Consider the following 115,343-nt stretch of genomic DNA (forward strand, 5'->3'; position numbering starts at 1 on the left):
GGTTCTTACTGAACCGTGACCTTGAACGATCCGATCGACAATACTAAGTTTGAATTCCAAACTATGTTTTTTGTTTTTTCTCATAAAAATGCCCCCAGAAAGTGTCTAACTTTTTGGGGGCATTGCATCGCATGCCCCTTTTTATGTTGATTATTGATAACCTAAAAGTTTCATGACTTGTTTGGAGTTTTGCTCCTCGCCAAATACTTCGTAGTTGAATGTCTCGTCTCTATTGCGACGTATCAATACATGCTTGGGGGATGGAAGCAAGCAATGATGAATACCTCCATAACCGCTCAATACATCCTGGTAAGCTCCCGTATGGAAGAAACCTAAATATTGTACTTTACGTGTTTTGGGCATGAACACCGAGTTCATATGTGCCTCTTGGTTGTAATAATCCTGGCCATCGCATGTAATCCCTCCAAGGTTGACGCGTTCGTATTCTGAATCCCAGTTATTGATCGGCAATAGGATATATTTTTGATTCAATGCCCATACATCCGGTAGATTGGTGATAAATGAACCATCGATCATAAACCATTTTTCGCGGTCATTCTGTTGTTTACGGCCCAATACTTTGTACAGGATGCCGGAAGCTTCTGCTACAGTATATTTGCCAAACTCGGTAATGATATCCGGTTCCATGACTTCGTGGTGCGCACAGATCTGTTTGATGCGGTTTACGATCTCGTTGACCATATATTCATAGTCGAAGTCGTGTACCAAAGAATCTTTGAAAGGCATACCACCGCCGATATCTAGCGTGTCCAGTTCGGGATTTACCTTCTTGAACTTACAGTATAAAGTCACATACTTCTCTAACTCATTCCAGTAGTAAGGGGTATCCGATATACCGGAGTTGATGAAGAAGTGTAATAATTTTACTTTAAAATGGGGGTTGTCTGCGATCTTATTGTTGTAGAAGTCGATCACATCCTCTATACGCACCCCTAGACGCGATGTATAAAACTGCGAATCGGGCTGCTCTTCTGAGGCGATACGTATACCGAGTGCACAGGGTTCGTCCAGTTCGATCTCGTCATCATATAGATTGAACTCTTCCTTATTGTCGAGTACGGGAATGATATTCTTATACCCATCGTGTATCATGTCGATGATGTACTGTTTGTACTGGTAGGTTTTAAAACCATTACAGATGACCGTAATGTCCTTGGTAACCGTTCCTGCTCGTTCAAGGGAGTCAATCATAGGCATGTCAAAGGCCGATGAAGTCTCCAGGTGGATATCGTTTTTAAGGGCTTCCTCTACGATATGTTTGAAGTGCGAAGATTTGGTACAATAACAATACTTGTACGACCCCCTGTAGTCGTGTTTAAGGATAGCGGTTTGAAAAAGAATCTTCGCCTGTTGAATTTTTTTGCTGACAATAGGTAGATAGGTAAACCGCAAGGGAGTTCCATACGTCTCTATCATTTCCATCAAATTCAAATCATGGAAGTACAATTCGTCGTCGATTATTTCGAATCCGTCTTGCGGAAAACCAACACTTAAGTCAAGAAATTCCTGATAGCTCTGCATTTTTTATTATTTTTGGCAAAGATATACTTTCATAATGAATACCTAAACACTTTGGGTGTTATTTTTTCTGTTCATTATCAAGGAGATACAGATATTACACAATATTTACATGGCTAACTCTATACAACTTACGCTCGTCCAAGAGACGGTAGCGGCGGTAAAGTCACTTTATGACGCCGATATTCCAGATTCTCAGATTACTTTGCAGGAAACCCGCAAAGAATTTGAAGGGCAAATTACTATTGTGACTTTTCCTGTCACACGATTCTCAAAAAAATCACCGGAGCAGACCGGAATGGAGATAGGTGCTTATTTGCAGGAACGTATTCCGGAGATAGCGGCTTATAATGTGATCAAAGGGTTCTTGAACGTAAGCTTGTCGGATGCGTACTGGATAGCGATGTTGAATGATACAATATTGCAGGATGGCTTTGGTCAGTTTGCGAAAAATGGAAAGAAGCTCATGGTCGAATATTCTTCGCCCAATACCAACAAACCATTGCACCTGGGACACATCCGTAACAACCTTTTAGGCTATTCGGTGGCAGAGATCCTGAAGGCATACGGTTATGAGGTGGTCAAAGCCAACCTGGTAAATGATAGGGGTATTCATATCTGTAAGTCGATGTTGGCCTGGCAGCGTTGGGGCAATGGAGAGACTCCACAATCGGCTGGCATAAAAGGGGACCATCTGGTCGGTAAGTACTATGTGGTATTTGATAAAGAATACAAGAAGGAAATCGAAGCTTTAAAGGCAGAAGGGCAGTCGGAAGACGAGGCAAAAAAGAACGCCCCGTTGATGAAGGCTGCGCAAACTATGCTGCAGCAGTGGGAGGCAGGTGATGAAAGCGTGATCACGCTGTGGAAGACGATGAACGGATGGGTGTATGAAGGTTTTGCTAAGACGTATAAACAACTGGGGGTGGACTTTGATAAGTACTATTACGAATCAGATACCTATCTCCTGGGAAAAGATATTATTCAGGAAGGGCTGGAAAAAGGTGTGTTTTTCAAAAAGGAAGACAATTCGGTATGGATTGACCTGACAGATGAAGGCCTTGATCAAAAGCTGGTGCTCCGTGGGGACGGGACGTCGGTGTATATTACACAGGATCTGGGAACTGCTCAGCTTAAATATGATGAATTCCACATGGATGAATCGATCTATGTCGTCGGGAATGAGCAGGATTATCACTTCAAGGTATTATTTATGATCTTGAAGAAATTAGGGAAGACATGGGCCGATGGTCTGTTCCATCTTTCTTATGGGATGGTCGATCTGCCATCGGGCAAGATGAAGTCTAGGGAAGGGACTGTCGTAGATGCGGATGACCTGATGGATGAGATGATTGAGACAGCCAAAGAACGTACCGAAGAGCTGGGTAAGACAGAAGGATTTGAGGAAGAGGAAAAGGATACGCTGTATAATACTATTGGTATGGGAGCTCTTAAATACTTCTTACTTAAAGTGGATCCAAAAAAGAGGTTACTGTTTGATCCCAAAGAGTCTGTAGATTTTCAGGGACATACGGGTCCTTTTATTCAATATACACATGCCCGTATCAAGTCGGTGCTGCGCAAAGCGGCATTTGACAATGCGACTCCCCGGTTAATACCTCCCTCGTTCTCTTCTTATGAGAGGGATCTGATCCAGGTGCTGGCGAACTACCCTGCCGTGGTGGAGATGGCAGCAAATGAGTTTAGCCCCGCACAAATAGCGAACTATACCTATGAAGTGGCCAAATTGTACAATAAATTCTATCACGAGGAGAGTATTCTTAAGGCCGAAAAGGAGGACGTAAAGACCTTCCGCCTGCATTTATCGGTAGCAGCAGCTCGTACCATCGCCGAGGGGATGCGTCTCTTAGGAATCGAGGTACCGGAGCGGATGTAATTTAGAAAGTTATCGAGTTAACAAGTGATGAAGTTAACAAGACAACTGGACAAGCCAGACTATGTCGGGCCAAGCAAGATAACTGGATAACATGTTAACAAGATAACAAATGGAGAAATTTAAAGTTGGTTTGATTGGATTTTCGATAGGTGGACATGTGTTTCATGCCCCTTTTATCGCTAGTAATCCAAATCTTGAATTATATAAAGTGACTGCTCGCAAGGAAGAGCAGCAAAAAATGCTAGCCGAACGCTATCCCGAAGCCATAGGGGTATTGTCGTCAGATGATATTATCCAGGATCCTGAAGTGGATATCGTGGTAGTAGCGACTTCTAATGATGTACATTACAGCCTCACCAAGGCGGCATTGGAGGCAGGGAAGCATGTGATTGTTGAAAAGCCTTTTACCAATACATCGGCAGAAGCAGATGCTCTGATTGCTTTGGCAAAAGATAAAGGATTGTTGCTCTCGGTACATCATAATGCGCGTTTTCACTCGGACTTTAAAACTGTACAGAAAGTACTGGCCTCGGGAAGACTGGGACGTGTAGTACATTATGAAGCGCGTTTTGACCGCTTCCGTAACTTCTTGCGGGAGGGGGCGTGGCGTGAGGCCGCACTTCCCGGATCGGGAATACACTATGACCTTGGTGCTCATTTGATTGATCAGGCTATGCAGCTGTTTGGACATCCCGACGCTGTTTTTGCTGACTTAAGGGCGCAGCGTGATGGGGCTAAGGCAATCGATGATTTTGAATTTATTTTGTCCTACCCAGGTCTTAAAGTGTCTCTGAAAGGGCAGATGCTGGCAAAAGAACCTACGCCTAGATTTGCAATTTATGGTATGAACGGGTGTTTTGTAAAACGCGGCGTAGATCCGCAGGAGAATCTGTTGCGCGCAGGAGCCCGTCCTGAAGGTGACCCCAATTGGGGGGTAGAGCCTGCTTCGATACAGGGAAAGCTATCTTTATTGGAAGATGGACAGGATGTGGAAGAGTATGTGTTGAGTGAAATCGGTACCGGCCAGGATTTCTATAAAAATATTGTCGCTACGCTATTGGGAGTGGAGGAACTCTTTGTTAAGCCCGAACAAGCGCGGGATGTAATCCGTGTCCTGGAACTGGCAGAACAGTCATGGGCAGAACAACGAACGATGAAAACTGAAGGCGAGTTGATATCTGGCTAGAAAAGGTGATAATAGTGAAGTAGGTGAATGTGGTGATGTATCTATTAACCTTCTTCACCGTCATAACTTCCCTCACCTTTATAACAAATAAAAAAATTGAACAACTACGACGCTATTATAATAGGTGCTGGTGCCTGTGGATTGATGTGTGCGGTGCAGGCGGGCCTGCTGGGGAAGAAGACATTAGTGTTGGAACGGAATGATAAACCCGGTGCCAAAATACTGATCTCAGGTGGAGGACGCTGTAATTATACCAACTTATACACTTCTACGGACAATTTTGTGTCGGACAATCCGAAATTCCTGAATGCGGTATTCGCACAGTGGACCGTGGAGGATACCATTGCTTTTTTTGAAAACTTCGGGCATATTAAAGGACAGGAGAAGACTCTTGGGCAGCTTTTTCCTATATCTAATAAGGCTAAAGATGTTGTTGCTACGTTTACACAGCTGCTATATGATACCGGACAGGATATCTGGTTAAATACTTTGGTAAAAGAGCTGAAACAAGGTGATGCTGGTTATGTATTGACCGTAGAGCGTGAAGGGCGGGTGGAATCTCTTGCTGCTGCGAAAATAGTTTTTGCTTCAGGGGGCTTGCCGGTTGCTAAACTGGGGGCTTCTGATTTTGCATTACGTACGGCGCGGACACTGGGCATGGAAGTGGTCTCGACAGCTCCGGCTCTCGTGCCGCTGACTATCACTGGCAAAGATGCCGAATGGTATGCCTCATTATCGGGCAACTCTGTATACGCTAGGGTATATAACGATAAAATTTCATTCGAAGAAAATATTCTATTTACCCATTGGGGCTTGAGTGGGCCTGCAATTTTACAGATATCTTCCTACTGGAAGGCGGGAGAGATTTTTACGATGGACTTGCTGCCGATGTTTAAACTGAGCGAACTGATTGCGCAGGAACGGAGTGCCGGCGGTAAACGTACCGTGGGGCAGTTGCTGCAAGGTTATTTTACGAAGAAGATGGTCGATGCCTTGGGAAAGTTTCTGCCCGTCGATGTGAAAATAGCCTCATTGGGCAAAGCTGACGCTAAACTGGTCGTTGATACTATTCACCAATTTAAGGTTAAGCCTGCTGGTGATAAGGGGTACGATAAGGCAGAAGTTATGCGTGGAGGAATCTCTACGGCTGAGCTTCACCCTAAGACCCTGGAGGCTAAAAAGTACCCCGGACTATATTTCGGAGGAGAGGCTGTGGATGTCACGGGCTGGCTCGGAGGGTATAACTTCCAATGGGCATGGGCAGCAGGTTATGCTATAGCGCAGGATATATGATGGAGTTAACAAGTTATCAGGTGAACAAGTTAAGTAGATAACTAGATAACACATTCACTCGATAACAAGACTACATCCTCCGCTTATAAATACGATCTACAATCACCGCTATCGCGCCATCTCCGGTGACATTACAGGCGGTACCAAAACTATCCATAGCGATGTAGAGGGAAATCATCAGTGCTTGGCTCGGTGCATCGAATCCTAGCATAGAAGCGATTACTCCTATAGCGGCCATGATGGCCCCACCGGGTACTCCAGGAGCGGCAATCATGGTGACACCGAGCATGCAGATGAAACCGGCCATTTGGAAGGTATCGATAGGCATACCCTGCATCAGCATCAAAGCAACAACGCAGGCGACAATCTTGAGCATACTCCCTGCGAGATGGATAGTTGCACAGAGGGGTACCGTAAAATTGGCAATATCTTCCGCTACACCGGCTTTCTTGGCTTGTGCTAAGGTGACCGGAATGGTGGCTGCAGATGACTGCGTCCCCAGAGCGGTGAAATAAGCAGGCATCATGGTCATCAGTAGACGAAAGGGATTCTTTCGGCTGATAAACCCAGCTATGGTAAACTGTATAATCAAGAGAAGAATATGCATGGCAAAAATAACACCGATGATCTTGATGAATACATCCAATATCATTCCGACTTTGCCTGAATAGGTCATATCCAGAAATATACCGAAAATGAAGATCGGAAGAATAGGAATGATCAGCTTCTCGATCAAGAAAGAGATTATCTTTTCAAAATCAATGGCTACCCGTTCTAACGTAGAATTTTCTAAACGTGCTAAGCCGATACCGATAAGAAAGGCGAAAACCAGTGCGCTCATCACATCAAACAGAGGAGGGAAGCTAAGCGTGAAATAAGGGGAGAGTGTTTTTGTTGATTCTTCAATGGTACCAGCAGCCTGTCCATTGATCAATGAAGGAAATACGGCCATACTACCAAAATAGGAAGAGAAACCGGCAAATAGAGTAGATCCATAAGCTATTCCAACGGTGATCAGCAGGAGGCTACCAGCTGTCTTGCCTAGTTTAGCAATAGCAGGGATAATTAATCCCACTATGATCAGTGGGATCAAAAATTTAAGCAGTTGGTCGAATAGAGAATTGAAGGTCGTAAAAATACGACCTAATGATTCCGGTATGATATAGCCTGCACCTATACCTAATGCAATAGCAACGACAATGCGAAAGAGGAGGTTGTTTGTAATCTGCTTCATCGGTTTATGCTGTTATTTTAGTAAGCCTGCTCTTCTTAATAACGGCTCTACCTGCGGTGCCTGACCTCTAAAACGTAGATAGAGGTCCATAGGATGCTCTGTGCCTCCTTTGGAAAGAACGGTATCCTTGAATTTTGTAGCGACTTCTCTGTTGAATATCCCATGCTCTTTAAAGTAGGCAAATGCATCGGCATCGAGTACCTCAGCCCACTTATAGCTGTAGTATCCGGACGAATAACCTCCGTTGAAGATATGGGAAAAACTTGGGCTCATGGCATTCTCGGCGACATCGGGATAAAGCTTTGTGGAGGCAAACTCTTGGTTTTCGAAAGCCTTAAGTGATGTGATGGTGGTCGGATCGGCTCCATGCCAACCCATGTCTAATAGACCGAAACTAATCTGTCTTAAGGTAGCCATTCCTTCTAGGAAGGACGCGGATTCTTTGATCTTCTCGACCAGTTCCATAGGGATATTCTCGCCGTTCTGGTAATGTTTGGCAAATAAAGCCAAGGCTTCCTCTTCATAGCACCAGTTTTCCATGATCTGGCTCGGCAGCTCCACAAAATCCCAATATACCGATGTCCCTGATAATCCAGGATACGTGGTGTCGGCCAGCATGCCGTGTAGGGCATGACCAAATTCGTGGAATAGGGTGGTGACCTCCTGGAAAGTGAGTAATGAAGGTTTGGAGACAGTAGGGCGTGTAAAATTGCATACGATAGATACATGCGGACGTTCTTCAGTATCTTGATAACGGTACTGGGGTTTGAAAGAAGTCATCCAAGCGCCATTACGTTTGCCTCTGCGTGGGAAAAAGTCGGTATAAAAAACAGCGACTAGCTCACCGGCTTCATTGCTGACTTCAAAGGTCCGGACTTCTTCGTGGTACTTATCGATGTTGTATATTTCTTTGAAATGTAGACCATATAGACGCTTTGCTATTTCGTAGGCTCCGGCCAAAACTTTTTCTAATTGAAAGTAGGGTTTTAACTTCTCGTCGTCCAGATTAAAGCGTTCTTGCTTTAGTTTTTCGGAATAGTAGGCTCCGTCCCATTTTTCAAGTTGGGTAATGCCATCGCGTTTTTTTGCAAAATCAGAAAGCTCTTGGAACTCGCGCTGTGCTGCTGGTTTGGCTTTTTCTAATAAGTCAGCTAAAAATTCGTTGACTTTGTCCGGAGACTGTGCCATGCGTTCTTCTAGCACAAAATGGGCATGGGTCTTGTATCCCAGTAGTTGCGCTCTTCTGAATCGGAGCTGAGCGATCTGGATTACATGCTCTTCATTGTTGTAATCATTGTCCTGAAATGCTTTACGTCCTGCCGCTAATGCCATCTCACGGCGTAGTTCGCGATTGTCGGCATAAGTGACAAAGGGAATATAGCTCGGGTAGTCTAATGTAAATAACCATCCTTGTTTATCTTGACTCGCAGCTAATGCTGCTGCGGCTTCGATTACACCTTCGGGCAGTCCGGAGAGATCAGCCTCGTTCTCGATCAATAGTTGGTATGCATTGGTTTCGGCTAGTACATTTTCACCAAATTTTAACTTTAGAATAGCGAGTTCTGTATCAATTTTACGGAGTTCGTCCTTGTCCTGCCCTTCCAATAGTGCACCATTACGTGCAAAGTCTTTATACGATTTCTCTAGTAAGGTATACTGTTCTGCTGTGAGGTCTAGATTTGCACGTTGGTCATATACCTGCTGTATGCGTTTGAAAAGGTCAAAGTTGAGCGTGATATCATTGCTCAGTTCGGAGAGTTTTGGAGCTATTTCCTGTGCGATCTTTTCGAGTTCGTCATTTGTCTCGGCCGAATGCAGGTTGAAGAATATGCTGGATAAACGGTCTAAAGTCATGCCCGAAAAGGCCATGGCTTCTATCGTATTTTCAAATGTAGCCGAAGCGGGATTGTGTACGATGGCGTCTACCTCATCTTTTGTTTTTTGGATGGCTTCTTCAAAAGCTGGGATATAATCTTCGTTCTTTATGTGTGAAAATGGCGCTGTATTGTGCAGCGTGTCAAATTTGTTCGTTAGTATTGCCATGGGGTAAAGTTAATAAATATTTGTGCGGATTTGGAACCGCACAAATATTCAAAAACATTTACATCTCGCGCTCGACATCTTTATCTCCTCTGCCGGAAACATTGACAATGGCCAACTCGTTTTTATCTTTCAATAACTTAATAGCTAAAGCAACGGCATGAGCACTCTCGATAGCTGTTGTTATTCCCTCTAGACGGGATAATAATTTGTAAGCATCGATGGCCTCTTGGTCCGTAACCGGGTAGTAGTGTGCACGGTTGGTATCTTTGAGATAGGCGTGCTGTGGGGATATCCCAGGATAGTCGAGTCCGGCAGCAATTGATTTGGATGGGATAGGCTCGCCATGGTCATCCACTAAGCAGTAAGAACGTGTCCCCTGAAATACGGTAGGTTTTCCAAATGATAGGGTAGCAGCGGTATTTGGGTAAGTACCATCACCTCCCCCCTCGGCTCCATGGATAGTTACGTCAGTATCTTCTAAAAATCCGGAAAAGAGGCCGATTGCGTTGGAACCACCACCTACGGAAGCAAAGATGCTGTCGGGTAAGCGGCCTTCAAATTCTAGAATCTGCTGACGCGCCTCCTGTCCGATGACGGATTGAAAGTAACCGACCATCTTGGGGTAGGGGTGCGGCCCTACGTGCGATCCCAATAAATAAAACGAAGTAGGGTTTTCAATATAATAACCCAGTGCAGCATCGACGGCGTCTTTGAGTGTTTTGCTGCCTAGCTCTGTTGGAATGACTTCGGCTCCCAATAAACGCATACGTCTCACATTCAGGGCTTGACGTTCGACATCGATAGCTCCCATAAATACTTTACAGGGAATATTCAATAAAGCAGCAGCGGTGGCGGCTGCAACGCCATGCTGACCTGCACCGGTCTCGGCAATGATCTCTTGGGCTCCCATTCTTTTGGCCAGCAAGATCTGACCGATACAGTTATTGATCTTGTGTGATCCCGTATGGTTCAGGTCTTCACGCTTGAGGTATATCTTGGAACCGACATGTGCGCTCAGATTTTTTGCATGAAATAATGCCGAAGGTCTGCCTACATAGTTTTTTAGTAACTGTATGAATTCGGCGTTGAAATCTGCTTTTTGGGTTTCACTGTCAAAAAAGTCAGCAAGTTGTTGCAGTTGTTTTTCTAATACAGGAGGGATATAGGCTCCTCCATATTCACCATAACTGCCTTGATGGGCGAGCATGGATGGGTTCGGTCTGACTTCTATCATCGTAAGTTTGATATAATTTATTGTGGGCTAAACTTAGAGAAAATCCACAGAATAAACAAGACGGAAATAGCAGGTGAATTGCAATATAAAGGGGTTCTACAGGATATTGTACTCGGGGAGGAGTGTATGTCATACCTTGCAGAAACCCCTTCTATAGTTAGTGGTTCGGTTCAAAAATTTTACAAATATACACTAATTTAATTGTAGTGAGGCTGGTCCAAACTCTTCAAAATGAATAGCATGTTGAGGTATGCCTTTTTCGATCAGAAATTCGTAATGTTTAGTAATGAAAGGGGCGGGACCACAGATGTAGTAGTCTGCTTGAGAGCTGATAATCTCTTCCTTTAATAGGGATAATTCGACACGCCCCTGGTAAAAGTTTTCCCTTTCGGATGGTATGTTCTCATAGAAAATATGCTGATCTAAGCGGCTATAAGAAACACTGATCTCAGCGATTTTATCTTTGAAAGCATGAACCTGTTCACTGCGGCAGCCATGGATCCAGGTAATGGGGATCTGTTGTTCCTTGGGGTTGTCAACGATATCTTCGAGCATAGACAATAAAGGGGTCTGACCGACACCGCCACTGATAAAAATTTTGCGGGATAAAGTCTTTCTATTGAGTACAAAGGAGCCGGCTGGAGCAGTAAGTTCGACTATATCACCGGGATTGATAGCGTCGTGCAGACGGTTGCTGATCATACCGTCTGGATGTTGGCTGCCGGCCTCACGTTTGACAGAAATACGGTAGTACTGACCATTTGGTGCGCAGGAAATACTGTATTGGCGGGGCTGTAATAGGTTGAGCTCGGGCAGGAATAGACGCAGGCTTATAAACTGTCCCGGTAGATAGTCCGCTACAGCACCACCATCCGAGGGATAAAGATAAAATGAAGTGATTTCGGCCGATTCTTTGATTTTATCCTTGATGATGAAGGGGCGCCATCCCGTCCAGCCTCCTTTTTTGGCCGTTTGTGTATCGTAGAGCTGCTGTTCGTGACCACTCATGATCGCTGCAAGTTGATTGTAAGCGAGTGTCCAGGCATCGAGTAGTTCGGGACTGGCAGCATCACCTAGGACTTCAGAAATTGAAGCAATCAGATGTTGACCAACAATAGCATAATGTTCTGGGCGGATATCAAGACTCGTGTGTTTTTGTCCGATATGATCTACCGCGTGCATCAGTACAGAAGGGTTTTCGATGTGTTCGGCATACGCTAATACGGCCATGGCCAAAGCAGTCTGTTGCTTGCTATTCTGTTGATTGCCCATATTGAATACATGTTTGAGCTCGGGGTTGTGCTCAAACATACGCTTGTAAAAGTGGGTAGTCAATAAGACACCATGTTCTCTTAATACTGGAACTGTACCTTTGACGAGTTGTATTTGTTCTGTTGTCATGATATATTAAATTATTAAAGGATATTTTTGTCTTTTATTTGGGTGCTTGATTTTTGTTATTATCAGGGTGTTGTTATAGTGGATATTTTTGTCTTTTATTGGCTTAAAAAAATACTACTTGTTCAATGTAAGCGCGCCAGCGCGCAATTCGCCATTGAATTCGCCGATGGTTGTCTGATAGAGCATGTGTGTGAGTTGATTTCTTACTTTCTTAAATTCGTGATGCAGGGGACAGGGATTGCTTTCGGAGCAGTAGCTTAATCCCATACCACAGCCTGTAAATATCTGGTCGCCCTCTAAACAGGTGATAATATCAGCTAAGGGACGGTTGAGTCCTTGGGGTTCAATGAAAAAACCACCATTGGGACCTTTGATAGAAGAGACAATTCCTCCTTTGCTAAGTTTTTGAAGTATTTTGGCCAAAAAATGTTCCGGTGAATTGATGTTCTCGGCTATCTCTTTAATACCCGGACGGCTTCCATCAAGAGAATGACTCGCGATATAGAAGACTGCCCGCATGGCATACTCGCATGTTTTTGAAAATAGTCCCATGGATTAGCTGCCTTTTGCTACTTGTTGAACGCGTTCAATCTGGTCTCCCTTGTAAAGGGAAAGGCGTACGATACTGTCGGCGGTGGCTTTAAGATCATGTACGATGTTGCCCTCCAGGGTGATGAGGGAACCTTTGGGAAGTGGGTAACGCAGATCCTCTACTCCAAAATCTATATATCCTTCTACAACCTCGATAACAATAGGATAAGGCGCTTTGTGGGCTTTCATCTCCTGACCTTCCCGAAATGTAATCCGGATTTCTTTGCTATACGCATTGTTGATCAGAACCTGAGCTGCAGGATGGTTTTCTGCATAGGTCACATTTTCTAAAAGAGATATTATTTCCATGGTACTCTTATTGATCCTTATGATGATTTATACACCAAAGGTAAGTATTCTTTTATAGAAGACAAAAATATCTTTTATTATACTGGAACTATTCTTCGAAAGATAATCAATGGAAATGTAGGGATGTATACGGAAAATTTTGTATACTAGCGTATATAGAAAAGGATCTAATTATGGAAAATATAGGATTTATAGGGTTGGGTAATATGGGATATCCCATGGCAAAAAATCTGGAAAAAGCAGGGTTTCCACTGACGGTATATAATAGAACCACTAGTAGAACAGCCGGGTTTGCAGAGCAATCGGCGATCTCTCCCGATATAGAAGGTCTGGTGGCGACGAATGATATTGTATTTACAATGCTGACCAACGATGCAGCAGTGTCGGCGGTATACGAGGTTGTTATGAAGCAAGATATCAAAGGAAAGCTGTTCGTGGATATGAGTACCATTTCTCAAAAGTTGAGCCAACAATTGGCCATGAGGATACGAGAGAATGGAGGGGCATTTGTGGATGCTCCTGTAGCAGGCAGTACAATGCCAGCTAAAGAAGGGACATTGATTATTATGGCTGGAGGTGAGGATGCTGATGTGGTACGTGCTATGCCTTATTTTGAAAGAATGGGTAAGCTTACGAAGCATGTGGGTGCAAATGGACAGGGGATAGCGGCAAAGTTGTCCATCAATTATTTTTTGTCAATACTATATCAAGGACTGGCCGAAACGGTTCTTTTTTCTGGTAGCCTAGGGGTATCACGGGAGGATATGTTAGAAATTATCAATGAAAGTGCAAGTGGTAGTGGTGCTACAAAAGTGAAGACACCGTTGTTATTGAAAGATGATTACAGCCCAGCATTTGCATTGGATCTGATGCTCAAAGATGTACTGCTGGCGCAGGAGGCTGGCGCGGATTATCCATTGACCAGACCATTGTTAGATACGTATAATGCTGCCCAACAGGCGGGATTGGGCGAGAAGGATGTAATAGCGGTGATTGATTATATTAAAGCAAAATAGAATAATAATAGATTGGCGATGACAAAAATCTTTACAGCAGAGCAGATGGCTTGGGTGGATGGGGAGACGGCTAAACAGCAGTGTGTTTCCAGTTTTCAGCTGATGGAGCGTGCAGCAGGTGTGCTCTTATCGGCATTGGAAAGCAGGTATGTTTTGTCGAAGGAGCGTTTTGTGGTTGTTTGCGGAAAAGGGAACAATGGTGGAGATGGGCTGGTGCTGGCGCAATATCTAAGGCAGCGACAGGCCAAGGTAAGCCTGTATCTTCTAGACGCTACATCCTATTCGCAAGATAATAAAGATGCCCAAAAGCGAAATCCTGTTTCATTGATACAAAAGTTTGCGCCTGAAGATCAGCTAGACATACCAGACGATGCCATAATCCTGGACTGTCTATTTGGTTATGGAATGCAACGTGGACTGGATGATTCCTGGCATAATATCGTTGGGCAAATAAATAACTCGGGCTGTAAGGTCATCGCGGTAGATATGCCTTCTGGACTGTCGTCCGACGGTCCTACACCGATAGGTTGCCCGGTGGTGTATGCGCATGAGGTATTGACTTTTCAGAGTCCAAAGCTGGCGCTACTGATGCCGGATAACCAATCTTTTTTTGAGGGATTTGAGGTATTGGATATCGGTCTGACCGAGGAGGCAATGGCTCGCGTGACATCGGATAGTATCTATGTGACGAAGGAGGATATACAGCCATTCTATAAAAGGCGTAAGAAATTTGGACATAAAGGGGTGTTTGGTCATGTGCTGCTTATGGGGGGGAGCTATGGTAAAATCGGAGCTGTACAGCTGGCGTCGAAAGCAGCGCTACGCTCGGGGTGCGGATTATTGTCATCGTATGTGCCGCGCTGTGGGTACAGCATACTGCAGACGGCTGTGCCGGAGGCCATGTTGATTACAGATGAGCAGGAGAACCTGATATCTTCTTTTCCCGATATAGCTCCTTACCAAGCTATGGGATTGGGTGTAGGTATGGGGACGGAGGAAAAGACAAAAACGGCTTTCCGTGAATTTCTGACTGCCGCGCCGTCGATTCCAATGGTACTGGATGCTGATGCGCTGAATGTATTGGCACAAGAATCCGACCTGTTGGCATCGATTCCCCTGCGGAGTATCCTGACACCGCATCCCAAGGAATTGAAACGGATTATAGGAGATTGGAATGATGATTGGCATAAGATAGAAAAAACAAGGTTGTTGGCCAGTCAATATAACCTGTGCGTCTTGATTAAAGGGGCTAATAGTGCGATTGTCTTACCGGATGGACGGGTTTATTTTAACAGTACAGGTAATGTGGGGATGGCGACGGGAGGGAGTGGTGATGCACTGACGGGTATTTTGACGGCCTTGCTGGGGCAGGGATATTCGACAAAGGAAGCTGCGGTCATGGGGGTATACCTACATGGAAGGGCTGCGGATATAGCGGTAGCAGAAACAGGTGTTTATAGTCTTTTACCTTCGGATATAATTCGGTCTCTACCTCAGGCATTTTTGGAGTTAGAAAAGGAATAATAGATTATCCCATAAATTCTTTTGGATAGATGACCTGACCACTATGTCCCCTCAGTGCATCTTCCTGTAGTTCTAGGATCATGCAGTTCTTCTCGGGCACATCAAAAGGTAAACTGACATTGTAGTCTTTGGCCATTTTATAGCCTAGCCTTGGGTAATAGTCTTCATGGCCTAATACTACTACGGAACCAAATCCTAGATTTCGGGCTGTCTCGTGAGCATAATTTATCAAACGACTACCTATTCCTTTTCGCTGATGGGATGGGCTTACGGCTACCGGTGCTAATGCTAGAGCGGAGACCCCTTCAGCTAATGGGGTTACAATGCGGATTCTGGTCAATAGAATATAGCCGACAATCTGATGGTTAAGTTCGGCAACTAAGGAAAGCTCAGGGATAAATGCAGTTGAGCCTTGGAGTCGTTGTACGAGAAGATGTTCTCTATGGTCACTATGAGTTTCTTCTTTAAATGCCTCCTGCAGAAGAATGGATATGGCCTGATAATCGTTGTTGTTTGCCTGTCTGATATGCATAGGAGCTAAGATAGGATATAATATTTGGAGATGGCCGAAAAATCAGTGTAGTAGTAATAATAATCAAAATTAATTGCATATCATTCTCCGGATGCAAAGTATTTTAGTTAAGTTTGGTGTATCGTAATCTCAACCTAATCAAAACGATAAACCATTCATGAAGTATTATTGTTCCTTGCTCTGCTGTCTCTTATGCTCTTTTTTAAGTCGCGCACAACATAATGAAAGAAAGGAGGTGGTCTCTTTTGAAGATGCCTACAAACGCGTTTATACCATTACTAAGCTAGGTGAAGGCGAGCGCCCACGTATCGATGGTAAGTTGGAAGAAAGCTTATGGCAGGAAAAAGGAGAATGGTCTGAGAAATTCTCGCAGGTCATTCCGTTTGAGCGTGCATATACCGGTTCATGGACCAAAGTAAAGCTTTTTTATGATGACGTGAATATCTATATCGGTGTGTATTGTAAGGATGTACATCCAGAGACGATGAATGCTTTTATTGGAAATAGAGATGATAATAGCAATGGCGATCTGATCAGTATTGCTTTTGACACGTATCACGACTATAGGGTAGCATCGGAGTTTAATCTTAATCTAGGAGGAAATAAGACGGATCTAACGGTAACGGATAAGCTGTCGGTAAACCTGAGCTGGAATGCGGTGTGGGAAGGGCAGACCCATATCAATAAGACGGACTCGTGCTGGACGGCCGAATTGCGTATTCCTTTTAGCCAACTGCGTTATAACCAGGAGAATGAAGATGGAAAATGGGGACTACATGTACGCCGCATCATCCGTCGCAATAATGAGGTACAGAACTGGAGTCTAATACCGATAAAAAACAATGGGCATGTTTTTTCCTTTGGTGAGATGCATGGTATGACCGATCTGCCAAAACCTAAAGGGATCGAATTTTTGCCTTATGCTATGGCAAAATTTAGTAAAGAACCTAAAATTTCGGGTAGCCCATTCCAGAACGGGAGTAGCTGGGGGCGTAATGTGGGGTTGGATGCTAAAATTGCTTTGAGTGATTTTACGATGGATCTGACTGTCAATCCGGATTATGGGCAGGTGGAATTGGACCCATCAGTGATGAATCTGTCTGCTTATGAAATTTTCTATGATGAGAAGCGCCCCTTTTTTTTAGAAGGTAAGCATATTCTTGAGTTTGATAATAATGAGGGGGGGATGATGTTTTACTCCAGACGGGTCGGGGCGATGCCTTCTTATCAGCCGAAAGGAATCGATAATGTAGATCATTATGCGAGTACAGCGAATCCTATTCCTATTCTTGGGGCGCTAAAACTGACCGGGACCAATAAAAATGGTGTGACGGTGGGACTCTTGGAGAGTATTACAGCACAGACCTCGTCTCAGGTCATGCGGAATGGTGTGCAAGACCGTGAGATCACCGAGCCATTGACCAATTATACCGTGGCGCGTGTACAGAAAAACTGGGAAGGAAATACCTTATTAGGAGGTATGCTGACCTCGGTCAATCGAAATCTTAGGGCGGATCACCTAAAAGACGCATTGATCGAGAATGCTTTTGCTGCAGGTATTGATTTTACGCAGTATTTTGCCAATCGACTCTATTATATCGATGCAAAGGGGATGTTCAGTACCTTGCACGGCTCCTCATCGGCAATTTTGAATACCAAACAGAATGCTGCACATTATTATCAGCGGGAGTCTGGACAGTCTTATCTGGATCTCCGTCCGGAACAGACCACACTACAAGGAAGTAGCGGTTATGTCAAAGCAGGTAAGAAGGGGAATGCACAATGGAATTTTTCCCAAACATTCAGTTGGGCTTCGCCAGGATTTGACCTGAATGACGTCGGTTATATGAAACAGGCCGATTATAAGTCCAATGAATCGGAGGTGGTGTTTCGTAAGACTGATCCATGGGGTCCTTTCCGTTTTGCGGGGATCAACCTGACGCAAAAAAACGTGTGGAACTATGGAGGAAAGGCTGTCAATAATGATTTTGCAGTCCGCTGGCGTAGCTTGAGTATCAAGCGCCGCGTGGAGATGGATATTAAAGAAACTTTTAACTGGAACACCATAGATAGCAGGAGGCTCCGAGGGGGACCGGATATGCGCTATAACACGAATCTGGAAACTAATGCGATGGTCAGTACAGATAGGGCAAAGCCTATCATGTTTAAAATGGAGTATAACGGACGTTATTATTGGGATGAATCTACGGCGTATAACACCGTACATCCGAGTATGGTGGTTCGTCTTGGGAATCATCTCCGTATGGCAGGACAATTTAATTATGCTTGGAATAAGGATAATCTGCAATATGTCAGTACGGTGAAAACTGATGGTGCTAATGCCTATATTCTGGGACGTATGGATCAGAAAACATACGGAGTGACACTTAATCTGCAGCTTAATGTAACGCCGGATATTTCGATTCAATATTACGGTTCGCCATTTACCTCGACGGCGGTGTACGATAGATTTAAACTAGGGAAAGATATGGATGCCAGAAAATATGGAGATCGGTTCACGAGGTTTGCATCGGATGGAATACAATTGGTCGATGGAAACTATATTGCGAAAGAGGGAAAACAAGATTATGCCTTCAAAAATCCAGATTTCAGCTTTAATGAGTTTCGTTCAAACCTGGTGGCACGTTGGGAATATCTGCCGGGCTCTACCATATATATCGTATGGGAACACAATCAATCCCGGAATGATATGATATACCAGCCAGGCTGGGGAAATAACCTGGACCGGATGTTTGGATTGCCCGCGACCAATACTTTTATGATGAAAGTCAATTATTGGTTCTCGCTATAGCCAGGTCTGTATTTAGTTAAGTACTTCGTTGGCTGCTGTAAGGATCATGGGTTTTGTATCTGTCACCACGATAGTATGTTCGTGCTGTGCCATAAATCCTCCTTTGTTGCCGACCATTGTCCATCCATCGCTCAGTTCTACTGCATAGGTAGAGTCTGTCGCGATAAATGTCTCGATCGCTACTACGCTGTTTTTGCGGAACCGTCTTTGATCATATTTGTTGCGGTGGTTGAGCAGTTCGTCCGGTTCTTCGTGAAGGCTTTTGCCGATACCGTGGCCTCCAAGATTTTTGATAACTTTGAAACCGCGCTTTTTGGCTTCAGTTTCCATCAGATGCCCAATGTCTGCGATCTTGATACCTCCTTTGATGTTGTCGATAGTCTTGCGCAGGATTTCTTTGGATGCTTCCACCAATTTTTGATGCTGGTGGATATCGTTACCTAATATGAAAGAACCTCCATTGTCAGCCCAGTAACCGTTGAGCTCGGCAGATACATCAATATTGATCAAATCACCTTCTTGTAGAATGCGTGCTTCGGACGGGATACCATGACAGAATTCATTGCCTACACTGATACAGGTCCAGCCCGGAAAACCATAGGTAAGATGTGGAGCTGAATGCGCTCCCAAATCTGTTAGTAGTTTAGCGCCATAGTCATCCAGTTCTTTGGTGCTCATTCCTGGCTGTGCATATTTTGTCATTTCGCGTAAGGCATAAGCTACGGCTTCGCCCACTTGCTGCATACCTATTAAGTCGGATTCTGTACCTATTGACATAACGTATCGAATTGATGTATATGCAAAATTACAAAAAAAGGTCGCTATTCTATGCTTAGCGACCTTTTTGTATCATTTGTTGTTTATTAATCGGAACTTTTGACCGCTGCGAGCCTTTCTGTAAATTGTTTTAAGACATCGATCTGTACGTGATCCATTACAACAATCTTGTACCATTGGCAACTGTCGCCGTGGGAATCGGGTACGAGTCCAAACTCTTGTGCTAGTTCTCCCGGCATGTCTGATGCACGGATGGTAATAATATTCATCTGTGGATGCCTGAAATATCGAACCCCCAGTTGATCAAGATCAGCGCAGCATACACTTGTCCGGTATAGTAGGGTGTTTAATTTTTCTAACCAACCATGAGGACCATAGGTCTGGAGGATCATCCATACGGCGATAGCATTGGCACCGGACCGGCTACCACTGAGGGTAATATCCATACCGTTGACATATTTAGCTTCTTTGGTAAGGACATGTTGTATTAATCCTTTTCTGGATAAAAACACACCGGTTCCATAAGGAGCCTGTAGCATCTTATGGGCATCAAGGGTAACGGATGAAACGTTAGGGTTGTCAAAGCCTATATTGTTGTGACGCTGTACGATAGGATAGATAAATCCACCAAAAGCTGCGTCCATGTGTATTTTGAAAATAAAGCCGTGTTTGGTCAGCACGTTCGCATATTCATCCGGGTTGTCTACGCTACCAAACATGGTTGTACCTACATTGGAAATGACAATCGCGTATTTTTTGCCATATTGTTTGGCTTGGTCAATAAGGTTTTCGAGTTCGTCAGCAATAATGACCCTGTTATCCATGTGGACGGGGATAGGCAGATAATCGATCTGAAGTAAATTAGAAGCTTTGTGTACCGAATAATGGGTATCTTCGGAAGCTATTATTATTATCTCCTCCAGACGGGCATCATACTCCTGAATAAAAAGATTACGGTACATCCAGCAGGCTTGGATATTAGCCTCGGTGCCACCGGTCGCAATATAACCGTCGCAGGCGTTGCTTTTTGCTTTCAATATATCTTCACCCAGTATTTTGATAACTTCGCGCTCTATCTCTTGCGTTCCTGCAAAATAGGGTTCAGAATCTCCCAATGTATGACACCCGATATGGTTGGGGTTCTGAACGATAGATTGAAGAAAGGGAGCTTCTTTCAAAAAGGTGGCCTGGTCGTAGAATACCTGGCTATCTAATTTGGATCCCGGTACACCTAAGGTAATTATTTTTTGATAGTCTATGTTCTTGGAGAGCGCATCGCTAATGTGCTGTCTTTGTTCTTCAAAATTAATCTTTTTCCAGTATTGCATGTTGTTGTTTAGCTTTATCTTCCATTCCTAAGGCTATAACTTTTAATCCCAATGGAAGGTACATGGTCAGGGGTATAACCCTAAGGACAAAAATAGGATATCTGTTTGATTTTGTTGGCTATGGGCTATGGTTTCCGAATATTTTGTAGAAAAAAGGATATTCTGGTACGATGTTCTGATATTATTTCGGTATTTACATTTAAAGATCTGTTTTTTCATTTTCTGTCATAATATTGGGTAAATACACCGCTGTACGGAGATTTTCGTACTTTTGGGCAGATAAGCGATTTTTTTGAAGTATTAATTAGAAATAGCCAATGAATATATTACGCGTATATACCGATTCTTTTAAAGGATTATCTAAAGAAGCGTGGATGCTCTCTATTGTGATGTTGATCAATCGGACAGGATCTATGGTAATACCTTTTTTAGGTGTATATATGACAGGGCATCTAAACTTTAATATTACACATACTGGTATCGTGTTGAGCTTTTATGGCATTGGTTCTGTGATCGGCTCTTGGTTAGGTGGATTTTTTACGGATCGATTTGGAGAGTACAGGGTGCAGAGTCTTAGCTTGTTTTTGAGTGCTCCGCTGTTTATTATGATTCCCCTATTCCCGACGGTAGAAGGGATGGCGGGGATTATCTTGCTGCAGAGTATTATCAGTGAAACTTTTAGACCGGCCAACTCGGTGGCAATTACTAAGTATGCGAAACCTCAGAACCTGACAAGAGCATTTTCGCTGAATAGGATGGCGGTTAATCTGGGGTTTTCGATAGGCCCTGCTTTAGGAGGGATTCTATCGGCCATTTCTTATGAGTTCCTGTTTGCGATCAATACAACCGGAGCGCTGATAGCTGGGATTGTATATGTTAAATTCTTTAGAAAAAGACATAAATTGTTTCAGGCTAAGGTACAGGAACGACAGAAGCATCTTGAAGAACTTACTGCAAACACGAAAGAAAAAGGGAAGTCTCCTTATCGGGATGTACCGTTTCTTATCTTCTGTTTTTTCTGTACGATCTTTTCGATCTGTTTTTTTCAGTTTTTCAATACTATTCCTATTTTCTACAAAGAGGTAGCCAAAATGGATCAGGCAACAATCGGGTATGTGCTGGGCTATAGTGGGTTTATTATTGTGTTGTTGGAGATGCTAGTCGTTAATTTTGCAGACAAGTATCTATCCATAGCAAAGACGATACTGTATGGTGCTTTGTTGTGTGCCGTGGCTTACGCAATTCTAGCATTGGATCACCATTTCTCGATCTTGATATTGTCGATTACTTTGTTAAGTGTCAGTGAGATACTGGTGCTTCCATTTATGTCTACTATCACGGCACTTCGTTCAGGAAAACAAAACCAAGGTGCTTACATGGGATTGAACGGAATGAGTTTTTCGTTTTCCTTTATAATTACCCCATTATTAGGAACGCAGATTGTTTATCAGCTGGGGTTTGATATGTTGTGGCTGGGGACGGGGAGTATATTGGCTTTTTCGGCAATAGCGTTGTATTTTGTCATTCGTTGGATGTTACCACAGGATAAACACACACAGGCCGAAGGAGTGGGTGGACATTAAAAAAAAGGTTGCCTGTTTTTATCTCGGGCAACCTTCCTAAATATGAATAAATTATGAACAAAAATTAGATCAGTTCTACTTCTGAAATCTGATTGCCTTGTTTGGTTCTGATGTATTTGTATTTAACCTGTTGATTCAACGATAAGGTTTTACCTGCTAGTTTGTCATTAAAATAGACTGTGTCGCGGGATTGATTATCCCGGATAAAACCATAGTTTCCGGTATCGTTGTAATAGGATACCTTACCGTAAAGAAACTCGTCCTCATCCTCAACAGGACGATGAAGATCTTCTTCTTTGAACTTGTAAACCTGTGTAGGAGGGGTATCCGAAATGTTACCGAATTCATCCACATAAGCAAACATTTCTTCCAACGACTTACCTTTGTTGTTGTTGGATTTATTGATTTCTCTTCTTTCTTGCTTTTCTTGTTTCTTCTGTTGTTTTTTCTTAGCGCGTTCTTTTTTGTTGAATGTAAGTTGACTTTTAGCCATTTAATAGAATTAAAGATTAAATATAATAATGAAAGGTGTATGTTCTTAAGTAGCAGCGGACTTGGCTCAAGGATAAGAAATAGAGGCCTTTTGTGATAATGCCCAAATATACGAATATTTTTTGATAATAACGAATGTGCGTAGTCCCCTGAATATGGTATGTCTGTCATTTGTAAATGCATGGTATGCTGCCTGTTGTCTCTTTGGTAGTCCTAAGGGATAGCTATAAATCAACTGCATTCATCTAAAATGGTTTAACGGAACATCCTTATATTATCTTATTTTTTTTTATTTTAGAAATAATTTTTATCGTAATCCTCTGTTTATGAAATATCCATGTAGCAGAACTGCACAAACACCAATGACCGTGAAGCAGCATGCTCACTAATTGCAACTAATCGTGCATAATATACTTTGGATCCGCCAGTTGGCGGATGGCAGATGAAAATCAAATTAAATACATATGAATATTGGAATAAAGTTTTTTTTTAGCTTTCTGGTGTTGTTATCAAGTGTGTGGATCTTGAAAGCACAGCCGGCATTGGACTATTGTAATGACCGGATTAGGACCGGCGCCGAACAAACTGAGCGCTATGTACCCTATCTTAAAGGAAAGCGGGTCGCTATTTTGGGGAATCCCTCTACGATTGTGGGAAATAAACATTTGGTGGATAGTTTATTAACCTTAGGGGTGAACATTGTTAAGATATTTGGACCTGAACATGGTTTTAGAGGTAATGCGAGTAATGGCACTGAGGTGCATGATGAGGTGGATGCCCAAACCAACATCCCGATTATTTCACTGTATGGAAATAGAAAAAAACCTTCTGCAAAGGATCTGTCTGATGTGGATATTTTTATTTTCGATGTGCAGGATATGGGGGTTCGGTTTTATACTAATATCAATACATTACGCGATATTATGGAGGCCTGTGCCGAACAGGGAAAGGAAATGTTGATTCTGGATCGGCCCAATCCTAATGCGTATCTTATCGATGGACCGATATTGGATATGAAACATAAGTCGGGTATAGGACAGTTCCCGGTGCCTATAGCACACGGTATGACGACAGCCGAATTTGCACAGATGATCAACGGTGAAGGATGGATGACATCGACGACGAAGTGTAAACTCAAAATTATACCTGTAGAAAACTATGCTCATCACATGCTGTATAAGTTGCCGGTAAGCCCTTCTCCAAATCTAAATACGGAACAAAGTATATTGCTCTATCCAAGTACCTGTCTGTTTGAAGGTGTCAAGGTCAATCACGGTCGAGGGACGGATTATCCTTTCACTATCATCGGAAGTCCTGCCTACAAAGGGATTTACGATTTTTCTTTTACGCCAGTAAGTAAAAAGGGAATGAGCGAGAGACCGCTTTTTATGAATGAGGTATGTTATGGACTGGATTTAAGAACTTATGATGTAGGGGAGTTAGTAAGGAGCAAAAAGCTGAATCTTTCGTGGATTATAGAGCTGTACCAAAAATCTCCTGAAAAAGATAAGTTTTTTGACCGGAGTTTTTCGGACCAGATCGGCAAGTTTGAGAATCTGTCGGGTGTCGATGATCTTCGCCAACAGATTGAGAGAGGTGCTAGCGAAAGGGAAATACGAGCTAGCTGGGCAAAAGGACTGACCGACTATAAGAAGATGCGCGCCAAATATGTCATCTACGAAGACTAGGTAGCGAGGTATTAATATGGATGTAAATAAAGCAAGGGTAAGTATCTTTTGGTTTCGTCGGGATCTGAGGTTGAATGATAATCACGCTCTATCTCAGGCCTTAAAAAGTGGGGAGGAGGTACTTCCTGTTTTTATATTTGATACCGATATTCTGAAGAAGCTACCCGATTCTTATGATCGACGCGTAGATTATATCCATCGGGCATTGATCAGGCTGAAACAGGAACTGCTGGTGTTTGGTACGGATCTAAGGATTTATGTCGGAAAGCCGTTGGCTGTATTTGAGAAGCTTCAATCGGATTATCAGGTTACGACCGTTTTTTGTAATACGGATTATGAACCCGATGCGATAAAACGGGATGAACTTATTAAGAATTGGGCCGATGGCGCAGGAATAGGCTTTCGATCGTTCAAGGATCAGGTCATATTCGAAAAGTCGGATGTGCTGAAAAAAGATGGATCACCTTATACCGTCTTTACGCCCTACAGTAGGGTATGGAAAGCTAAGCTGACGACGGAGAGTCTGCTTCCTTTTGAAATGGATGCCGAAAGGTTCAAAAAACTTCCATTCGAAGAAATACCAACTTTGGAAGATATCGGTTTTCAGCAGACGGATCTGACCTTTGTAAAACCAGTTTTGGACGAAGGTGCTGTTAGGGAGTATGATAAGTTTAGGGATTTTCCTGCCTTGGATAGTACAACGAGGTTAGGCGTAGCCCTTCGTTTTGGAACGATATCTATACGGGAGTGTGTTTCCTTAGCGCTAAAGTGTAATGAAACATGGTTGAATGAGTTGATCTGGCGAGAGTTTTTTATGCAGATTTTATTTCACTTTCCTGATTCTCAAACAAAATGTTTTAAATCGGCTTATGAAGGAATAGCCTGGCGTAATAACGAAAAGGAGTTTGAGGCTTGGTGTAATGGAGAGACGGGATACGCGTTGGTGGATGCAGGGATGCGTGAGCTCAATGAAACGGGATTTATGCATAACCGGGTACGGATGGTTGTAGCGAGTTTTCTCACTAAACACCTATTGATTGACTGGAGATGGGGAGAGGCCTATTTTGCTGAAAAATTATTGGATTATGATTGCAGCGCTAACGTGGGTAACTGGCAATGGGCTGCGGGCTGTGGTTGTGATGCAGCTCTTTATTTCCGTGTTTTTAATCCCGAAGAGCAATTACGCAAATTTGATAAAGAATTGATCTATGTGAAACGCTGGAATCCGGAGTTTGAATCGAAAGCAATGAATCGGATTGTAGAACATGCTTTCGCAAGGGACAGGGCACTACATACGTATAAAAATGGATTAGGGAAATAGGTTGCAAGATAACGGTTTTGACCAAAAGAAAAAGGTTTTCAAACGGGGAGAATGAAAACCTTTTATAACCAATTATAAACCTAAATTATGATACTACAAAGGTAGTGTATTGTTTACACATATGCAAATATATTTTACAATAACGTTTTAGCAGTAGTTGTAAATATGCTATTTGCGGTGTATATAGTCGGGTGAAATATGGTGTCGCGTACAAACTTTTTTGCCTTTTCGTATGTTTTTTAAGGGCAAATAGCTTAATTATATTTTTATTGAATGAATAAGGTTTACGAATTTTTTAATCTACACCAAGGTGAAGATTCCAAAGAAAAGGTGTTAGATAATGTATTGTCCAATATCTCCTTCCGTGGGGCCAATCTATGGATTCTGGCCTGTGCTATAGTGGTGGCCTCTGTAGGACTTAATGTCAATTCTACTGCGGTGATTATCGGTGCTATGTTAATTTCGCCATTGATGGGTCCGATTGTGGGGGCGGGGTTTGCCTTAGGTACCTATGATTTTGACCTGTTGAAAAAGTCGCTGAAGAACTTGCTGATCGCTACTTTGGTCAGTTTGTTGGTGTCTTTTATCTATTTTCTTTTGAGTCCCTTTAAAGAGACACAGTCAGAGCTTTTGGCAAGAACCTCCCCTAATATATACGATGTGCTGATCGCTTTTTTTGGAGGCTTGGTCGGCGTGATAGCCATTACGAGGGTCGAAAAAGGAAATCCTATTCCTGGGGTAGCGATCGCTACAGCGTTGATGCCTCCCTTATGTACGGCAGGATACGGTTTAGCAATCGGCAATATAAGTTATTTTGCAGGAGCGTTGTATCTCTATACCATCAATTGTTTCTTTATCTGCATCTCGACATTTTTGATTGTCAAGCTGTTGAAGTATCCTAAGGTTAAATTTGTCGATGCCGATAAAGAAAAAAGGATTACGCGTACAGTATCTTTCCTGATCGTGGTGATGTTGGTACCCAGCTCTTATCTGGCTTATGCCTTATTGCAGGAGAAAAAATACTCGCAGAATGTAGAATTATTTGTCAAAAATGAGTTTGTAGACAAGGGGTATACGCTGATTTATGAGAAGATCAGTTTTAATAGCCGACCCAAGAAAGTAGAACTGGCATTTTTGGATAAGCGGTTTTCAAATGTCGAGCTCGCCCAGATAAATGACCGATTGGAAGCCTACAGAATAAACGATACGGAGCTGCACATACGGCAGGACAGTACAGACCTGAAGCAAGATATCCTGCAGGAGATCAATAGACAATCTTATAATGTGTCCGAGAAGGATTTTACTATTCAGAATTTGAGAAAGCAGCTATCCGGATATACATTTGAGGATAAGCAATTGATAAAGGAGATTACTATTCTATTTCCTGATCTGGTACCTTTTTCGATTGGGAAGCAATTGGTAGTGGTCGATCAAGATAGTAGTTATCATGAAAATGTATTGCTTTACAGTGCAAATAAGGACCTGGAAACTGCTTCTTTGACAACGTTAGAGAATTGGTTGAAAACAAAACTGGGATCGGATAAGGTGAAAGTGGCACGTGTCAATAGGTAATGGAGTATATAATCAGAGCGGGGTTTTCTAAAAAGCTTTTAGAAAACCCCGCTCTGATATAATCCCCATAGATTAGTTGGGGTATGTTTTGTTAGAACGCAAGGCTAGGTATCCAATGATTCCGGCTAATAGAGACGTAACCAAGATGGAAAGTTTTGCCTCGGATATATGTAAGGGGTCTCCAAAAGAAAGAATGGCTATGAAAATAGACATCGTAAATCCGATACCTGCCAAAAGCCCCACTCCTAATATATGACGCCAGGTTGCGCTTTCGGGAAGGCTGCTTATTTTTAACTTGGTACATAAAAACGATGTTAATAGTATACCGACCGGCTTACCTAACAATAAGCCTAGGGAAATTCCTAATCCTAAAGAGGAGGTGAGCCCAGCAACCATTTCATGCTCTAGCGTGATGTTGGTGTTGGCAAAGGCAAATAGTGGAATGATGAGAAAATTGACTGGCTTTGTAAGTGCGTGTTCAAGTCGTTCTAATGGTGATTCTACATCAGTATCATTGGTCGGGATAGTCATTGCAACCAATACACCTGCAATCGTAGCATGGATGCCGGAGTGGTGTACAAAATACCAAATAAATACTCCAGGAATGAGGTAAAGGTAGGGGTTGAGCACATTCATTCTATTCATGATTAGGAGGATAACCAAGCCTATGGCCGCATATAGCAAATAGGTGGTCTCGATACCGGAAGAATAGAAAAACGCAATCACTAAAATTGCAATGAGGTCATCAACAATGGCGAGGGCGGCTAGAAAGATCTTAAGGCTACTGGGGATACGATTTCCTAATAAGTTGATAACAGCTAGAGCGAATGCTATATCGGTAGCCATAGGTATACCCCAACCGGATGCCGTCTCTTGACCCGCATTAAAACTAAGGTATACAAGGGCAGGAACAATAGCTCCTCCTATGGCACATAGGATAGGTAAAGAAGCTTTCTGTGGTGATGATAGCTCTCCTTCGACGATCTCACGCTTGATCTCTAAGCCTACCAAAAGAAAGAATATGGCCATCAAACCATCATTGACCCAGAGTAGAACAGGATACCGTAGGTGGATACTTTCATTTTCAAACCCCAAAGGGTGATCGAGTATATTTTGCAGTGGGACGGCAAAATCGGTGTTGGCTAAAACCATGGACAGGATCACACAGATAAACAGGAGGATACCGCCCGCATTGCTCGATTGAAAAAAATCTTTGAAAACATTTAAATTGATAAGTTTTGTCATCGCTTACTATAAAATTAAAATATGAATCCCTCCCGGGGTTTTAAATTATGTTTGGCAATGGCATATTTTTATACACGTATCTAAATCTACACTTTAAAATAGCCGTTGAAAAAGGCTTATCCAGTTTGAAAAAATACATAAAGTACCCGCTCCTTTTTAGTAGCTGATAACAGCTTTTGTGTGTGATTGCTGGATATGCACGGCTAAAATAGGGAAAACAGAAAGGTGGGAATAGAATTATTGCATAGATTGTATCTATTAAAGTTGTGAGTAGTTATTTGTTTTTCTTTTTTTTATGGGTTTAACTATTGTTAAGGGGGGGTACTAGGCGTTGTGCGGCATCTGATGCGACAATCAGACCGGCAGCAAGCATGATAATATCTTTAAGTACTAAACGTCCTGCTCCGGAGAGGTAGGGAAAACCGTAGTGGGGGGTAGCAAAGTCTCCGCCGAGATTGGGCACATAGACCTCGGGCGTAGTGATAAGAAAGGATAAAGTGACTAAAGACATTCCGAAGGTCAGTAAACCTCCGATAAGACCGAGCCTGGCAGACCATATACCTGCAAGGGTGAGAATGCCGATCAATACAATGACCGTCCCTAATCCATATGAAAATAGATAAGTACCATTAGAGATATGCCAATCTATGTTTTTTTGTACGGTCTTGCCTTCTGGATTCTTATAGCTTTGGTATTCTGGCGCTGGATGTTTATAAAAGAAACTCATGAAGGGACTGTTGGCTACGAAAGGGACGATACCGTCGGCTTCATAAGGAAAAGCTTTAAGTCCGCCTATCCAGGCCATCACGATGAATATGCTGATGCGGATAAAGTGGATAAAGTTTCGTTGTGCATTTGCCAAGAACTGTAAAAGAGGTTGTCTTTCCATTGTAATATCTTTTGTATACACAAAAGTACAAGGAGGGAATATGCTGTAAAATGGACAAAAGCGGTTATTCCGTAGACTATTTTGCCACAATGGAGATCCCTACCTGCTCGCGGTATTGTGAGGGTGATATTCCGACATGTTTTTTGAAATACCGACTGAAATAGTGCTCATCGTGAAAGTGAAGTTGTTCTGCAATCTCTTTGATAGGTAGGTAAGTGAGATGTAGCATTTTTTTTGCTTCTAATATAGTGCGTTCCTGGATTAGGGTAGAAGGCGGTTTTCCAAGTTGTTGTTTAATTTTTTTACTAAATCTATCGACACTTAAATGGGCTTGATCAGCATAATAAACGACGGTCTTTTGCTGACGGAATGCGCGCTCGAGCTCTCGTTGGAACTGATATGCTAGGGTATTATCCTGAAGTTCGAGTGGTAGAAAATCTTTCATGATCGATTTCTTCTCCTTGCTACAGAGTGCGAGAATGAGCTGAAGATAAGCTTTGATAATAGCGTCCGAATGTTGGTATATAGGTTTAATCTCGTTCTCTATCTTAAGAAAAATTTCTTCGATCTGATGGAATAGAGGGAGCGGGACAGTAACATAGGGCTGTACGTAGATGTTGTTGAATAATATCCCGTTGCAGGCGACTTCTTTTTTGTGGTATTCGATACAGTAGTAATCGCCATGGAAGCGGAGTCGTTGTGTCTGAACAGTAATATCTCCTGTAAACGATAGGTGCTGGTAGGGAGAGAGAAAGAGGATGGACTGCGGTGGAATCACGTAGGGTATGAAGTCTATCTGCACGATAGCCTCTTGATCGAAAAGGAGGATCTGATAAAGAGAGGACTGATACACAAAGGGTGCGGCTTTGGTATGGAGTGTGCCCACTGTTATACTCTTTTGTAAGTTATCTATATCTTGCATATGGGTGAGGGGTATCGGTTGAAAGTGGAAAAATAAGAATAATCTGTGAATAATGTGCCGTTCCGTAAATATGTGTGGATAGGGAGCTTGATTGTATTTTGAGAATAAATATATACTTTTGTTGCTCCATTTTAATTTTTTTGAATCTTTCAAAATAATAAAATGTCAGTTTGGTATGGATAGGATACTTTCGGATTTAGAGCTGGTCAATGGTCTCCGCAACGGAGATACATCGTCTTACACTGAGATTTATGAGCGATATAGTGGTCCATTATATTTGTTTGTGCTCAAAAGATGGGAAGATAGGGATGGTGCCAAGGATCTGGTACATGACTTCTTCCTGAAGCTGTGGGAAAAAAGGGAAGTACTCGAAATATCCAGTAATCTTACTGCATACTTATATACGGCGATTCGTCATGCGATGCTCAATCAGATCAGTCGTGAAAAGGTGAAGACGAGATATATTGATTCTTTTTTGTCCTTCTTAGATACTGTGGAACCCAAAGGGACAGATTATCTGATGCGTGAAAGGGAAATGCAAAAAATCATTGAGCGGGAGATAGATGGACTTCATCCAAGAATGCGCGAAGTGTTCGAGCTCAGCCGTAAGGAAAATCTATCCCGTAAGGAAATAGCGGAAACATTGGGCATCTCGGAAGAGACTGTAAAGAATCATATGCATAAGGCTTTAAAAACTCTAAAGCGGAATCTAGGTGTACTTTTCATCTATTTATTTTAAAAGAAATAAAAAAGTAAAGATTTCAATAACCCTTTGGTTCGGGTAAACTGTCCTTAGTATGATTGAACCAAAATATGAAGTTGGATAATAATAATCTAGAAGAATTACTACAGAAATACCAGAACGGAAGTATTAGCAAAGAAGAATTGCTATTGCTCGAGGAATGGTTAGTCCTAGGGCCTGTTCAAAAGCATGCCATTACGGAACTGGAGGTGCTTGATGATCTCCGTGAGATCCGTTCTCGATTGAGTGAAAAAGGACTGTTACAAGTGAGAAAACGTCGTTATGTCGGTCTCCAAAGCTTTTATAGAACAGTCGCTGCTGCAGCTGTTTTAGTCTGTGTCTTGGGTAGTCTGTATCTATGGCAGCGTGACAATAACACTGCTAATCCTGTGCAGGATGTTGCAAATATTACTGTTGTTCAGGAAGGGGAGGAAAAAGCAGTATTGGTTTTGGGTAACGGTGACCAAATCGTACTGGATGGCAATATGAATATAAAGGGGGGACAGGAAATTGGAAAAGGTATTAGAAAGACTGGAGAAGGGTGGGTGAGTTATTCTTCTATGGCAGAAACCTTTTTGGCAGAACAGGCTCCTACCTATCACACATTGATCGTTCCTAAGCGGAGCAAATATGGGGTGGTGTTAGAAGATGGAACGAAGGTTTGGCTTAATGCAGGCTCTTCCCTACGTTTCCCCGATCGATTCGTGGGAGGAAAACGAGAGGTCGAACTGGATGGTGAAGCTTATTTTGAGGTACAGTCCCGACAGTTGACCAGTATGCATGGGGGAGGCTACGAACCTTTTCTGGTAAAGACCAAATCACAGCAAATACAGGTATTGGGTACGCAATTTAATGTCTCTGCGTATAAAGAAGATGCGGATGTACTATCGACGCTAATAGAAGGAAAAGTCGAAGTTATGGCAACACTAACCGGAATCAAACAGCTTTTGAAACCAAACCAACAGAGTGCTGTCGGGCCTGACGGGAAGATAAAGATTAAGGAAGTGGATGCTTCCGAAATAAAGGCTTGGATGGATGGCTCGTTTGTCTTTGCCAATGAAAACCTAGAGACGATACTAAGACGGATATCCCGCTGGTATGATGTGGAGATAGAGGTGGCTCCGGAATTAGATACGAAGCGTATTCATTTGAATGGCTCAGTTGACAAATTTGCTAAGCTCAAAGACCTCTTGGATGTACTCGAAATGACGAGGGCTGTACGGTTTGAGATTAAAGGGTCACGCCTTTTGGTCAAGAAAGCGGGGTAATATAGATATGTAATCACAATAATAACTATACAATTATCAATCACTAAATTTTACTTTTTATGAAGAGACTTTACCTGGCCTTGTCGGTAGGGCTGGCTTGTTCTGTGGCGCACGCGCAGCAAGTCAAGCTGTCAAAAAGCGAAATCACCGTCAGTCAGTTTTTTAAGGATGTTAAGAAACAGACGGGAATGAATGTGCTCTGGCAGTCGGAGCAGATGAATGAAAATCAGCTACTACAGTTCAAAAACACAAGTGGAGATCTTGCTGTATTTTTGAAACAATTGGGGGCTTCGGCTAATCTGGGATACAGCATTAATAATAATACGATCGTTATCCATCCCCATGATGTTGTAAAAACAGAACCAAAACAAGAGCGGTACGCACTTGTGGGAATAGTAAGAGACAAAGACTCTGGTCTGCCATTGGATAAAGCATCGGTTACGATAGGAAAAGAGACCGTAACCAGCGATGAAAGGGGGCGCTTTCATTTTAAAAGTCTGAAGCATGGTATGTACGATTTACTGGCGAAACATATTGCAATGAAGCCCTATGTGAGATCGATTAGTTACACGGGAAACCCATTGGATATGTCGATCGATATGGAAGGGACAAATCAATATATCGATGAGGTGGTGATGACGGGATATCAGTCGGTAAAAAGAGAGAATATGTCGGGGGCAGCCGTGACATTAACAGAGAAGGATTTTGCGGAAAAAGGTTTTACATCGATGGATCAGGCTTTGAAAGGTACCGTTGCAGGGCTTTCAGCGATGAACATCTCCGGTAAGCCAGGGGCAGCAGCACAATTGCGCATCCGTGGATTGAACTCGCTAACAGGTGATATGAATCCTATTTGGATTGTGGATGGTATGCCGATGCAGGGGGATATGCCCAATTTAGGATTGGGAGGGGCCGATTTGCAGAATTCTATCGCCACTTCAGGTATTGGTAATATTCCTATCGATGATATCGAAAGTATTACGATCTTAAAAGATGCTGCTGCGACAGCGATATATGGTTCGCGCGCCGCCAATGGGGTGATTGTCGTTAAAACAAAAAGGGGAAGATCGGGCAGCAGTTATCTGAATGTGAGCTCATCTATCAGTATCGACGAAGCGCCGAAGAGTAAATTGCATATGATGACAGGGGCGCAAAAAGTAGATTTTGAGATCGGACTCTATAATGACTTTCCTCATCTCAAGAATGATGGAAGGGTATTCCGTTATCTAGACGCTATCGAAAGAGGGAAAATGACGTCCGCAGAAGGTTTGGCGCGTATCGAAGAGTTGCGTCAGATCAATACCAATTGGTATGATGAGGTATTTAGAACCGGATTTACACAGAATAATAGTGTAAGCCTATCGTCAGGTACTGATAAAACACAGTTCTATACCTCGCTGAATTATCTGACACAACAGGGGGTCTTAGAGAATAATGTCTACAAACGTTACGGAGCCTCAATCAAAATAACACATGACTTTAACAGTAAATTACGTGTCTTTTTTGATTTGATAAACGCGAATAAAAATGACCGCAATACAGCTTCTATAGTGGATCCTCTAAAGTATGCCACATTTGCCAATCCTTATGAACGTCCTTATAATGCCGATGGCAGTTATGCCTATGACTATTCGTATTTTCCTGATCTAAGTGTTATCAAGGAAGGGTATCGCTATGACTTCAATATATTGGAGGAGATGCGGAATAATACCTCACATAGTAAGTATAACAGCACGCAGGCCAATGTCAAACTGGAATACCGCATGCTTGATTACCTAACTTTCTACACACAGGGGACCTATGCGGTGAATAATAATGTAGGAGATCGTATGTATGCTGCAGGATCTTATACCTCTAAAGCAGAGGCATGGCTCAACTCGCTGTACCAAGAGAAGGAGATTGCTGATTATCTGAATAACGGATCACTACGGGAGAACTCCGCACGATCACTGGCTTATACCTGGCGTAATCAATTTGATTTTGCAAATACCTGGAATCAAAAGCACTTTGTAACGGCGGCATTGGGGCAAGAGATTTCGGATGATCGCAGTAACTCATTTTATTACTACTCACCTGAGTTTGACGAACAGTATGGTTTAGTGGGCTTTCCTGACCTCCAAGGCGCAGGTGCGGATAAATTACGCCTTATATCTTTATTCGGGCGTAGTGAACAGCAGAAAAGATCGGCTTCATTTTATGGAACGGCTACCTATACCTATGATAGGAAATATGTCCTGAGCGGTAGTTACAGAATGGATGGTGTCGATATCATCGGAACAGGCAATAGGTTTACACCCTTGTGGAATGCCAGTTTTAGGTACAATATGTCTCGAGAAGATTTTATGAAACGGTTCGATTTTATCAGTTCGCTTTCTTTTAGAGGTTCTTACGGTTTTACGGGAAGTATAGACCGCAATGCCTATCCGTTTATTATCTTAAAGAATAATAGTACATCGTATCGTTACGAAGGGGAGAAGGTGCCTAATTCTATCACTCCCGCTAATCCCACGATAAAATGGCAACGTAAGCAGGACCGTAGTCTGGGAATGGAATTTGCCTTGTTTGATCACCGTATCAACGGAGAGGTCAACTATTATAATAATGTGACCTCGGATCTGTTGGATAATATGAAAGTAGCTATTTCTTCAGGTAGGGATTATGTACGCGCTAATGTGGCCAGTCTACGAAATAGTGGTTGGGAATTCTCTATAAACAGTGTTAATATTGATCAGGGGAGATTCAGATGGTCAACAAATTTCAATCTGGCTATTAACAAAAATAAGATTATTGATACGTATAATAAGTCAATCACAGACCTGCCTATCATGTCAAATAATGATTCTCAGAAAACATTCTTGCAGGGATATAGTGCTGGCTCTTGGTATGGTTATGAATTCGCAGGGGTAGATCCTGCAACAGGTAACGCATTGGCCTATATCAGTGCGAGAGATGCGAATGGACAACCTGTAGGACATCCGGATGGGAAAGGAAATTATTACATTGACATGGACACCGAGTTTACGAATAGTGCGCTTCAATATCTGGGTCTGTCGTATCCTCCGACGAGTGGCGGATTCGGAACTTCCTTTTCCTATGGTCGATTGAGTTTGTCTACGCACTTCACTTTTATGAGTGGGCATCTTATACGTTCCTTTGCATCTAACATGGGGACACCATTTGGTGCGGCGCGTTATAATCTTCCTGCTGATGAGCAATTCCGTTGGAGACAGGTGGGGGATGTGACTCACGTGCCTTCGTACAACCTAAGGTCAAGGTCGGCCATTAGCAGTTATCTGTTTTCTTCGAAGCTGGAAAAAGGAGCCTATCTAAAAATGAATAATGTCTCGTTGAGCTATGCGCTAGATCCGAAACTGGCCTCGCGCATGGGGATGCGTAGTCTTAAGTTTGTAGGCAATATCCAAAATTTATTTACGGCAACGAAGTACCGTGGTATCGATCCGGAGACGATGGGTGCATTTGGTTATCCAAGTGCTAAGCAATTTAACCTTAATATAAATGTTGGTTTTTAAATAGTTGAGAACAATGAAGATTATATATATACTCGTCGCGGCCGTGTTGACACTTTTTGCCTCCTGCGACAAATATTTAGAATTACAGCCCAAAGATACACTCGTAGTGAATGGTATGCCAGAGGTTAAAATGATGATGTCATCTTACCTCAGCTCGATGACGGTGAAAGAGAATTTTCAGATAAGCTACAATGGTAGGAAGATTTCCTGGCCCTATAATCGGGATTTAATGGCTGGTTTCTTATTTTATTCGGATGATGCAGATATGATGACGGTATTGAGCAATAGCTATTCGAAGAAGTATGAACCTGAGTATTTTGAGAATAAAGATTGGAAGGGATTTAGTACTGCAAATAGGGCTTGGTATCAACTTTATTCACATATCGGTTATCTGACCTCGGTTATTACAGAAGCAGAGCGTTTTAAAGGTGAAGCGGAATATGCCACAGTAATCGGAGAGGCATTGGTGCTGCGCGCTTATTTTGCGTTAAAGTTACAGCAGTATTTTGCACCCTTAGATCAAGAAAATCTAGGTATTCCGCTGAATCTTGATCTTAATGAGTTTAGAGGTATTCCACGGCGTAATCAGAAAGACGTGTATCGGATTATTATTGGCGATCTGCACAAGGCTTTGACTTTGGGAGGTTACAAATCCAATTGGAATGTTTTTCATAATCCTAATATTATACATCATATCCTAGCTCAGGTGCATATGTACAAATCTGCGACTATTGCAAAGGAGGAGTCGGATTGGCAAGAAGTAGAAAAGTATAGCAATGAAATCACTTTAAGATATCCCTTGGAAGCTACTGTCGCGGAGATTAATGCTACGATGAAGCCCGCTACCATTGGTTATTTTAAAGAGAATCCATTCAATTTTTTGACTATTGCTTGGTCGATTCCTCCAAGGAATAATACGTCATCTCTCTGGGGCGTAGGATCTACACGAATGATGCCGAGTCCTGAATTGTTGAGTTTATATGCTCCAAGTGATATCCGTAAAGAAGCTTTTTTCGATGCCAAAAATAACTTCAATAAGTATGTGTTTAAAATATTGTCTGTAGAGGATTATCAAGTGCTGTTTCGGGTTGCTGATGTACACTTGATGCAGATCGAGGCGGAGTGGATGAATGGAAAAAAAGCGGAAGCAAAGCAAAGGTTAGTTGCTTTTATCAAAAATAGATCATCTGTTGATGCAGCAATCAATGATCAGGATTTTTTGGAGATTTTACGTAAAGAACGTCGTAAAGAGTTGGTCGCTGAGATAGATATGCGGTGGATTGACATGAAAAGGAATCGGATGTCAATAAAAAGAGATGCAGCAGGGGATAAGGGAATTGGTAGGGAGACGTATATGTTGGAAGCAAATGATTATCGCTATACGATGCCAATACCAGAGGCCTCTGAGTTGAATTATAATAAGATCGAACAAAATCCAGGGTGGTAATACATTTAGATATCATGAAACAGAGTTTTAAAAATATAGTATACTTAATAGGGGTGGTCTCTTTGTTTGCGCAATCGTGTAAGCCTGATGAATTTGCAACATTTGAGAATCCTATACAGGATGAGGAAATAAAAATTATAGAATTGGTGTCCGACCATAAGACTGTCCTTGCTGATGGTACGGCTGAAATGGAGTTTCGCTATTTGGCTTATGGGATTAAGGAGGTTTTGAAGTTAAAAAAGGAGACGATTGGAAAAGAAATAGTGTATTCGGAGGAAAGCGTGTTGGATACTTTTTTGATCCCCAAGGATCGGATATCACCGGATTTTGTGAAAGTATATTTTGCAGACGGTAGATTGTTAGCGAACAATCGGTATAAACCAGAAGCAGGAGAGGCGGTGACACAACAGTTTTATGCAAAAGGGGGGGCGATAACTTCGGATAAACTGACCATAACAATACGTAAAGACGAAGTCTCTGCAGGTTGGGAGGAACTGGAGATTCCATTGATGTTCCATCTGATGATCCCTCCAGCGACCGTACGTCCTACCTATGAGGCATCCTCAACTATATTACAAGAGAAAGTGGATTACCTCAATCGGGTATATAATAAAATAGCATCTAAGGATCCTAACGGTGGCCACGCAAAAATCAAGTTTGTATTGGCCAAATATGACCCTAAAGGGAATCTCTTACAGGAGCGTGGATTACGCCGGGTCAATGTGGCAGAAAATATGAACTTAGCAGGATATAAGACAGCGATTGCTAAAGAGCTTTGGAACCCAGCACAATATCTAAACATCTATCTCTGTAAGTTTGCAGACAATTGGTCCCAAACCGGTAGCTCTTCTTACATAGCGCCTATGCCTACCATGATATTGAAAGGGCAGAAAGCTATACCTGGAATACCTGCGAGAGAGGTGCCTGCATGGGACGAAAAAGAAATAAAGGATGTAACGGATGTGAGTATCATATTCAGTGTGAGTGAGTTTTTTAACCCCTCGCAATGGGATAGCAACAATGCAAACAATTCATTTGATTTGTCCACAGTGATAGGCTATCATTTAGGACTGTTTCAAATGGAAGCCAAACTTAAATATAATTCGAGCACAGGAAAGAGTGAATATGAGCTTTTTGACGGAGATACCGATTATTGCCCGGATACGGATGTATATACAGGTATGGAATTTGGTATTTACAAGAGAGAATATTTTGAAGAGCGCATGTTTACCACATTTAATGTTATGGCTGGGTCGAGCCGTAAAAATTCGATAACGCTGGATCAGGCTGCTAGAATAAGAGAAGTGTTGGAAAAATGCCCGTCACGTTGGTATTATAAGTCGAAGTGGGCAGTAACAGGTAAAAAGTAAATCGATGAAAAAGAATAATGTAAAGAAAGCTGTGGGATTGGGCTGTTCTTTTTTTCTTGGACTGTCTGCGGTTATGGCGCAGTCGGGGTACACGATAAAGGGACAACTGAAGAAAGGTACGGCGTATGAGAAGGTTTATAAAGTATATAAGCAGGGAGGGCAGGAACAGCTCGATTCGTCCTTAGTTAAGCATAGAAAATTTAGTTTTAAAGGGAGTGTGGATGAACCTACATTGGTCACACTTTATTTGGTACGGAAGGGTCAGTCCTATGCCCCACGTATGCAAGAGGCTAAACGAACTGCTTTTTATGTGGATGGCGGAACAACACGCATCACGAATGGGCTGTCCTTGGAAGATTTTATCGTAGAGGGGACGGCTATTCAGCAAGAATACCTGAAATACCGTGCGAGTACAGCGGATCTCGATCGGCAAATTGATAGTCTCAATCGAGCTTATTCACAGGTGAGTAAGAGTGAAGGGCGAAATGGAGAAGATCTTATCCGTATCCGTAAAGCAGGGATGGATGCCTCTTATCAGCGTATAGATCAGTTAGCTCGTTTTGTTGCCGAGAATAATGGTTCCTATTTCAGTCTGATAGCGCTACAGGAACTGGTGAAAGCGAATAGAGATAGTGAAGAGCTTCTGCAGCTCCTTTCTCGTCTAGAGGCTAAAATAGGAGAGTCTACAAAGGGAGAGCAGGTTGCAAAGCAGATTCAGGTATTGCATGCCACCCGCATAGGAGCACAGGCTCCCGATTTTACGCAGAATGACGTCAATGATAAGCCAGTAAGTTTGTCGGACTTTCGTGGTCAATATGTTCTTCTGGATTTTTGGGCATCGTGGTGCGGTCCATGTAGAGGAGAGAATCCACATGTGGTGGCCGCTTATGAGAAGTTTAAGAACAAGAACTTTACGGTGCTCGGGGTCTCTTTGGATCAAAACGGAAAAAAGGAAAATTGGTTGAAAGCCATAGAGGAAGATAAACTCACTTGGACCAATGTGAGCGATTTGAAGTTTTGGAAAAATGAAGCAGCACTACTATATGGTGTGCGTGCAGTTCCTCAGAATTTTCTTATAGGTCCGGATGGTAAGATATTGGGTAAAAATCTACGGGGAAAGGAATTGTCTACGAAGTTGGAGCAATTACTAAACTAATACATTAATCTTTTGAAGCTAAGAAAGCCATTATAGGAGTATTCGTGCTCTTATAATGGCTTTTTGATTTTTCTTTTCCTTAGTTTAAATACGGAACGAAGATAGAAAGAACATCTTCTCGATACACAGCAAGTGCTTCTTCGCCACGTAGCTGATCGGTGAGTTCGTTGGCGGATATCCAAAAGTCGGAAATCAAGAAGAGCTGGCGTACAAGTCTATTTTGTAGGGTACTAGAAATATCTGTGCGGAATACGCCGTTGTGCGCTAGATTGTTAAAGAGGTGTGAAAACTCCTTCTCGCGTTTAGAAATCAACTGTTGATAGGCCTCGCGTATACTGGGAATCCAGCTGGCTAATTCCACAAAATTTATAAATATAAACCGATAAGTCTCGATTAAATGAAATGATGAATCGATATACTGATGCAGTTCTTCAATAGTTTGTATGCTGTGCTGTGCAATATCTTGTACAATCTGATCGTAGGATGCAGTAAGCTGCCCGAAAAGAGCCTGTATAATATCTTCGGTATGCTTAAAATGGTAATGAAGATTACCCGGACTGATTCCCATTGCAGTAGCGATATGACGGGTTGTTACGCTCCGTATACCTTCCTGATTATAGAGGGCTAGAGCAGCTTGTAAGATTCTATCTTTGGTATTCATTATTCAAATTTAGAACAATTGTTCTAAAATCAAAAACTTTAAGTACATTTGTAGAAAATAAGCAAAAAGCTATGAGTGGTAAAAAAGAAGGCTGGATTAAGTCAACTTACCAGGAGATTAAACAAACAATAATGGATATCAAACCCGATGACTCACCGACAAAGAAGTTTGGTAAGCGTTTGGGATTTGTAATGTTTATGACATTAATGGTATGCGGAGCTATCGCTATGTTAATAGCCATCTCTTTTGCTCATTAGTGCGGGAGCTGGCCGACCCGCTTTATATTTTATATTGGGGTTGTTGGTTTTTGGTCCGGTTCTCGAGACAGGCAGGAACTCCGATTCCTTTTGTAAATAGCTGGTTGACCGATTTTGTTTTTGTGCCTGTAGTTGTACATTTTGCTTTGGTCTTGGGTTGCACGCTTTTCAATCATGGTAAACCTTTCGCTTTTCCTTTATTGCATATACTTTGTTATTCCTTGTTGACAGCTGTTGTTTTTGAAGGTGTAATGCCTCATCTCACGGATTATAATACGGCAGATTGGGGCGATGTACTGGCTTATTTTGCAGGTGGACTTTTTTATTATGTTGTACACCAGCCCTGGTTTGTACGCCGGAATCTTTAAAAGCTAGCAAGAATTTTATAGCTTCGCATATACTATAGCTATAAAACGTGAATAGAGTACTCATAATTGACGATGAAGATAAGCTGAGACAGCTGATGGCCAAAATCATTGGTCTGGAAGGTTTTGAAGTTTTTCAGGCCGATGATATCAAATCGGGATTAAAACGGTTGGACTTGACTGATATCGATGTCGTAATCTGCGATGTAAAGCTACCTGATGGAAGCGGTGTCGATACCGTAAAACTCATAAAAGATAAGCATCCCTATGTAGAAGTTATACTATTGACCGCTTATGGTAATATACCGGATGGTGTACAGGCTATAAAGAACGGTGCGTTTGACTATATCACTAAAGGTGATGATAATAATAAAATAATTCCACTTCTATACAAAGCTTATGATAAGGCTTCTCTAGCTAAGAAGGTCAATCAACTGGAAAATCGGTTAGTGAAAAAGTATGCCTTTGAAAAAATCGTTGGTAAATCAAAAGTATTACAACGGACTATTGAATTGGCTAAAAAAGTTGCGAGAACAGACACGACGGTGTTGTTGACTGGAGAGACGGGTACGGGAAAAGAGGTTTTTGCGCAATCTATACATCAGGAAAGTAACCGTTCGAAAGCGAGTTTTGTAGCGATCAATTGTTCTGCCTTCAGTAGGGAACTATTGGAGAACGAACTCTTTGGACATCGGGCAGGTGCTTTTACGGGAGCAAATAAAGATCAGAAGGGCTTATTTGAGGAGGCACATAAAGGCACTATATTCCTGGACGAGGTAGGAGAAATGGCGCTCGAATTACAGGCCAAAATACTCCGTGTGCTGGAGACAGGTGAATTTCTTAAAGTTGGAGATTCTAAGCCTACTAAAGTAGATGTCCGTATTATTGCGGCGACGAATAGGAATCTCGAAGAAGAAATAGCGAAGGAAACTTTTCGTAGTGATCTTTTTTATCGGCTGTCTGTCTTTGCTATTCATCTGCCAGCGTTGAGGGAGCGAAAGGAAGATATCAAAGACTTAGCACTTCACTATACGCAGGATTTTTCATTAAAAGCTGGGAAGAAGCCACTGTACATAACGGATGAATACCTTTCCGCATTACAGCATAGCGAGTGGAAAGGTAATATCAGGGAGTTGAAGAATGTAATCGAACGTAGTGTTATTTTGTCTGATGGGCATACCCTGGAAGTGGGAACATTACCTTCGGACATGCAAGGTGAAGGAATAAAGGTAACGACGACATCTGCTATGTCGCTGTCCGAAATGGAACGCGTACATATACACAAAGTATTACAACATACCGGTGGTAATAAAGCAGAAGCAGCACGTTTGCTGGAAATCGGTGCAGCAACGCTGTACCGAAAAATAGAAGAGTACAAACTATAGTACCGATCAAGAACAAATTGACTCATTTTGAGAAAGAGCCTATCATTTTGATAGGCTTTTTTTGTGCCTTTATTATTTCTAGATATTGTTTTTTGTTGTATTACAGTTGTTTGTGTGTTTTTGTTCGTCCTTGGAATGAGCTTTGGCATTAGGCTATAAAAACAAATAGAAAATATGATGTCAATTATTTTATTAGTACTGGGACTTATCTGTTTTGCACTGCTATTTAAATCAGTCTCTTTTTTTGATAAAATCTAATAACAGAAACTAGAAATGGAAACCAAAATCAAAAACACTTTGCAACAGTGGATTCCAGGAATCCAGGGGTGCATAGAGACCGTATCTGATTATGAGTTACTGCATCAATTGGCCAGTTCTTGTATCCATAGAATTCATCTGGGGACGGAGGAAGATCTTATTTGGGTGGAAGATATCGCTAAAGTGGTTAATGTCTTGTATCAGAGTGGTAATAGGTATACTAAAAATGCGATTGAAAACGAGTTTTTATGTGAGCTGGTACAAGAAGAATGTCCTGCAAGTCTTAAGCTGCATATGAACCTACTTCCCAAAGAGCTTAGAAAGGAATATTTGAAAGTCATTTTAGAAAACTAATGGCAATGAAAAAGATCGACGAAGAAAATATCGCACATTATTTGGCCGGTGATTGTAAAGAAATAGAAGAAGAGATACAGCAGTTGTTACGTAAACGGAATCTCGCAGGTGTGTTGCAGGCTGTAGTTAACTTTTTAAGAAACCTATTGCATCATAATAGGCTTCCAGAGGTATTAGCCCACCTTCAATTTTTGGCCCGTTTACACCGTAGCGGAAATCGGTACATACGCTACCTGATTGAGAATCTAGTCGTTCGCTCCTTTGAAGGATTAAAAAGACAGTGTCAGCAAGGACAATGGGAGTCTCTCTATGCAGGTATTCCTGTACAGTTGCAGCATATTTATCAACGGCAGACTGCCGAGAACTTAATTCAAAAATTAAAACGATGATCATCCTATTTATTGCAGCGATTGCAGTGTTTGCTTATATCGCCTACGTATTACTCAATCCCGAAAAATTTTAACGATTTAAATACTGATTTATATATGAACACCGAAATTTTAAGTGTCGTCATTCTATTTCTGCTAACAGTCATTCTTGCAATTCCCTTGGGAAAGTATATTGCTAGCGTATATAGTGGCGAAAGAACCTTGTTGGATAAGGTATTGGGGCCGTTGGAAAAGCTCTTTTTTAAGTTCAGTGGCATTGATTCCTCCAAAGAGATGGGATGGAAGCAACAAATGATCGCTATGCTGACCATTAATATGGTTTGGTTTATCATAGGGATGCTCTTGCTGATGACGCAAGGCTTTTTACCGCTCAATCCGGATGGTAATCCGAGTATGTCTGCGGATTTAGCTTTTAATACGACTATATCTTTTGTGGTTAATTGTAATCTACAACACTATTCTGGAGAGACTGGAGTGAGTTATCTCGCACAGTTGTGGTTGATGTTTTTGCAATTTGTCAGTGCAGCAACTGGATTGGCGTCGGCAGTGATTGTATTCAGGGCTTTTCGCGAGAAGACTGTAACGGCATTGGGTAATTTTTACAACTATTTTGTGTTGTCCTGTACACGCATACTATTGCCGACATCACTTCTGGTAGCGGTGGTGCTTATTTTTCAAGGTACACCGATGACTTTTGAAGGAAAGGATACGATACGGACATTGGAAGGGCAGACCGTTGAGGTTTCCCGTGGACCCGTAGCTGGATTTGTCGCGATAAAACACGTTGGGACCAATGGTGGAGGTTTCTTTGGCACAAATGGGGCACACCCGTTTGAAAATCCGACATACCTAACCAATATGCTGGAGATGATGGCACAGATGATTATTCCGCTGGCTATGTTGTTTGCCTTTGGATATTTTACCAAGAGAGTACGCTTCTCATGGATGATGTTTTCGGTGATGACCTTTGGTTTTCTGATGCTGGTCATTCCTAATATATATATGGAGATGAAGGGAAATCCAGCGATATCAGAAATGGGAGTCAATACTGATCTAGGGGCTACGGAAGGAAAAGAAATACGTATTGGAGCAGCAGCGTCAGGTTTTTGGAGCATAGCTACTACGGTGATTTCCACTGGATCGGTCAATAGTATGCATGATAGTACCATGCCTTTGTCCGGTATGAATGAGCTGTTGGCGATGATGATTAATAGTTTTTATGGCGGCGTAGGTGTTGGTATTTTAAACTTCTTCATTTTCGTCATATTGGCGGTATTTATCAGTGGTTTGATGGTGGGGCGTACGCCGGAGCTTTTTGGTAAAAAAGTAGAGGCCCGTGAAATGAAGATTGCGATGGTCATAGCGTTGATACACCCTTTCCTTATCCTGGTCGGCACGTCTTTATCTGCAGCGTTTCCAGCGTTGACCGCAGATACATTGAATAATACCGGATTCCATGGTTTTAGCGAGATGCTGTATGAATATACTTCTGCCTCGGCTAATAATGGGAGTGGTTTTGAAGGTTTAGGAGATAATACGCTGTGGTGGAATATCAGTACAGGAATTGTTCTGATCCTGAGCCGGTTCTTACCTATTATTGGACCTGTGGCTATTGCCGGATTGATGGCCGAAAAGAAATTTATCCCCGAAGGAGAAGGGACTTTAAAAACCGATACAGCCACATTTGGTGTGATGATTTTTACAGTTATCATGATTGTTGCAGCATTGGCGTTCTTCCCTGCTTTGACTTTAGGACCGCTTGCTGAATACTTTTCAATGCGTTAATTATAAATACTATTCTCATGGAAACTAATAAATCCTTGTTTCAAGGAACTATGATAAAAGATGCGGTTAAGCAATCTTTCATAAAGCTAAGCCCTGCGCATATGTACCGTAATCCTATTATGTTTACGGTCGAAGTGGGGACACTTATTATGTTGTTGGTCTGTATCTGGATTGCTTTTGGCAAACAGGGGCAAGGCAGTCTGGTATATAACTTTGTCGTATTTGTCGTACTGTTGCTGACCTTGCTGTTTGCAAATTTTGCAGAAGCAATAGCGGAGGCACGAGGTAAGGCTCAGGCGGATAGTTTGCGGAAGACGCGTGAAGATACACCAGCAAAGTTAGCTGATGGGAGCGAGGTTTCGTCTTCGACATTACGTAGAGGAGATCTGTTCTACTGCGTGGCGGGTGATGTGATTCCATCCGATGGAGAGATTGTCGAAGGGCTGGCTACCATTGACGAAAGTGCTATTACTGGGGAGTCGGCTCCTGTAATCCGGGAGGCCGGTGGAGATAAAAGCTCCGTGACGGGAGGTACCAAGGTGTTATCGGACCGTATCGTAGTGCGGGTAACAGCTCAGCCTGGGGAGAGCTTTCTGGATAAAATGATTGCCTTGGTAGAAGGTGCGAGTCGTCAAAAGACACCGAATGAAATAGCGTTGACTATTCTGTTAGCTGGATTTACGCTTGTGTTTATTTTGGTGACAGTTACATTAAAACCTTTTGCAGACTATGCGAATGTACCTATTACTATTGCATCGTTTATTGCGCTTTTTGTGTGTCTAATTCCTACTACGATTGGAGGATTACTGTCAGCGATCGGTATTGCCGGAATGGATCGGGCATTGAAAGCTAATGTAATTACGAAGAGTGGTAGGGCGGTAGAGACCGCAGGTGATATCGATGTGTTATTATTGGATAAAACAGGGACAATAACTATCGGCAATAGGAAAGCAACTCATTTTTATCCTGTCGACGGCGGCAGTAGTGCTGCTTTGATAGAAGCAGCCTTGTTGAGTTCAGTAAATGATGAAACTCCGGAAGGAAAATCCATCGTGGAATTGGCTGCGGCTACGGAACATGCCAAGATCTTGACGGATAAGGAGCGTGTTGCCTATCTGAAAGGTGATGTGCCTGTGTTTGAATATCGCTTGTCCCAACTGAATTTTATTCAATTTACAGCAGAAACCCGCAGCTCGGGGGTGGATGTCGACAGCAGAAAAATACGTAAAGGTGCAACAGACGCAATGCGGGCTCAGGTGGAAGCCGCTGGTCATGTATTTCCTTTGGATGTGCTGGAGCGTGTAAAAACAATTGCGGAAAATGGTGGAACTCCACTGGTAGTTACGGAAAATAGTACTCCCCTCGGCGTGATCGAGTTACAGGATATTATTAAGACGGGGATACAAGAACGATTTGAGCGGCTGCGTAAAATGGGCATCAAGACGGTGATGGTCACAGGGGATAACCCGCTGACAGCCCGGTATATCGCTGAAAAGGCCGGTGTAGATGATTTTATAGCGGAGGCGAAGCCTGAGGATAAGATGAACTATATAAAAAATGAACAGATGGCGGGTCGATTGGTCGCGATGATGGGGGATGGTACAAACGATGCTCCAGCGCTGGCACAGGCTGATGTGGGGGTAGCGATGAACAGTGGTACTCAAGCTGCCAAAGAAGCTGGTAATATGGTTGATCTGGATAACGACCCGACCAAACTTATCGAGGTCGTAGAGATTGGAAAACAGTTGTTGATGACTCGAGGTACCCTGACTACGTTTAGTATTGCTAATGATGTGGCTAAATATTTTGCTATTATCCCCGCTTTGTTTGTTGCAGCGATTCCTGCTTTGCAGGGACTCAATATTATGCGTCTGCATAGTCCAGAGAGTGCTATACTCGCAGCTGTTATTTTTAATGCGTTAGTGATTCCTATTCTGATTCCATTGGCTTTAAAAGGAGTCGCCTATAAGCCTATCGGAGCGAGTGCATTGTTGCGGAGAAATCTATTGATATATGGACTTGGAGGAGTATTGGTTCCTTTTATTGGGATTAAGCTTATTGATATAGTTCTTTCGCTATTCTTTTAACTTTTACGGTGTAAAGATTTAAACAAATAATACATATATGAGATACTCATGTTTAGCAAAGCACGAACCCCATGGGTATTCTATTCCGATAGATCGGAACAAGTTAATGACAGATAAAAGACAGATATATACACATATGAAAACAAATATATTACCCGCTATAAAACTGACGCTCGCTCTGCTCGTCTTGTTTGTTGTAGCCTATCCAGTATTACTATGGGGGATAGGTCAATTGTCTAATGGTAAAGGAAAAGGAGTTGTCGTTGTGCAGGATGGAAAAACCTATTATAAAAATATCGGACAGTCTTTCAAGGAGGCGAAGTATTTCTGGTCTAGACCCTCGGCTGTAGATTACAATGCAGCTGGATCAGGAGCTAGCAATAAAGGTCCCAATGAAGAAGCATATCTTGCTACCGTAGAGCAACGGATTGCTGATTTTTTACAACAGAATCCTGGTGTGAGCGTTTCAGATATCCCTGTAGATTTAGTCACTGCCAGTGGTAGCGGTCTCGATCCTCATATTTCTGTAGCAGCAGCGCGTGTACAGGTAGCGAGAATAGCGCAACAGCGCAATTTGAAGGAGACGCAGCTCATGACACTCATTGGTGATCATGTCGAGCAGCCTCTTTTAGGCTTATTAGGACCAGAAAAAGTAAACGTACTGATGCTTAATTTGGCTTTAGATAGTTTGGATAGCTCATTTTAAGGAATATAGAAGATGAAGAGTATTGCTGTTTTGATGGGAACAATGTTTTGCTGTAGCCTGTCTATGGCTCAGGATAATAGGGAGATACGGATCGGAGGGTATGCTGAAATCTATTATCAGCATGATTTTGATGCTGCTAAATCGAATCAAAGGCCTAACTTTATATATAGCCATAATAGGAATAATGAGGTGAGTTTAAATCTGGGAATGGTGAAGGTATCTTATAGGTCGGAAGGTGTGCGGGCTGATTTAGCGCTCGGAGTGGGGTCTTATATGAATGCCAATTATGCGGCAGAACCGGATGTGCTGAAAAATATCTATGAAGGTCATATTGGTGTTCGCCTTTCCAAAGCACACGAACTGTGGCTAGATGTAGGGGTGCTCCCCTCTCATATCGGAGCCGAAAGTGCGGAAGGGGTGAATTGTCCAACATTGACGAGGAGTATAATGGCTGAAAATTCTCCTTATTTTGAAACGGGAGCTAAGCTGTCTTATCAAACACGGAATGAAAAATGGCAGATGGCATTATTGGCACTCAATGGCTGGCAACGGATACAGCGAATAGATGGAAATACAACACCTGCATTTGGGCATCAATTGACCTATCTACCATCCGATCGTTTGATACTGAATAGCAGTTCTTTTGTCGGCAATGACCAACCGGACAGTACCCGACAGATACGTTATTTTCATAATCTGTATGGGCAATATCAATGGAGTGAAAAAATTAATTTTACGGCAGGCTTCGATGTGGGTACACAGCAGAAAAGCAAAGGGAGCAATAGGTATTATCAATGGTATACAGCAGCTTTGATTGTGCAGTATAAATTCCATGACAAAATGGCGATGGCTGGGCGGACGGAGTATTATAAAGACCGTCATGGAGTAATCCTTTCGACAGAGGATCCTAAAGGCATGGAGTCTTTTGGGGCATCGGTCAATGTGGATTATCAAATATTGCCCAATCTGGTCTGGAGGACAGAGGTTAAAGATCTGGTGCTGCGGGGCAGGCAGCACTGGAGTGCGCTGAGTGCCTTGGCTGTCAGGTTTTAATGCATTCTTTTAATCTTGTAGCGATATGGAAGAAAATAAACGGGCTGAACATTTTTTAGAGCTGATTAAAAAATCGAGAAGAGGCAAATTTAAACTCTATATAGGAATGAGTGCTGGTGTAGGCAAAACCTATAGAATGCTACAGGAAGCTCATGGTCTGCTGAAGAATGGGATCGATATCAAAATCGGATATATAGAAACGCACTTTCGTAAAGAGACTCATGCGCTTCTGGAGGAACTGCCTGTCATCCCACGTAAGCGTATGTTTTACAAAGGCAAGGAGTTGGAAGAAATGGATCTGCAAGCGATCTTGTCGGTACGCCCTGAGGTGGTGATCGTTGATGAACTGGCGCATACTAATATGGAGGGAAGCGCCAATGAAAAGAGATGGCAGGATGTAATGGACATCCTTACTGCAGGAATCAATGTGATCAGTGCGGTGAATATTCAGCATATCGAGAGTCTTAATGATGAAGTGCGTGCTATTACAGGTGTAGAAGTCAGAGAGCGCATACCGGATAGTGTCGTAGCTTTGGCCGATGAAGTGGTTAATATCGACCTTACTGCGGAGGAGTTAATTGATCGGCTGAAAGCAGGAAAAATCTATGATCAAAATAAGGTAAATACGGCCTTAATCAATTTTTTTAAAAGTGGTCATATCCTGCAGTTGCGGGAGCTGGCGCTCAAAGAGGTCGCTTCACAGGTACAACGTAAAGTCGAAACGGAAGTCGCTCCGTTGCGTACGTTAAGAAAAGAACGTCTTCTGGCCTGTATCAGTTCGAACGAAAAAATAGCTCGGACCATCATCCGTAAAACGGCGCGATTGGCAAATTATTATAATGCGGTATGGTATGTGCTATATGTACAGACTGCAAAAGAAGGGGTGGACAAGATAGCGCTGGATAAGCAGCGCTATCTTATCAATAATTTTAAGTTGGCGACGGAACTGGGGGCGGAAATCATAAAAATAAAAAGTAACGGTATCACACAGGCTATTCTTTCTCAATGCGAAGAGAGGAAGATAACGACGGTATGTATCGGAAAACCTCGTATAAGTCTGTTCCGGATTATTCTGGCGACAGATACGTTCAATACCTTATTAAACAAACTGTCTAAAGAGCATATAGATTTGGTGGTGTTGAGCTAGAGAGGGGCGTAGATTGAATAACGAATGGTATGAAGATGAACATAAAAGCAAAAATTACCTTTGGGGTAGGGTTGTTGTTCTTCCTTATTGTATTGCTTGCTGCGGTTAGCGGTTGGTATGTCAATCAGTTGAAAAGAGATACGAACAATATATTGGTGGCTAATTATAATACCCTGCTGTATGCCAATAACATGTTGGCTGTGCTGGATGAGCTGGACACAGATCCGGTCGCCGTGAGCCTTTTTAAAGAAAATCTGGATAAGCAGCTGCTTAATATGACGGAGGTGGGAGAGAAAGAAGCGACCCAATTAATTTTGGAACACCTACAGGCGTTGGAGAAAAAACCGGATGACATTCTGTTGGTTGCGGCTATTCGTACTGATATTACCGGTTTAATGCGTCTTAATATGGAAGCTATACAACGGAAAAGTGATGTAGCGGGTGATACTGCCCATCACGCTATCGTTATTATATCCATTACAGGAGGACTGTGTTTTCTGATTGCTTTTGTTTTATTGGTCAATCTTCCTTCTTCTATCGCTAACCCGATTACGGAGCTCTCTGAAAGTATCAAGGAGATAGCTAATCAAAACTATAAGAAACGTGTATTCTTTTCAGGACATCGTGAGTTTGGTGAGCTGGCTGATTCCTTTAATACGATGGCTGAGAAACTGGAAGAGTATGCCGACAGTAAGCTGGATAAGTTACTGAAAAGTAAGAAGCGTATAGAAACGCTGATCGAACGCATGCATGATCCGGTTATCGGGACAGACGAACAAGAATACGTTTTGTTCGCGAATGAGCAGGCCTGTAAAGTAACAGGTATGAAAAAGGAGGAGCTGCTCGGAGCATCGATCCGGGATCTGGCATTGCATAATGATTTATTGCGTGATGTCTATCGTGATTGGAACAAAGAGCAAGAGCGCTCGGGGAATAATAAAGTGCTAAAGATATATGCGGATAGTAAGGAAAGCTACTTTGAGCAAGAGTTGGTCGATATAGGTATTGTTCCAACGGGAGAAAGTCAGGAACAGTTTATAGGGCGGGTGATTCTGTTGAAGAATGTTACGGCCTTTAAAGAGATGGATCTGGCGAAGACTAATTTTATCGGAACAGTATCCCATGAATTTAAAACTCCGATTGCTTCTATAAAATTAGGGGTCCAATTATTGGAGAATAGACAGGTCGGTGAATTGAATGACGAACAGACAAACCTGGTGTCGGGTATTAAGGACGATTTACAGCGTTTATTGGATATCACGGGTGAGCTGTTGAATATGGCGCAGGTCGAAAGTGGCGCTATACAGATGAATGTTGCTTTGGCTGAGGTTAGGCCTATTGTCGAATATGCGGTTGAAGCCAATCGGGTAGTGATGGAGCAACGACATATAAAGATGGATGTGGCCATTGATCCGGTAGTTACCACAGTGAGGGCAGACTCAGAGAAAACGGCTTGGGTGTTGACAAATTTGTTGTCCAACGCGTTGCGCTATTCGCACGATGAGTCGATTGTCTATATTCATGTCTATAGCAAAGAGGGAAAAGTCTGGTTTTCGGTAAGGGACACCGGACAGGGGATACTACCAGAGTATATGGATAAAATTTTTCACCGCTATTTCAGAGTACCCGGCTCTAAAAAAGAAGGAACTGGATTGGGGCTGAGTATAAGCAAAGAGTTTATCGAAGCACAAGGCGGAGAGATTATTGTGGCGAGTGAGTATGGGGTAGGGAGTGTATTCTCTTTTTGTCTTAAGATGAGTTGATCATTTATTGTTTCATTTGATTTGAACCTCAGCCTAAAATCTGAGGTTTTTTTGTTGATCAGTTTTTTTTTAAAAATTGTTGTAACAACTATTGTTTTTGATATACATCATGTTTTGTAGCTGAAAGTTTACAAAAATATATTACAATATTCTCCTGAGTTAATATTGTAACATTGGTCACTAAAAAAAGTGATATATATCACTTTTTTTAGTGACCAATGTTAACTGTTCAGTGAAAGTATTTAATGACTTTAGTTTTTTTTAGTCGTTTAGGGAAAAAAAACACTGGTGTTGAGTTTTTTTTAGTGCCTTGCTATTGCTATTGCTTATTTAATTATTGTTTTGGTTAAATAAAATTCTGAAAATAATATTAAAACTTTCGTTTGAATAATTTTTTTAAACAAAAAGTAACATTTAGTTTTGTAATGTATTTATCATGTTACACATGTTGGATACTACCTATTAGAAATTGAATGATGTATTCGGGTTTGCGTATTCGCGAACTCTAGTCCATACCAAGTTGTTGATATATATGAAAAATGCAAGTCAAGCCCCTGGATTATTGCGAAGCCGTTCGTTAAGCTTCCTGTTTATGCTGGTTACTTATGGTATGTTATTGCTGATGCCCGGCTGGGCTAGGGGGCAGACCTATGCGACCTGGGCGCCGAGCAGTGGTAGTATTCGAGTTGATGATGGGATCAATATTGGTGGATCGGGAGGGGTTACAGACGCAAGTAATGCATCGACTATTTCAGAGACAACGTTTGCTAAAATGTTATCGGATAGAATTGAAGTGAATCTTGTTGTCACCAAGATTACCGTTGGAAAGGATGCTTATTTACAGTTGAAGTTTCCTACGGATCGTTCTGCGGGAGCCACGACCTATGTCAAAATATCAAAACCTGAGTTGGTAGGCTTGAATCTAAGCTTATCTCAGTTGCTTGGTTTGGCAGGAACTAATATAGTAGGAGAGGTGTATGCTGGTGCAGGAAATGCTGCCAATCAAGAGGGTACAAAGGTCAATACAAACGTGGAAACGCGGATGATTGTCGATGCCTCTGGTAACTATTATCTAGCAATAACGCCAGAAGCGGGCGTTGTTTATAATTCAGTTAGGATAACCACAAAGTACCCAAGTGGGATCGTGAACTTAGGACAGTTTAAAATGAATGTATATCATGCGTTCACTTTCGATAGTCCTAATTGTGGAATTGCTAATTACGCGGATTTAGGAAAAACCACAGGGATAGATATTAAATTACTTAGTGGACCTCCTGTGAGTAATCCAGAACGAGCTATAGATGGAAATGACAATACTTTTTCTACTATATCTACAGGAACTCTAAGCGTATTTGGATCTGTATTTCAGACGTTTTATTTTAATAAACTCTCTGCTTCACAGGATTATTTCAAAGTCAAGTTTAAAATCGGAGGTGGAAGCTTATTAGATTTGAATTTGTTGGGTAATTTTGAAGTCCGGGCTTATGATGGTAATAATTTGGTTTATACTAAAAAACTACAGGGAGCATTGGTTAATGGCCTTGATCTTCTGACTTTATTACAGTCTGGGGATCCTGTAGAAATACCTTTTGGACCAGGTGTTCCCTTTGACCGTGTAGCTATAGGTATTAATACCACAGCCTCTATTAGTTTGGCTTCTTCTCCATTGCAGGTCTATAGTGTAAAACGCTATGGGCTTGGAAATTCAACACTTTGTAAAGAAACAACTCCTCCATTGTTAGATGAAGGCGGAATCCATATGCTAGGGAATAAGAAAACCTGTGCTACGGAATTGTTAGGACAGGCATACGCTAATTTTCCTTATAACGCTTTAGATGGTGCTCCTGGTACATATACGGTTTTAGAGGCTTCGTCTGGAAAAGTTGTAGGATTAGGAGCTTATTCTGGATTTGTTCATTTAGGATATTCAAACGCCAATAAGCCAAGCGCAGGCAAGACATCATATGTTCGGATTGATATGGGAGATGATGGTTTGTTATCATCGCTATTAGATGGAAGTCTTGGTGGACTCCTTGGTAATACAGTCGATAATGTGCTATTTGGAAATCATTATTTTACGGTCGATGTTTACGATGATCCAAATGCTTCTCCAATTTTATCAGGTTCTAGTGCTAATGGTTTTAATGGGAAGCCAATTCGGGTAGTTCAAGATAAATATGGTAAATATTATGTAGCGATTACGCCAACAGTTGGATATAAAAGTATAAAAATCACAGAGCATTTTCGTTCGTTGGTTGGCGCAGAAGCTAGCCGTACGATGAAAGTATATAGCATGTGCTATTCTACTGGCGGTGAGGATTGTGAACAGGCATTCAAAACATATTCGGAATCTGTTGGCTTGTCTCTCGCATTGTTGGGAGGAGGTGATCGTGGTGTGATAAATGGTCATTTGGCTATTGATGATAATTCGGTAAGTGTGGAGGACGATAATACTTTCTCCGAAGTGAAATTAGGAGGTTTAGCTGTTGGAGTTGCAGCAAGCTCTTTTCAATATGTTGATTTTCATACACTATCTGCGCCATCTGATTATTTCAAAGTAAAAATTGGAATTGATAATCAAAGTACGCTAGATATAAATCTTATTTCAAATGTGGAGATCAGGGCATACGATGGTGATGAACTGGTTTATTCCCAAAGACTGCAAAATGGTTTGGTTGCAGGTCTTGACGTATTAGGTCTGTTACAAACTAATGGTAGCGTGACTATCCCTATAGGACCAGGTAAAGCGTTTGATCGGGTTGCGGTAGGTGTTAATAAACTAGTAAATGTAGGTCTGTTTAACAACCCGCTGAAAATTTATAGTATTAAGCGATTTGGTGCGGATTGTCCAGATCCAAATCCTATAATTCCACTACCCGATACGGATACACCATTTAATACACCAGAGTGTGCCGAAGATACAGGTGGATTAGTTGACTTTACCGGGGTAAACTTTCCGTACAATGCGGTAGACGGACATAATAATACTTTTGCCCTATTAACAAGTGAATCAGGTATTCTATTGGGAGCTGGAGCCAAGGAAGGAAGTATTCAATTAGGATTTGATAGTAAAGTTGATCCTAATGTATATTCTTATGTAAAAATTGGTTTTGAAGAAGCAGGCTTGCTTAAAGGTCTACTGGCGGGAAGTCTTGGAAAGTTCGTTGGTAGTGTAGCCGATATTGCACTATTTGGGAAGAAATATTTCGATATCGAAGTTTATAGACCAGACGGTACATCTATATATACGGAATCGGGACTCAATGGATTCACTTCGGATAGGGCTCGTATCGTTCAAGATAGATTCGGACATTATTATCTCGCATTTACCGCTAATGATGATTACCAGTCTATTAAAATAACATTAAAGTATCCAGCGTTAGCGGGGCTGGCATCCTCCACATCTATGCAGGTATATGGAATGTGTAGAGAGACGCAGTTTGATGAGTGTGAACAAGCTGCTTTTACAATGTATGATGGTAGTGGACTGACTCTGAATTTATTTGAAGGGGCTAATCCTGCAGGGGTTGTCAATGGACCATACAGTATAGATGATAATTCTTCGAATTATTCGGAACTGAGTTTAGGAACAGCTGCTGTCGGAGCAACTATCCACCAAGATATCTTATTCAAAACTAAGTCTGATGCAAAAGTAAGAATGCGCCTACAGATTCCTCAAACGTTGGTTAATGTAGATTTATTGGGAGCATATAAGGTGTATCTTTATAATGGGGCCGACGAAGTTTATAGCACGGTTCTTCAGAATAGTCTAGTGAATAATCTTGATTTATTAGGGTTGTTTAAGTCCGGAGGGGTTGTCGGTGTAGAGATTGATGCTGGTGTAATTTATGATCGCATTCGTTTGGAGCTAGGAAGTGTTGTCAATCTGGGAGTTGGCAGTCCAATAAGACTATATAGTGCCAAACGTATCTCAGCTAATTGTCCGGATCCTGATTTTGAAGAGTCACCATTTACAAGTTGTGACGCTGAAATTGTTTCGGCTGAGCATGTTGATGATGTTCAAAATCTATTGGATGCTAACTTTAATAGTTACGCTACGCTACGCTCAGATGCTGGAATTATTTTAGGATTAGGCTCTAGTAAAGCTCATTTAGAACTTGCCTATCCTTCAGTTCTAAATGGGAATGAAACATCATACATTAGAATCGACTATGACCAAACCATCCTAGCTAATTTGTTAAAAGGGTCTTTGGGCGGTTTTGTAACAGGTATACTAGATAATCTCTTATTAGGGGATCACTATTTTGATGTCGAAATCAAAGACGATAATAATGGTATAATAGCGACAAGAAGTAGTAGAAATGGTTTTGTAAATGCACAGAATCAGGTTGACGATGTAATTCGTATCATACAGGATACGAAGGGACGTTACTATCTTGCTATTAAACCAGGAATGGATTATAAGTCCGTAAAAATTTCCGATCATACTAATGCTATTATTGGATTGACGTCTAATGATAAGCATTTGAATGTTTATGGAATGTGTCATGGAATAGTTGCTACTAATTGTCCTCAGGCATTCAGTACTTCGCAGAAGGGGAGCGGTATCACATTAGATGCCTTGAACTTGGGCGGAGCAGGAGTTCAAAACGCATCTTGGGCTATTGATAATAATTTACAAAATCATTCTACTTTAAGTTTAGGAACAGCAGCTATTGAGGGAACATTACAGCAGAATATCCAGTTTAACAAAGTAGTGACGGGTGGACAACCCATACGGATTAAATTGGCAGCAAATGGTGGTGATGTAAGTGTAGACGTTTCTAATAATATCACATTGGTGTCTTATAAAAACGGAGTTATAGTAGATAATTTACCGATTGAGCAGGCGTTAGTTGGATTGAACGTAGTAGATTTAGTTAATAATGGTGTTGCTCAGGAATTTATTTATAAACCTAGTGCGGATATTGATGAAGTGGCTTTGACACTTAAATCTCTTGTTAGCATAGGAGTTACGCCAAGTGTGCATTTGTATTACGTGTTGCCAGACTGTAACACACCGATGTTTACCACTTGGAAATCATTTGAAGTAGATGGCGATCCTGCTGTCACTACCGTAAAAGGTGGTGAAGAAATCGAATATACGATCCACATACGTAATACGGGATCTGTTGATCTGACTGATTATATCATTACAGATGCTGTACCTCACAATACCTCTTACATAGCAGGTTCTGGAGGTACATTTGCAGATGGCAAAGTGACGTTTACGGGTATCGATGTAGCCGCAGGCGCTCCGGCGACAGTGAGTTTCAAAGTTAGTGTCGACGCAGACCTAACAGGTGTTACAAAAATTAGTAACGTCGCATTGGTTAAGAAGGATGCGGCAGATCCAGGTACGCAGACCTGGCCGCCATCACCGACAAATCCAGGCGAACCAAAGACAGATGGCGATAAAGGAACGGATATACCAGTTGAACAGATATCGTCGATATCTACTTGGAAATCTGCGGTGGCCACACTGGCAGGTGCAACAGTTGCTTCTGTGTCCGGTGGCGAGACTATTGATTATACGATATATATTAAAAATACAGGTAACCAGGCTTTGACAGGAGTGCAGGTCACCGAAGCGCTTCCCGTTGGTACAACATTGGCTTCAGGTAGCTCGCTGACATTCGCTCCATTGGATATTGCAGTAGGAGGTGAAAAATCTGTTACTTTCCAAGTGACTGTGAATAATGATTTGACTGGAATTACGAATATAAGCAACGTAGCTACAGTTACAATACCTGGAAAAACACCGGTAAAGACTACGCCGGCAGATCCTACAGATCCTAAAACTGGTCCTGATCCAACTAAGGTTCCTGGTGATGAGACAGAGGTTCCAGTAGGTGATAATTATTCTTTAGTATCGTGGAAAACGGCGGTTGTAGATGGTGATGCTGCTATCACTTCGGTGAAGGGTGGAGAAACAATCGAGTATACCATCTTTGTTCGTAACACGGGTAATAAGGATTTGACCAATGTGGTTATTAACGATCCGTTGCCAGCAGGTACTACTTTGCTGTCAGGTACACTCCCATTTACAATTACAGAATTAAAGGTAGGAGATAATTCGATAGGTCATAAATTCAAGGTTAGAATAGATGAAAACCTTACAGGTATAAACGAAATTAGAAATATTGCCAAGGTAACTAGTGCCGAAATCACAACAGAGCAGGAAAGTTTCCCTCCAGCGACTGGAGGCGCCAATGATCCGGACACAAGCGGTCCTAGAGGGACAGTGACTCCTGTAGATCCTGTGCATAGTATATTGTTTACTAAATCTGGAGTAAATCAAAATGATATTAAGAAAGCAGCTGTAGGAGATATTATTACCTATACGCTTACTATCGAGAATAATGGTAATAAAGACTTGACGTCTGTAAACTTGAAAGATCTATTAAGTGCAGATGTAGAGCTCTTAGAGATTGATGGAACGACTGCAAGTGGAAATATTGATCGTACAATTCCGTTATTGAATGTTGGTGAAGCTAATAAAGTGGAGTTGACCTTCAAAGTGAAGGTCTTGACTTTACCTACTGCCCCTGCGCCATTGGTTAATACAGCTGAGGCAAAATTTAAAGATTCTAAAAATTTAGATGTTACAGTGCCTGCATCTGCAAGCTTGCCTACGAGCTGTATAACGGTTAAGAAAGACAATATTAATCTAACTACAGATCTGAGCATTTGTGCAGGTGGACAAGTCACGCTTGAAGCTTCATTTGCCTCGGCCAATGGAGTTAGTAATATACCTGCGGGATCAGGTTTTGTATGGAGAAGAGGCAGTGTTACAGGGCCTGTGGTTCACAATGACCCTATTTATACACCTACATTAAATTCAACAACAACTTACTATGTGAGCATAGAAGGTGGAGACGCATGTTTCGAAGGAGCTGGGGAATCTGTGAAGGTGACAGTAGGTGTCGCACCGAATACACCTACCATTACGCCAAACTCAGCAAATACTTGTGAAGGCGAAGTTGTTAAGTTGACAGCTACTGCTGGGGCGGATAGTTATGAGTGGTATAAAAATGGTGTTTTATTAACAGGTATAGATAAGACTGGTTCTCAACTTACGTTAGACGGAGATCTTACAGACGCAGGGCAGTATACCGTAAAAGCAGTAAATGTAGAGGGCTGTGCGAGTGGAGCATCTGCAGCGGTTGGGGTTGTTGTTACTGCAAAACCTGCTAAGCCGGTATTGAGTTCCTCAGTTACAGGCCCTGTCTGTGAAGGAGAGAGTGTTACATTAACCTCTAACGCAACAGGTACACATACATGGTACAAAAATGGTGTACCACTTAATGGAGTAGGAAGTGGATCAACAATTACCGTAACTGAGAATGGAGAATACGCTGCTACGGTGATAAACGGCTCTATAGGTTGTGATAGTGATATGTCAGATGCCCTTATTGTTACATTCAATCCTGCGCCTCGAATAGAATTTGTAGGTGGCAATGCGTCTGTAACCGGTATGATGAATACACCAGTAGCATTGCCAACGATTACTCCAGAAAGCGGGGTAAACTATACTTGGTATGATAATACTGGTAATGCAACAACAAATATGTCGCCTACGTTTGCGGAAGCAGGAATCTATGCTTATACTGTAGTGGCGAAAAATGCAAGCGACTGTGCAACTATAGCTACTGTAGTAATAAATATTTACAATGCAGATAGTTGTCCAACGTTATTCAAGCCTTATTACGCAACAAAGGCTAAATGGCAGTCTTTAGGTGGTTTTATAGATCATAAAGATGATGCCGTCGATCGAAACCCCAAAACTTCAGCAACTGTGGGGATGGTTGTTGGCCTTGTAGGTCTTGGAGGCGGATATTTAGATCTTGAGTTTGATAAAACCTATGTAGCAGGTACACCAGTTACAGTGAAATTAGGCAAAGAGTATAGCGGCCTAAGTGCGGTTTCTGGAATTTTGGCCTACGGATTAAATAGTAGTGGCAACTCTATTGGTGCTGGAGAGTCTGTATCCGCAGGTTTGGTTAAGCTATTAGCTGCTGATGCGGCTTACGAATTTACTTTTGTGCCAAGTACAGTAACGGGGCCTAAAGAATATAAAGGAGTAAGACTTTACTTTGGATCACTCCTTTCCCTAGCAGAAAACTTTAAGGTATACGGCGCATACGTAAAAGAAACGGTAACAACTAATGATTGTGCGCCAGTGGCTCCAGGTGTAAACAAAGATGTTAGAGATGTTCTGTATGGTCTAGAAACTTTCTTAGGATTAGATGTTGTGAGTGCAACGGCATCGGTAGTTGATCCTTGGAATGCGGTTGATGACGATTTGACTACGGCAGCTCAGATTGTGAGAGGCGCCGCTGTTCTAAATGTTGCTACCATAACACCTGTCTTTAAAAATCAGGTGATGCCTAGTGATTCTCTACAGATTATTATGGCGGATCCTAATAGTAGCATTTTAAACTTAAGTTTATTGACAGGATTTTCTATTCAGCGATACAATGGCTCGAGCCAGGTAGGACAACCTCTTGATAATGGAGCGAATATATTAGATCTTAGATTACTAAGCTTTGGCACAGATAAGAAAAAATTAATTGTGTCTCCATTTGCAGAAGCATATGATCGCGTTAAAATTTCTTATGGAGGTATTGCAAATGTGAATCTTGGAGAACAGGTGAAAATATATGATGTATCTATCAAACCTGCTATAAGTATCGGCGTCGATCCAGGTGAGTCATTAGAGGTTTGTCCAGGAGAAGATGTTTCGATTGATAAGCAAGACGATTGTACTTTTTATGAAGTTTACGATGTCGCAAGTGGTGGTAGTCCGTTGAATGCATCGGGAGCTAGTCTCTCATTCAAGCCGAATACAACAACGGCTGGAACATATACCTACTATGTTCAGGCGGTAAGACTGGGCTGTCCTATTGGACCAAGACAGGAGATAAAAGTAACTATTAAGACAGCTGGGAAAGCTACCGATATCGCTGATATCCTAGTTAACGGTGTAGCTCCTAGTGCTCCGTTATGTATAGCACCGGATGACGATGTTATCCTGACGACAGCGCTAACATCGGGCAGTACGATTACGAATCCGGTATTCCACTGGTATGACCATGCAGGTGTTGCGATTACAGGTGGATCGGATGGTACATTGAACCTCGGTCAATTAACTGCGGGTACTTATACCTACAGTGTCGGTGTGAGCGGAGACGGTATCTGTGAGAGCCTTGCTTCGGACCGCAAGACGGTTACATTCACTATCCAGCCTACCGGACAGTCTACCGATATCGCTGATATCCTGGTTAACGGTATGGATCCAGGTGCTCCGTTATGTATTGCACCGGGTGTCGATGTTATCCTGACGGCAGCGCTAACATCGGGCAGTACGATTACCAATCCGGTATTCCACTGGTATGACCATGCAGGTGTTGCGATTACAGGTGGATCTGATGGTACATTGAACGTTGGTCAATTGACTGCGGGTACTTATACCTACAGTGTCGGTGTGAGCGGAGACGGTGTCTGTGAGAGCCTTGCTTCGGACCGCAAGACGGTTACATTCACTATCCAGCCTACCGGACAGTCTACCGATATCGCTGATATCCTGGTTAACGGTATGGATCCAGGTGCTCCGTTATGTATAGCACCGGATGTCGATGTTATCCTGACGACAGCGCTAACATCGGGCAGTACGATTACGAATCCGGTATTCCACTGGTATGACCATGCAGGTGTTGTGATTACAGGTGGATCTGATGGTACATTGAACGTTGGTCAATTGACTGCGGGTACTTATACCTACAGTGTCGGTGTGAGCGGAGACGGTATCTGTGAGAGCCTTGCTTCGGACCGCAAGACGGTTACATTCACTATCCAGCCTACCGGACAGTCTACCGATATCGCTGATATCCTGGTTAACGGTATGGATACCTCGACCCCGATCTGTATTGAACCTACGGATGCGACAGTTCTTACAGCAGAGCTTACTCCAACTAGTACAATTGTTAACCCAGTGTTCCATTGGTACAATGAACATGGTGTGGCTATCGCTGGAGGAAGTGATGGTATATTGAATCTAGGTATAATGGCTCCCGGTACTTATAGCTATAGTGTAGGAGTCAGTGGAGATGGTGTCTGTGAGAGTTTAGCTGCTGATAGAAAAGTCGTGACATTTACTACTGTATTCTGTAGGTCTGACCTGAGTATTTCAAAAGTAGCTGATCACTCCCGTGTCAAAGCAGGTACAAATACAACATTTACCGTGACAATTACGAACAATGGCCCTGCTCAGATTGCAGTAGGCAAGGTTATCAACTTAGGAGAGATTCCAAGTACGGGACTGAGCATTACAGGATATGAAGTTACCTCTGGAAACGCAGTTGCAGCGGGTACTGGTAACACAGCTACCGTGACTACCAATAGTGTAATTGCAGTAGGAGGTACGATCATTGTAAAAGTAAGCGCGGCAGTAGGGGCAGATGCACCGTCTACTATCACCAACGGTATCAAAGTATGGGGGCCAGATAAAGACCCTGGAACTGATCCTGAAGATGATAAGGATGAAACGCCTCCAGTTCCAGTAGACCGTGAGTCCAATCTGAGTATTGTTAAAAAGGCAGATCAGACGCGTGTAAAAGCCGGAGAAAATACTACCTTTACATTGACTATTACAAATGATGGTCCATCTACTATCGAGGTAGGCAAGAAAATCCAGTTGACCGAACGTCCTGGTGCTGGCGTGACCATCGATAAATATGAAATAGTAGGAGCTAATGCAACTATCAGTGGGACAGCTAATAATGCAGTGGTAACTACAACGGCGAAGATTGCAAAAGGACAGACTATAGTCGTAAAAGTAACGGCTAAGGTGGATGTGGATGCGCCTTCGACAATTACCAATGGTATCACGGTTTGGGGACCAGATAAGGACCCTGGAACAGATCCTGAGGATGATAAAGACGATACACCTCCGGTCCCTGTAGATCGTGAATACAAATTGACCATAGAAAAAGTAGCAGACGAGAGTAAGGTAAAAGCAGGTGAGTCTACAACGTTTACAGTAACGATTACAAATAATGGACCGGCTGTAATGGAAGTAGATAAAGATATCAAGCTAGTAGAGCGCCCTGGTGCCGGTGTTACGATCGAGAAGTATGAGATCGAGGGCAATAATGCTACAATATCTGGTACAGGTAATAATGCTACAGTGAAAACGAAGGCTAAGCTAACAGTTGGAGGTACTATTATCGTGAAGATCACGGCGAAGGTAGATGATGAAGCGCCAGAGAAGATTACCAATGGTATCACCGTATGGGGACCGGGTAAAGATCCGGGTACAGATCCAGAGGACGATAAAGATGATACACCAGAGGTGCCGGTAGTTTATCCATTGATCCAAGCGGTAGATGATATCGCTGAGACCAAAACTGCAGTACCGGTCGACATTGATGTGTTGGCTAATGACTTGGTCACCAAATGGGATATTGACCCTACTTCATTAGAAATTGTATCTTCATCAGCCGGAGCGACAACTACGGTAGGAATCGATGGTACGGTCACTTATATCTCTTCTCGTGACATGGTCGGTGAAGATACCTTTACTTATCGTGTGAAGGATGTGAAAGGAAGATGGAGTAATACAGCGACAGTACGTGTAGCGGTGTCTAGTAATGATCTGGATATTCCAAATATCATTACGCCGAATGGTGACGGCAAAAATGATGAGTTCCGAATCAAAGGCCTTGAGCTTTATGATAGGGTAGTGCTTACCATTGTCAACCGTTGGGGGAATGAGGTGTACAAGAGTAATGCGTACAACAATGATTGGAACGGACTAGGCCTGAGTGAAGGGACATACTTCTATGTGTTAGAATTAGTGAAGGGAGGCAAGTCGGAAGTACATAAAGGATGGGTTACAATCAAATCAAATTAATTGAAATAATTAAGAAATACGTGTTATGAAACGATACGGAATAAAAAGTGTTTTAATGTTGACCATGGCTCTTCTAGGATTGAAGAGCCACGGCCAACAGAATATTCAGTTCACGCAATATATATTTAATTCGATTAGTGTCAATCCTGCTTACACCGGCTACAAGGAAGAATGGTTCGGGCAAATGGGACTTCGGAGTCAGTGGGCAGGTTGGGATGGAGCACCTAAAACAGGTACTGTGTCCATAGATGGCGTACTTGATGAAGATAAAAGACATGGTGTCGGACTACAGATTACTGGTGATCAGCTAGGAGCACAGGGGGCGATGAGTGCCTATGCAAATTATGCTTTGCGTTTGAGATTGGACAGAGCAGATGAGCATCGTCTGGCATTGGGAATTGCTGCCGGGGCTACCCAATATAGCTTAGATGGGAATAAACTAAGATATCACGACCAAGGGGATGATGCTGTACCGGAAGGTAAAATATCTACTTGGAGACCTGATGTGCGATTGGGGGTATATTATAGTAATCCGCGTTGGTATGCTGGTGTAGCTGTACACGACCTCTTTACCAATAGTAATAGCGGTGAAGATTTTCAGTTCAACCTTAATTCTTTAGAAAGTTTATACCGGAGGATTCATGGTTATTTTATCGCAGGGATGTTGGTGGAGTTAGATAGAGGTCTGATGTTGAGACCCAGTATCCTTATCAAGGATGATTTTAGAGGTCCCACCTCTATGGATATAAACGCGATGTTTATTTTCAATGATAAATTCTGGATAGGAGGAAGTTATAGAACCAGAGCTAAGATATTCGATAGAAAATATGCTAGCCAATCGGCAGGCAAGCTGAGTTCACTGAATTCCCTGAGCGGTATTGCACAGTTCTACGTTTCGCCAAAGTTTAGGATAGGGTACTCTTACGACCATATGCTTAATAAAATGAGCGGTATGCAAAATGGTACCCACGAGGTGACATTGGGCGTGACATTTGGAAGAACAGGAAGGCAAGTGATGAGCCCGAGGTATTTTTAGAATTTAGATGTTAGTATTGAGTGTTGAGATTTGCTGATTCGCAGATAAGCAAAATCGTAAATGCGCAAAAAAAATAGAACATGAGAACACAGACATATTTGAAATATACTTTATGTGCACTGTCTCTTTCCTTTACGGTGGCAACAGTTTCTGGACAGGAACAGCCCGGAAGGAGAGCACGGGCAGAACAGGAGTTTCTGAAGATGGAGTATGCTAATGCTGCCCAATCTTATGAACAATTGGTTTTGGATAAGAAAAAACCAAAAACTGAGGATCTGGAGCGACTAGCGGAGAGTTATTATTATATTAAGCAATATAATCTTGCAGAGAATTGGTTTTCTAGAATTGTCTTATTAGAGGATGCAAGTAAGGAGTCTCATCTGAAGTATGCTGAGGTATTAAAACAGCAGGGTAAGTATCCGGAGGCAAAGCAACAATATGGAAATTACATCAGTAAATATGGAGCAAATAAGGAGATAGAGCGTGCTATTGTCGGAGCAGACTCCGCAGCTTATTGGATGGAACATCCGACCAAGCATCAAGTGAACAATGAGCGGGTCGTGAATACTGCTCTATCCGAATTTGGCCTTACACCTACTGCTAATGGGGCCTTGTATGCTACAGAGCCCAACAGCCTATTGAGCGAAAAAAGTGGGATGACGGGGCAACCCTATTTGAGGGTCTATTCCGCCGAACGCCGTATCGACGGATCCTTGCATTATCCCAACCTAATGACAGAGTCTTTCAATAACTCTGCTTATCATGTGGGGCCTGTAGCGGTCAATTTAGCAAATGATGTCCTCTATGTAACACGGACCTATGCCGGTAAGGATGCGCAAAAGTATAAAGCTCATGCGCAGCGATGGAAGAAGCAAAACCTCGAACTTAAAATCTATAGAAAGAACGGTGAGGCTTGGATCGAAGACGATTTTCCTTATAATAATGTGAAGGAATATTCTGTCGGACATGCTGCCTTAAATAAGGATGAAACAATTCTGTATTTTGCATCGGATATGCCGGGAGGACAGGGAGGTGTTGATATCTGGTACTCCGAACTGCAACAGGATGGCTCATGGGGGACACCTCAAAATGTGGGCAGTCAGGTCAATACCAGTGGAGACGAAATGTTCCCATCGGTGGAAGGCGAGGAGCTTTATTTTTCGAGTACAGGTCATATAGGTATGGGAGGTTTGGATATTTTTAAAGCCAACGGGGCTAAGGCTTCCTTTACAAAACCTGTTAATATGGGATACCCTATAAACTCTGCATCAGATGATTTTGCCTTTATAAACAGCATGGATGACGATATGCATACGATGGGTTATTTATCTTCAAATCGTACGGGCGGAGTTGGATCTGATGATATTTATTCCTTCTCGTTGACAAAACCTAGGCTAAATATTGAATTGGTTACCCTGGTTAAAGATAAGAAAACAGGAGAAATCTTAGATCGCTCAGTAGTGATGTTGTATGAGGGTGAGAAAGTAATCGCCCGAGGTAGTACCGATAGTAATGGCCAAATCCGATTCGATATTGATAAAGGGTTAGCTTATAAAGTATATGGTGAAAAAGAAGGCTATATGGCAGATAGCGCATCTATGAATGCGGTATTTCCGTTGCGGGATACGACAATACAACTCACTTTAAATCTGCAACCTGTAAATAAAGTTGGAGAAAAATTTGTTTTGGAAAATATTTATTACGATTTTGATAAATACAATATAAGACCTGATGCAGCTCTGATTCTAGATAAGTTGGTTGCCACTATGCGTAACAACCCTACGTTGAGGATAGAACTATCAAGTCACACGGATAGTCGTGGTGCCAAGACATATAATCAGAAGCTATCGCAAAAGCGTGCACAGGCCGCGGTAGATTATATTGTTGGAAAAGGAATCGACCGCGAGCGCTTAGTAGCAAAGGGTTACGGCGAATCTAGGTTGGTCAACCAATGTGCTGACGGTGTAAAATGTACGCCAGAAGAACACCAAGCAAACAGAAGGACAGAAGTCGAGGTGCTTGCTTATTAAAATGCTCAGTTTTTTTATCATACATTCAGTATGATTTATAATGGTAGATGCGGAATGCGGTATTTTCTCCCCGATTTTACCGCTTCCTTTTTTCTATCTACTTGTTCTCTGTATGGATTCTTGTAAGGACGTTATGTACTACACTATTGCAGTATATCAAGTTGAATTCGAATAATTCTGAAGGGCTATATGTCTTTTCTATCTCGTCCCGTAATTTGCCTTTTGCGCGATTAAGCCTTACTTTGACATTGCTCTCACTGATGTTCAGAAGCTGGGCAGTTTCTGCGACATCAAGGCCATTGATCTCACGTAGTGAGAAAACAAGTCGGTATTCTAAAGGGATGCGTGACAGCGCTTCTTCTATAATATTTTTTAGCTCGCGTTGTTGTATAATTTGATCGGTGTTGCGCTCCGCGTGACTGAAAAATGGTTTGGAATCATCATCAATCTCCATACTGGTCTCATTCTTGAAACTAAATTTTTCCCGTTTGCGAAAGCAATTGTTTAGCATGATACGTATAATCCAGGATTTGAACTGAGCTTTTCCTGCGAAAGACCCGAGGCCTTTAAAGGCATCTACAAAACTGTCTTGCATTAAGTCCTGGGTATCTTCATGATTGTAGTTATAGGAGCGTCCTATTTTATACAGATAGGGATTGAATCGTCTTACAATTAGCTCATATAAGCGGGTGTCGCCTGCTAGGATACGGTCGATGAGCTCAGCTTCTGTGAGGTGTTGAAATTGTTCCATAGTATAATTTTGTATAGGTTATTTATAAATCAAACCTACATAAAATTGAGGGTAATTTCTATAAAAACAGTTATTCAAAACCCAGTTTTGTTCCAATGGTAATGCCAGGTAAATAGTTCTGGTTGTAGCTGTTTGATTAGATCCAGGAGAGCAGGCACTTCGATGACTTTACTATCCCCAATGATGGTCTTATTGAAGGTTAGGATACTAAAATCTATGCTTTTTAACCGGGATTCAAGCTTTTTCAGTTTTTGGCTTAGCCCCGACTGGGATAAATGGGTGTGTAAGACGAGTGCAGCATTTAATGAATAGTGCAGTTTCTTTATTTTTAATGCGGAGGTATGGATAAAATCCGTGTTTTGTGTTGTTTTTCCTAAGTCTTGGAAATTGTATAAGATATCTTTTATACAGACTTCGGATGACACAGATGTACCACAGCAAATCAGTGCTGTGTTTTGCTGCGATATGTTTGACCATCTTTTGGTTAAATCCCCGTGAAACTGTAACATAATATTGGTTTTTATTTTTGTTAGCGCCTGTTGATCAATTAAATAGATGTGTTTTTGATATCTTCTGTATAAAATTAGCTTCAGATATTACTAACATAGAGTGGGTGAGTGCGGAAAAGGTTACAATTTTTCTGGACTAGTTAATTAAATAATATACTGGATTAGTCAGCTCTGGCAAATCTTTTTCAAATTCGCTGAGCATGTACATACTTTATAAAGTTTGTACCTTTACAGAAAGAAAAACAGCTGAAAACGTTGATATTAAGATGAACATAACGGATTTATTAATTACAAAGAAGGAGAACATTGTTTTAGAAGATATGATTCTATCTGAAGAAAGTCGGATACAATTGGATCATCTGCTTAAAGAACACAGATATCTTGATGTATTGCAGAACTATGGGCTCCCCGTAAATAATAAGATACTTTTATACGGAGCCTCAGGTTGTGGAAAGACCAGTACTGCGAAAGCTTTAGCTAATGCTTTGAATAAGCCGATTTATATTCTAAATCTTAGCAATGTGATCAGTGCTAAAATAGGCGAGACGTCGCAACATCTTAAGCAGATATTTGATAAAGCTGGACGTGATCAGGCCGTACTCTTTTTGGATGAGTTTGACCAGATCGGAAAATCCCGGATGAGCGAAGATAAAGATGTAGGGGAGATCCGCCGATTAGTGAATACTTTGATACAGCTTATAGACTACTATCCAGAAAAGGCGCTGTTGATCTGTGCTACAAACCATATGGAGGTTATCGACCAAGCGATTCTTCGGCGCTTTCAGTTGCAGATTGAGTATACATTACCCTCAGCTGTGGTTCTCGACGGCTATTATGATTCCCTGTTGGCAAAATTACCGGAACAAATTGCTGAAAATGTGAAGCGCAAATATGGTATATCATTTGCTGAGGCCAAAGACTGTGCTTTTACACAGGCTAAATATAATATCATTAAGCAGCTCGAAAATGGAGAGATCATTTTGCAGAAAGAAGTTTTAGAGACCTAACATGTAGCGTAGGTCAGGTCTCTATTGATATATCTGATCAACTATGGTCTAAAATTCTCTGTTTTTAACATATTTTTCTAACCATTGATCTTGCTCCCAAAAGGTATGTAATACACCTTCTCTACTGCGGTAGCCGTGAAATTCTTTTGGCAGTAATACCAGACGGACGGTACCGCCGTGTCCCTTGATCGCTGCATAAAGACGTTCACTCTGTATCGGGAATGTTCCGGAGTTTTCGTCATCCATACCATGTGTCAGGAGTAGCGGGCGCTTGATACTAGGGGCATAGGTAAAAGGCGACATCTTATCGTAGACATCTTTAGCCTGCCAATAGGTACGCGCCTCCGCTTGAAAGCCAAAAGGAGTCAGTGTGCGATTGTAAGCTCCGCTTCGCGCTATTCCCGCTGCAAAGAGGTCTGTGTGTGCCAATAGATTGGCTGTCATAAATGCACCATAGGAATGACCGCCGACTCCAATCCGTTGTCTGTCAGCAACACCGAGTTCGACTACATGATCAATCAGAGCTTTTGCATTGTCCTCTATCTGTTGGATGAATGTGTCATTCGGCTCGCTGCTTCCTTCCCCCACGATCGGCATATCGGCTTGATCCAGTACGGCATAACCGCGTGTCACCCAGAATACAGGCGATCGGAATGCCAGTCTAGGGTAGCGATGTGGCGATCCTTTTACCTGTCCCGCAGCAGCCTTGGTTTTAAATTCGCGAGGATACGCCCATATTAGCACAGGTAGTGGCGCATCTCCTTTTTTAAATCCTTCAGGTAGATATAGCGTTGCAGATAGTGTAAGGCCGTCTTTTCGTGGATATGATAAAAGCGTTTTCTCCACATTTTTCAAGCTGGGGTAGGGATCAGCAAATTGAGTCAATTGCTTTTCGCCTTTTGATTTTAATGCCACAGCGAATACGTTGGGCGATACCGTTGAAGATTCTCTAAATACATAGACTGTCCCATTCTCATCGTAGAATAAAGGGTCTTCATAATAGTTTCTTTTTGATTTGTATAACGTATCTTGTTTGGTCGTATGCACATTCCAGCGCATTACAAAAGGCCGATCTCCTTCTTTTGAAGCCCCGGTTCCCTTGGTATAAACGTTCCCTTTGCTATCGCCACGTAACTTCCCTTTGCCATTCAGTAAGAATGTGCCCGGATCTGTATAAGTATCCTCCGATTTGCGATTAGATAATATCCGGAGTGTTTTATTATTTTTAGTATCAATGACACTCAGCTGGGAAGTACGGTCTTTGCGCCAGTTCTCTTCTATTATGCCAAAACCTGAGCCCCATAAGATCTTGTGTATGCGGTATTTGCTCGTATAGAGCTTATGGGCCTGCATTATTTCAAAGGGTGCATTAGCAGCAAACAGTTCGTCGCGGATTTCAGTATGTTGATTAGGATCACCTCCATCTTTGGCCACGGTCCATAGCAGGGTTGCCTCCTTGTCCTTATGCCATGAAAAATTACGTGGTCCGCTGATCACAGCATCAAAACTGATGGGCAGATTGTCCCCCAGTGGAATCGTATGTATTGTCCTATGGGTCTTGTTGTTCAGATCTAATATGGATACCTCAACAGGGAAGAGCTGTATAGGCACGAGGTACGAGTACGGTCTTACTATTTTCTCGATAAGGAGATATCTACCATCTGGAGAGTAGCTAGCATCGTTTAAAATACCGGACACCCCCAGTTGTTTAGTCTGACCGTTCCTGTTGATCTCTATCAGTTCAGAACTTAGATAGTAACCCAACAGGTTTTCGTCGTGCGCATTTGCCAGTAGATTCTGATAGGTACGTGAAGGCGTAATACCGCCAAGATTCTCTTGGACGATAGGACCTACGGGCACAGGGTTTGCCTGCGGTACTTTTTGGTCAGCAAAAGCAATACGTTGTACTAACAATATATCGTCATTCTTCCATTGAAAAGTTTTTCCAAAGCTGTCATTTACCTGATCCAGTACTTTTTGAGCCTTTTGGGTGCTTAGGTCAGCGATCCAGAGCTCGGTTCGTTGCATGGTTTTGTTGAGGAAAGCGAAGCACTTATTAGAAGGCGACCATTTTATGTCGGTCAATTGAAGGTCTTTTGGAAGTCCCTGTAGCGTAAATTCTTTTCCTGTTTTTATATCTCGTATACGTAGTGATGTATACTTGCCCGAATTTTCTCCTACCGTTGTGTATGTTATAGGATTGATCCGTAATCCGGCGATACCCAGTACAGGTTGTGATGCTTGCTCTATGGTTTCAAAACCTGGGGCTTCAAGCATCAGCATCCATGCGCCGTCGCTACTGATTTTGATGTCTGGTATCTGTGGTGCATCGACCAGATTTACGATGCTTTGGGGTGGCAGTTTATAAGGGATCTGTTCTTGTGCCACAGCAGCCGCACCCATTAACCACGAGCCCGTGATAATAGTTAAGCGTGTGGTTAGCATTCTCCATTTCGTTCTTATTCTAAAGATCATACGTGTTTTGTTGAGTGATATCACTATCATTTAGGCAATATTTAAATGGTTAAGATACACATTTTGTGCCTTATTATAGCGGATAAGGGGGGAAATAAAAAAACGGAACTTCCACTAGGGAGTCCCGTTTTGTAATATAAATCAATAGGTAAAGAATATTATTTATCGTTCTTTTTGATTTGTTTGATTCTGGATAGGAGTTCCGTATAATGGGTTTTCTCAAAGCCAGACTTGCGGCCAGCTGATCGGGCAATAATCTGTTCTACTTTGTTCAGCTCGTCTACAATGAGTACACGCATGTCAGATAGATTAGGGTTGTACGGCGTAAGACCTGTTACCGCATATGGGGTCTCCTGTACGGGCTTGTCTAACTTCAACAATATACCCAATCGGTCCACATAAGCGCGTTGCAGTCCGCGGTTGAAAATAGTATTGGACGGAGCATTAAAAATCTGCTGACGTACATCCTGTAGAAGTTCACGCATGGTATAAGCTGAGGCGCCATTTTTGAATTCATTGTCCAGCATTCTTGCAAAACTGTAGGTTTCCAATAGCGATCCGAGCACTTGATTCTGCATGTCTACCACCTTATTGACCATGATGCCATAATCAATTCTTGATAATAGGGTGCTATCCAATAGCCAATAGGGCGTGTCAAAAACCTGGCGATTGATAAAGTCTACCGCACGTTTTTGTTTCTCCTTGGCTACATAGGTAAATACAGGGCCTTCCTCGCTCATGGTTTTAATATCTTCCATCATCCCGCCTACGTTAGCCAATACATGGTTGACATAGCGCTTATATTGTTTGGAGATATCGAGATAAAGATCCTTCGTGCTTGTCAGATCCTCATCCGCATTAAAGGTCCACTTTTCAATATTAGGTAATATGTGCTTTAGGTTTTGTATTCCGTAGTCGCTCGCCTTTATTGCATCGTCTCCAAGGTCTTCACTCTGTGCACGAGGATCCATTGATCCCTGTTTTCCATAGTAGTATGTCGGGTCTTTGACTTTCTCTTTGATTTTTCTCTCCCAGTATAAGGCATCTTGCTCTGCCGCAGTATTGCCCAGATAGCGGTAGCCAAAATCTATAGCAAATTTATCGTATTCGCCGATTTTGGGATAAATATTCTTAACGCCATCACCAGGTTGCGCGATATAGTTAAAACGTGCGTAATCCATGATAGACGGCGCGGTACCATATTTTTCAGTAAAAGACGGTGAGCGTAATGAATCTACCGGATAAGCACTGCTGGACCCAAAATTGTGTAGAAGACCTAAGGTATGACCGACTTCATGGGAGGAGACAAATCGAATGAGCTGCCCCATTTGTTCGTCACTCAGTTTTGCTCCGCGAGCGTCAGAATGTACGGCAGCCGTCTGCACAAAGAACCATTTCTTTAGGAGCGACATCACATTGTGGTACCAACCGATATGGCTTTCTATGATTTCGCCCGAGCGGGGATCGGATACCCTAGGGCCATAGGCGTTCTCTTTTTCGGATGCAAAGTAGCGTATCACAGAATACCGTGCGTCCTCTGTACTGAATTCCGGATCTTCTTCATAAGTCGGAGCTTCCCGGCCAATGATAGCATCTTTAAAGCCTGCCGCTTCAAATGCGGTATTCCAATCGTTGACACCAGCAATCAGGTAAGGAACCCACTTTTTGGGCGTAGCGGGGTCTATGTAATATACAATCTGCTTTTTAGGAGTTACAAGTTCTCCGCGCAGATAAGCAGCTTCGTCCGAAGGCTCCAAGCGCCAGCGTTGAATGAAAGCATTCTCCCTGACTTGGTGGTCATTGGCTCCAAAATCTACCTTGCGGTTGGCAAAATACCCCACTCGAGCATTTTCATAACGCGGTTTCATGGGCGTTTTTGGCAATAGAAGCATAGATGTATTTAAGGTAAAGGTCATGGCTCCAACCGTTTTGTCCGAAGGAAGATCCGGAGATTTGAACGTCTTTACCGTTTTGACCTCGACATTGGTAGGGAAGGCCTTTATCGTGTCTATATACGAACGATTGGCATCGATACCCGATAGCTTATATGTTTTTTTGAGATTGTCAGGCATCTGCATACCGGGGATCTCGCTATTATAGAAGTCCGTAACATCGATAAGGAAACTCTGTCCTCCATTGTTCATCGCTTTTATCTCAAAAGCAGCCAGAATAGGGGTGGCATTTGAGTTTTGCAAAGCCTGTTGTATATCACTGTTGCTGGTATTGATATGCATATAGCTTGGCACGCGAAGGAATATGGTATTTTGACGACGTTGCCATTGCCATAATTGTTCATTGATCATTTCACCTCCATACTGGGAGCGGTATTCTTTTAACCCTACAGGAGTTTGCACAAAGCGGGTTACGACCAGCATATCACGGTTAAGGAGGCTATCCGGAATTTCCATATAGTATCTGTCCGATACCTTATAGCTATTGAACATTCCGGGAGATTTGATCGCAGAAGCATCGATGATATCTTCGAAGCGCTTCATCTTTTCCTTTTTAGATTTTTCAACCTCTTTTTTCGGCTCCTCGGCTTTTTCGGAAGTTTTGACCATTCCTGCCCATTTACCTGTTTGTGCTACGCTCAATCCTGTGGTAAGCGCCAGTGCCGCAATTGTCAGTTTTATGTTGTTATTCTGTCTCATTCTTTAGATAAAAATAGGTTGTGGTTACCAACCCGTATTCTGAGGTTTTAAGTTTGTATTAATACCCAACTCCGTAAGCGGGATAGGCATCCAATAGTTTTTTTCTTCAAATACACGAGCTCCTGATACTTTCGGGGCGTAGGTAAAACTACCGTTGCTGCCTTTGGTGATAGTTACTCCATTTACAGATCTATTAAGTGCTGTAGTTGCTGATTTCCATCGGCGTAGATCCTGATAGCGGATGTTGTCCTCAAAAGCCAGCTCTACACGACGCTCATTACGGATCTTGGCGCGTAACTGTTCTTGACTTAAGTTATTGTCTATGGCAGGCATGTTAGCGCGTTTGCGTACCGTATTGATCGCATCGAGGATTTCTGGTGAGGGACCCGACACTTCGTTCTGTGCTTCCGCATAGTTGAGTAATACCTCTGCGTAGCGCATGATGACCCAGTTGGTGCTGCTGCCGATAGAAGCATCTTTGTTATAGTCGAATTTTTCATCGATAAACTTGCGTATATAGTATCCCGTTGGTGTCGGATTACTGCGCGGCATGTCCAGTCCTCCGGTATAAATCTGCGTCTTGCGGTCTTTGAACTGTGCATCGTTGTGTACGATAGACAAGTAGAAACGAGGATCACGATTCATGTAGGGGTTGGTCACGTCGTAACCAGAGCCTGATTCGTTTATTGCTTTTCCATTGGCCATTTCATACGCATCAACGATATCCTGAGTAGGGCAGTTGATGCCTTTTCCGCCATAACCAACAGAACTGTTGTTCTTATCAAATGCATGCAGTCTTTCTCCTTTTATCCCATTATACCGAGACTCTAAGATCACTTCCGGTCGGGTCAAAACATTTTTGGTCAGAAAAGCATTTTGATATTCTTTTTGCAGATCAAAAGCTTTACTGCTGATGACACGCTGTGCTACAGCTGCAGCTTTTTGCCATCGGGCAGGATTGTTATCAGGGTTGTTTAACGCGCTGGCATCCCAGATCAGGACTCTGCTTAGAAAGGCCAAGGCAGCTTCTTTCGTGATACGTCCCAGTTCTTCCTTCGCATAGGTCGATGGGAGCTCGTTGGCACTCTTCTCGAGTTCGGATGCGATAAATGCTATGCCTTCCGTATGGCTGACTTTATGCGGTTTTTCTTCTGCTTCTTCAATAGGCTGTGCTTTGAGCAGCAGAGGGACCTCCTTGAAATTAGAGAACAATTGAAAGTATAGGTAGGCACGGAAAAAACGAGCCTGTCCAAGTAATACCTTACGATCATCTTCCGATAACACAGTGGCCGATTCTGCGCGTTGCATAAAATAGTTGATCTTGCGTATCTGCGCATAGGTATCCTTCCAAAAGTTGCGCTCAGGAAAGCTGCTGCTCAGAAAGTCACCACTGGTATAAGCCGTAATCTTGCCTGATTCTGTACCGATGAGCTGTAAGTCGTCCGTAATAGCCGACGGGAGGTAGGTATTGGTAAAACCCGTGCTCAGAAACGTGTAAAACTCATTGACTGACATTTTGATCAATGCCGGATCATTCCACACGGTCTCTTCCGACACCAGATTGAGTGGTTTACGATCCAAAAAATCCTTTTGACAAGAAGTAGTCAGTCCTGCAAGACCAGAAAATATAAAGAATGGAATTGTAATATATATCCTTTTCATAACTGTATTGAATTAAAGACCTACACGGACACCTAGAGAAAATATGCGCTGTGGCGGATATAGATTCGCCGTATTTCCAGTGGACTCTGGGTCGTAACGTCTGTTTTTGCTAATGGTAAATAGATTCTGTCCCTGTAGTGTAAATGCTAATGAGTTTAGCCCCGTACGTGTCAGGAGTTCCTTTGGAACAGTGTATGCCACCTGTGCGGTACGGAGTTTAATATAGTCACCGCTTTTTACAAAGAATGTAGACGGCAGTCTATTGTTTTCATAATTGGATAGTAATCTCGGGTAGCTCGCATCGAGGTTGTCCGGTGTCCATCTGTCCAAGTGTATCTCATGAAAATTGGCCATATCATTGGCTGCTGTATAGTTGATGAAAACGTCTTTGGCTGCTTGGAAGAAAGCATCTACAGATAAGCCTTTCCATGCTGCACCGATATTCAGACCAAATACTGTTGGCGGATAAATATATCTCGCTTCGAAAGCACGGTCTGGACTGCCGCTATATAGCTCCACGACACCATCGCCATTAATGTCTTCGTAACGGATATCACCAGGTTTCGGATAATAAGGTGTGCCGCTGGGGCTACTCTTGTACTGTGGCCAATTGGCTACATCGGCTTCATCCCTGAATATGCCATTAGCTTTCAGTATGCGCACCATTCCGATGGGGCTTCCCTCTTGACGGTTGCCCGGTAGGACAGCATCATTCTCGCCGTAGTCGATCGCTTTGCTCTTTGTCAACGTCACATTGAGACGGGCATTGAGTTGTACTGCACGAACTTTACTGCGATGAGATACCGAAGCTTCATACCCATAATAGCGTTCCTTGGCAAAATTTTGCAGTGCAGGCGTCATACCAAACGATAGCGGCACGTCGTAGGAACGAGAGCGTAGGATATCAAATTTGCTCTTATTATAATAATCCAGTTCAAAAGCCAGTTTTCCTCGCCATAGACTGGCATCCAGTCCTATGTCGAAAGAGTTGACTTTTTCCCATGTGATGTTGGTGTTCGGAACCGTCAGGTTCGAGATCCGGGTCAGCGGAGTGATATTATTGTTGGTGCCGAATATATAACCTGCGGGCATCACGGCATAGTTGTAAAAGTAAGTGTAAAGATTTCCGCCGTCGTTGCCTAAGCGTCCGTAAGAAGAGCGTAGCTTGAGGTTGTCGACAAATCTATAGTTCTTTTTGATAAAATCTTCGTCAGATAGGATCCATGCGGCAGATACCGCAGGGAAGAAAGCGTCTCTTTTATCTTTTGGATAGTAAGGCGAACTGTCGTAGCGGAAACTACCCTCTACGATATACCGTTGCTTATAGTTATAGATCGCTCTACCGACGACGCTGCGGCGAGCATTCTCGGTCGATGAGCCTAAGTTTTTCTGCGTGCTGGCATCTCCCAAGAACAATTGATCCAGACTGGCCACGGGGTAATTGCTTCTCGAAGCCGTCATCGTCTCACTGCCAAACTCATTCTGCTCGTACAGTACCATGGCATCGACATGGTGTGCTTTAAAGCCTTTTACATAGTTTAGTTTTACCTGTACGTTGACGTTGTTATTCTGGTTGTAGGTCTCCGACAAGCGAGGCTTCTCTGTTCCATTCTGTAAGGTATAATCATCCGTGGTCTGCGCTAGGGTGTATTGCGGTACAGATGCGGTAAATGCCTTCTGGAATGAGTTGTTACGATCTATGGTTACGACAGCGCCTGCGGATAGACCTTTAACATAGGGTATCTGCTGAGTCAACCGTAGAGAAGTGGTGAATACATTACGGGTATTGCGATCGTAGCCTGACTCGGGCATAATGTCTGTAAGCGGATTGCCCGAATAGCCCGAATAGGCGTAATAGCCATTGGAAAAACGCGCCGGAGCGATAGAACCAAGAGCTGCCAATCTGCTGAAAATATTTTCGGCATGGCTGCTCGGGTTATTGGCAGTTTCTGTAATATAGTTGATGTTTACGGCTAGATTGGTGTACTTGCTGACATCATAGTCGGCATTATTGACCAAGCCATAGCGCTTGAATCCCGATGTTTTCATCAGTCCATTCTGATCCGTAAACGATCCACTGGTAAAATAACGTGCGTTTTTGCTGCCACCACTAACATTAATGTGGTGCTTCTGTACAGCGGCAGATTCTCTTAAGACCTCGTTGTACCAGTTGGTGTTCGGGTAGCGGTCCGGATCCGAGCCATCCAAAAATTTCTGAAGCTCCTCGTCTGTATATTTTGTTTTGGAGGAGCTGCCTTTCTCCAGGATATCATTAGCATACATCTCATTGTTGAGTAAGGCATAATTGTAGGAATCCAAGAAGCGTGGTAATCTCGTGCTCTTCTGTAAGCCGAACTGACCGCCATATTGAATATCGAGTTTTTCCCGTGCACCTTTTTTTGTGGTGACCAGGATTACCCCATTGGCTCCGCGGGTACCATACACGGCAGCAGCAGCATCCTTTAACACCGTAATACTTTCGATCGAGTTGGGGTCGAGTTTGTCAATCTCCATTCCTATCATCCCTTGGCCTTCGCGCGCGACGCCATCGATAACGATGAGCGCATTGCCCATACCACGTATTTTTATTTCAGCACGATCCCGATCAGGAGCTCCCGAAGTCATGGTCGAGCTGATACCGGGAGCACGGCCCATCAGTGTATTCGAAATATTTACTGCAGGAGATTGTGCAAGTTCTTCGCCTTTGATTGTGTTGATGGCGCCTGTTATCTGTTTACGCTTTTGTACACCATAACCGACGACAATGATATCGCTCAACTCTGTTGTGCTCTTTGAAAGGATAAAGCGAATCGGATTGTCTAGATTCTTGACTTTGGTCTCTGTGCGTTGGTACCCCAAGAACGTACATTCCAGAACGTCATTTGGCTCTGCTGTAATGCTGAATTCGCCCTGACTGTTGGTCAGCACCACGGTGCCCGTTCGCTTGTTTTTCACTGTAGCACTGGCCATGCTGTTGTTCAGTTCGTTGTAAACTGTTCCAGATACGGTCTGTTGTTGTTTGTTGTTTGTTGCTGTGGCAGCTGTTACAGGTTGTTTTTGTTTTAATACAATACTTTTTTCGCCAATTACATAGCCGATGTTTGTGTTTTTGAGAATAGAACGCAAAGCGTCTTCGATGCTAACGTTTTTAAGCGATACGTGTTGTGTGCCTATACCTGCAAGCAACTGGTCGTCATACAAGAAATTATGACCACTTTGCTTTTGTATCTCCTTGATGAGGTAGATAATCTGCAGGTTATTGCCCTGTATACTTATACTTTGCGAGCTCACTCGAAAGGAAAAGAATACAAAAGTCAGCGCAAATAATAGTGCTATTTTAAACTTCATAAATTGAGTAATTAGGTGTACTTTATTCTTATTTAGGTTACTGGTAATCGTTGTTTCCAGTGCAGTTATTCTGTTGGTCAGTTCTATTTCATGAGATATATCCTCCCTTCTCTGACTTCTACCTTAATGGCTTCCGTCGTTTTAAATAATTTCAGAAGCTCCTCAAAAGAAGCATCTTTAGCGATAGTACCGCTGAATGTCTTTTGCGACAAGGACTCTGATCCCGGTTGTAGGTTTATGGATACATTGTACCAGCGTTCCAGCTGTTTGATAATATCCGATAGAGGTGTTTTTACGAATACAAACTTGTCATTTTTCCAAGCCAGGACCGATTCCAGATCAGCAGGTCGCACCTGTATCGTACCAGAGGTAGTTATTCCCTGCATTCCGGGATCTAAGTCACGGCTTTCAGCAGCTGTATTGATATTGACTTTCCCGGTGATCAAGGTAGTGACAGTGCGTTCTTCGGGATAAGCAGCTATATTGAAGCTGGTTCCTAAAACCCGCACCTTTTGAAGGGTGGTTTCTACAATAAACGGTTTGTCCGGATTATGGCTTACCTCAAAATAAGCTTCCCCACGGAGTTTGATGCGGCGGTCTGTCGCTGTAAAATGCTTTGGAAACGAAAGCTTAGAGTCAGAGTTAATGATGACTTTACTTCCGTCGGACAGTGTGATGCTATACTTTCCCCCTTTTGGGACGATCAGGTTCAACCATTCCTCATCGGCTTTTTGATGGGGTAGGATATGGCCACTTCCATCCTGTAGGTAGCTGTCCCGTATGAATAATTCGCCCTCGATAGCCAATGGCGTCTGTATACCGTTTGTATTTTCAATATAGGCGATGGTATTTCCTGGCTTGATATCCTGGATGCTTTGGTAGAGCGATGCGTTCACCTCAGAAGACCATTGTATGGTGTACTGTTTGCCCAGAAAGACCATAATTAGGATAGCTGCCGTAGCTGCAACATACTGCCACAGTTTATGCAGTGATGTTGTTGTGTGAGGAGCGGGCATAGAGACATCGTTGGACAATTGTAAGCGCTTCTGAAAACGATGGAATGCTTTTTTGCCTTCCAGCTCATCCACGACGATCCTGTGCTGGGAAAAAGATTTATCGACCAGTTGTTCAAAAACAGCAGCATTGTCAGATTCCTGGACTTGTTGTATAAAGTCCACTAATTCTTCGGCACTGAGTTGGCCGAGAATATACCCGTTATAAAGTTCTTCTAGTGTCTGTCTATTTTCCATTAAAAGATAAAGCTAATGCCTTCCTAAAATGATAGACGTAGAAAATAGGATTAGGAAGACAGTGAAAAGCTATTTTGTGTGAGAAATTATTTTTTCGAGTAACAGAGCTGCCATCGCGAGTAAAGGCAGATCTGTATTATTGGCCATATGGGCTCTGATAAGTTTTAGTGCACGTACGATATAAGTTTTTGAAGAAGTGATAGATATGTTGAGTTTTTCGGAGATTTCTTCGTGGGATAGGCCCTCGAACCTACTCAATACGAAAACCTCTTTGACCTTTTCCGGGAGTATATCTATCGCTTGTTGTATATTCTGTTGTAATTCTTGATATTCTAAGCTTTGCTGGGGCGTGAGGGCCTGGTCTTTAAAGTAATGGATAAGATGCTCAATATTGTCTGTCAAGAGAACTTTCTTACGAAGAGCGTCCAATGTTGTGTTTTTGGATACTGTATATAAATAGGCCTCGATATTGTTGATACTGGACAAGTCCTTACGGCGGTTCCATACCTTGACAAATATCTCCTGAGTGATATCTTCTGCGATTTCTGGAGATTTCACTAACTTTTTGACGGTACCAAAGACATGCGTCCAATACTTCTCAAAAAGCAATTGAAAAGCCTGATCGGAACCCTTTATAAGGTGTTCTATAAAGTCTCTCTCTTCTAGAACCGTTTTCATCTAAAGACCAGTTAGTTTGTGATAGTATACTTTCGCACAGCGATGTATCATCTTATCTCTGCTTTCTGAAAAGCAAGTGTCAAATATAGAGTTTTATTCATTTATATTCCTTCATAATATATATTATGATTTATTTTATTTTTTTTTAAATTTGCAATTATGTTGCATTTATAGGTCATGATATGAAGTCAATAATAACTAAGAAACAATTCGATGTAATTATTATAGGAGGAAGTTATTCAGGTCTTTCAGCAGGAATGGCTTTGGGACGGTCACTCCGACGCATTTTAATAATTGATAGTGGTAAGCCCTGTAATCGATACACTCCACGTTCTCATAACTTTCTTACGCAAGACGGTGAAGAACCAGCAGTAATCTTACAAAAAGCTGAAGATCAATTAGTCAATTATGAATCTGTTGAATTTCTTAACGAGGTAGCGCTATCGGCAAAGGCAATTACCGAGGGTTTCCAGGTTACGACGACTACAGGTGTAAAGGTTTATTCTAAGAAACTACTTCTCGCTACAGGTATTAAGGATATATTTCCGAAAATTATCGGTTTTGAGGGTTGCTGGGGAAAAACTGTAATTCATTGTCCATATTGCCACGGATATGAATTTAAAGGTAAAAAAACGGCTATAATCGCAAATGGTGATCGCGCGTTCCACTTAGCATCATTAGTTAATAATCTGACAGATCAGCTATCTATTATAACCTCGGATCGATCTACGCTGACCCAAGTACAATTGAGTAAACTGTATAATCATCATATCAGAGTCATCGAAAATGATGTGGCCGAAATTATACATAATAAGGGAGTTGTTAATAGGCTGGTGTTTAAAAATGGCTCTACAGAAGATTTTGAAGCATTATACACGGCAATTCCTTTTGAGCAACAGACTGATATCCCTTTGATTTTGGGTTGTGAAATGACTGAAAATGGTCTGATTAAGGTCGATATGTTTCAAAGGACTACGATTTCTGGAATTTATTCCTGTGGGGATAATTCCAGTCCTATGCGTTCGGTAGCCAATGCCGTAGCAACAGGGAATATAGCGGGGGCCATCCTTAACCATGATTTGACAGTAGAGACATTTTAAGCTTTTGTCTAGATTAAATCTTTGACAGTATTTATAGTCTGTCTCCTCGCTCGGGTGCATTTCTAAGGTGACAGTTTTCGAGCAATAGAGCGCTGAAACAATGCTGTCGGACTATTTTCTGTTCCCAATATTGCTGTCCTAAAAAATAATCTCTAGCTTAGTGGCCGAAAACTAGCCATTCTACAAATGCATTCTGATTCCAATCCTATCGATTTCGAACTTCTTCAGCGTTTAAAAGCTGGAGACCATGTTGCATTTGAAGAGCTCTATAATCAGTATTCGAAAAAACTGTATTGGAAGCTGAAACAAATGGTCAAATATCCAAGTGAGGCCGACGAATTGTTGCAGAACCTTTTTGTAAAAGTGTGGGAAAAGCGGGAGCAGATTGTTATCCATCAAACTTTTGAAGGCTATCTATACCGTGTTGCACAACATATGGCCATCGATTATTTTCGTAGCTTGGATCGGCAGAGCCGCCTGCAGGACGAGGTTTCGAGAACAGGTGCCATCATAGCGGAAAATACCGAAGCACTGTTGTTTGCCAAGGAAACCCAACAGCTATTGGACGAAGCTGTAGCGAGCCTTCCAGAACAAAGGCGAAGAGCCTTCATCTTGTGCAAGCTCGAGGGTAAAAGCCATCAGGAGGCCGCAGAAATTATGAATATCAGTCCTAATACAGTTCATAATCATTTGGTCAAAGCAGTCTATACGGTTAGACAGCACCTACTTAAATCAGGCCGGGATATTACTATTCTTGCATTATTGATCGCTCTATTCCAGCGGTTTTCCTAAGGACTGAAAAAATCTTAACAACGAGTAGTCAGTTTTCTTTTTCCAGGCGTCTTATCTCTAAACAGGGCGAAGCTCTACCCATTAAACTATGTTACGAATAGAAGAACTATATAAAAAGTACCTAGAGGACAGTATCAGTGAATCCGATAGGAAGGAGCTTTTTTACTTGTTGAAGACGAATGATGATGAGCGATTAGGTCAGCTTGCGGATACTTTTCTGAAGACCGAAGCACCTGGCGATCTCGATTATCTCCAAGGAGATACAGACCGTATTCTTTTACAGATCAGATCACAGATAGAAAAATCTGCAGATACAGAACCGAGATCATTTGATATGTGGCGTTGGGTGGCTGCTGCGGCAATAGTCGCCTTCGCGTTTATAGGCTACCAAGTTTACAATACGCAGACTGCTACGGTACCGCCCGTAGTGAGTGCTATCGAAGATATTGTACCGGGCGGCAACAAAGCAATACTTGTTCTTGCAGATGGTAGTCAGGTTGTTCTAGATACTGAACAGCAGGGTATTGTGATGGATGATGCTATACATTATAGCAATGGACGTATACTTGATAAGTCATTGGATCTAAAGGAAGGAAGGGAGTTGCAGCTCTATGTTCCTAAAGGTGGCATCTATCAGGTGAAACTGGCTGACGGTACGCAGGTATGGCTCAATTCGGATACACGGCTAAAATACCCTTCTAGTTTTTCAGGCAATCAGCGGGTTGTAGAATTGGATGGCGAAGCATTTTTTATTGTACAGTCCATAATAGATGAGAATAACAACCGCATACCTTTTATTGTAAAAAGTAAGAACCAGTCTATCGAAGTACTGGGGACAGAATTTAATGTCAGTGGATACGCTTCACAGTCTTCTATAAAAACGACCCTATTGGAAGGAAGGATTAACGTACAGGTTGAAGATAAAAAGGTAACATTGATTCCTGGACAACAGTCTGAAAATAAAGATGGAAGAGAGATCCTGGTAAAGAAAGTCGATCCACAACAGGCCATAGCATGGAAGGACGGTAAATTTAGTTTTGATGGAAAATCTTTTGCCGAAACGTTAACGGAAATAGGTCGATGGTATGATCTTTCTATTGTCTATAAGGGTGCCGTACCGGATATCGAATTGGTAGGGGATGCTTATCGTCATTCTAATATAAAACTCGTACTGCGTCTTCTGGATGCAGCGGCAGTAAATTATAAATTGGATATCGCTGACCGTAAACTAATTATTTATTAAAAATTTAAAGTAACTAACCTAAAGAAGGATGTATATGAAAGAAAAAATGGAATAGATCGTGACCTGACAATAGACTGCCTTATGCGAACATAGAAGGAAAGGAGTGCCATCCTTTCCTTCAAATAGATAGGCCAGTCTAAAACTTTTTTTAACAGTAGATTTTGTACTAACCAAATCCGAGTAAAATTAATGAATAAATATTACTTATTACGAGTGATGAGAATAACCTTATTCTTACTAGTGGCGGGGATGCTCTCCGTCAGTGCGAACAGCTACTCTCAGAAGATTACTTTCAAGGGCAGGAATGTAGCATTTGCTACTGTTCTGGAAGCTATCCGAAAACAGAGTGGCTATACCATATTCAGCACTAAAAATGTCCTAAACTCTGTCCAGCCTCTAACATTGGATGCTAGAGGGGTGGAATTGGATGAATTTCTCCGAATGATCATCGCTAATCAACCTATCGGTTATCAATTGGAAGACAGAACAATCTCTTTCTTCAAAAAAGAGCCGCCGCCTATACCTGTTAAAGAAGAGGTGGTGCAGCAGCAACAGTTTCTGACAGGGCGGGTGACTAATGCGGAAACAGGAGAAGTGATAGATGGGGTGACCGTCCGCGTCAAGGGTGCTGACTATATGGTGAGTACCAATACAAAAGGTCAATTTCAAATTCCGCTCTCCGCCATTGCTGTAAACAGTGTCATCGTATTCAGTTATATAGGAATGAAATCTAAAGAGGAAATTTATACCAATCAGAGAGCACTGAATGTACAGTTGGTACCCAACGCTGATGCGATAAAAGACGTGGTGGTAACAGGGATCTATCAGCGGAATAAGGAAAGCTTTACCGGATCGTCAGCGACCTATACGGTCAAAGAGTTGCAGATGGTAGGTAACCAGAATATTCTTCAGAGTCTGAAGACATTAGATCCTTCTTTTGCTATTGTTGATAACAATCTTTTTGGATCCGATCCGAATAGACTTCCGGATATTGAAATTAGAGGTAAAAGTAGTGTGATCGGACTTACTGATGAGTATAGTTCGAACCCCAATCAACCCCTTTTTATCTTAGATGGTTTTGAGAGCACCCTGGCTATCATCAGTGACCTGAGCATGGACCGCGTGGAGCGCATCACCTTATTGAAAGATGCGGCAGCAGCAGCTATATATGGGTCAAAAGCCGCAAACGGCGTAGTGGTTGTAGAGACCAAGAGTCCGGTTCCGGGGCAGCTGCGAGTAAACTATACAATGAATGGTAATGTTAGTTTCGCTGATCTTACCGATTACAACTTGATGAATGCGGAAGAAAAACTACAGTTTGAACTTTTATCTCAGTTTTATGGGTTGCTTGACGCCCAGGGAAAAATCATATTGGGTTCTAACCTAAATAGTGAAGCTAATTATCTAGACCGCCTTAAAGAGGTGAGGCGAGGCGTAAATACGTACTGGCCGAATGAGCCTCTTCGTACTGCATTGACACAGCGCCACACACTATTTGCGGAAGGTGGAGATGCAAATTTACGTTATAGTGTGTCTTTTAATCACGGCATTACGAATGGGGTGATGAAGGGATCTGATAGGCAGGCTACCAACGGAAATGTACGTTTGCTTTATAGAAGAGGAAAATTCTCTGTTAATAACTCCTTAAGCATTGATAACGTGAAATCGAATAAGGAGACTTCACCTTTTTCGGATTTTACAAGAGCTAATCCATATCATCGCAAGTACAACGATGACGGAAGCATAAAAATGCTGTTGGAAGATTTTAGTGCGACACGTTCGGGAGAGGCTCCTGTTTACAGTCCGCTTTACGATGTAAGTAACCTTAATATTAATGAACAGTTATCCTTGGGCTTTACCAATAATTTTGAAATGGAATGGCATGTAGCGGAACCGCTTCGTGTTCGAGGACGGCTAGGATTACGGAGTTTCTCCACAAGAGACGAGATCTTTCGATCACCATTTAATACAGAGTTTTTAAATACAGATGCTTTGGAGAGGGGAAGTTATAGAGAGACAAATGGTAGAAATGCCAACTATGATGGCGATTTAAGTTTGACATACGGGAAGGTATTTGCCGAGAAGCATATGCTGAACGCAGTAGGAGGAGCGCGTATGGAGCAAGCAACGCGGTTACAGAGCGCCTATACCGTACGTGGATTTATAGACGATGAGTTTTCAAATCCAAATTTTGCATTAAGCTATCCAGAAGGCAAGCGGCCCGACTATAATGAATCCAAACGCAGGGGTGCTAGTTTCTTTGTTAATATGGGATACGCATATGATCAGCGATACCTCATGGATGCTACATTACGCTCTGACGGCGCTTCGGTATTTGGGACGGAAAAACAGTTCTCTAATATATGGTCTGTTGGCTTAGCTTGGAATGCCCATAAGGAGACATGGATTAAATCCGCTAAATGGATAGATCAATTGCGTCTACGCGGATCTATCGGTAACCCTGGTAATCAGAATTTTGATGACTATATTTCGATGCGTATCTATCGGTATAACAACGAAAACCGTAATCCTTTCGGGGCGAGTACCATTATCAGTAATATGGGTAATAGAGGGTTGAAGTGGCAGACTACACTGGATCGTAATATCGGGCTTGATATTACAACATTTCGTAATCGTCTACGTCTGAATGTGGATTATTTTGTAAAGAGTACGGATCCACTGCTGGTATTTGTGTCTTTACCAGCTTCTACCGGTGTAACCCGTGTGGCACAGAATATAGGGGCACAGGTGACCAATGGATTCACAATAAGCAGTGATTATAGTATCATCCGCAAGGAGCAGCTGACCTGGCGTATCAATCTTAATATGCGGCAGCTTAAAGCGGAATATCGAAAAATGGGTAATCAGCTAAATAACTTTAACGAAGCTAATAAAAGCCGAAATCTTATTCGTTATTACGATGGAGGAAGTCCTTCCGACTTATGGGCGGTACGTTCGGTAGGAATAGATCCAGCAACTGGGCGTGAGATTTTTCTGAATAAGAATGGCGAACAGACTTTTGTACACGATTTTAAGGATGAGGTTATTGTGGGAAATAGTGATCCTGATTTAGAAGGTGTATTCGGTACGAGTTTGTTTTTTAAAGGTTTTTCAGTATCTATCAACTTGCGATACCGTTTTGGAGGACAGGCTTTTATGCAGACACTTTATGAAAAAGTAGAAAATATATCTTCTCGTAATGTTGTGCTCAATCAAGATAAAAGAGCATTGTATGACCGATGGAAGCAACCCGGAGATGAAGCAAAATTTAAGGCAATCTCGCGGACAGAACAGACACCAATGTCTTCGCGGTTTGTCCAGGATAATGACATGCTGATCGGGGAGTCTTTTTCATTGGGCTACGAGAGTATAAATGCTGCTTGGTTAAAGTCAATTAGAGCCTCATCCGTAACATTCCGTGTATATATGAATGATATATTCCACATTTCTACGATTAAGAATGAAAGAGGAATCGATTATCCATTTGCGCGTTCTGTTTCTTTTTCAGCAGGAATTCGTTTTTAAGCAATTATAATAGAAAGCAATGAAAAAACTATATAAAATTATTATATACTTTTTGTCGATAGGGGTGATATCCTCTTGCGGAAAGTGGGTCGATGTCAAGCCTACGGATCGATTGGGTGAAGATCAGCTTTTCGTAAATAGTGCTGGGTTCATAAAGGCACTGAATGGTGTTTATGTCGAGATGGCTCATCAAAACCTATACGGACAGAATATGAGTACCGGGGCATTAGATGTACTGGCCCAATACTATTACATCAAGAGCTCTACACATGTATTCGAAAAATACACAACTTTCATGTATACCGATGCTCATGTAAAGGCAACTATGGGTAATATATGGGGTAAAGCCTATGAGCTGATAGCCAATTGCAACGTCATTCTGGATAAATGTGGCGACGGACCGAGTAAAATATTAGCAGAGCCATATTACGGGATTGTCAAAGGAGAAACACTCGCTCTAAGAGCTATGCTACATCTGGATATGCTCCGGTTATTTGGTCCGATTTATAATGAGGATAATAAGCTAAAGGAAGCCATTCCTTATGTTGATAAATCTGGATTTGAAGTCTTCCCTTTATTAGGATCACAACAGGTGATGGAACACGTGATAAATGATCTAATCATGGCTACTTCTTTACTGGAGATGGATCCGGTACGCACAGAGGGAGTGCGTCACAATAATAATGCAGGGGGGTCAAATGATTTGTATTACAGGCAGTACCGTTTAAATTATTACGCAGCAAAGGCCCTGTTGGCAAGAGCTTATCTGTGGAAAGGCGAGCGCTCAAAAGCTTTGGAGTGTGCCGAGGAGATCCTCTCGGAAGTGCAAGCAGCGGACAAAAACATATTTCCCTATGTGACATTTGCCGATGCGACCAATGTGGATAAGCCAGACCGTCTGTTTTCGACCGAAGTTATGTTTGCACTCTACGATATAAATCGTCAAGAAATGTACAAAAGATTATTTGACGTGAGCTTGAAAGGGGATAGTAAACTATCTTTTAGTTTGGATGATATCAACGTCGAAAGAATAAATGCAACTTATGATGATGGTAATGACTTTAGAAGACGTAGTTGGCAGAGTGCCTCCACTGGTACGATTACGGCTACAACGAATATGAAGTATGCGGATATTGCGAATGGTCCCGGCCGTTATATGGTTCCATTGATCCGACTGTCGGAGGTATTGCTTATTGCAGCAGAGTGTCATCCCGATCTAGTGCAGGCTACTGCCTATTTTAATAAACTAAGGACAGTCCGCAATTGTGTCTCTTTAGAACCCGGTGATCTAGCAGTGTTGAAAATGGAGATCGGTAAAGAGTTTAGGCGTGAGATGTTGGGGGAGGGCCAAATGTTCTTTTTCTATAAGAGAAATAATTATCAGTCGCTGCCCAACCATACGACATTGAATACGCTTCCAGAAAAAACTATGGTGTTGAATAACTACGTCGTACCGCTACCCGATAGTGAGACGGCGCAAAGACAATAATAAAAAAAACAACGAGATGAAAAAGATACTAATATATATGCTGTTTTTCTATTTCGCAATACAGCTTGGAGGATGCGAGAAGGAAATAATGTCTTATGAGGGGAAGGAAGGAGTTTATTTTTCAGTGCGCCACAATGGGACTTCTACACATCTGGAAAGCATATGGCCCTATCAGCCCTATAGTGATGTAGATTTTGTACGTATAGGCCAGGATGATGTTGAATTTGCTGTTAAAGTGATGATTACCGGTCCTGTTAAAAATTATGACCGTACTTTTCATCTAACCATTAATCCGGATTCGACGACAGCAATAGCGGGGCAACATTATGAGCCTGTTCAGAAAGAGTGGACTATTGTTTCCGGTGCTATAGATACCTGGGTTAAGGTCCGTCTCAAGAGAACCCCGGATTTGGAAGAAAAACCCGTTACATTGGGCTTGCGCTTGCTGTCTACGAAGGATTTTGATTTGTCATTTCCCGAGTGGGATGCTATTCCGGAATATAATGCGGGACAGGTAGTTCCTGAGTTTGATGCCAGTCAACACACGTTGCGGATCAATGATATTATGATACAGCCCGCTGTATGGTCTGGATCATTGCAGCCCGGTAATAAAGAGTCTGGGCTTTTTGGCATATTCTCAAGGAAAAAAATGGAATTTCTCACAGAAGCATTAGGATTAAAATATGAGGATTTTTCCAGTTTGGAAACTATGCCTATGGCTAGGCAGATGCTGGTTTCTAATGACGCTACGGCAGCGCTGATAAAACGATATAATGATAAAAATCCGGTACTCGAAGACGACGGGCGATTAATGTGGATGGGCTCTGTACCGTGGACTTCTTATGTAGGTGTACCTTGGGTACCCGTTCCGTAATAGGTGTTTTAATAAAGATATAGATCATGAAAATGTATTATTATATAATGCTATTAAGCGTATTGCTGATAGCCGCATGCAGTAAAGATTTGGGGAATTATAATTATCATAAAATCAATGAACTGCAAATTGAAGGGGTAGCCAAAGAATACCTTGTACGGACATCGATAGATACATTACGTATTACGCCGACCATCAAAGCGACAATGGATGAGGCCGATGAAAACCGTTACAACTACTCTTGGATTATCAAGTACGGACAGCTCGTATACGATACTATCGGACGAGCCAAAGACCTGGTCTATCCGGTGGCTTTAGGGGTTTTGGACCACGATCTCTTTTATCGGGTACAAGATAAAAAAACCGGTGTCAGCTGGACTGCAAATGCTAAAGTAAAGGTGAGTACAGCTTTTTCCAGAGGATTACTTTTGATGGGTGAGGATGAAGAGGGCTATGCAGAAGCTGAAATGCTGTCGATGCTTTCGGATACCATTCATATCCCGCAGATCTTATCCAGAACGGAACTTCCAAGATTACACGGGCCGGTGAGTCTGGTACATACTGGTGGCACTGGGGACGATGCAAGAGTATGGGCCATGACAGGAGAGGGGGCTTACTTTCTGGACCGTGCTACGATGACTGCATCGGTTAATAACATTTTTAGCCGGTTTGTATTTACGTCTGGAGATATTGAGCTCGAAGATCTTTATCCCGTGGTGACCGCACCTCAGATCAAAACCCGTACCGGTACAACAGGGAGCTCACTTTATCGTGCGATGATTACAGCCGGTGGAGATCTATTTGGAGCAATTCCATTGTTTATGGGGGGAGATTACTATAACAATCCGGTGAATTGTTTGGCATCTGCACCAGAGAAGAGAATACCGGCAGCACCTTATTTATTGTATCCCATTAATAATATGGGGAGTTTAATATGGTATGACCAAGAGGGGCAGCGCTTTCTCAATTTTACGGGAATAGGTCTTTCCACCTCATCTACTGTTTTGACGGATAATATTGACGATATATTTCCGTGGAATCAACCTGTGGGACGTCAATTAATTTATGCGGAGAATACCCGCAATACCGACGGCGGATCAGTAAATGGCAATTCGTTTTCGATTATGCGTGATGCGGATAACACATGCTTCATTTATAAATTCTATGCAAATGGAACCAACCCCGCTAAACGTGGTGCATATGTAGTAAAACCTTTAGCGAAGGATTTTGCAAAGGCTGATCTGTACGCCTTCTCTTCCAATCGTAGTGTCGTTTTTTACGCCGTAGGAAGTAAACTATACGCTTATGATTATAACCCTGGATTTGAGAAAATCTATACATTTCCAGAAATCACAGACCCCATTACTATGATCAAATTTGATACCCAGATCGACCCTCAGCTCAACAGTTTATACATCGCGACTTACAATTCGGTAAGCAAAGGGATATTGACTCGTATGCTCGTAGGCACAGATCCAAATGTGGTCGAACTACTTCCCGAGAGCAATAGCTCATGGTCAGGCCTGATAAAAATAAAAGATGTAAACTGGCGAGCGGTAAACTAATCAAAATTTTTAAAAAAAAATAGAACTAAAATGAACAGAGCTATAAAAACGAATATATTGACTGTTGTTTTTTTACTCCTTTTAGGCGGTAATATAGCATTGGGTCAAGTAATTAACTTTACGGTACAAGGCAAAACGGATAAATCAAATGATGGTAGGTATATAAAACTATATTACGAAAAAGATACGCTGAAAATAATTGATAGCGTATCTATAAAAAAAGGTAATTTTCAATTTAAGGGTAAACTACCAGCGCCGACTCTAGGTAAATTGAGCTTTGAAAGTGAAGATATGGGAGATCGTATTGATTTGTTTCTATCCAAAGGGACTGTACGCGTGGTAGCTAAGGATTCCTTATATTATGCAAATATAAGTGGCGCCAAGCTGGCTGAAGACCACGAGAGATTTGCTGCTAAGGTAAGACCTGTGGATAGGGAATTTATCGACGCGCTTAATGTTTTTAAAGCTATGCCTGAAGGTGATGCAAAGAAAGCTTACATAACACAGGTGTTAGGCCGCCTGGATGAATATACACGTTTTAAAAGAGAGGCGGCACAACAATTTGTTGTGGAAAATCCGAATTCCTACGTAGCTCTTTATCATTTGGAAAAGACAGCATCCCCAGGCTTGGCAAATTATGAAACTACTTTTCCTTTTTATGAAAAGTTGAGCCCAGCATTAAAAGCTACAGCTTTAGGAGAGCAATTGGGCGAACGATTGCTTGCGGTCAAAGGAAACCTAACGGGAAAGGAATATATTGATTTTGTATCGACTACTCCAAAGGGCGACGAATTGAGCCTGAAAGAGGTGCTGAAATCAAATAAATATACCTTGGTTGATTTTTGGGCCAGTTGGTGTGGCCCCTGTCGAAAAGAAAATCCACATGTTGTCGAGACATATGAAGCCTTTAACAGCAAGGGATTTACCGTTTTGAGTGTCTCTCTGGATGATGATAAAGGACGTTGGGAAGAAGCAATAAGACAAGATAATATGCCATGGTATCATGTGTCTAGTCTAAAAGGATGGAAAGAACCGGCAGCTCAATTGTATGGTATCCGGGCTATTCCACAGAATTTTTTAATTGATGCGTCAGGAAAAATCGTAGCAAGTAACCTTCGTGGAGAAACGTTGTTTAAAAAAGTAGAGCAACTGCTTAAGTAGTAGCAAAAGTTTAAGATTGTAGCTGGTTTAAATAATAAGCTGGTTACAATCTTTACTATTTGCTATGATATATTGTTTTGAGGAGGGGTAGCTATTCCCTTGGATAACACTGTTGTCACCTAGGGTATCGAAGGGCTACCTTCGATAAATAGAGGATTTTAAAAACCTTTGCCGCTCAGATATTATCAAAACTAATCATCCTGCTTTATTCGTTAATGAAAAATAAAAGCATGCCTTTCACACACAATTTTACTTTCTAGGCGTTATTAATAGAGACAGGTGTCCTGTTAGATTTGTTTAATGCAGCTTTAAAATATAATTATGGCAAATGAAATCAGATTGTACATGTTTCAGACGGGCGTTCTGAAATGTAAAGAGAACAATATCAAAATGAATGCATCGCTCGATCCTTATGAAATTCCGGTTCCCTGGTATTTGATCACCCATCCAAAAGGAAATGTCATTATTGATGGAGGCAATGCCGTAGAATGTGCTACCGATCCCGTAGGACATTGGGGAGATATCACACAGGTGTATTGGCCGGTTATGAAAGAATCCGAAGGATGCTTGAATACGATTAAAGCGCTAGGCATCGATCCTTCAAGTATTAAATATGTCATCCAGTCTCATTTGCACCTTGATCACACCGGCGCTGTCGGAAACTTCCCCAATGCAACCCATATCGTTCAGCGCAGAGAATACGAGTATGCTTTTACGCCGGATTGGTTTGCAGCAGGCGGTTATATCCGTAAGGATTTTGACAGACCGGGGCTGAAATGGCAATTTTTGGAACTTGACTATAACGACTCTTACGATGTATACGGAGATGGAGTGATCCGTATTCTCCCAACGCCGGGGCATTCACCAGGCCATTGCAGTTTTATGATTACACTTCCCGATTCCGGTTCCATCATCCTGGCAGTAGATGCCGCTTACACGACCGATCATTGGGATGAAAAAGCGTTGCCCGGATTTTTAGCATCAACTGTTGATTCGGTACGTTCCGTAAAGAAACTGCACGAGTACGCCGACAAGTATGATGCACTTGTGGTCACTGGACATGATCCGGTGAAATGGAGCGAATTCAAAAAAGGACCTCAAGAGTATTACCGTTAAAATCCGATTATGATGAAAACAAAAGCAGCAGTCCTTCATCAGGTCGGAGGGCATAAGAGACCATATTCCGATTCAAAACCTTTAAAAATAGAGGAAATAGAAATCGGAAAACCAGGTAAAGAAGAAGTAGTCGTGCAGATCAAAGCAGCAGGACTGTGCCATTCCGATCTATCCGTGATCGATGGAAACCGTCCTCGCCCCATGCCTATGGTTTTGGGGCACGAGGCTGCTGGGATTATTGTCGAGTTGGGGCAGGATGTAAAAGGTTTCGAAGTAGGCGATCACGTCGTTTTTGCCTTCTTGCCCTCGTGTGGCCATTGCGAATACTGTATGTCTGGCAGAGCCGCACTTTGTAATCCTGGAGCAAAGGCCAATAACGAAGGTGTCCTGCTCAATGGTGATATTAAAATAAAGAACCAAAACGGCGAAGCTTATCATCACCATCTCGGTGTTTCTGGATTTGCGGGATATGCTGTCGCATCCATTTATTCGCTGGTGAAAATTGATAGATCTTATCCTTTTGAAATAGCTGCCCTTTTTGGTTGTGCGGTGATGACGGGAGTCGGAGCAGTAGTCCATACAGCCCAGGTTCATGTAGGCGAGTCCGTTTTGGTCGTTGGGCTGGGAGGGGTCGGGTTATCGGCTATCCTAGGAGCAAAGGCAGCAGGAGCTTCCAAGATCATTGCAGCAGATGTCAGCCCTTCAAAACTCGATATGGCCAAAGCATTTGGCGCTACCCATACCCTCAACTCTGGGGAGGAAAGAGCACTTGAAGAACTCAAGCAGGAGATAACGACAAGCGGTGTTGATAAATCGGTCGAATTTGCCGGAGCCATGCCCGCCTTGGACTTTGCCTTCAACGCCACGAAAAAAGGAGGTGTCACCGTGACGGGAGCATTACCGCATCCGGATGCCCGTTTGAGTCTGAATCCTCTGACGCTGGTCGGTCAGGAAAAAACCTTGAAAGGTTGTTATCTCGGTAGCTGTGTGCCTTCCATCGATATTCCTAATTTTTTGGAACTCTACAAAAATGGTAATCTTCCCGTTGATAAACTGATCACACATCGCCTAAAACTAGAAGATATCAACGAAGGTTTTGAAAGACTGGCCAGTGGAGAAGCGATCCGGCAAGTCATTATTTTTGATTAAATTCAACCCCCAATGAGTACTTACAAAGAATTGTTATTTGATAGATCCTTCGTCAATGGAGAGTGGACAAATCAGGGAACGGAAAAATTTGATGTTAAAAATCCGTTTGATTTATCCGTTATCGGACAGGTCCATGACGAAGACAGAACCTTTGTCGCCAAAGCCATTGATGTGGCGCATGCAGCTTTCGGATCCTGGAAATCGAAATCAGCCAAAGAGCGGAGCGCCATTCTGCTGAAATGGTTTGACCTTATTCATCAGCACAAAGATGAATTGGCCCGGATTATGACCCTGGAAAGCGGCAAACCCTTGGCTGAAAGCAAAGGCGAAATAGATTATGGCGCAGCTTATATCCAATGGTTCGCCGAAGAAGCCAAGCGCAATTATGGAGATGTTATCCCTGGATTTACAGCGGACAAACGTATTATTACACTCAAAGAGCCCATCGGTGTCGTGGGCGCTATTACCCCCTGGAATTTTCCATTGGCCATGATCACCCGTAAAATTGCACCGGCTCTAGCTGTAGGCTGTACAGTCGTTGTCCGTCCGAGCGAGGAGACTCCATTTACGGCACTTGCGATAAATTATCTAGCGGATCTGGCTGGGTTTCCTAAAGGGGTATACAATACCGTAGTCGGAACAGACCCATCCGAAATGGGAAAAGAGCTATGTGAGAATAAAAAAGTAGCCAAAATATCCTTTACAGGCTCTACAAGAGTGGGTAAGATCCTGATGGCACAAAGTGCAGGCACACTCAAAAAACTGAGCTTGGAACTGGGAGGGAATGCTCCGCTTATCGTTTTCGATGATGCAGATATAGACTTGACAATCAAAGGAGCGTTGGCCGGAAAATTCCGGTTCGCAGGACAGACCTGTGTTTGTGTTAATCGGATTTTAGTGCAGGAAGGGATTCACGATCTCTTTGTCGAAAAATTTACGGCTGCCGTTAAGAAGATGAAACTCGGAAGCGGATTGGATACAGATGTAAATATCGGTCCACTTATCAATCAGAGCGCTATCCGACGGATGGAAGAGATGACACAAGATGCTATCACCAAAGGCGGCAAAGTTTTAACAGGCGGCAAGGCCGTAGCGCCTCAGTTTTTTGAACCCACTATCATCGTTGATGCCAACGAATCCATGGAATTTGCGCAGAATGAAATCTTTGGTCCTATCGCACCGATATTCAGATTCAAAACCGAGCAGGATGCTGTACGAATGGCCAATGATACCGTTTACGGATTGGCGAGTTACTTTTTTACGAACGATCTAAACCGAAGCTGGCGTGTTCGTGAGCAGCTGGAATACGGTATTGTCGGGATCAATGAAGGATTGATTTCTTCCGAAGTTGTTCCTTTTGGAGGAGTCAAAGAATCCGGACAGGGGCGCGAAGGTTCTAAATACGGGCTGGACAGTTATGTAGACATCAAGTACGTCTGTATCGGAGGTGTTCTGTAGTTTGTATTTTAGAAGCACTATATAGAAAAAGGAGGACGAATAGTTCTCCTTTTTATTTTTATCTACCGTTTGTTGTTATTGGTTTTGCTTGATAGAGCCTTTAGGCTAGGTTGAGTTCATTAGTTGTTTTTTGCTGAGATCCGCGACTATTAGTTTTTTAATTAATAAAGCTATGCCGATACTTTTATTATTTATCATCTTAACACAGCGATTATAGCCTAGTACGGCGTTTTATAACCTATCACTATCAGATCCTTGTCATATAGACCGGTCAGAATACTATTGCCTTTATGGTCGACCATTAGCCCACCATATTGTGCCTGCGCATATTTCTCCCCCTGACCTTCTTCAAATAAATAAGATTCGGCTCCGATCTCTAGGGACCATTTGTTTGGTGTGGTGTAAGCGATCAAAAACTCTCCCTGTGCAAGAGGAGTCTTCTCCTGCTGAAAGCGGACGAGGTTGGCTACATTGTCATGACCTAGGCGGACCACACAGTAGCCCCGTCTGGCTATACTGTCCGTATTCGTTTCTGTAGCTATCTTGTAGCGCAGCCGCATATAATCACCCTGCATGAGCGATCGCGGATCAACAGGTGCCAGCTCCAATAAGATCAACTGACCATTCTTGAGGATTTCTTCCTTTTTCACTACGCTAAAGTTGAAATATAGCAGTAGCAACGCAAGGTTGACCAGGATGGTGATGCCACTATATTTTTTCATGATTCGCACGTTTAGAAATAAAGAGATAAAACAATAGAAATACCAACCCGGATCCAAAAAGCATGATAGATTTGGTCAGGAGCGTATATTGCAAGTCATAGTAAAACTTTCCTATAAACCACAGCAATGCAATAATGCCCATTACAAACCCTGTTCTGTAGCGGACACTAAAACACAGGAGGATCAACAGTAGACTGCCCACAATACCAGGATATAGAATTGTAGGAGCCACAACTAGGAGTGTCAGTGCGTATGTCGCGAGTCTGGTGATCCTATCAGACACTCCAAAATCGGATAATAGCTTTGACGAAAGGTAGAGTATGATCAGTGTACAGACTACAGACGTAGACCAACTCCATAAAGCTGATAAATGAAAGAAAAATAAATCCTGGCGCAATAGAAGCAGACCGATTATAAAACATAGGAGTAATCCTGTACGGATTGCGTGAAATGAGAATCCTGTTTTAAAGCTCTTGTGAAGCAATTTAGGCTCTTTTAAGAACATATAGCTCAGTACAATAGCTAACAGTGAAACCTGTATGTGCAGAAAGTCATTGTGTCCCGCCGACTGGATATAACTCAGTATACTTCCATTTAGAATCAATGTCGATACAAAGCTGATGATATAGCTGGGGTTCAGGTATAGACAGAGCAGGGATAATGCTGCCAGACATAAAGAAACATATTGATTATCAATGTTAAATTCAAAGAGCCCATAACCTAGCATGATAAAACCGATACTAAAAGTAGCTACACTCATAGTGTCCCATAGGATCTGTTTGAATTTTTTGCCGATGATCACTCCAATTGTAATCGCCAGAATACCAAGTGCCGATAGTGCTACGTGAGATCTGTAGAGGCCGATCCCTACCAGAAAGCCCCAAAATGCACTGGAAGAAAGTATACCGCCAAAGATAGACAGTATCTTGATGGCCAGGGTCTGCTTAACCTGACGATCCTCGATAGATTGCTCCATGTGGAATGCCTCTAAATTTAATTCCGGATCTAGCGATTGTAGGTAACTGGCCGTTTGCTGTATAATGTTATTTGGCGTCATGACGATTGCTTTTTAGCGAGTTGAATAAGGTTGCGGACGACTAAGGTGACACTGATGATAATAAAAACACCTATCAGTAGCAGCATCCATTCGTCGTTCGATATATCTAAAAGAAAGGTCGATATGATGATAATCAAGCTAAACGGAACTGCTGAGAGATAAAAAGTACTTTTAGTCTGTACGCCATGCCATAAAGCGGCGAGATAGGTCAATATCACCAATGGTGCAAATACCGAAAAATATTCTTTCTCAAAGCTGACTATGCCATTGATCATACCTATGGTGGCAAAGGTCAATGCCGCTAAACCTACCGTATGTATAAAGTAAGCTGGTGCCTGACGCATTTTGGCTAAGACGAAAACAGCTCCGTTACCGAGGTAGAGTATACCGTACATAAGCAATGAGGGCCAGCCGGTGACCTGTTGGCAGTAAAGAATCAAAGTGGTATTGAGCAGTATCATGTACAGCAACCACATCGGTGCAAAGTTTGAGAAGCATACCCATAAGGTGACGAATACCGTCCAGCCTAGAAAAAAATCATAGGCATTGGCGCCGGTCTGATAGATCTGTCCAAAAACAGCGAATAGCACCCCGACCAGCACAGCGCTTCCTGTCAGTATGATCTGCTGGGACTGCGTATTTATCTTAGATAAAAAAGTCAGCGCAGTGAGCGCGATAACCAATAGTTCTACTATACCTATTTTAGCAAATTTGTGTAGGTCAGCCCAATTGTAAGCAAAGAAGAAAATGATTCCAGCCAATGAAAATCCTATTCCCAGTACGAGGAACAGAAGTGTCAAAAATTTTTTCCAACTGTTCGCATCGGGATAGACTCGTTCATTCAGCGCTCGGGTCAGCGTCTCTTCACTGAGAGAGGTCTGCCTCGCGATACTTTCGATATCCTCGCGTTGTATATTATCCATATTTATATTTAAAAATCTTTTCTATAGCTGTGCAAAATGATTTATTGCGCTCTGTAGAGTGTTGCGCTTTTCTTATTCTTATCCAAACGAAACATAATACTGTCATTATCCGAGAATCGTACAAAATAGCGTTCTTCCGAAGGTTTGTAAAAGTTTAGAACATACACCGTGGCATCCTCGTCATCTTCAAAACCTCGTTCATAGTTCACATTCCCTTTCACCACACTTGAACTGTTTTTCTCTTTTTCAATCAGTTCAAAGGTGTCGTTGTTATAAATCGTATCGTTTTTACGGATCGTATTGTTTTTGTAAATAGAAAGCTGGTTCGTTTCATTTTTGTACAGTTCCTGTAGTTTAGAAACTTCCATTTCTGAAGTAACCTTTTTATCCGTTTTATACTGGCAGGCCGCCAATAGCGATAGCGCTATCATTCCAACGATTATTTTTTTTATACTGTTCATCCCGTCTGTGATCCGATCTCCATCCTGTGAAGACAAGCCCACATAGGTCAAGAGAATCGTTTATCTTATTGTTTTGTAGCTTAAAGGTAAGACAGTTTTTATTTGCTATCAACTAAAATGGGGCATGCAGGTCGTATTGGTCAATATCTGCAGAGGTAGGAGAAGTCTGTTTTTTTCATTCCTCTCGACCATAAACGACTCCCTGCTCGCGTAACACGTTGTTTTCCCGTTCGATTTCTGCGACCAGTTCCTCCTCCGATGGCAGTTCGAGTAGGTATTTACTCACGAACAGTTGTTGGTCACTATCTGCTATAGCATATTCGACCAAGGCTTTGTTTTGATTGGTTACTAGCAATAGGCCTACAGGTGGGTTATCATCCTTCTGCATCACTTCCTTTTTGTAGTAATTGACATAAGTCTTTAATTGTCCGATATGCTCATGTTTGGCTTCATTAACCTTGAGCTCCACGAGTACATGACATTTTAATATGCGATGGTAAAATACCAGATCGATAAAGAAATATTCGCCACCGATCAGGATACGCTTTTGTTTGGCTTCAAAACAGAAACCATGGCCCATTTCGAGGAGAAAGCCTTCCAAATGTTCGAGGAGAGATTTTTCCAGATCATTTTCGTAGACGACATCTTTAGCTTTCAGTCCGAGAAATTCAAAAGTAAAAGGAGATTTGATGATGTCTTTCGCTTGAATGGTTTCTGCCGTTTGTTCGACCATCTTTGACAGCATTTCCGGCTTTTTACTTATTTCACTTCTTTCATAATAAAGAGTGTTGATCTGTCTTTTTAACTCACCGACACTCCATGCTTGTTTAATACATTCTAATTCATAAAATGTACGCTTTTCTAAATTTTGAATCGGTAGGAGTTGTACTAGGTGAGTAAATGAAATTTTTACTAAAATTTCAGCAGGATCTATCGTAAAAGTATTCTTTTGGTTGGTGTTTGGTAAAGCTGTTGTGAATTCATCAGTTGACGACTGATGAATTGTATGACGCAGATTATCAGTGTTTTGGAATTGGTCAGTCAGCGACTGACCAATTCGGATTCCTTTTGATCCACTGTTTGCCAGTATTTCTTTAACAGTAGATAATAGGTGTGGGTATGTCACATAAAACTGTCTGCAGAGTTTTAGATTTGTTATGGAAAGGCCTTTTATTTTAATTGATGCGGAGAGTTCAGCCAATAGACTTTCACCATACTTAGCCCGGTCTTCACCGTTCTGCTCGAATTCGACAATGTATAGCCCGATCAACCAGTTACGTAGGGTAAGCGATTGGTTTACTGCTTTTACAGCTGAGAGCTGGAGCTCCTTGTGCGTACTTTGTATACTGTTGACTAGTTTAGTGAATTCCATCAGAATAAATTTTTCAAAAGGTTAATAATTGGTTTCAAATATCTACCTTACACTAAGTTAATGAATAAAAATTTAAACTAAAAATATTAGCATACAAATTATTGACTTAATCCCCATTTTCATACTCCTGTTAAAGATGAAGCTTCTGTCTTGGAGTAAAGACAGGCCTCTTGTAATGTTGAACGCAGTCGATCAAGCATAATGGCAAGATTGCATTTACGGGCCAGTTATTAGGTACATTGATAGTCTTATCTTATTCTACCTTCGAGGGATTTTGTATAGCCGATTGGCCATGCTCACCCGTAAAATTGTACCGGCTCTTGCCGTAGGCTGTACGGTCGTGGTCCATCCGAGCGAGGAGACTCCATTTACGGCACTTGCGATAAATTATCTGGCGGATCTGGCTGGGTTTCCTAAAGGAGTATACAATACCGTAGTCGGAACAGACCCATCCGAAATGGGAAAAGAGCTCTGTGAGAATAAAAAGGTAGCTAAAATATCCTTTACTGGCTCTACAAGAGTGGGTAAGATAAGATCCTGATGTCGCAGAGCGCAGATACACTCAAAAAATGCGATGGAAAATATATTTTCCCTGTTGGTTTGGCGATTTACAATTCACCAGAAAAAAATCTTTAAAGCACATTTTTACCCTTTTGTTTGGAATTTGTTACATTTGGAGCACATGTTTTAGCTAACCGTAGCACTATATCTCCTATTGGAGTGTGATTGCTCAAGAATAATTGTACTGAAAAATGAAAAATGAGTCAGACTGGTGGCACCTGTTTCGATTGGGTGACGAGGCTGCTTTCAAACTTTTGTTTGAGCGCTACAGTCCGCTATTGTTCAATTATGGGTATAAATTTACACAAGAAGAGAGCATCATTGAAGATAGCATCCAAGAGTTTTTTATGAAAATTTGGTACAACCGGGATAGCATCAACGATACACCTTCCGTCAAAAACTATCTTTACAAAGCCTTTAGGCGCACACTTACAGCGCACATTGAGCAGTCCAATAGAAAAAGAAATATTCCAGTAGAAAGTTTACCCTTTGATATTGAATTGCCTCATGATACGCAAGTTATGCGCAAAGAGCGGTTGGAGGAGATCAAGGCCCAGTTGGAAGAAGCTTTACTGAAAATGACAGCACGTCAACGTGAAGTAATCCACTTACGGTTTTTTGAAGAATTATCTTACGAGGAGATCGCGGATATCATGGGATTATCTGTTAAAGACTTATACAAACTGTTTTATCGTGCAATGAATAGTTTGAGGAAGCATGTCGGGGCATTCAACCTATTGGCAATTTTTACACTTTTGGCCGAAGCAAAATCTTCTTAATCGGATCCGATTTTAGTTTTTTATTTTTTGCCTTCGGCGCAAATTCTACTTCTGAAGAAGAATTTTCTTGAACCTATCTTCTTATATTCCATGTTTTTTACAAAAAGATAAAAATAATTTAACAACACTGGGGTAAAATTCCAATTCTCACTGTATATAGATATAAATAGATTATGAAGCACGATTTCTTGTTATACAAAGACTTTAAAGCGGTAGACTTTTTCGAAGATGAAGCCTTCACGTCCTATTATCTTTCGGGAATGAGGGATGATCTTTCATTTTGGAAATCTTTGGTCGACACTTATCCCTATTTAGAACAAGAGATTGATAAGGCGATACAGTGGATTGAGCTGCTGCGAGATCAGCCTCTGCATCAAAGTAAGATAGACAATGAAACACGTTGGAACCGTATACAAGAATCGCTTCCGTTGTATGTACAGGCACAAGACCGGTTATATCGGATTCGTAAGATCCGGAGATGGATAGCCCAAGTTGCTGCGATATTGCTATTAGGCTTCACTATATATGAGGTTGGGCAGCTGGGCACAAAAGAGAACAATACAGGATATGGAGAGCAACGAGAATTACTTTTGCCAGACGCTTCTGTGGTACAGCTCAATAGTAATTCGCGTTTGAAATATGTTAGAGATTGGAAAACAGATAAGCCAAGAGAGGTATGGTTGGATGGAGAAGCTTTGTTCGAAGTAAAGCATACGGCGATCATGAATCGATTGCAGCAGGAGGACTATTTTATCGTTCATGTAGGAAATATTTCGTTAACTGTTTTAGGTACAAAATTTAATGTTAAGGATCGTCGCGAACATATTGAAGTCTCTTTATTTGAAGGTAGCCTTCAGGTTATGGATAAAATGGGGATAAAGCACATATTGAAACCAGGGGAAACTTTTATTTATGATAAAGTAGCCGATACCGAGCAGGTGTTAAACAACAGGAATATACAAGAGGCGCTCTCTTGGACACGCGGTGAGATGGTTGTTGAGCATCAGAACCTATCTGATATTATCGAAGTCCTTGAAGATAATTATGGGTACACTGTTGAACTGAAAGATTCCAGCATATTAAATAAAAGACTTCAGGGAGTAGCTCCACTTACACAAGCTGATGATATTCTTTTTGTAATCCGACACGCCATGCAGTTGGACATGAAGGTCGAAGGCAAGAAAATAACGATTAACTCTAAATAACTAACAAATTAACTTTATGAAACCAAGATTATTTACGCTTTTAGTCTTCTTACTCTATCATGTAGGGGGATATACTCAGCAAAAAGCAAGTGTCGTACAGGCATTGAATGAAGTCACCCGCCTTTACGGAACCCAGTTTGCCTATGAAGAGGGATTACTGAGAGGTATACAGGTGCCCAAATCGACCGTTCCTAAGGACAAAAAGGCGCCTATAGAATCTGTTTTGAAATCCCTTTTATACCCTAGCGGTCTTTTGTTCTTGTACGTTCAGGATAATTATTACACGATAGTTAAGGATAATAAACCTAATTCTCAAGTTCAGGAAGATGACTATTGGCGAACAATAACAGGTGAGGTCAAAGACAGCAAGGGTCAGCCTTTGGTAGGAGCTACCGTTCTTCCTGAGGGATATGCGGTACGAACTGGAGTCACGACTAGTAGCGATGGTCGTTATACGCTGAGGTTGCGCGAGCCAGTAGAGGCATTGGTATTCACCTATATGGGGATGGAGCCACAACGTCGTGTTATCGGAAAAAGCAGACAGATAAATGTGTTTATGGGAGATGCAGTAAATCAATTAGAAGAAGTTGAGGTCGTATCTACAGGTTATCAAAAAATATCGAAGGAAAGAGCGACAGGTTCATTTAGCCAAATTACCGCCAAAGAATTAAAAGAAGTTCCGTCGATAAATATTATGGAACGTATTGAAGGTATGGTGCCCGGCATGCAGATCGATTTACGGAATAATACTATTCAGATTCGAGGAGCCAATAGTTTTGGCACCGATTCGGATCCGTTAGGGAATTCTAAAAAGCCCCTGATCGTGATAGATGGATTTCCGGCCATGGATCAAGATTTGGTCGAGACTAATACAACTTATGCCAACAATTCAATTCTGAACAGGTTCAACCCTGAAGATATTGAAAGTATAACTGTCTTGAAAGATGCGGCGGCAGCTTCTATTTGGGGTAGCCAAGCAGCCAACGGAGTCATTGTAATCGAGACAAAAAAAGGTAAAAATCAACCACCAAGCATATCATTCAGCTCAAGTCTGAGCACATCTGCGCCAGCTGACCTGAGCAAACTGAGCCGTATGTCCAGTAAAGATTATGTTGATCTGGAACGCGAGCTTTTCGATTTAGGCGGTGTGCCTGATCCGAGTGCTTGGCAACCTAGCGAGTGGAGCAAATTCAATCAAAACAAGCCCGTCAGTGAGGCCATGCAATGGTTGTTCAAACAAAAAAACGGTGTGATTGATAACGCTATGTTAGAACAGCAGCTCAACCGATTGGGAACCATAAATAATATAAATCAGATACAGGATAACCTGTTTCAGCATGCGGTAAGTCAGCAATATAATTTGTCCCTATCGGGAGGAAACAGTAGATCCACCTATTTGATATCGATGAATTATTCGGATGACACGCCAGTGTTCAAAAGTAATAAAGGACAGGGGTATTTTATCAATTCCAATTTTACGACCAATTTTTTTGATCAGCGTCTAAATCTTACTACCGGTATTAACTACGTGTATTCTAAAAGCAAAAGCAATCAAGCTGCTGCGAATACTATTGGATCGGGTGAATTTGGATACAGACCTTACGAGCAGTTGAATAATGAAAGCGGGGACTTGGTTAGGCGTTCTCTTCGTTTTACCGATGAGGTAGCCGACGAATTTTATAGGTTAGGTCTGTATGACTGGCGGTATAATCCGATAGAAGAATTACAATATTCTAATTACACGAATGAAGATAACCGGATTCGGTTTAATGCTGCTTTAGATGCTAAATTGACCTCTTGGGCAAAGTTGAATCTGTCTGGTATGTTGCAACGTTCCTTTGAAGTGACCAATAGTTTGGATGAATATGAAAGCTACAGTATGCGCAGCTTTTTGAATGAAGCTGTTGAGATGGATTTTGATACAGGGTTGTTTGAGCGGTCTTTGCCACAAGGTGGGAAACTAGTTTTTCGTGACCAGCGTAATAGTTCTTATAACCTGCGATTACAGGGCAATATTGATAAGACATTTAGCGATTGGATTAGTCTTAATATGATCATTGGAGGGGAGATAGGGTCGCAAACAGGATTGAACTATGGACAGACGAGATACGGGTTCAATGCGGACACTTATTCCTCTGCGGCATTTAATCCCACGACGCCTTACAATACTATTTTTGATTATACAACTACTTTGGGATATTCAGATGGTTCGGTTGGCAAACCTAATGTTCGCAGACTCTCCTATTATACCAATGGTGCTTTAACACTATTCAAAGGGCGTTACATAGTTTCCGGAAGTGCCCGTTTTGATGACCACACATTAGTCGGTATCGATCGCTCGGTGCGTGCTAAGCCACTTTGGTCTTCTGGAGTCAAATGGAATATAAAATCAGAGCACTTTATGCAGGATCAAAACTGGTTAAATGCCTTAAGCCTTCGCTTTACATATGGTGTTGGTGGTACGATTCCTACGGGTTCATCCAATGTAACAATAATGGATATTCAGCCCCGTGACAGTGAGACAGGAGAGATTACTGCCAAAATTGCGTCTCCTGGTAATCCTAGAGTAGGATGGGAGAAAGTATATACACAGAACTACGGGCTTGATTTTAGTGTCCTGAGTAGCCGGTTGAACGTTACTTTTGATTACTACAGAAAACATACCAAAGACATCTTATATAGCTTCCCTGTGAATCCTACGATCGGTTGGTCAAATTTGACCTTCAACGGAGGCGAGATGGAGGGAAGTGGTATAGACTTGGGGATATCCGGACAGTTGGTTCGCAAGAAAGATTTTTCTTGGCAGAGTACATTTAATTTCGCCTATAATACAAACAAGGTTACTGATTCCAGGTTTGACTATACCGACATTAACCGAGTTATAGGGCGTAGTCCCAGGACAGGTATGCCTTTAGATTATCTATACACCTATCGTTCCGAGGGGTTGGATGAGAAGGGACAGACATTGATTGGCAGGAACGATGGAGTAATAGTGAGCAGTACCAACACGAATGCTGAAACAGGAGAAAACTTAGGCCGCTTGCCATTTAAGATAGAAGATCTAGTGTATGCAGGGCGCATGTCTGCCCCTTATTTCGGTGGTTTGATGAATACTCTGAGGTATAAAGCTTTCCAGTTTGATGTAAGGTTGAGCTATAACATGGGACATGTGGTCAAAAAAGAAACTATTGTCAATTACCCAACTTGGCAAGGTTACAGCGGATTCTTGGACACGCACACCGATTTATTGTATAGATGGCAAGCCAGTGGCGATGAAGCGACTACGATTGTCCCAGGTATCGCGAATATTAATCAGAATAGTTTCAATAGATTTCGGGAGAGCGATCGCATGATTATCAATGGAAGTCATATCCGTTTACAACAGATTTCGCTGAAATACATTTTCCCAAATGAGCTGTTGAAAAATCTCCCCATAAAGAGTCTGAGTGTTAATGCTACAGTGCGCAACCTAGGTATTATTTGGCGAGCTAATGACCAAGGTATAGATCCAATGTATTATCGCACACGTACTTATAACAGTCTTCCGCCGACAAAGAATTATTTCTTTAGTCTGAATGCCTCTTTTTAGTTCTTCACATATAATACGAAAGAAAATGAAAATAAATTATATAACAGTGATTTTCCCTCTTTTGCTTCTTGGTAGTTTCAGTTCATGTAGAGATTATGTAGAGGTAGACCAGTACAATAGACGTGAGTTAAAATATACGGATGATTTTCAATATCTACTCAATAATGAAAGCATTTTCGGACCGGCTTATAGTCTGCCAGTATTATCGAGTGACGATTTGGTTATTTCCGAAGGAGCCTATCAAAACAATATTACAGAGTCTGTTTATTGGCCCTATACTTGGGCTCAGGAATACTTTCCGGATGATCTGCAAGATGCGAACTGGAATAAATTGTATGAGCAGATTAACACAGCCAATGAAATTATAGCAACGGTCATGCAAAGCCAGAAAGGAGGAGACCGCCAAAAGAGACAAATTTTGGCAGAAGCAAAAGTACAGCGAGCTTATAGCTATTTTCTTCTGGTCAATCAGTATGGCGGGATCTATAATCCTGAAACAGCATCGTCTACCATTGGAGTACCATTTTTGTTGAAACCGGAGTTGTTTTCCAGTTTGCAGAGAGCAACCTTGGAGATAATCTACAATCAGATTTTGACCGATCTCAATGAATCAATCGCTGACCTGCCCGAACGGGCAGAAAATAATAGACATCCGGATAAGGCAGCCGTTCATGCCGTATTGGCAACCGTACATTTGTATATGCGTAGCTTTGATCAGGCTGGTGTCCATGCCGATGAAGCAATGAAAGGGAATCGTATACTTTTTGACTTATCTGATTATGTAGGTAAAGAAAATCAAGTATACCCTAAAAGGATAGAAAGCAAAGAAATATTTCTGTCTAAACGGACTGTCCAACAATACAATGAACAGCTCAATCCTGAACTGTTGGGCCTTTTCAATACCAATGACCTTCGTTTGTCGACATATACTAAAGTATCTCAAAATAGCTTGATGCCTGCTGGAGCTCTGCTTTCTCGAAAGAATGAGATCACTGGCGAAAGACCCAATACGGTCGAGGTGGGACCTTCTCTTCCAGAGATTATGTTGATAAAAGCGGAGGTGTTAGCTAGAAATGGACAATTTGATCAATCTATGGAGATGGTCAATCTATTAAGGAAGTCCAGGTTCCATGCAGGAGACTTTGAACCGCTTATCGCAGGAGATGCTGACGAAGCGCTTATAAAAGTCATTGAAGAGCGCCGTAGAGAACTATTTGCCACAGGCAAACGCTGGTTTGATCAAAGGAGGTTGAATTTGGACTCTAAATTGGCAAGAGCTTACACAAGAACATTCAAAGGGGAGACATTCACGCTAGAGATAAATAGCAATAGGTTTATTTATCCTGTTGCCAGTTATTATCTCGGATTGAATCCCGAAATAGGGCAGAGCCCAAGATAATAAAACCTAAATATATCATACAATGAAGAAAATAGTTTTAGCCGTATTCTTACTTTTTGGGATTGCCTTGCAAGCGCAAGAACAGCCTTACAGTAGCAATGTTTTTCCGATTCAGCCTGCGAAGGTTGGGCATCCCCTACGTATACTTTATGATGCCAAAGGAGGAGATTTAGAATTTAGCGACGAAGTGTCCGTCGCTGTTTATCGGTTTCATCAGGATATATGGAAAGTAGAACAGTTTTCCATGAAATCCGTGGGTAATAAACAGTGGGAATACCTGTATCCCGTTTCGGACTCCACACTTTTTGTCGGAGTTAAGTTCTTTCAAGGGGATCTTTACAGTCCGGACATTGTAGATAATAACAAGAATAAAGGTTACGGTCTACGGATCAGCGATCACAAAAGAAAAGCGCAGAAGGGAAGCTATCTTGCAGAGGCTTCGTTTATTGTGCCTACGTTAGCCAAAGGTGCGATCATCAACTACTACGATGAAAAGCTCACTTTAGATAAATCTTATTTGTCAAGTATCGTTAAGGAAGAAGAAAAGCTGTCAGGAAAGACTATTTCATCAAAATATAAATTGTACTTGGGCGCTCAGCGTCTGCTTTTGAACGATCAGGAATTGACACCTGTAGCAGAGAAGGTCGTGGATCAATTGTTGTCCAACAGGTCCATATCTGCTGACGATCTGGGTGATATGCAGCTGTTTTTACAACATCAGATTAAGCAGGATAGGTTAGCAGAGCAGGTAGGCAAGCGTATTACCGAACAATATCCAAAAAGTTCGACTGCACGCTTTGTTGCTTATAGCAATATTCGCACTGCAGGTTCATTACAGGACGTCATTGCTTCTTATGAAGAGTTTTTAAAAAAGTATCCTATCTCCGAATGGTATGAAAATCCAGATAACAAAGGTTTTATCTATTATGCTGTGTACAGAGGTATCGGGTCAGCCTACTTCGATAACAAACAGTTCGACAAATTTCAGGCGCTGTTCAAGGATATTGACTTCCGGACTTCCAACGAGTTGTTGCGATGGAATGTCATGCGGGCTTATATGTTTAATACAGTAGGAAAAGACTCGCTTTATCATATTGCCGAGCCTCTTATTCAGATGCTTATCTCCAAAAAGGGCGATGGTTCTTATAGGAGCGACTTTATGAACAAACAAGCCGCCGATTCTAATATGAACAATCAAATGGATGATCGCTTGTTTACGCATATTTCCCTATTGAATGATTTGGGGCGTTACGAAGAAGCGCGCAGGTATTTCTTGGAGTTATCGGACAAAGGGAAGTATGGCAATGCCGAGCTCAATGATATTAACTTAAATGTGCTCGAAAAGCTTGGTGCGCAGAATGAGATTCTACCTTTACTGGAGATGAGCATCAAAGCTAATTCCGTGACACCACGTATGTTTGATGTGGTCAAGTCGCTGTATCAGAAAAGCCATTCCGGAAGTTTAGAAGGCTATGATTTATACCTGGCCGGGTTACAGTCTGTTGAACAGCGAGCTGAGTTAGAAGCATATGTTAATGAGCATCTTAATGTTAACTATCCCATTCCAGATTTTTCTATGGAGAATGCCGATGGAGGCTATATAGATCAAGATAATATCAAAGATAAGATCGTGGTCATGGATTTTTGGGCTACCTGGTGTCGTCCGTGTATCATGGCATTCCCAGGGATGCAATTGCTCGTAGACAAATATGCCAACGATCCTCAGGTAGCGATCTATATGGTAGGTACGATGCAGACAGGCGATTACCGTACCAAGTCCGTTAATTTTGTGCGCGGAGAGGGGTATCGGTTTACACTGTTGCATGATGCCGAGAATGAAGTAAATGGGCAGCAAGATAAGCTATTCAAATCTTTGGTTACACCAATATTCAAGGACTCGTCTATTCCACGTAAGATCGTAGTTAAAAATGGTGTTATCCGTTATTCTTCAGGAGGATATTCCGGTAGTCCGAGCAAGCTAATGGATGAGCTTTCACTGGTTATCGAAAAGCTGAAGAGTGAATAGTTTATCCCCCTTTTACCCAGGTACTAATAAGAATTTTTGAGATTATAAATTATAACAGATAGATGAAAAGAACAGGAATACTTCTGGGGATGGTCGGAGTAGCTTTTTCGCTCCAGGCACAGATGAATCCAAAGTATAAGTTTGAAGAAGCATTGAAATTGATCCAGGACAATTACGTGGATCGCGTCAATGATGAGCATTTGGTAGATGCGGCTATACGTGCCATGATTGCAGACTTGGATCCGCATTCGCGCTACACGAGCAGAGAAGAAGCAGAGGCTATGCGTGAAGGGATGAGCGGTAGCTTTGCAGGGATTGGCATCCAATTTTTGAAAAGCGGAACGCAGACATTCGTTACGGTAGTTAATCCCGATGGACCGGCTATGAAAGCAGGTGTACGGGTAGGAGATGAGATTCTGGCCATTGACGGTGAGTCCATCAATGGAGAGGCTTGGGGTAATAAAGAAATAATGCTTAAACTGCGTGGAGAAAAAGACGTGCCTGTAGTTCTTGGTTTACTTTCTCCTGGCACCACTGAGCAAAAAGATATCCGTATCGTACGGGGCAATATTATAGAGCGTTCCGTAAGAGAAGCTTACATGATAGACAAGGAAATCGGTTATATCGGTCTGTCCATCTTCAACTTGACTACGCGTCAAGAGATCGATGCCGCACTCCAGAAGCTGCAGGAACAGGGAATGAAGAAATTAATTTTGGATTTGCAGAGTAATGGTGGAGGTTATGTACAATCGGCAATCGGCGTTGTAGACGAATTCCTGCCGAAAGAAAAGATGGTCTTCTATTCTGTACCTAATGAAGGAGGGAAGGATTATTATTACACAGGCGGTTTTGGTCGCTTTTATAAAGGAGAACTCGTCGTATTGATCGATGAATCTACAGCATCATCCAGTGAGATCGTTACTGGAGCCTTACAGGATTGGGATAGAGCTGTAGTCATAGGTCGCCGAAGTTTCGGAAAAGGATTAATGCAGCGCCCCGTACCCTTGTCGGATGGATCAGAAATGCAATTGACCGGAGCGAGGTACTATACCCCATCGGGCCGCTCCATACAAAAACCATATACCAAGGGTAAAGAAGATTACTTTCAGGATTTTAGCCGCCGGATGGAGTCTAAAGAATTGTTGGAAGAGGGACACGTGGAGTTCGCCGATTCCTTAAAGTATACCACTTTAGAGACAAAACGTATTGTTTACGGAGGTGGAGGCATTATGCCTGATCGATTTGTACCTATCGATACCAATGTCTACAGTGGCTGGATGGGAACATTGATGAATACTGGTATTGTGGCTAAGGGTGGTTTTGAATTTGTACAGCAGAATCGTGCTGCACTCCTGAAAGCCTATCCCGATTTCGAAAGCTTTAATAAAAAGTTTAAAATCCCCATAGCAGTACATCGGCAGGTGGTAGCTTATGCAGCTACCAAATCGGTTGTTGTGCCAAATGACACCCATGTGGATGCACATCGCGCAATCGATGTCGAACTGAAGGCACAGATTGCCTCGCTGTTGTATACGGGGGGGGATTATATGGCCAGAGTGCGCAATGAAGCTAATCAGAGTTTTATCAGTGCGTTGGAGGTATTGAGAGACACCAAGATGTATAATTCTTTATTGCATAGCGATATTGTTGGAGAGAAAGCAAAAAAATAGATATAATATAAAAGACGAAGAATATGAAATGGACATTGTTATTGGCTGGCGTACTGCCATTCGCTGTATTTGCACAGCAGGATTATACCGTTGAGGGGCAACTTGGCAAGCTGGATAAGCCCGCCAAAGCTTATTTGAGATACAAAATAGAAGGTCGGGAGATAATTGATTCCGTGTATTTGGACAAAGGCAGATTTGTGTTTAAAGGAACTATACCCTCTCCATTAGAGGCTGCCATACGTGTTGCTCATGATGATAAACCTGTAGATCCCACCAAGTCGGTGAAATGGGACTTGTTTCCTTTCTTTTTGGAAGGGCAGCATATAAAGATTTCTGCTTCAGATTCTATTCAGAATGCCATCGTGTCAGGATCACCATTGAATGACGAGAACAAGCGTGTTAATGATATGTTGGCTCCTATTTATGCACAGTATGAAGCTTTAAATAAAGAATATGCGTCCAAATCTCCCGCCGATCAGCAGGATATGAAATATTTGCAATCGTTAGATGATCGTGCTGAGGCAATAAAAAAACAAACAGAAGAAGCTAAATTGGAGTATATCAGCAAAAATCCAAAGAGCTACATGTCTTTGATGGCCTTGAGTTCTATTCTTGAGGATGGATTTGATGCCATAGCATTGGAGAAGGTTTTCTTGGAACTCGATGTCTCGTCTCAAAATACAGAATTGGGACGTAAAGTAGCAGATCGCATTGCACAGGTCAAAAAGACACAAGAAGGGGTTGAGGCCCCAGATTTCACACAGCCCGACACGGAGGGCAATCCAGTCAGACTTTCGGACTATCGGGGCAAGTATGTACTGATTGATTTTTGGGCATCTTGGTGTGCACCCTGTCGTCGTGAAAATCCAAACTTGGTAAAATCATATGCACAGTTTAAAGACAAGGGATTCGAGATATTAGGTGTGTCGATGGACAAGGCCACTGATAAAGAGAAATGGCTAAAAGCCATAAAGGATGATGGTCTTACCTGGAAGCAAGTTGGTGATCTTAAAGGTTGGGACAACGAAGCAGGCGTATTGTACGATGTCAAAGCTATCCCCATGAATTTTCTTGTCGATCCAAGTGGAAAGATCATCGCCAAATATCTGAGAGGTGAGGAGTTGGATAATAAATTGGCTGAAATTTTTAATAAATAACACCAAATAGATATCAGGTCTATAGTTATAATTGTTTGGTTGTAAGGCTCCTCTCGAACTTATGTTCGGAGGAGTTTTTTATTACTTTATAGTGTCCATAATGAGCGTTAAAAATTGTCTTGTGACTTTTTCTTAGTTGTATCATTATCTAGAATGTGTCAAGCCTTGTTTTGTTATAGAGTATGAAAACATAACAAAGTCATCAGTTTGTGTATTTTTTTTCTAAGTTTGTTTACGACAATGGCCAAACATACTCTCCATATCGATACCCAATTGGTACAGGCGCTGAAGCGTGGTGAAGCAGAGGCGTTGGATGCTTTGTACGATAAATATTGGGAGCATCTGTTAGCTATATCGTATAAGTTTTTAAAAGATAAAGATCATGCTGAAGAGGTCGTACAAGAAGTCTTTATATCTCTTTGGAGACGTAAAGATCAGCTTCAAATAGATAATCTTCCCAATTATCTAGCCACGGCGGTTAAGTTCTCTACTTTTCGTTTTTTACAGAGCGCCAAACGTCGCAAAGAAATAGAAGAGGCGGTCTATATCAATGAATTTGTAAAAGCAGACGATAAAATCGAAGCCAAGTTTTTAAAAGAGTATGTCGATGGTCTAGTAGAAGAGCTACCCACCAAATGTAAATTGGTCTTCCGTCTCAGTAGGGATGAACAGATGACCAATAGGGAAATCTCGGAAGAACTGTCTATATCCAAAAAGGCGGTGGAATGGCATATTACCAATGCACTCAAAGCGATTCGAAAAGGCCTAAAATACTTTAAGATTATTTTGTTTTAATCAGCTGTTTTATTTTTTTTATGTTTTTCTTTAAAAATACTAGGGTATAGTGCATCCACATGTGACCTATATATAACTAACCACTACAATGACGAATCAAGAAATAGAACAATTGGTAGATAAGTATATCGATGGCGTTGCTACAGAAAGCGAACGTAAGAGGTTGCTTGAATGGTACCGTCTCAATTTGCAGGAGGATACTGTATGGTTCTCCGATAGTTCAAATGAGCGTCAAGAGGTAAAAAATCGTATGAAAGCCAAGATACAGGCTGCTGTTGCAAATAGTGCGACAAGTCTTCGTTCGACTAAAAATAGCAGTATCAAAAGAAATGCTTGGATAGCCGCTGCTGTCGCCGTATTTGTATCAATATCTCTTTGGATAGGTTTGAAGAAGAACGAATCGGTAGATCAGGGCCAGTCATTGTATGTATCCCATCAAGCTTCAGCAGATACGACTGAAAACCGATATATAAATCTGCCAGACAGCAGCGTGGTTATATTGCGCTACGGTGCGAGCTTGGAGATGATTTCTGACTTTGCAGGAAATACACGTGAAGTCCGTTTAGTCGGAGAGGGATATTTTGATATTAAGAGAGATGAGAGCAAGCCATTTATTGTCTATGCAGGAGATATAAAGACAGTTGTTTTGGGAACAGCATTTACGATTAAATCTTTCAATGATGGTAAGCAGGT

81 protein-coding genes (1 of these 81 running past the window's edge) are annotated in these 115,343 nt (G+C 42.1%); 53 read left to right on the forward strand and 28 right to left on the reverse strand.

Annotated features, from left to right (window positions below; genetic code table 11):
- Positions 1–150: 150 nt before the first annotated feature.
- Entirely contained in the window at positions 151–1,542 is a 1,392-nt protein-coding gene (locus tag JKG61_RS00005; RefSeq protein ID WP_202100948.1) for an arginine decarboxylase, read from the reverse strand.
- A gap of 109 nt (positions 1,543–1,651) precedes the next feature.
- On the opposite strand from JKG61_RS00005, the gene argS reads away from it, so the two are divergent.
- The 3 genes from argS to JKG61_RS00020 all read left to right on the forward strand — a co-directional run bounded on the left by argS (position 1,652) and on the right by JKG61_RS00020 (position 5,915).
- Positions 1,652–3,436, forward strand: coding sequence for an arginine--tRNA ligase (gene argS / locus JKG61_RS00010; RefSeq protein WP_202100949.1), 1,785 nt, complete (start codon positions 1,652–1,654; stop codon positions 3,434–3,436).
- 109 nt (positions 3,437–3,545) lie between these two features.
- A complete protein-coding gene (locus tag JKG61_RS00015; RefSeq protein WP_202100950.1) occupies positions 3,546–4,622 on the forward strand; it encodes a Gfo/Idh/MocA family oxidoreductase in 1,077 nt (358 codons plus the stop codon).
- Between the two features lie 96 nt (positions 4,623–4,718).
- A complete protein-coding gene (locus JKG61_RS00020) occupies positions 4,719–5,915 on the forward strand; it encodes a BaiN/RdsA family NAD(P)/FAD-dependent oxidoreductase (RefSeq protein WP_262896184.1) in 1,197 nt (398 codons plus the stop codon).
- A gap of 70 nt (positions 5,916–5,985) precedes the next feature.
- Here the strand turns inward: JKG61_RS00020 and JKG61_RS00025 are convergent, their stop codons facing one another.
- From JKG61_RS00025 to JKG61_RS00050, 6 genes are all read right to left on the reverse strand, one after another.
- Entirely contained in the window at positions 5,986–7,149 is a 1,164-nt protein-coding gene (locus JKG61_RS00025; protein WP_202100951.1) for a dicarboxylate/amino acid:cation symporter, read from the reverse strand.
- A 12-nt stretch (positions 7,150–7,161) separates the two neighbouring features.
- Positions 7,162–9,192, reverse strand: a complete 2,031-nt coding sequence (locus tag JKG61_RS00030) for a M3 family metallopeptidase (RefSeq protein ID WP_202100952.1) — start codon at positions 9,190–9,192, stop codon at positions 7,162–7,164.
- A gap of 58 nt (positions 9,193–9,250) precedes the next feature.
- Complete coding sequence (gene trpB, locus JKG61_RS00035) at positions 9,251–10,426, reverse strand: tryptophan synthase subunit beta (RefSeq protein WP_237249318.1); 1,176 nt, start codon at positions 10,424–10,426, stop codon at positions 9,251–9,253.
- A gap of 192 nt (positions 10,427–10,618) precedes the next feature.
- Positions 10,619–11,827: an NO-inducible flavohemoprotein gene (gene hmpA / locus JKG61_RS00040; protein WP_202100953.1), complete on the reverse strand. Its 1,209-nt coding sequence runs from the start codon at positions 11,825–11,827 to the stop codon at positions 10,619–10,621.
- Positions 11,828–11,941: 114 nt separating this feature from the next.
- Complete coding sequence (locus JKG61_RS00045) at positions 11,942–12,379, reverse strand: RrF2 family transcriptional regulator (RefSeq protein ID WP_202100954.1); 438 nt, start codon at positions 12,377–12,379, stop codon at positions 11,942–11,944.
- Positions 12,380–12,382: 3 nt separating this feature from the next.
- Positions 12,383–12,727: a cupin domain-containing protein gene (locus JKG61_RS00050; protein ID WP_202100955.1), complete on the reverse strand. Its 345-nt coding sequence runs from the start codon at positions 12,725–12,727 to the stop codon at positions 12,383–12,385.
- A 155-nt stretch (positions 12,728–12,882) separates the two neighbouring features.
- On the opposite strand from JKG61_RS00050, the gene JKG61_RS00055 reads away from it, so the two are divergent.
- Entirely contained in the window at positions 12,883–13,743 is an 861-nt protein-coding gene (locus JKG61_RS00055; RefSeq protein WP_394371064.1) for an NAD(P)-dependent oxidoreductase, read from the forward strand.
- 18 nt (positions 13,744–13,761) lie between these two features.
- Positions 13,762–15,267: an NAD(P)H-hydrate dehydratase gene (locus JKG61_RS00060; RefSeq protein ID WP_202100957.1), complete on the forward strand. Its 1,506-nt coding sequence runs from the start codon at positions 13,762–13,764 to the stop codon at positions 15,265–15,267.
- Between the two features lie 4 nt (positions 15,268–15,271).
- On the opposite strand, the gene JKG61_RS00065 is transcribed toward JKG61_RS00060, so the two are convergent.
- Positions 15,272–15,799, reverse strand: coding sequence for a GNAT family N-acetyltransferase (locus JKG61_RS00065; protein ID WP_202100958.1), 528 nt, complete (start codon positions 15,797–15,799; stop codon positions 15,272–15,274).
- 157 nt (positions 15,800–15,956) lie between these two features.
- On the opposite strand from JKG61_RS00065, the gene JKG61_RS00070 reads away from it, so the two are divergent.
- Positions 15,957–18,611 (forward strand): DUF5916 domain-containing protein, encoded by a 2,655-nt coding sequence (locus JKG61_RS00070; protein WP_202100959.1) that lies wholly within the window; start codon positions 15,957–15,959, stop codon positions 18,609–18,611.
- A gap of 12 nt (positions 18,612–18,623) precedes the next feature.
- Here the strand turns inward: JKG61_RS00070 and map are convergent, their stop codons facing one another.
- On the reverse strand, positions 18,624–19,388 hold the full coding sequence (map, locus tag JKG61_RS00075; protein ID WP_202100960.1) for a type I methionyl aminopeptidase: 765 nt from the start codon (positions 19,386–19,388) through the stop codon (positions 18,624–18,626).
- An 86-nt stretch (positions 19,389–19,474) separates the two neighbouring features.
- Positions 19,475–20,716, reverse strand: coding sequence for a pyridoxal phosphate-dependent decarboxylase family protein (locus tag JKG61_RS00080; RefSeq protein WP_202100961.1), 1,242 nt, complete (start codon positions 20,714–20,716; stop codon positions 19,475–19,477).
- A gap of 317 nt (positions 20,717–21,033) precedes the next feature.
- On the opposite strand from JKG61_RS00080, the gene JKG61_RS00085 reads away from it, so the two are divergent.
- Positions 21,034–22,299, forward strand: coding sequence for an MFS transporter (locus JKG61_RS00085; protein ID WP_202100962.1), 1,266 nt, complete (start codon positions 21,034–21,036; stop codon positions 22,297–22,299).
- 64 nt (positions 22,300–22,363) lie between these two features.
- Here the strand turns inward: JKG61_RS00085 and JKG61_RS00090 are convergent, their stop codons facing one another.
- Positions 22,364–22,792, reverse strand: a complete 429-nt coding sequence (locus JKG61_RS00090; RefSeq protein WP_202100963.1) for a cold-shock protein — start codon at positions 22,790–22,792, stop codon at positions 22,364–22,366.
- A gap of 463 nt (positions 22,793–23,255) precedes the next feature.
- Here JKG61_RS00090 and JKG61_RS00095 point away from each other — a divergent pair, with 463 nt between their 5' ends.
- From JKG61_RS00095 to JKG61_RS00105, 3 genes are all read left to right on the forward strand, one after another.
- Positions 23,256–24,479 (forward strand): exo-beta-N-acetylmuramidase NamZ family protein, encoded by a 1,224-nt coding sequence (locus tag JKG61_RS00095; protein ID WP_202100964.1) that lies wholly within the window; start codon positions 23,256–23,258, stop codon positions 24,477–24,479.
- 16 nt (positions 24,480–24,495) lie between these two features.
- The gene (locus JKG61_RS00100) at positions 24,496–25,800 is read left to right on the forward strand and encodes a cryptochrome/photolyase family protein (protein ID WP_202100965.1); all 1,305 of its coding nucleotides are present in this window, start codon (positions 24,496–24,498) and stop codon (positions 25,798–25,800) included.
- A 273-nt stretch (positions 25,801–26,073) separates the two neighbouring features.
- Positions 26,074–27,372 (forward strand): DUF389 domain-containing protein, encoded by a 1,299-nt coding sequence (locus tag JKG61_RS00105; RefSeq protein ID WP_202100966.1) that lies wholly within the window; start codon positions 26,074–26,076, stop codon positions 27,370–27,372.
- Between the two features lie 72 nt (positions 27,373–27,444).
- Here JKG61_RS00105 and nhaA read toward each other — a convergent pair whose 3' ends face one another.
- The 3 genes from nhaA to JKG61_RS00120 form a co-directional block, all read right to left on the reverse strand.
- The gene (gene nhaA / locus JKG61_RS00110) at positions 27,445–28,617 is read right to left on the reverse strand and encodes a Na+/H+ antiporter NhaA (protein WP_202100967.1); all 1,173 of its coding nucleotides are present in this window, start codon (positions 28,615–28,617) and stop codon (positions 27,445–27,447) included.
- A gap of 301 nt (positions 28,618–28,918) precedes the next feature.
- A complete protein-coding gene (gene rclC, locus JKG61_RS00115; protein ID WP_202100968.1) occupies positions 28,919–29,506 on the reverse strand; it encodes a reactive chlorine resistance membrane protein RclC in 588 nt (195 codons plus the stop codon).
- A gap of 76 nt (positions 29,507–29,582) precedes the next feature.
- On the reverse strand, positions 29,583–30,428 hold the full coding sequence (locus JKG61_RS00120) for a helix-turn-helix domain-containing protein (protein ID WP_202100969.1): 846 nt from the start codon (positions 30,426–30,428) through the stop codon (positions 29,583–29,585).
- Positions 30,429–30,603: 175 nt separating this feature from the next.
- On the opposite strand from JKG61_RS00120, the gene JKG61_RS00125 reads away from it, so the two are divergent.
- The 6 genes from JKG61_RS00125 (at position 30,604) to JKG61_RS00150 (ending at position 39,941) form a co-directional block, all read left to right on the forward strand.
- Positions 30,604–31,167, forward strand: coding sequence for an RNA polymerase sigma factor (locus JKG61_RS00125; protein ID WP_202100970.1), 564 nt, complete (start codon positions 30,604–30,606; stop codon positions 31,165–31,167).
- Between the two features lie 74 nt (positions 31,168–31,241).
- On the forward strand, positions 31,242–32,438 hold the full coding sequence (locus JKG61_RS00130) for a FecR family protein (RefSeq protein ID WP_202100971.1): 1,197 nt from the start codon (positions 31,242–31,244) through the stop codon (positions 32,436–32,438).
- Between the two features lie 59 nt (positions 32,439–32,497).
- On the forward strand, positions 32,498–35,968 hold the full coding sequence (locus tag JKG61_RS00135) for a SusC/RagA family TonB-linked outer membrane protein (RefSeq protein ID WP_202100972.1): 3,471 nt from the start codon (positions 32,498–32,500) through the stop codon (positions 35,966–35,968).
- Between the two features lie 13 nt (positions 35,969–35,981).
- Positions 35,982–37,415, forward strand: a complete 1,434-nt coding sequence (locus tag JKG61_RS00140) for a RagB/SusD family nutrient uptake outer membrane protein (RefSeq protein ID WP_202100973.1) — start codon at positions 35,982–35,984, stop codon at positions 37,413–37,415.
- A 14-nt stretch (positions 37,416–37,429) separates the two neighbouring features.
- On the forward strand, positions 37,430–38,785 hold the full coding sequence (locus tag JKG61_RS00145; RefSeq protein WP_202100974.1) for a hypothetical protein: 1,356 nt from the start codon (positions 37,430–37,432) through the stop codon (positions 38,783–38,785).
- A gap of 4 nt (positions 38,786–38,789) precedes the next feature.
- Positions 38,790–39,941: a TlpA disulfide reductase family protein gene (locus JKG61_RS00150; protein WP_202100975.1), complete on the forward strand. Its 1,152-nt coding sequence runs from the start codon at positions 38,790–38,792 to the stop codon at positions 39,939–39,941.
- Between the two features lie 79 nt (positions 39,942–40,020).
- On the opposite strand, the gene JKG61_RS00155 is transcribed toward JKG61_RS00150, so the two are convergent.
- On the reverse strand, positions 40,021–40,602 hold the full coding sequence (locus JKG61_RS00155; RefSeq protein WP_202100976.1) for a TetR/AcrR family transcriptional regulator: 582 nt from the start codon (positions 40,600–40,602) through the stop codon (positions 40,021–40,023).
- 71 nt (positions 40,603–40,673) lie between these two features.
- Between JKG61_RS00155 and JKG61_RS00160 the strand changes: the two genes are divergently transcribed.
- The 15 genes from JKG61_RS00160 to JKG61_RS00225 all read left to right on the forward strand — a co-directional run bounded on the left by JKG61_RS00160 (position 40,674) and on the right by JKG61_RS00225 (position 67,131).
- Positions 40,674–40,859, forward strand: a complete 186-nt coding sequence (locus JKG61_RS00160) for a hypothetical protein (protein ID WP_021070888.1) — start codon at positions 40,674–40,676, stop codon at positions 40,857–40,859.
- Positions 40,814–41,227, forward strand: a complete 414-nt coding sequence (locus tag JKG61_RS00165; RefSeq protein ID WP_202100977.1) for a hypothetical protein — start codon at positions 40,814–40,816, stop codon at positions 41,225–41,227. Before JKG61_RS00160 ends, JKG61_RS00165 begins: the two co-directional genes overlap by 46 nt.
- Before the next feature lie 47 nt (positions 41,228–41,274).
- Complete coding sequence (locus tag JKG61_RS00170) at positions 41,275–42,609, forward strand: sigma-54-dependent transcriptional regulator (protein WP_202100978.1); 1,335 nt, start codon at positions 41,275–41,277, stop codon at positions 42,607–42,609.
- Positions 42,610–42,882: 273 nt separating this feature from the next.
- Positions 42,883–43,221: a DUF7674 family protein gene (locus JKG61_RS00175; RefSeq protein ID WP_202100979.1), complete on the forward strand. Its 339-nt coding sequence runs from the start codon at positions 42,883–42,885 to the stop codon at positions 43,219–43,221.
- 5 nt (positions 43,222–43,226) lie between these two features.
- Complete coding sequence (locus JKG61_RS22845) at positions 43,227–43,610, forward strand: DUF7674 family protein (protein ID WP_237249319.1); 384 nt, start codon at positions 43,227–43,229, stop codon at positions 43,608–43,610.
- Complete coding sequence (locus JKG61_RS23230) at positions 43,607–43,684, forward strand: potassium-transporting ATPase subunit F (RefSeq protein WP_144062745.1); 78 nt, start codon at positions 43,607–43,609, stop codon at positions 43,682–43,684. Before JKG61_RS22845 ends, JKG61_RS23230 begins: the two co-directional genes overlap by 4 nt.
- Before the next feature lie 22 nt (positions 43,685–43,706).
- Positions 43,707–45,395 carry a potassium-transporting ATPase subunit KdpA gene (gene kdpA, locus JKG61_RS00185; protein ID WP_202100980.1) on the forward strand — a complete coding sequence of 563 codons (1,689 nt, stop codon included), beginning with the start codon at positions 43,707–43,709 and terminating at the stop codon, positions 45,393–45,395.
- 17 nt (positions 45,396–45,412) lie between these two features.
- Positions 45,413–47,482 carry a potassium-transporting ATPase subunit KdpB gene (kdpB, locus tag JKG61_RS00190; protein ID WP_202100981.1) on the forward strand — a complete coding sequence of 690 codons (2,070 nt, stop codon included), beginning with the start codon at positions 45,413–45,415 and terminating at the stop codon, positions 47,480–47,482.
- Positions 47,483–47,618: 136 nt separating this feature from the next.
- Complete coding sequence (gene kdpC / locus JKG61_RS00195; RefSeq protein ID WP_202100982.1) at positions 47,619–48,188, forward strand: K(+)-transporting ATPase subunit C; 570 nt, start codon at positions 47,619–47,621, stop codon at positions 48,186–48,188.
- Positions 48,189–48,200: 12 nt separating this feature from the next.
- The gene (locus JKG61_RS00200) at positions 48,201–49,241 is read left to right on the forward strand and encodes a porin (RefSeq protein ID WP_202100983.1); all 1,041 of its coding nucleotides are present in this window, start codon (positions 48,201–48,203) and stop codon (positions 49,239–49,241) included.
- Between the two features lie 25 nt (positions 49,242–49,266).
- On the forward strand, positions 49,267–50,388 hold the full coding sequence (locus JKG61_RS00205; RefSeq protein WP_202100984.1) for a sensor protein KdpD: 1,122 nt from the start codon (positions 49,267–49,269) through the stop codon (positions 50,386–50,388).
- A gap of 29 nt (positions 50,389–50,417) precedes the next feature.
- Positions 50,418–52,151: an ATP-binding protein gene (locus JKG61_RS00210; RefSeq protein ID WP_237249320.1), complete on the forward strand. Its 1,734-nt coding sequence runs from the start codon at positions 50,418–50,420 to the stop codon at positions 52,149–52,151.
- Between the two features lie 532 nt (positions 52,152–52,683).
- The gene (locus JKG61_RS00215; protein WP_202100985.1) at positions 52,684–64,065 is read left to right on the forward strand and encodes an Ig-like domain-containing protein; all 11,382 of its coding nucleotides are present in this window, start codon (positions 52,684–52,686) and stop codon (positions 64,063–64,065) included.
- 25 nt (positions 64,066–64,090) lie between these two features.
- Entirely contained in the window at positions 64,091–65,101 is a 1,011-nt protein-coding gene (locus JKG61_RS00220) for a PorP/SprF family type IX secretion system membrane protein (RefSeq protein ID WP_202100986.1), read from the forward strand.
- Between the two features lie 80 nt (positions 65,102–65,181).
- Positions 65,182–67,131 (forward strand): OmpA family protein, encoded by a 1,950-nt coding sequence (locus tag JKG61_RS00225; protein ID WP_202100987.1) that lies wholly within the window; start codon positions 65,182–65,184, stop codon positions 67,129–67,131.
- Between the two features lie 97 nt (positions 67,132–67,228).
- Here the strand turns inward: JKG61_RS00225 and JKG61_RS00230 are convergent, their stop codons facing one another.
- The gene (locus JKG61_RS00230; RefSeq protein WP_202100988.1) at positions 67,229–67,882 is read right to left on the reverse strand and encodes a sigma-70 family RNA polymerase sigma factor; all 654 of its coding nucleotides are present in this window, start codon (positions 67,880–67,882) and stop codon (positions 67,229–67,231) included.
- Between the two features lie 74 nt (positions 67,883–67,956).
- A complete protein-coding gene (locus JKG61_RS00235) occupies positions 67,957–68,391 on the reverse strand; it encodes a hypothetical protein (protein ID WP_202100989.1) in 435 nt (144 codons plus the stop codon).
- A 266-nt stretch (positions 68,392–68,657) separates the two neighbouring features.
- On the opposite strand from JKG61_RS00235, the gene JKG61_RS00240 reads away from it, so the two are divergent.
- The gene (locus JKG61_RS00240) at positions 68,658–69,398 is read left to right on the forward strand and encodes an AAA family ATPase (protein ID WP_202100990.1); all 741 of its coding nucleotides are present in this window, start codon (positions 68,658–68,660) and stop codon (positions 69,396–69,398) included.
- Between the two features lie 48 nt (positions 69,399–69,446).
- On the opposite strand, the gene JKG61_RS00245 is transcribed toward JKG61_RS00240, so the two are convergent.
- The 6 genes from JKG61_RS00245 to JKG61_RS00270 all read right to left on the reverse strand — a co-directional run bounded on the left by JKG61_RS00245 (position 69,447) and on the right by JKG61_RS00270 (position 81,462).
- Positions 69,447–71,903 carry an alpha/beta hydrolase family protein gene (locus JKG61_RS00245; protein WP_237249321.1) on the reverse strand — a complete coding sequence of 819 codons (2,457 nt, stop codon included), beginning with the start codon at positions 71,901–71,903 and terminating at the stop codon, positions 69,447–69,449.
- Positions 71,904–72,031: 128 nt separating this feature from the next.
- Positions 72,032–74,524, reverse strand: a complete 2,493-nt coding sequence (locus tag JKG61_RS00250; RefSeq protein WP_202100991.1) for a zinc-dependent metalloprotease — start codon at positions 74,522–74,524, stop codon at positions 72,032–72,034.
- A gap of 24 nt (positions 74,525–74,548) precedes the next feature.
- Positions 74,549–76,186 carry a RagB/SusD family nutrient uptake outer membrane protein gene (locus JKG61_RS00255; RefSeq protein ID WP_202100992.1) on the reverse strand — a complete coding sequence of 546 codons (1,638 nt, stop codon included), beginning with the start codon at positions 76,184–76,186 and terminating at the stop codon, positions 74,549–74,551.
- A gap of 12 nt (positions 76,187–76,198) precedes the next feature.
- A complete protein-coding gene (locus tag JKG61_RS00260) occupies positions 76,199–79,534 on the reverse strand; it encodes a TonB-dependent receptor (RefSeq protein WP_202100993.1) in 3,336 nt (1,111 codons plus the stop codon).
- Positions 79,535–79,617: 83 nt separating this feature from the next.
- Positions 79,618–80,784 (reverse strand): FecR family protein, encoded by a 1,167-nt coding sequence (locus JKG61_RS00265; protein ID WP_202100994.1) that lies wholly within the window; start codon positions 80,782–80,784, stop codon positions 79,618–79,620.
- A 69-nt stretch (positions 80,785–80,853) separates the two neighbouring features.
- Positions 80,854–81,462 (reverse strand): RNA polymerase sigma factor, encoded by a 609-nt coding sequence (locus tag JKG61_RS00270; protein ID WP_202100995.1) that lies wholly within the window; start codon positions 81,460–81,462, stop codon positions 80,854–80,856.
- 182 nt (positions 81,463–81,644) lie between these two features.
- Between JKG61_RS00270 and JKG61_RS00275 the strand changes: the two genes are divergently transcribed.
- The 11 genes from JKG61_RS00275 to JKG61_RS00325 all read left to right on the forward strand — a co-directional run bounded on the left by JKG61_RS00275 (position 81,645) and on the right by JKG61_RS00325 (position 96,934).
- Entirely contained in the window at positions 81,645–82,562 is a 918-nt protein-coding gene (locus JKG61_RS00275) for an NAD(P)/FAD-dependent oxidoreductase (RefSeq protein ID WP_202100996.1), read from the forward strand.
- A gap of 186 nt (positions 82,563–82,748) precedes the next feature.
- A complete protein-coding gene (locus JKG61_RS00280) occupies positions 82,749–83,354 on the forward strand; it encodes an RNA polymerase sigma factor (protein ID WP_202100997.1) in 606 nt (201 codons plus the stop codon).
- An 88-nt stretch (positions 83,355–83,442) separates the two neighbouring features.
- The gene (locus tag JKG61_RS00285) at positions 83,443–84,597 is read left to right on the forward strand and encodes a FecR family protein (protein WP_202100998.1); all 1,155 of its coding nucleotides are present in this window, start codon (positions 83,443–83,445) and stop codon (positions 84,595–84,597) included.
- A 189-nt stretch (positions 84,598–84,786) separates the two neighbouring features.
- Positions 84,787–88,122, forward strand: a complete 3,336-nt coding sequence (locus JKG61_RS00290; RefSeq protein WP_237249322.1) for a SusC/RagA family TonB-linked outer membrane protein — start codon at positions 84,787–84,789, stop codon at positions 88,120–88,122.
- 19 nt (positions 88,123–88,141) lie between these two features.
- Entirely contained in the window at positions 88,142–89,611 is a 1,470-nt protein-coding gene (locus JKG61_RS00295) for a RagB/SusD family nutrient uptake outer membrane protein (protein ID WP_202100999.1), read from the forward strand.
- 16 nt (positions 89,612–89,627) lie between these two features.
- A complete protein-coding gene (locus JKG61_RS00300) occupies positions 89,628–90,485 on the forward strand; it encodes a DUF4843 domain-containing protein (protein ID WP_202101000.1) in 858 nt (285 codons plus the stop codon).
- A gap of 26 nt (positions 90,486–90,511) precedes the next feature.
- Positions 90,512–92,050 carry a PKD-like family lipoprotein gene (locus JKG61_RS00305; protein ID WP_202101001.1) on the forward strand — a complete coding sequence of 513 codons (1,539 nt, stop codon included), beginning with the start codon at positions 90,512–90,514 and terminating at the stop codon, positions 92,048–92,050.
- A 30-nt stretch (positions 92,051–92,080) separates the two neighbouring features.
- A complete protein-coding gene (locus JKG61_RS00310; protein WP_202101002.1) occupies positions 92,081–93,211 on the forward strand; it encodes a TlpA disulfide reductase family protein in 1,131 nt (376 codons plus the stop codon).
- 321 nt (positions 93,212–93,532) lie between these two features.
- Entirely contained in the window at positions 93,533–94,327 is a 795-nt protein-coding gene (attM, locus tag JKG61_RS00315; protein WP_202101003.1) for an AttM family quorum-quenching N-acyl homoserine lactonase, read from the forward strand.
- A 9-nt stretch (positions 94,328–94,336) separates the two neighbouring features.
- Positions 94,337–95,476: a zinc-dependent alcohol dehydrogenase family protein gene (locus JKG61_RS00320; protein WP_202101004.1), complete on the forward strand. Its 1,140-nt coding sequence runs from the start codon at positions 94,337–94,339 to the stop codon at positions 95,474–95,476.
- A 12-nt stretch (positions 95,477–95,488) separates the two neighbouring features.
- Positions 95,489–96,934, forward strand: a complete 1,446-nt coding sequence (locus JKG61_RS00325) for an NAD-dependent succinate-semialdehyde dehydrogenase (protein WP_202101005.1) — start codon at positions 95,489–95,491, stop codon at positions 96,932–96,934.
- Between the two features lie 218 nt (positions 96,935–97,152).
- Here JKG61_RS00325 and JKG61_RS00330 read toward each other — a convergent pair whose 3' ends face one another.
- The 5 genes from JKG61_RS00330 to JKG61_RS00350 form a co-directional block, all read right to left on the reverse strand.
- Positions 97,153–97,656, reverse strand: a complete 504-nt coding sequence (locus JKG61_RS00330; protein ID WP_202101006.1) for a GDYXXLXY domain-containing protein — start codon at positions 97,654–97,656, stop codon at positions 97,153–97,155.
- Positions 97,643–98,713 (reverse strand): DUF4401 domain-containing protein, encoded by a 1,071-nt coding sequence (locus tag JKG61_RS00335; RefSeq protein WP_202101007.1) that lies wholly within the window; start codon positions 98,711–98,713, stop codon positions 97,643–97,645. Before JKG61_RS00335 ends, JKG61_RS00330 begins: the two co-directional genes overlap by 14 nt.
- Positions 98,710–99,636 carry a DUF2157 domain-containing protein gene (locus JKG61_RS00340; protein WP_202101008.1) on the reverse strand — a complete coding sequence of 309 codons (927 nt, stop codon included), beginning with the start codon at positions 99,634–99,636 and terminating at the stop codon, positions 98,710–98,712. The genes JKG61_RS00335 and JKG61_RS00340 overlap by 4 nt, the downstream gene beginning before the upstream one ends.
- Before the next feature lie 41 nt (positions 99,637–99,677).
- Positions 99,678–100,133 carry a hypothetical protein gene (locus tag JKG61_RS00345; RefSeq protein ID WP_202101009.1) on the reverse strand — a complete coding sequence of 152 codons (456 nt, stop codon included), beginning with the start codon at positions 100,131–100,133 and terminating at the stop codon, positions 99,678–99,680.
- A 139-nt stretch (positions 100,134–100,272) separates the two neighbouring features.
- A complete protein-coding gene (locus JKG61_RS00350; protein WP_202101010.1) occupies positions 100,273–101,469 on the reverse strand; it encodes a PDDEXK nuclease domain-containing protein in 1,197 nt (398 codons plus the stop codon).
- Between the two features lie 292 nt (positions 101,470–101,761).
- Here JKG61_RS00350 and JKG61_RS00355 point away from each other — a divergent pair, with 292 nt between their 5' ends.
- The 10 genes from JKG61_RS00355 to JKG61_RS00400 all read left to right on the forward strand — a co-directional run.
- Positions 101,762–102,010: an aldehyde dehydrogenase family protein gene (locus JKG61_RS00355; protein ID WP_202101011.1), complete on the forward strand. Its 249-nt coding sequence runs from the start codon at positions 101,762–101,764 to the stop codon at positions 102,008–102,010.
- 211 nt (positions 102,011–102,221) lie between these two features.
- On the forward strand, positions 102,222–102,809 hold the full coding sequence (locus tag JKG61_RS00360) for an RNA polymerase sigma factor (RefSeq protein WP_202101012.1): 588 nt from the start codon (positions 102,222–102,224) through the stop codon (positions 102,807–102,809).
- A gap of 173 nt (positions 102,810–102,982) precedes the next feature.
- On the forward strand, positions 102,983–104,014 hold the full coding sequence (locus JKG61_RS00365; RefSeq protein ID WP_202101013.1) for a FecR family protein: 1,032 nt from the start codon (positions 102,983–102,985) through the stop codon (positions 104,012–104,014).
- Between the two features lie 16 nt (positions 104,015–104,030).
- Positions 104,031–107,603 (forward strand): SusC/RagA family TonB-linked outer membrane protein, encoded by a 3,573-nt coding sequence (locus JKG61_RS00370; RefSeq protein WP_202101014.1) that lies wholly within the window; start codon positions 104,031–104,033, stop codon positions 107,601–107,603.
- Between the two features lie 25 nt (positions 107,604–107,628).
- The gene (locus JKG61_RS00375) at positions 107,629–109,002 is read left to right on the forward strand and encodes a RagB/SusD family nutrient uptake outer membrane protein (RefSeq protein WP_202101015.1); all 1,374 of its coding nucleotides are present in this window, start codon (positions 107,629–107,631) and stop codon (positions 109,000–109,002) included.
- 22 nt (positions 109,003–109,024) lie between these two features.
- On the forward strand, positions 109,025–111,028 hold the full coding sequence (locus JKG61_RS00380; RefSeq protein ID WP_202101016.1) for a TlpA family protein disulfide reductase: 2,004 nt from the start codon (positions 109,025–109,027) through the stop codon (positions 111,026–111,028).
- A 62-nt stretch (positions 111,029–111,090) separates the two neighbouring features.
- Positions 111,091–112,698 (forward strand): S41 family peptidase, encoded by a 1,608-nt coding sequence (locus JKG61_RS00385; RefSeq protein ID WP_202101017.1) that lies wholly within the window; start codon positions 111,091–111,093, stop codon positions 112,696–112,698.
- Positions 112,699–112,721: 23 nt separating this feature from the next.
- Positions 112,722–113,855, forward strand: a complete 1,134-nt coding sequence (locus JKG61_RS00390) for a TlpA disulfide reductase family protein (RefSeq protein WP_202101018.1) — start codon at positions 112,722–112,724, stop codon at positions 113,853–113,855.
- Between the two features lie 240 nt (positions 113,856–114,095).
- Complete coding sequence (locus JKG61_RS00395; RefSeq protein ID WP_202101019.1) at positions 114,096–114,650, forward strand: RNA polymerase sigma-70 factor; 555 nt, start codon at positions 114,096–114,098, stop codon at positions 114,648–114,650.
- 88 nt (positions 114,651–114,738) lie between these two features.
- Positions 114,739–115,343: the 5' portion of a FecR family protein gene (locus JKG61_RS00400; RefSeq protein ID WP_202101020.1), read on the forward strand. Its footprint extends 391 nt past the window's final position; the window shows 605 of its 996 coding nt (coding positions 1–605); the start codon lies at positions 114,739–114,741; the stop codon falls past the right edge of the window.

Origin of the sequence: Sphingobacterium faecale (assembly GCF_016746095.1) — a bacterium.
In the GTDB taxonomy this organism is placed as follows: Bacteria; Bacteroidota; Bacteroidia; order Sphingobacteriales; family Sphingobacteriaceae; genus Sphingobacterium; species Sphingobacterium faecale.

Coding starts and splice junctions, on each gene's coding strand:
- JKG61_RS00395 (WP_202101019.1), top strand. CDS start 114,096: ATGGCCAAACATACTCTCCATATCGATACCCAATTGGTACAGGCGCTG.
- JKG61_RS00390 (WP_202101018.1), top strand. CDS start 112,722: ATGAAATGGACATTGTTATTGGCTGGCGTACTGCCATTCGCTGTATTT.
- JKG61_RS00150 (WP_202100975.1), top strand. CDS start 38,790: ATGAAAAAGAATAATGTAAAGAAAGCTGTGGGATTGGGCTGTTCTTTT.
- JKG61_RS00095 (WP_202100964.1), top strand. CDS start 23,256: ATGAATATTGGAATAAAGTTTTTTTTTAGCTTTCTGGTGTTGTTATCA.
- nhaA (WP_202100967.1), bottom strand. CDS start 28,617: ATGACAAAACTTATCAATTTAAATGTTTTCAAAGATTTTTTTCAATCG.
- JKG61_RS00205 (WP_202100984.1), top strand. CDS start 49,267: ATGGAAGAAAATAAACGGGCTGAACATTTTTTAGAGCTGATTAAAAAA.
- JKG61_RS00210 (WP_237249320.1), top strand. CDS start 50,418: ATGAAGATGAACATAAAAGCAAAAATTACCTTTGGGGTAGGGTTGTTG.
- JKG61_RS00305 (WP_202101001.1), top strand. CDS start 90,512: ATGAAAATGTATTATTATATAATGCTATTAAGCGTATTGCTGATAGCC.
- JKG61_RS00215 (WP_202100985.1), top strand. CDS start 52,684: ATGAAAAATGCAAGTCAAGCCCCTGGATTATTGCGAAGCCGTTCGTTA.
- JKG61_RS00085 (WP_202100962.1), top strand. CDS start 21,034: ATGAATATATTACGCGTATATACCGATTCTTTTAAAGGATTATCTAAA.
- JKG61_RS00140 (WP_202100973.1), top strand. CDS start 35,982: ATGAAGATTATATATATACTCGTCGCGGCCGTGTTGACACTTTTTGCC.
- JKG61_RS00255 (WP_202100992.1), bottom strand. CDS start 76,186: ATGAAAAGGATATATATTACAATTCCATTCTTTATATTTTCTGGTCTT.
- JKG61_RS00320 (WP_202101004.1), top strand. CDS start 94,337: ATGATGAAAACAAAAGCAGCAGTCCTTCATCAGGTCGGAGGGCATAAG.
- JKG61_RS00070 (WP_202100959.1), top strand. CDS start 15,957: ATGAAGTATTATTGTTCCTTGCTCTGCTGTCTCTTATGCTCTTTTTTA.
- JKG61_RS00230 (WP_202100988.1), bottom strand. CDS start 67,882: ATGGAACAATTTCAACACCTCACAGAAGCTGAGCTCATCGACCGTATC.
- attM (WP_202101003.1), top strand. CDS start 93,533: ATGGCAAATGAAATCAGATTGTACATGTTTCAGACGGGCGTTCTGAAA.
- JKG61_RS00325 (WP_202101005.1), top strand. CDS start 95,489: ATGAGTACTTACAAAGAATTGTTATTTGATAGATCCTTCGTCAATGGA.
- JKG61_RS00245 (WP_237249321.1), bottom strand. CDS start 71,903: ATGATAGTGATATCACTCAACAAAACACGTATGATCTTTAGAATAAGA.
- JKG61_RS00120 (WP_202100969.1), bottom strand. CDS start 30,428: ATGCAAGATATAGATAACTTACAAAAGAGTATAACAGTGGGCACACTC.
- JKG61_RS00355 (WP_202101011.1), top strand. CDS start 101,762: ATGCTCACCCGTAAAATTGTACCGGCTCTTGCCGTAGGCTGTACGGTC.
- JKG61_RS00380 (WP_202101016.1), top strand. CDS start 109,025: ATGAAGAAAATAGTTTTAGCCGTATTCTTACTTTTTGGGATTGCCTTG.
- JKG61_RS22845 (WP_237249319.1), top strand. CDS start 43,227: ATGAAAAAGATCGACGAAGAAAATATCGCACATTATTTGGCCGGTGAT.
- JKG61_RS00025 (WP_202100951.1), bottom strand. CDS start 7,149: ATGAAGCAGATTACAAACAACCTCCTCTTTCGCATTGTCGTTGCTATT.
- JKG61_RS00290 (WP_237249322.1), top strand. CDS start 84,787: ATGAATAAATATTACTTATTACGAGTGATGAGAATAACCTTATTCTTA.
- JKG61_RS00240 (WP_202100990.1), top strand. CDS start 68,658: ATGAACATAACGGATTTATTAATTACAAAGAAGGAGAACATTGTTTTA.
- JKG61_RS00090 (WP_202100963.1), bottom strand. CDS start 22,792: ATGGCTAAAAGTCAACTTACATTCAACAAAAAAGAACGCGCTAAGAAA.
- JKG61_RS00295 (WP_202100999.1), top strand. CDS start 88,142: ATGAAAAAACTATATAAAATTATTATATACTTTTTGTCGATAGGGGTG.
- kdpB (WP_202100981.1), top strand. CDS start 45,413: ATGGAAACTAATAAATCCTTGTTTCAAGGAACTATGATAAAAGATGCG.
- JKG61_RS00270 (WP_202100995.1), bottom strand. CDS start 81,462: ATGAAAACGGTTCTAGAAGAGAGAGACTTTATAGAACACCTTATAAAG.
- JKG61_RS00165 (WP_202100977.1), top strand. CDS start 40,814: ATGCGGAGCTATCGCTATGTTAATAGCCATCTCTTTTGCTCATTAGTG.
- JKG61_RS00100 (WP_202100965.1), top strand. CDS start 24,496: ATGGATGTAAATAAAGCAAGGGTAAGTATCTTTTGGTTTCGTCGGGAT.
- JKG61_RS00365 (WP_202101013.1), top strand. CDS start 102,983: ATGAAGCACGATTTCTTGTTATACAAAGACTTTAAAGCGGTAGACTTT.
- rclC (WP_202100968.1), bottom strand. CDS start 29,506: ATGGAAAGACAACCTCTTTTACAGTTCTTGGCAAATGCACAACGAAAC.
- JKG61_RS00260 (WP_202100993.1), bottom strand. CDS start 79,534: ATGAAGTTTAAAATAGCACTATTATTTGCGCTGACTTTTGTATTCTTT.
- kdpC (WP_202100982.1), top strand. CDS start 47,619: ATGAAAACAAATATATTACCCGCTATAAAACTGACGCTCGCTCTGCTC.
- JKG61_RS00225 (WP_202100987.1), top strand. CDS start 65,182: ATGAGAACACAGACATATTTGAAATATACTTTATGTGCACTGTCTCTT.
- JKG61_RS00385 (WP_202101017.1), top strand. CDS start 111,091: ATGAAAAGAACAGGAATACTTCTGGGGATGGTCGGAGTAGCTTTTTCG.
- JKG61_RS00045 (WP_202100954.1), bottom strand. CDS start 12,379: ATGGGACTATTTTCAAAAACATGCGAGTATGCCATGCGGGCAGTCTTC.
- map (WP_202100960.1), bottom strand. CDS start 19,388: ATGTCAATAGGTACAGAATCCGACTTAATAGGTATGCAGCAAGTGGGC.
- JKG61_RS00005 (WP_202100948.1), bottom strand. CDS start 1,542: ATGCAGAGCTATCAGGAATTTCTTGACTTAAGTGTTGGTTTTCCGCAA.
- JKG61_RS00145 (WP_202100974.1), top strand. CDS start 37,430: ATGAAACAGAGTTTTAAAAATATAGTATACTTAATAGGGGTGGTCTCT.
- JKG61_RS00080 (WP_202100961.1), bottom strand. CDS start 20,716: ATGCAATACTGGAAAAAGATTAATTTTGAAGAACAAAGACAGCACATT.
- trpB (WP_237249318.1), bottom strand. CDS start 10,426: ATGATAGAAGTCAGACCGAACCCATCCATGCTCGCCCATCAAGGCAGT.
- JKG61_RS00235 (WP_202100989.1), bottom strand. CDS start 68,391: ATGTTACAGTTTCACGGGGATTTAACCAAAAGATGGTCAAACATATCG.
- JKG61_RS00030 (WP_202100952.1), bottom strand. CDS start 9,192: ATGGCAATACTAACGAACAAATTTGACACGCTGCACAATACAGCGCCA.
- JKG61_RS00340 (WP_202101008.1), bottom strand. CDS start 99,636: ATGGATAATATACAACGCGAGGATATCGAAAGTATCGCGAGGCAGACC.
- JKG61_RS00275 (WP_202100996.1), top strand. CDS start 81,645: ATGAAGTCAATAATAACTAAGAAACAATTCGATGTAATTATTATAGGA.
- JKG61_RS00330 (WP_202101006.1), bottom strand. CDS start 97,656: ATGAAAAAATATAGTGGCATCACCATCCTGGTCAACCTTGCGTTGCTA.
- JKG61_RS00300 (WP_202101000.1), top strand. CDS start 89,628: ATGAAAAAGATACTAATATATATGCTGTTTTTCTATTTCGCAATACAG.
- JKG61_RS00015 (WP_202100950.1), top strand. CDS start 3,546: ATGGAGAAATTTAAAGTTGGTTTGATTGGATTTTCGATAGGTGGACAT.
- hmpA (WP_202100953.1), bottom strand. CDS start 11,827: ATGACAACAGAACAAATACAACTCGTCAAAGGTACAGTTCCAGTATTA.
- JKG61_RS00050 (WP_202100955.1), bottom strand. CDS start 12,727: ATGGAAATAATATCTCTTTTAGAAAATGTGACCTATGCAGAAAACCAT.
- JKG61_RS00250 (WP_202100991.1), bottom strand. CDS start 74,524: ATGAGACAGAATAACAACATAAAACTGACAATTGCGGCACTGGCGCTT.
- JKG61_RS00310 (WP_202101002.1), top strand. CDS start 92,081: ATGAACAGAGCTATAAAAACGAATATATTGACTGTTGTTTTTTTACTC.
- JKG61_RS00350 (WP_202101010.1), bottom strand. CDS start 101,469: ATGGAATTCACTAAACTAGTCAACAGTATACAAAGTACGCACAAGGAG.
- JKG61_RS00155 (WP_202100976.1), bottom strand. CDS start 40,602: ATGAATACCAAAGATAGAATCTTACAAGCTGCTCTAGCCCTCTATAAT.
- JKG61_RS00360 (WP_202101012.1), top strand. CDS start 102,222: ATGAAAAATGAGTCAGACTGGTGGCACCTGTTTCGATTGGGTGACGAG.
- JKG61_RS00265 (WP_202100994.1), bottom strand. CDS start 80,784: ATGGAAAATAGACAGACACTAGAAGAACTTTATAACGGGTATATTCTC.
- JKG61_RS00375 (WP_202101015.1), top strand. CDS start 107,629: ATGAAAATAAATTATATAACAGTGATTTTCCCTCTTTTGCTTCTTGGT.
- JKG61_RS00335 (WP_202101007.1), bottom strand. CDS start 98,713: ATGACGCCAAATAACATTATACAGCAAACGGCCAGTTACCTACAATCG.
- argS (WP_202100949.1), top strand. CDS start 1,652: ATGGCTAACTCTATACAACTTACGCTCGTCCAAGAGACGGTAGCGGCG.
- JKG61_RS00200 (WP_202100983.1), top strand. CDS start 48,201: ATGAAGAGTATTGCTGTTTTGATGGGAACAATGTTTTGCTGTAGCCTG.
- kdpA (WP_202100980.1), top strand. CDS start 43,707: ATGAACACCGAAATTTTAAGTGTCGTCATTCTATTTCTGCTAACAGTC.
- JKG61_RS00065 (WP_202100958.1), bottom strand. CDS start 15,799: ATGCATATCAGACAGGCAAACAACAACGATTATCAGGCCATATCCATT.
- JKG61_RS00160 (WP_021070888.1), top strand. CDS start 40,674: ATGAGTGGTAAAAAAGAAGGCTGGATTAAGTCAACTTACCAGGAGATT.
- JKG61_RS00105 (WP_202100966.1), top strand. CDS start 26,074: ATGAATAAGGTTTACGAATTTTTTAATCTACACCAAGGTGAAGATTCC.
- JKG61_RS00220 (WP_202100986.1), top strand. CDS start 64,091: ATGAAACGATACGGAATAAAAAGTGTTTTAATGTTGACCATGGCTCTT.
- JKG61_RS00175 (WP_202100979.1), top strand. CDS start 42,883: ATGGAAACCAAAATCAAAAACACTTTGCAACAGTGGATTCCAGGAATC.
- JKG61_RS00130 (WP_202100971.1), top strand. CDS start 31,242: ATGAAGTTGGATAATAATAATCTAGAAGAATTACTACAGAAATACCAG.
- JKG61_RS23230 (WP_144062745.1), top strand. CDS start 43,607: ATGATCATCCTATTTATTGCAGCGATTGCAGTGTTTGCTTATATCGCC.
- JKG61_RS00370 (WP_202101014.1), top strand. CDS start 104,031: ATGAAACCAAGATTATTTACGCTTTTAGTCTTCTTACTCTATCATGTA.
- JKG61_RS00280 (WP_202100997.1), top strand. CDS start 82,749: ATGCATTCTGATTCCAATCCTATCGATTTCGAACTTCTTCAGCGTTTA.
- JKG61_RS00125 (WP_202100970.1), top strand. CDS start 30,604: ATGGATAGGATACTTTCGGATTTAGAGCTGGTCAATGGTCTCCGCAAC.
- JKG61_RS00060 (WP_202100957.1), top strand. CDS start 13,762: ATGACAAAAATCTTTACAGCAGAGCAGATGGCTTGGGTGGATGGGGAG.
- JKG61_RS00285 (WP_202100998.1), top strand. CDS start 83,443: ATGTTACGAATAGAAGAACTATATAAAAAGTACCTAGAGGACAGTATC.
- JKG61_RS00135 (WP_202100972.1), top strand. CDS start 32,498: ATGAAGAGACTTTACCTGGCCTTGTCGGTAGGGCTGGCTTGTTCTGTG.